This window comes from Lacrimispora sp. YZC11 (genome assembly GCF_057543815.1).
Genome location: NZ_BAAJYQ010000006.1, coordinates 403,700 through 519,042, shown reverse-complemented (window position 1 = coordinate 519,042; position 115,343 = coordinate 403,700). Strand labels below are relative to the sequence as shown.

General features: G+C 42.8%; 103 protein-coding genes, 1 tRNA gene and 1 riboswitch (1 of these 105 cut by a window edge). Of the genes, 91 read left to right on the top strand and 13 right to left on the bottom strand.

Going from position 1 to position 115,343, the window contains the following annotated elements:
• A protein-coding gene (locus AC27IJ_RS08685) for an ATP-dependent nuclease (protein ID WP_312501038.1) crosses the window boundary here: on the top strand, nucleotides 1-490 show its final stretch. The gene continues 1,367 nt to the left of window position 1, outside the view; 490 of the gene's 1,857 nt are visible here — the last part of the coding sequence; its start codon lies off the left edge, out of view; the stop codon is at nucleotides 488-490.
• Nucleotides 491-492: 2 nt separating this feature from the next.
• Here AC27IJ_RS08685 and AC27IJ_RS08680 read toward each other — a convergent pair whose 3' ends face one another.
• Nucleotides 493-1,098, bottom strand: a complete 606-nt coding sequence (locus tag AC27IJ_RS08680) for a sugar O-acetyltransferase (RefSeq protein ID WP_312442325.1) — start codon at nucleotides 1,096-1,098, stop codon at nucleotides 493-495.
• A 319-nt stretch (nucleotides 1,099-1,417) separates the two neighbouring features.
• On the opposite strand from AC27IJ_RS08680, the gene xylB reads away from it, so the two are divergent.
• The 4 genes from xylB to AC27IJ_RS08660 all read left to right on the top strand — a co-directional run bounded on the left by xylB (nucleotide 1,418) and on the right by AC27IJ_RS08660 (nucleotide 5,826).
• Entirely contained in the window at nucleotides 1,418-2,941 is a 1,524-nt protein-coding gene (xylB, locus tag AC27IJ_RS08675; protein WP_312501039.1) for a xylulokinase, read from the top strand.
• 33 nt (nucleotides 2,942-2,974) lie between these two features.
• On the top strand, nucleotides 2,975-3,628 hold the full coding sequence (gene fsa / locus AC27IJ_RS08670) for a fructose-6-phosphate aldolase (protein ID WP_312442329.1): 654 nt from the start codon (nucleotides 2,975-2,977) through the stop codon (nucleotides 3,626-3,628).
• A gap of 18 nt (nucleotides 3,629-3,646) precedes the next feature.
• A complete protein-coding gene (locus AC27IJ_RS08665) occupies nucleotides 3,647-4,273 on the top strand; it encodes a DUF4867 family protein (RefSeq protein ID WP_487148421.1) in 627 nt (208 codons plus the stop codon).
• Between the two features lie 74 nt (nucleotides 4,274-4,347).
• The gene (locus AC27IJ_RS08660; protein WP_312442333.1) at nucleotides 4,348-5,826 is read left to right on the top strand and encodes an L-fucose/L-arabinose isomerase family protein; all 1,479 of its coding nucleotides are present in this window, start codon (nucleotides 4,348-4,350) and stop codon (nucleotides 5,824-5,826) included.
• A gap of 166 nt (nucleotides 5,827-5,992) precedes the next feature.
• Here the strand turns inward: AC27IJ_RS08660 and AC27IJ_RS08655 are convergent, their stop codons facing one another.
• Nucleotides 5,993-6,790 (bottom strand): MurR/RpiR family transcriptional regulator, encoded by a 798-nt coding sequence (locus AC27IJ_RS08655; protein ID WP_487148419.1) that lies wholly within the window; start codon nucleotides 6,788-6,790, stop codon nucleotides 5,993-5,995.
• Nucleotides 6,791-6,949: 159 nt separating this feature from the next.
• Here AC27IJ_RS08655 and AC27IJ_RS08650 point away from each other — a divergent pair, with 159 nt between their 5' ends.
• The 3 genes from AC27IJ_RS08650 (at nucleotide 6,950) to AC27IJ_RS08640 (ending at nucleotide 10,465) form a co-directional block, all read left to right on the top strand.
• Nucleotides 6,950-8,341 (top strand): PTS transporter subunit EIIC, encoded by a 1,392-nt coding sequence (locus AC27IJ_RS08650; protein WP_312501044.1) that lies wholly within the window; start codon nucleotides 6,950-6,952, stop codon nucleotides 8,339-8,341.
• 57 nt (nucleotides 8,342-8,398) lie between these two features.
• Nucleotides 8,399-9,874, top strand: coding sequence for a sulfatase family protein (locus AC27IJ_RS08645; protein ID WP_487148416.1), 1,476 nt, complete (start codon nucleotides 8,399-8,401; stop codon nucleotides 9,872-9,874).
• A gap of 90 nt (nucleotides 9,875-9,964) precedes the next feature.
• The gene (locus AC27IJ_RS08640) at nucleotides 9,965-10,465 is read left to right on the top strand and encodes a PTS sugar transporter subunit IIA (protein ID WP_312442338.1); all 501 of its coding nucleotides are present in this window, start codon (nucleotides 9,965-9,967) and stop codon (nucleotides 10,463-10,465) included.
• Nucleotides 10,466-10,608: 143 nt separating this feature from the next.
• Here AC27IJ_RS08640 and AC27IJ_RS08635 read toward each other — a convergent pair whose 3' ends face one another.
• Entirely contained in the window at nucleotides 10,609-11,277 is a 669-nt protein-coding gene (locus AC27IJ_RS08635; protein ID WP_312442340.1) for an ECF transporter S component, read from the bottom strand.
• A gap of 83 nt (nucleotides 11,278-11,360) precedes the next feature.
• Nucleotides 11,361-11,477: riboswitch (FMN riboswitch) on the bottom strand.
• A 211-nt stretch (nucleotides 11,478-11,688) separates the two neighbouring features.
• Between AC27IJ_RS08635 and AC27IJ_RS08630 the strand changes: the two genes are divergently transcribed.
• The 12 genes from AC27IJ_RS08630 to AC27IJ_RS08575 all read left to right on the top strand — a co-directional run bounded on the left by AC27IJ_RS08630 (nucleotide 11,689) and on the right by AC27IJ_RS08575 (nucleotide 26,012).
• Nucleotides 11,689-11,761: transfer RNA gene (locus AC27IJ_RS08630), tRNA-Ala, on the top strand.
• Between the two features lie 436 nt (nucleotides 11,762-12,197).
• Nucleotides 12,198-13,352: an ABC-three component system protein gene (locus AC27IJ_RS08625; protein ID WP_487148413.1), complete on the top strand. Its 1,155-nt coding sequence runs from the start codon at nucleotides 12,198-12,200 to the stop codon at nucleotides 13,350-13,352.
• Nucleotides 13,342-13,830 carry a three component ABC system middle component gene (locus AC27IJ_RS08620; RefSeq protein WP_487148412.1) on the top strand — a complete coding sequence of 163 codons (489 nt, stop codon included), beginning with the start codon at nucleotides 13,342-13,344 and terminating at the stop codon, nucleotides 13,828-13,830. The genes AC27IJ_RS08625 and AC27IJ_RS08620 overlap by 11 nt, the downstream gene beginning before the upstream one ends.
• Nucleotides 13,830-15,767 carry a DUF3732 domain-containing protein gene (locus AC27IJ_RS08615; protein WP_487148410.1) on the top strand — a complete coding sequence of 646 codons (1,938 nt, stop codon included), beginning with the start codon at nucleotides 13,830-13,832 and terminating at the stop codon, nucleotides 15,765-15,767. The genes AC27IJ_RS08620 and AC27IJ_RS08615 overlap by 1 nt, the downstream gene beginning before the upstream one ends.
• A gap of 19 nt (nucleotides 15,768-15,786) precedes the next feature.
• Nucleotides 15,787-16,806: a hypothetical protein gene (locus AC27IJ_RS08610; protein WP_487148408.1), complete on the top strand. Its 1,020-nt coding sequence runs from the start codon at nucleotides 15,787-15,789 to the stop codon at nucleotides 16,804-16,806.
• Nucleotides 16,807-16,957: 151 nt separating this feature from the next.
• Nucleotides 16,958-17,272: a hypothetical protein gene (locus AC27IJ_RS08605; RefSeq protein WP_487148406.1), complete on the top strand. Its 315-nt coding sequence runs from the start codon at nucleotides 16,958-16,960 to the stop codon at nucleotides 17,270-17,272.
• Nucleotides 17,273-17,564: 292 nt separating this feature from the next.
• Entirely contained in the window at nucleotides 17,565-19,022 is a 1,458-nt protein-coding gene (locus tag AC27IJ_RS08600) for a hypothetical protein (protein ID WP_487148404.1), read from the top strand.
• Nucleotides 19,023-19,346: 324 nt separating this feature from the next.
• A complete protein-coding gene (locus AC27IJ_RS08595; RefSeq protein WP_487148402.1) occupies nucleotides 19,347-19,799 on the top strand; it encodes a hypothetical protein in 453 nt (150 codons plus the stop codon).
• Nucleotides 19,800-20,024: 225 nt separating this feature from the next.
• A complete protein-coding gene (locus AC27IJ_RS08590) occupies nucleotides 20,025-20,651 on the top strand; it encodes a hypothetical protein (protein ID WP_487148400.1) in 627 nt (208 codons plus the stop codon).
• A 382-nt stretch (nucleotides 20,652-21,033) separates the two neighbouring features.
• The gene (locus tag AC27IJ_RS08585; RefSeq protein WP_487148398.1) at nucleotides 21,034-22,644 is read left to right on the top strand and encodes a recombinase family protein; all 1,611 of its coding nucleotides are present in this window, start codon (nucleotides 21,034-21,036) and stop codon (nucleotides 22,642-22,644) included.
• A 610-nt stretch (nucleotides 22,645-23,254) separates the two neighbouring features.
• Entirely contained in the window at nucleotides 23,255-24,550 is a 1,296-nt protein-coding gene (locus tag AC27IJ_RS08580; protein ID WP_487148396.1) for a hypothetical protein, read from the top strand.
• 682 nt (nucleotides 24,551-25,232) lie between these two features.
• On the top strand, nucleotides 25,233-26,012 hold the full coding sequence (locus AC27IJ_RS08575) for a phage tail tip lysozyme (RefSeq protein ID WP_313259520.1): 780 nt from the start codon (nucleotides 25,233-25,235) through the stop codon (nucleotides 26,010-26,012).
• A 287-nt stretch (nucleotides 26,013-26,299) separates the two neighbouring features.
• On the opposite strand, the gene AC27IJ_RS08570 is transcribed toward AC27IJ_RS08575, so the two are convergent.
• Entirely contained in the window at nucleotides 26,300-27,133 is an 834-nt protein-coding gene (locus AC27IJ_RS08570) for a lysozyme inhibitor LprI family protein (RefSeq protein WP_312501462.1), read from the bottom strand.
• A 76-nt stretch (nucleotides 27,134-27,209) separates the two neighbouring features.
• Between AC27IJ_RS08570 and AC27IJ_RS08565 the strand changes: the two genes are divergently transcribed.
• Complete coding sequence (locus AC27IJ_RS08565) at nucleotides 27,210-27,551, top strand: hypothetical protein (protein ID WP_312501460.1); 342 nt, start codon at nucleotides 27,210-27,212, stop codon at nucleotides 27,549-27,551.
• A gap of 866 nt (nucleotides 27,552-28,417) precedes the next feature.
• On the opposite strand, the gene AC27IJ_RS08560 is transcribed toward AC27IJ_RS08565, so the two are convergent.
• The gene (locus tag AC27IJ_RS08560) at nucleotides 28,418-29,308 is read right to left on the bottom strand and encodes a LysR family transcriptional regulator (protein ID WP_312442346.1); all 891 of its coding nucleotides are present in this window, start codon (nucleotides 29,306-29,308) and stop codon (nucleotides 28,418-28,420) included.
• A gap of 259 nt (nucleotides 29,309-29,567) precedes the next feature.
• Here AC27IJ_RS08560 and AC27IJ_RS08555 point away from each other — a divergent pair, with 259 nt between their 5' ends.
• From AC27IJ_RS08555 to AC27IJ_RS08500, 12 genes are all read left to right on the top strand, one after another.
• The gene (locus AC27IJ_RS08555) at nucleotides 29,568-30,248 is read left to right on the top strand and encodes a hypothetical protein (protein ID WP_312442347.1); all 681 of its coding nucleotides are present in this window, start codon (nucleotides 29,568-29,570) and stop codon (nucleotides 30,246-30,248) included.
• A complete protein-coding gene (locus AC27IJ_RS08550; RefSeq protein WP_442913628.1) occupies nucleotides 30,235-30,471 on the top strand; it encodes a DUF362 domain-containing protein in 237 nt (78 codons plus the stop codon). The genes AC27IJ_RS08555 and AC27IJ_RS08550 overlap by 14 nt, the downstream gene beginning before the upstream one ends.
• A 15-nt stretch (nucleotides 30,472-30,486) precedes the next feature.
• A complete protein-coding gene (vorB, locus tag AC27IJ_RS08545; RefSeq protein WP_312442351.1) occupies nucleotides 30,487-31,566 on the top strand; it encodes a 3-methyl-2-oxobutanoate dehydrogenase subunit VorB in 1,080 nt (359 codons plus the stop codon).
• 11 nt (nucleotides 31,567-31,577) lie between these two features.
• A complete protein-coding gene (locus AC27IJ_RS08540) occupies nucleotides 31,578-32,315 on the top strand; it encodes a thiamine pyrophosphate-dependent enzyme (RefSeq protein WP_312442353.1) in 738 nt (245 codons plus the stop codon).
• Nucleotides 32,316-32,326: 11 nt separating this feature from the next.
• On the top strand, nucleotides 32,327-32,872 hold the full coding sequence (locus tag AC27IJ_RS08535) for a 2-oxoacid:ferredoxin oxidoreductase subunit gamma family protein (protein ID WP_312442356.1): 546 nt from the start codon (nucleotides 32,327-32,329) through the stop codon (nucleotides 32,870-32,872).
• 14 nt (nucleotides 32,873-32,886) lie between these two features.
• Nucleotides 32,887-33,792, top strand: coding sequence for a bifunctional enoyl-CoA hydratase/phosphate acetyltransferase (locus AC27IJ_RS08530; RefSeq protein WP_487148391.1), 906 nt, complete (start codon nucleotides 32,887-32,889; stop codon nucleotides 33,790-33,792).
• Between the two features lie 19 nt (nucleotides 33,793-33,811).
• Nucleotides 33,812-34,879 (top strand): butyrate kinase, encoded by a 1,068-nt coding sequence (gene buk / locus AC27IJ_RS08525; RefSeq protein ID WP_312442360.1) that lies wholly within the window; start codon nucleotides 33,812-33,814, stop codon nucleotides 34,877-34,879.
• Between the two features lie 106 nt (nucleotides 34,880-34,985).
• Nucleotides 34,986-36,374 carry an LVIVD repeat-containing protein gene (locus AC27IJ_RS08520; protein WP_487148389.1) on the top strand — a complete coding sequence of 463 codons (1,389 nt, stop codon included), beginning with the start codon at nucleotides 34,986-34,988 and terminating at the stop codon, nucleotides 36,372-36,374.
• Between the two features lie 27 nt (nucleotides 36,375-36,401).
• Nucleotides 36,402-37,337 (top strand): NAD(P)H-dependent oxidoreductase, encoded by a 936-nt coding sequence (locus AC27IJ_RS08515; RefSeq protein WP_312501447.1) that lies wholly within the window; start codon nucleotides 36,402-36,404, stop codon nucleotides 37,335-37,337.
• Nucleotides 37,338-37,379: 42 nt separating this feature from the next.
• Entirely contained in the window at nucleotides 37,380-37,928 is a 549-nt protein-coding gene (locus tag AC27IJ_RS08510) for a DUF1097 domain-containing protein (protein WP_487148387.1), read from the top strand.
• A 2-nt stretch (nucleotides 37,929-37,930) separates the two neighbouring features.
• On the top strand, nucleotides 37,931-38,767 hold the full coding sequence (locus AC27IJ_RS08505; protein WP_487148385.1) for a hypothetical protein: 837 nt from the start codon (nucleotides 37,931-37,933) through the stop codon (nucleotides 38,765-38,767).
• 14 nt (nucleotides 38,768-38,781) lie between these two features.
• Nucleotides 38,782-40,011, top strand: a complete 1,230-nt coding sequence (locus AC27IJ_RS08500) for an MFS transporter (protein WP_312442364.1) — start codon at nucleotides 38,782-38,784, stop codon at nucleotides 40,009-40,011.
• Between the two features lie 560 nt (nucleotides 40,012-40,571).
• Here the strand turns inward: AC27IJ_RS08500 and AC27IJ_RS08495 are convergent.
• The gene (locus AC27IJ_RS08495; protein WP_312501442.1) at nucleotides 40,572-41,897 is read right to left on the bottom strand and encodes a sensor histidine kinase; all 1,326 of its coding nucleotides are present in this window, start codon (nucleotides 41,895-41,897) and stop codon (nucleotides 40,572-40,574) included.
• Entirely contained in the window at nucleotides 41,894-42,568 is a 675-nt protein-coding gene (locus tag AC27IJ_RS08490) for a response regulator transcription factor (RefSeq protein WP_312442366.1), read from the bottom strand. The genes AC27IJ_RS08495 and AC27IJ_RS08490 overlap by 4 nt, the downstream gene beginning before the upstream one ends.
• 147 nt (nucleotides 42,569-42,715) lie before the next feature.
• On the opposite strand from AC27IJ_RS08490, the gene AC27IJ_RS08485 reads away from it, so the two are divergent.
• From AC27IJ_RS08485 to AC27IJ_RS08445, 9 genes are all read left to right on the top strand, one after another.
• Nucleotides 42,716-43,876, top strand: coding sequence for a COG4705 family protein (locus AC27IJ_RS08485; RefSeq protein ID WP_312501440.1), 1,161 nt, complete (start codon nucleotides 42,716-42,718; stop codon nucleotides 43,874-43,876).
• 186 nt (nucleotides 43,877-44,062) lie between these two features.
• Nucleotides 44,063-44,791, top strand: a complete 729-nt coding sequence (locus tag AC27IJ_RS08480) for an ABC transporter ATP-binding protein (protein WP_312442368.1) — start codon at nucleotides 44,063-44,065, stop codon at nucleotides 44,789-44,791.
• Entirely contained in the window at nucleotides 44,788-45,711 is a 924-nt protein-coding gene (locus tag AC27IJ_RS08475; protein WP_487148382.1) for an ABC transporter permease, read from the top strand. The genes AC27IJ_RS08480 and AC27IJ_RS08475 overlap by 4 nt, the downstream gene beginning before the upstream one ends.
• Complete coding sequence (locus AC27IJ_RS08470; RefSeq protein ID WP_487148380.1) at nucleotides 45,708-46,202, top strand: COG1470 family protein; 495 nt, start codon at nucleotides 45,708-45,710, stop codon at nucleotides 46,200-46,202. The genes AC27IJ_RS08475 and AC27IJ_RS08470 overlap by 4 nt, the downstream gene beginning before the upstream one ends.
• A 4-nt stretch (nucleotides 46,203-46,206) precedes the next feature.
• Complete coding sequence (locus AC27IJ_RS08465; RefSeq protein ID WP_487148378.1) at nucleotides 46,207-47,166, top strand: ABC transporter permease; 960 nt, start codon at nucleotides 46,207-46,209, stop codon at nucleotides 47,164-47,166.
• 15 nt (nucleotides 47,167-47,181) lie between these two features.
• A complete protein-coding gene (locus tag AC27IJ_RS08460) occupies nucleotides 47,182-47,880 on the top strand; it encodes a hypothetical protein (protein WP_487148376.1) in 699 nt (232 codons plus the stop codon).
• Nucleotides 47,881-48,196: 316 nt separating this feature from the next.
• Nucleotides 48,197-49,864: a 2-oxoacid:acceptor oxidoreductase subunit alpha gene (locus AC27IJ_RS08455; RefSeq protein WP_487148374.1), complete on the top strand. Its 1,668-nt coding sequence runs from the start codon at nucleotides 48,197-48,199 to the stop codon at nucleotides 49,862-49,864.
• Nucleotides 49,865-50,710, top strand: a complete 846-nt coding sequence (locus tag AC27IJ_RS08450) for a 2-oxoacid:ferredoxin oxidoreductase subunit beta (RefSeq protein ID WP_312442374.1) — start codon at nucleotides 49,865-49,867, stop codon at nucleotides 50,708-50,710. It begins immediately after the preceding gene.
• Between the two features lie 94 nt (nucleotides 50,711-50,804).
• Entirely contained in the window at nucleotides 50,805-52,175 is a 1,371-nt protein-coding gene (locus AC27IJ_RS08445) for a PQQ-dependent sugar dehydrogenase (RefSeq protein ID WP_312442375.1), read from the top strand.
• Between the two features lie 135 nt (nucleotides 52,176-52,310).
• On the opposite strand, the gene eda is transcribed toward AC27IJ_RS08445, so the two are convergent.
• The gene (gene eda, locus AC27IJ_RS08440) at nucleotides 52,311-53,264 is read right to left on the bottom strand and encodes a bifunctional 4-hydroxy-2-oxoglutarate aldolase/2-dehydro-3-deoxy-phosphogluconate aldolase (RefSeq protein WP_312501434.1); all 954 of its coding nucleotides are present in this window, start codon (nucleotides 53,262-53,264) and stop codon (nucleotides 52,311-52,313) included.
• A 383-nt stretch (nucleotides 53,265-53,647) separates the two neighbouring features.
• Here eda and AC27IJ_RS08435 point away from each other — a divergent pair, with 383 nt between their 5' ends.
• The 12 genes from AC27IJ_RS08435 (at nucleotide 53,648) to AC27IJ_RS08380 (ending at nucleotide 67,129) form a co-directional block, all read left to right on the top strand.
• The gene (locus tag AC27IJ_RS08435; RefSeq protein ID WP_312442378.1) at nucleotides 53,648-54,865 is read left to right on the top strand and encodes an ABC transporter substrate-binding protein; all 1,218 of its coding nucleotides are present in this window, start codon (nucleotides 53,648-53,650) and stop codon (nucleotides 54,863-54,865) included.
• A gap of 26 nt (nucleotides 54,866-54,891) precedes the next feature.
• Complete coding sequence (locus tag AC27IJ_RS08430) at nucleotides 54,892-55,764, top strand: branched-chain amino acid ABC transporter permease (RefSeq protein WP_312426891.1); 873 nt, start codon at nucleotides 54,892-54,894, stop codon at nucleotides 55,762-55,764.
• 12 nt (nucleotides 55,765-55,776) lie between these two features.
• A complete protein-coding gene (locus AC27IJ_RS08425; RefSeq protein WP_487148370.1) occupies nucleotides 55,777-56,643 on the top strand; it encodes a branched-chain amino acid ABC transporter permease in 867 nt (288 codons plus the stop codon).
• Nucleotides 56,643-57,410 (top strand): ABC transporter ATP-binding protein, encoded by a 768-nt coding sequence (locus AC27IJ_RS08420; protein ID WP_312442381.1) that lies wholly within the window; start codon nucleotides 56,643-56,645, stop codon nucleotides 57,408-57,410. Before AC27IJ_RS08425 ends, AC27IJ_RS08420 begins: the two co-directional genes overlap by 1 nt.
• A gap of 3 nt (nucleotides 57,411-57,413) precedes the next feature.
• Nucleotides 57,414-58,118 carry an ABC transporter ATP-binding protein gene (locus tag AC27IJ_RS08415; protein WP_054789387.1) on the top strand — a complete coding sequence of 235 codons (705 nt, stop codon included), beginning with the start codon at nucleotides 57,414-57,416 and terminating at the stop codon, nucleotides 58,116-58,118.
• A gap of 48 nt (nucleotides 58,119-58,166) precedes the next feature.
• Nucleotides 58,167-59,825 (top strand): dihydroxy-acid dehydratase, encoded by a 1,659-nt coding sequence (ilvD, locus tag AC27IJ_RS08410; protein ID WP_312442383.1) that lies wholly within the window; start codon nucleotides 58,167-58,169, stop codon nucleotides 59,823-59,825.
• Between the two features lie 106 nt (nucleotides 59,826-59,931).
• The gene (locus AC27IJ_RS08405) at nucleotides 59,932-60,945 is read left to right on the top strand and encodes a LacI family DNA-binding transcriptional regulator (protein ID WP_312442385.1); all 1,014 of its coding nucleotides are present in this window, start codon (nucleotides 59,932-59,934) and stop codon (nucleotides 60,943-60,945) included.
• 11 nt (nucleotides 60,946-60,956) lie between these two features.
• Nucleotides 60,957-61,796 carry a sugar phosphate isomerase/epimerase family protein gene (locus AC27IJ_RS08400; RefSeq protein WP_312442386.1) on the top strand — a complete coding sequence of 280 codons (840 nt, stop codon included), beginning with the start codon at nucleotides 60,957-60,959 and terminating at the stop codon, nucleotides 61,794-61,796.
• 21 nt (nucleotides 61,797-61,817) lie between these two features.
• A complete protein-coding gene (locus AC27IJ_RS08395; protein WP_487148367.1) occupies nucleotides 61,818-63,188 on the top strand; it encodes an oxidoreductase in 1,371 nt (456 codons plus the stop codon).
• Between the two features lie 14 nt (nucleotides 63,189-63,202).
• Nucleotides 63,203-64,231 carry a zinc-dependent alcohol dehydrogenase gene (locus AC27IJ_RS08390; protein WP_487148365.1) on the top strand — a complete coding sequence of 343 codons (1,029 nt, stop codon included), beginning with the start codon at nucleotides 63,203-63,205 and terminating at the stop codon, nucleotides 64,229-64,231.
• 83 nt (nucleotides 64,232-64,314) lie between these two features.
• Nucleotides 64,315-65,082 (top strand): 3-ketoacyl-ACP reductase, encoded by a 768-nt coding sequence (locus AC27IJ_RS08385; protein ID WP_312442389.1) that lies wholly within the window; start codon nucleotides 64,315-64,317, stop codon nucleotides 65,080-65,082.
• An 88-nt stretch (nucleotides 65,083-65,170) separates the two neighbouring features.
• Nucleotides 65,171-67,129, top strand: a complete 1,959-nt coding sequence (locus AC27IJ_RS08380; RefSeq protein WP_487148363.1) for an FAD-binding protein — start codon at nucleotides 65,171-65,173, stop codon at nucleotides 67,127-67,129.
• Nucleotides 67,130-67,278: 149 nt separating this feature from the next.
• Here AC27IJ_RS08380 and AC27IJ_RS08375 read toward each other — a convergent pair whose 3' ends face one another.
• Complete coding sequence (locus tag AC27IJ_RS08375; RefSeq protein WP_312442391.1) at nucleotides 67,279-68,160, bottom strand: polysaccharide deacetylase family protein; 882 nt, start codon at nucleotides 68,158-68,160, stop codon at nucleotides 67,279-67,281.
• Between the two features lie 371 nt (nucleotides 68,161-68,531).
• Nucleotides 68,532-69,233, bottom strand: a complete 702-nt coding sequence (locus AC27IJ_RS08370) for a FadR/GntR family transcriptional regulator (protein ID WP_312442392.1) — start codon at nucleotides 69,231-69,233, stop codon at nucleotides 68,532-68,534.
• 315 nt (nucleotides 69,234-69,548) lie between these two features.
• Here AC27IJ_RS08370 and hypB point away from each other — a divergent pair, with 315 nt between their 5' ends.
• The 4 genes from hypB (at nucleotide 69,549) to AC27IJ_RS08350 (ending at nucleotide 74,526) form a co-directional block, all read left to right on the top strand.
• The gene (hypB, locus tag AC27IJ_RS08365) at nucleotides 69,549-70,217 is read left to right on the top strand and encodes a hydrogenase nickel incorporation protein HypB (protein WP_025232235.1); all 669 of its coding nucleotides are present in this window, start codon (nucleotides 69,549-69,551) and stop codon (nucleotides 70,215-70,217) included.
• A gap of 71 nt (nucleotides 70,218-70,288) precedes the next feature.
• Nucleotides 70,289-72,979, top strand: coding sequence for an FAD-dependent oxidoreductase (locus AC27IJ_RS08360; RefSeq protein ID WP_487148360.1), 2,691 nt, complete (start codon nucleotides 70,289-70,291; stop codon nucleotides 72,977-72,979).
• Between the two features lie 20 nt (nucleotides 72,980-72,999).
• Nucleotides 73,000-73,341, top strand: coding sequence for a hydrogenase maturation nickel metallochaperone HypA (locus tag AC27IJ_RS08355; RefSeq protein WP_054789404.1), 342 nt, complete (start codon nucleotides 73,000-73,002; stop codon nucleotides 73,339-73,341).
• A 132-nt stretch (nucleotides 73,342-73,473) separates the two neighbouring features.
• Nucleotides 73,474-74,526 carry a DUF5692 family protein gene (locus tag AC27IJ_RS08350; protein WP_331655654.1) on the top strand — a complete coding sequence of 351 codons (1,053 nt, stop codon included), beginning with the start codon at nucleotides 73,474-73,476 and terminating at the stop codon, nucleotides 74,524-74,526.
• 79 nt (nucleotides 74,527-74,605) lie between these two features.
• Here AC27IJ_RS08350 and AC27IJ_RS08345 read toward each other — a convergent pair whose 3' ends face one another.
• Nucleotides 74,606-75,262 carry an MATE family efflux transporter gene (locus tag AC27IJ_RS08345; RefSeq protein WP_487148357.1) on the bottom strand — a complete coding sequence of 219 codons (657 nt, stop codon included), beginning with the start codon at nucleotides 75,260-75,262 and terminating at the stop codon, nucleotides 74,606-74,608.
• A 513-nt stretch (nucleotides 75,263-75,775) separates the two neighbouring features.
• Here AC27IJ_RS08345 and AC27IJ_RS08340 point away from each other — a divergent pair.
• From AC27IJ_RS08340 to AC27IJ_RS08320, 5 genes are all read left to right on the top strand, one after another.
• Nucleotides 75,776-75,961 (top strand): hypothetical protein, encoded by a 186-nt coding sequence (locus tag AC27IJ_RS08340; protein WP_487148355.1) that lies wholly within the window; start codon nucleotides 75,776-75,778, stop codon nucleotides 75,959-75,961.
• Nucleotides 75,962-77,650 (top strand): hypothetical protein, encoded by a 1,689-nt coding sequence (locus AC27IJ_RS08335; RefSeq protein WP_487148353.1) that lies wholly within the window; start codon nucleotides 75,962-75,964, stop codon nucleotides 77,648-77,650.
• Nucleotides 77,643-78,269: a hypothetical protein gene (locus tag AC27IJ_RS08330; protein WP_487148351.1), complete on the top strand. Its 627-nt coding sequence runs from the start codon at nucleotides 77,643-77,645 to the stop codon at nucleotides 78,267-78,269. Before AC27IJ_RS08335 ends, AC27IJ_RS08330 begins: the two co-directional genes overlap by 8 nt.
• A 2-nt stretch (nucleotides 78,270-78,271) precedes the next feature.
• Nucleotides 78,272-78,595 (top strand): DUF4176 domain-containing protein, encoded by a 324-nt coding sequence (locus AC27IJ_RS08325; protein WP_487148349.1) that lies wholly within the window; start codon nucleotides 78,272-78,274, stop codon nucleotides 78,593-78,595.
• A gap of 85 nt (nucleotides 78,596-78,680) precedes the next feature.
• Nucleotides 78,681-79,115, top strand: a complete 435-nt coding sequence (locus tag AC27IJ_RS08320; RefSeq protein ID WP_487148347.1) for a hypothetical protein — start codon at nucleotides 78,681-78,683, stop codon at nucleotides 79,113-79,115.
• Nucleotides 79,116-79,437: 322 nt separating this feature from the next.
• Here AC27IJ_RS08320 and AC27IJ_RS08315 read toward each other — a convergent pair whose 3' ends face one another.
• Nucleotides 79,438-80,445: a LacI family DNA-binding transcriptional regulator gene (locus tag AC27IJ_RS08315; protein ID WP_487148345.1), complete on the bottom strand. Its 1,008-nt coding sequence runs from the start codon at nucleotides 80,443-80,445 to the stop codon at nucleotides 79,438-79,440.
• A 169-nt stretch (nucleotides 80,446-80,614) separates the two neighbouring features.
• Between AC27IJ_RS08315 and AC27IJ_RS08310 the strand changes: the two genes are divergently transcribed.
• The 17 genes from AC27IJ_RS08310 (at nucleotide 80,615) to AC27IJ_RS08230 (ending at nucleotide 103,916) form a co-directional block, all read left to right on the top strand.
• Nucleotides 80,615-82,015 carry an L-fucose/L-arabinose isomerase family protein gene (locus AC27IJ_RS08310; RefSeq protein WP_313154748.1) on the top strand — a complete coding sequence of 467 codons (1,401 nt, stop codon included), beginning with the start codon at nucleotides 80,615-80,617 and terminating at the stop codon, nucleotides 82,013-82,015.
• A gap of 1 nt (nucleotide 82,016) precedes the next feature.
• Nucleotides 82,017-82,844: a transketolase gene (locus AC27IJ_RS08305; protein WP_313154747.1), complete on the top strand. Its 828-nt coding sequence runs from the start codon at nucleotides 82,017-82,019 to the stop codon at nucleotides 82,842-82,844.
• Nucleotides 82,841-83,770 (top strand): transketolase family protein, encoded by a 930-nt coding sequence (locus tag AC27IJ_RS08300; protein ID WP_313154745.1) that lies wholly within the window; start codon nucleotides 82,841-82,843, stop codon nucleotides 83,768-83,770. The genes AC27IJ_RS08305 and AC27IJ_RS08300 overlap by 4 nt, the downstream gene beginning before the upstream one ends.
• A 1-nt stretch (nucleotide 83,771) precedes the next feature.
• On the top strand, nucleotides 83,772-85,247 hold the full coding sequence (locus tag AC27IJ_RS08295) for an FGGY-family carbohydrate kinase (RefSeq protein WP_487148342.1): 1,476 nt from the start codon (nucleotides 83,772-83,774) through the stop codon (nucleotides 85,245-85,247).
• A gap of 42 nt (nucleotides 85,248-85,289) precedes the next feature.
• On the top strand, nucleotides 85,290-87,938 hold the full coding sequence (locus AC27IJ_RS08290; RefSeq protein WP_487148340.1) for a family 78 glycoside hydrolase catalytic domain: 2,649 nt from the start codon (nucleotides 85,290-85,292) through the stop codon (nucleotides 87,936-87,938).
• A 14-nt stretch (nucleotides 87,939-87,952) separates the two neighbouring features.
• Nucleotides 87,953-89,956, top strand: a complete 2,004-nt coding sequence (locus tag AC27IJ_RS08285) for a glycoside hydrolase family 127 protein (protein ID WP_487148338.1) — start codon at nucleotides 87,953-87,955, stop codon at nucleotides 89,954-89,956.
• A gap of 12 nt (nucleotides 89,957-89,968) precedes the next feature.
• Nucleotides 89,969-91,984 carry a beta-galactosidase gene (locus tag AC27IJ_RS08280; protein ID WP_487148336.1) on the top strand — a complete coding sequence of 672 codons (2,016 nt, stop codon included), beginning with the start codon at nucleotides 89,969-89,971 and terminating at the stop codon, nucleotides 91,982-91,984.
• A gap of 84 nt (nucleotides 91,985-92,068) precedes the next feature.
• Nucleotides 92,069-93,838 carry a sensor histidine kinase gene (locus AC27IJ_RS08275; RefSeq protein ID WP_312501400.1) on the top strand — a complete coding sequence of 590 codons (1,770 nt, stop codon included), beginning with the start codon at nucleotides 92,069-92,071 and terminating at the stop codon, nucleotides 93,836-93,838.
• A 3-nt stretch (nucleotides 93,839-93,841) separates the two neighbouring features.
• The gene (locus AC27IJ_RS08270) at nucleotides 93,842-94,873 is read left to right on the top strand and encodes a response regulator transcription factor (RefSeq protein ID WP_312442405.1); all 1,032 of its coding nucleotides are present in this window, start codon (nucleotides 93,842-93,844) and stop codon (nucleotides 94,871-94,873) included.
• 143 nt (nucleotides 94,874-95,016) lie between these two features.
• Complete coding sequence (locus tag AC27IJ_RS08265; protein ID WP_312442407.1) at nucleotides 95,017-96,426, top strand: ABC transporter substrate-binding protein; 1,410 nt, start codon at nucleotides 95,017-95,019, stop codon at nucleotides 96,424-96,426.
• Between the two features lie 182 nt (nucleotides 96,427-96,608).
• Nucleotides 96,609-97,487, top strand: a complete 879-nt coding sequence (locus tag AC27IJ_RS08260) for a carbohydrate ABC transporter permease (RefSeq protein ID WP_312442408.1) — start codon at nucleotides 96,609-96,611, stop codon at nucleotides 97,485-97,487.
• Nucleotides 97,488-97,501: 14 nt separating this feature from the next.
• Nucleotides 97,502-98,332 carry a carbohydrate ABC transporter permease gene (locus AC27IJ_RS08255; RefSeq protein WP_051835017.1) on the top strand — a complete coding sequence of 277 codons (831 nt, stop codon included), beginning with the start codon at nucleotides 97,502-97,504 and terminating at the stop codon, nucleotides 98,330-98,332.
• Nucleotides 98,333-98,337: 5 nt separating this feature from the next.
• Nucleotides 98,338-99,603: an MGH1-like glycoside hydrolase domain-containing protein gene (locus AC27IJ_RS08250; RefSeq protein ID WP_312501399.1), complete on the top strand. Its 1,266-nt coding sequence runs from the start codon at nucleotides 98,338-98,340 to the stop codon at nucleotides 99,601-99,603.
• On the top strand, nucleotides 99,596-100,960 hold the full coding sequence (locus tag AC27IJ_RS08245) for a glycoside hydrolase family 140 protein (RefSeq protein WP_487148331.1): 1,365 nt from the start codon (nucleotides 99,596-99,598) through the stop codon (nucleotides 100,958-100,960). Before AC27IJ_RS08250 ends, AC27IJ_RS08245 begins: the two co-directional genes overlap by 8 nt.
• The gene (locus AC27IJ_RS08240) at nucleotides 100,945-102,372 is read left to right on the top strand and encodes a four-carbon acid sugar kinase family protein (RefSeq protein ID WP_487148329.1); all 1,428 of its coding nucleotides are present in this window, start codon (nucleotides 100,945-100,947) and stop codon (nucleotides 102,370-102,372) included. The genes AC27IJ_RS08245 and AC27IJ_RS08240 overlap by 16 nt, the downstream gene beginning before the upstream one ends.
• Nucleotides 102,373-102,387: 15 nt before the next feature.
• A complete protein-coding gene (locus tag AC27IJ_RS08235; RefSeq protein ID WP_312442412.1) occupies nucleotides 102,388-103,059 on the top strand; it encodes an aspartate/glutamate racemase family protein in 672 nt (223 codons plus the stop codon).
• Nucleotides 103,060-103,094: 35 nt separating this feature from the next.
• Nucleotides 103,095-103,916 carry a beta-keto acid cleavage family enzyme gene (locus tag AC27IJ_RS08230; RefSeq protein WP_313259874.1) on the top strand — a complete coding sequence of 274 codons (822 nt, stop codon included), beginning with the start codon at nucleotides 103,095-103,097 and terminating at the stop codon, nucleotides 103,914-103,916.
• A gap of 69 nt (nucleotides 103,917-103,985) precedes the next feature.
• Here the strand turns inward: AC27IJ_RS08230 and AC27IJ_RS08225 are convergent, their stop codons facing one another.
• On the bottom strand, nucleotides 103,986-104,111 hold the full coding sequence (locus AC27IJ_RS08225) for a hypothetical protein (protein WP_313259872.1): 126 nt from the start codon (nucleotides 104,109-104,111) through the stop codon (nucleotides 103,986-103,988).
• Here AC27IJ_RS08225 and AC27IJ_RS08220 point away from each other — a divergent pair.
• From AC27IJ_RS08220 to AC27IJ_RS08170, 11 genes are all read left to right on the top strand, one after another.
• A complete protein-coding gene (locus AC27IJ_RS08220; protein WP_313259871.1) occupies nucleotides 104,110-104,253 on the top strand; it encodes a DUF5692 family protein in 144 nt (47 codons plus the stop codon). The genes AC27IJ_RS08225 and AC27IJ_RS08220 overlap by 2 nt on opposite strands.
• Nucleotides 104,254-104,496: 243 nt before the next feature.
• The gene (locus AC27IJ_RS08215; RefSeq protein WP_312442923.1) at nucleotides 104,497-105,384 is read left to right on the top strand and encodes an alpha/beta fold hydrolase; all 888 of its coding nucleotides are present in this window, start codon (nucleotides 104,497-104,499) and stop codon (nucleotides 105,382-105,384) included.
• Between the two features lie 101 nt (nucleotides 105,385-105,485).
• Nucleotides 105,486-105,797 (top strand): PTS sugar transporter subunit IIB, encoded by a 312-nt coding sequence (locus AC27IJ_RS08210; RefSeq protein ID WP_487148326.1) that lies wholly within the window; start codon nucleotides 105,486-105,488, stop codon nucleotides 105,795-105,797.
• Between the two features lie 122 nt (nucleotides 105,798-105,919).
• Nucleotides 105,920-107,284 (top strand): acyclic terpene utilization AtuA family protein, encoded by a 1,365-nt coding sequence (locus AC27IJ_RS08205; RefSeq protein WP_312501389.1) that lies wholly within the window; start codon nucleotides 105,920-105,922, stop codon nucleotides 107,282-107,284.
• Between the two features lie 19 nt (nucleotides 107,285-107,303).
• Nucleotides 107,304-107,624, top strand: coding sequence for a DUF4387 domain-containing protein (locus AC27IJ_RS08200; protein WP_312442926.1), 321 nt, complete (start codon nucleotides 107,304-107,306; stop codon nucleotides 107,622-107,624).
• Between the two features lie 18 nt (nucleotides 107,625-107,642).
• The gene (locus tag AC27IJ_RS08195) at nucleotides 107,643-108,563 is read left to right on the top strand and encodes an ABC transporter permease (protein WP_312501387.1); all 921 of its coding nucleotides are present in this window, start codon (nucleotides 107,643-107,645) and stop codon (nucleotides 108,561-108,563) included.
• 10 nt (nucleotides 108,564-108,573) lie between these two features.
• The gene (locus AC27IJ_RS08190) at nucleotides 108,574-109,461 is read left to right on the top strand and encodes a carbohydrate ABC transporter permease (RefSeq protein WP_312442928.1); all 888 of its coding nucleotides are present in this window, start codon (nucleotides 108,574-108,576) and stop codon (nucleotides 109,459-109,461) included.
• 62 nt (nucleotides 109,462-109,523) lie between these two features.
• The gene (locus AC27IJ_RS08185; protein WP_313259864.1) at nucleotides 109,524-110,999 is read left to right on the top strand and encodes an extracellular solute-binding protein; all 1,476 of its coding nucleotides are present in this window, start codon (nucleotides 109,524-109,526) and stop codon (nucleotides 110,997-110,999) included.
• 20 nt (nucleotides 111,000-111,019) lie between these two features.
• Complete coding sequence (locus AC27IJ_RS08180) at nucleotides 111,020-112,009, top strand: ADP-ribosylglycohydrolase family protein (RefSeq protein WP_312501385.1); 990 nt, start codon at nucleotides 111,020-111,022, stop codon at nucleotides 112,007-112,009.
• A 62-nt stretch (nucleotides 112,010-112,071) separates the two neighbouring features.
• Nucleotides 112,072-114,174, top strand: a complete 2,103-nt coding sequence (locus AC27IJ_RS08175) for an ADP-ribosylglycohydrolase family protein (RefSeq protein ID WP_487148321.1) — start codon at nucleotides 112,072-112,074, stop codon at nucleotides 114,172-114,174.
• Nucleotides 114,175-114,297: 123 nt separating this feature from the next.
• Nucleotides 114,298-114,969 carry a FadR/GntR family transcriptional regulator gene (locus tag AC27IJ_RS08170; protein ID WP_313152567.1) on the top strand — a complete coding sequence of 224 codons (672 nt, stop codon included), beginning with the start codon at nucleotides 114,298-114,300 and terminating at the stop codon, nucleotides 114,967-114,969.
• The last annotated feature ends 374 nt before the right edge of the window (nucleotides 114,970-115,343 follow it).

The window sequence follows — 115,343 nt, the reverse complement described above, 5'->3', positions numbered from 1 at the left end:
AAAGAACCCTGAGGAGCTGGCAGGCCAGCTTTGCCGTTATTATGACGACCGTAGTCTGGAGGAAGTTGACAAGCTTCCAAAGGTCACTAGAAAAAATGTGCTTATATTAAAGTACTATTCCTTTGAAAATTATTTCCTGAACCCCAAAATCATGGCAAAGCTTGGAGTGGTGGAAGACGAAGATGCATTCTACCGGACGCTGTTTGATAAATGGAAGGAATACCTTTACCGGTTAAAGAGCGGTAAGCAGTTTGCAGAGGCGGTGGGGAAGGATATGGAATCCCCGGAAGATTTAAAGGCCCATATGGAAAAATTTAAGATTTATATGAGGGGACATAATCTGTATGATATTTTTTACGGGCCATATAAAAAGCAGGAAGGGGAGCTGCTGAAACAATACATTGATCTGGCTCCCCGGGAAGATTTTAGCGATATTTTAGATGCTATTGATAAGTTCGTTTACTTTGAAAGCAGGAAGGCAAAGGTATGAGTTTATTCTTCCAGATCAATTTCCCAGTCCCTGAAATAATATTTCATATCCCGCTCGCCGATTTCCCTTATAACCCTGCATGGGCTTCCATAGGCCACTACGTTTGCCGGGATATCCCTGGTTACAACGCTTCCGGCTCCGATTACGCTGTTTTCGCCGATCCGGACGCCTGGAAGGATAATGGCTCCGGCTCCGATCCACACATTGTCCTCAATGGTTACGGGGACGTTAAACTGGATTTGTTTTTTTCGGATATCGGGGCGGATGGGATGGGCGGCTGTGTCCACCACTACGTTAGGGCCGAACATGACGTTATTTCCAATGTGGATATCGGCGTCATCCACAAGGGTTAAGTTAAAGTTTACATAAACGTCATTGCCCATGTGAACGTGCCTTCCCCAGTTGGCGTGGAGCGGGGGTTCTATGTAGCAGTTTTTTCCGATTTCGGCAAAAAGCTTCTTTAAGATTTCCTGCCGTTTTTCGCCTTCGGATGGGCGGGTCTGGTTGAAATCATAGAGGATTTCCAGACAGCTGGTCTGCTCCGCAATCAGGGCATCATCAACACAGTCATAAAGCTTTCCGCTTCTCATTTTTTCTTTTAAATCCATGTAAACCTCCTTGGTAATGGGGCTGTCGGGCGGACAGCCTTCTTTTTTATTTATTATACCTTGTCCATGTTTAAATGTCTATTTGATCAAATGATTTGCGGTAGGTAAGAGTATTTCTGGCTGTTGGGTTAATTGTGCCATAAGTCCGCAGTGCAGCTCGCGAAACCTGCGGTTTCGCGAGCTCACGGGCATTCGCCCTATTTCGCACTGCTCATTGCAAAAGTGCAAGAAAGTGCTATTAGTTGGACAAATAAGCGCACGCTTTTTTCGGGTATGTATATTATAATCAGAATAAGAGATCTTTCGAGGAGGTATCAGGATGAATTATCTGATTGGAATTGATGTGGGGACATCGGCAACGAAGACCGTCCTGTTTGATGAAAAGGGCGGTGTGATTGCTTCCGCTTCCAGGGAATATTCCCTTTATCAGCCTAAGAACGGCTGGGCGGAGCAGAAGCCGGAAGACTGGAGAGAGGCGGTTCTTGATACCCTTTCCCAGGTCATGACGGAGTCAGGGGTTTTAAAAGAGGATGTGAAAGGAATCGGAATCTCAGGTCAGATGCACGGACTTGTGATGCTTGATGAAAAGAATGAGGTGATACGTCCCTCTATTATCTGGTGTGACCAGAGGACCGCAGCTGAAGTGGAAGACATGCTTACGCTTATGCCCAAAGAGCGCTGGATCGAGATCACCGCGAATCCGCCTCTTACCGGCTGGACGGCGGCCAAGATTTTATGGGTAAGGAAGAATGAGCCGGATAATTACGGAAGGTGCAGGCACATCCTCCTTCCTAAGGATTATATCCGTTACGTATTAACCGGAGTCTTCGCTACTGAGGTTTCTGATGCCAGCGGAATGCAGCTTTTGGATGTGCCCGGAAGATGCTGGTCCGAGGAGGTTTTAAATAAGCTGGATATTGAACCAAAGCTTTTGGGGGAAGTGTTTGAATCCTGTGAGGTGACGGGAACAATTCTTCCTGAGATCGCCGAGAGAACCGGACTTTTTAAGGAAACAAAGGTCGTGGGAGGCGCCGGAGACAATGCGGCGGCTGCAGTCGGGACAGGGGTTGTGAAGGATGGAACGGCCTTTACCACCATAGGAACCTCTGGGGTCGTGTTTGCTCACAGCAGCCAGGTTACCATTGACCCGAAAGGAAGAGTCCATACCTGCTGCTGTGCGGTTCCGGGAGCATGGCATGTCATGGGAGTGACCCAGGGGGCGGGGCTGTCCTTAAAATGGTTTAAGGATAATTTCTGCCAGGATTATGTGGAAGAAGCAAATAGTCAGGGGATTGATGTTTACGATCTCATCAACCGGGATGTGAACCAGGTGGAGGCAGGAAGCGATAAGCTTATTTATCTTCCGTATTTAATGGGGGAAAGGACTCCTCATCTGGACCCGGACTGCCGGGGAGTGTTTTTTGGACTTTCCGCCATACATACAAGAAAGCACATGCTGCGGGCCGTAATGGAAGGGGTTTCTTATTCTCTCAGCGACTGCAATGATATACTTAATGAAATGGGAATCAGGGTAGGAGAGATGATGGCATGCGGTGGCGGCGGAAAGAGCCAGGTATGGCGCCAAATGTTGGCGGATATGTATGACTGCCATGTGAAAACAGTGGCCCAGACAGAAGGGCCGGCCCTGGGAGCCGCCATTCTGGCCGGAGTGGGATGTGGGATATTTGAGAGCGTGGAAGCTGCCTGCGATGCCCTGATCTCTGAGGATAAGTCAACAGGCCCGGAGGAAAAACAGGCCGGCCTCTATAAGAAATACCATCAGTTATATAAGAAACTGTATGAGGATTTAAAGGACAGCTATAAGAAGCTGGCAGCTTTGTAATTAACCGCAAAGAGAAAACAGGAGGGTGAAGATATGCGTTTTTTTATCGATACGGCAAATGTGGAAGAAATCAGAATGGCCAATGAAATGGGAATTATCTGCGGGGTCACTACAAATCCTTCCCTGATTGCAAAGGAAGGCCGTGATTTTAAGCAGGTGATCGGGGAGATCGCATCGATTGTTGACGGGCCCATCAGCGGAGAGGTGAAAGCTACCACGACTGATGCAAAAGGCATGATAAGGGAAGGCCGGGAGATCGCGGCGATCCATCCTAACATGGTCGTGAAGATCCCTATGACGGTGGAAGGCTTAAAGGCAGTGAAGGTTCTGACTGCAGAGAACATCCCAACCAACGTTACCCTGGTGTTTTCCGCTGCCCAGGCGCTTTTGGCAGCAAGAGCTGGAGCCGCCTATGTCTCCCCATTTTTGGGACGTCTGGACGATATCTCCATGCCGGGGATCAATCTCATTGAAGACATTATGGAGATATTCCAGATACACGGGATCGAAACGGAGATCATTGCAGCCAGCGTGCGCAATCCGATTCATGTGATCGACTGTGCCAGAGCGGGAGCAGATATTGCAACGGTTCCGTATAAGGTACTGGTTCAAATGACGCAGCACCCACTGACTGACCAGGGAATTGAAAAGTTTAAAAAAGATTACCTGGCTGTGTTCGGAGAATAAAAAAGGAGAGGTAAAACCATGGGATTATCAATGAAGCCAGTGACAGATCCTGCCTTTCGCACTTATGGGAAGGTGGTTACAGGGTATGATGCAGGAGAACTGTTGGAAAAAATGAAGGAGACGCCCCTTCCGGAGGATGTGGTTTATGTTCCTTCCGTAGCAGAATTTGAGGAGCTGGCGGTTTCTAAGGAAATGGAAAAGAAGCTTTACGGTCAGCTGCCCATCCAGGTAGGATACTGCAACGGCCACAATAAGAAGCTGAATGCAGTGGAATACCACAGAAATTCAGAGATCAATATTGCTGTGACGGATCTGGTTCTGATTTTAGGAAGGCAGCAGGACATTACCCTCGATTATGTATACGATTCAGGCAAGATGGAAGCATTCCTCGTTCCGGCAGGAACTGTGATCGAGGTTTATGCCACGACGCTTCATTACGCGCCCTGCCATGTGGAAGAGGGTGGTTTCCGTTGTGTGGTGATCCTGCCAAAGGATACCAATACGGAGCTGGAGCCTGCCGGGGAAGCAGTGAATGAGGAAGACAGATTGTTGTTTGCCAGGAACAAATGGCTCATTGGACATAAAGAGGGCGGACTTCCGGAGCAGGCTTATATTGGCATATCAGGAGAAAATCTGTCTATTTGACAAATGCTTAACAATAAAATCAAAGGCATATAACCCAAGTGAAATGCCTGAACAATAACAGGAGGAGTCATAGAATGAATAATATCCCGGAATTAAAAGTAGGAATTGTAGCGGTAAGCAGAGACTGTTTCCCGGAATCCTTATCAGTGAACAGAAGAAAAGCGCTGGTAGAGGCATATAGTGCAAAGTATGATGACGAAAATATTTACGAATGTCCTGTATGTATCGTAGAAAGTGAAATTCATATGATTCAGGCTTTGGAGGATGTAAAGAAGGCTGGTTGTAATGCACTGGTTGTATATCTTGGAAATTTTGGGCCTGAGATTTCAGAAACCCTTCTTGCAAAGCATTTTGACGGACCGGTCATGTTTATCGCAGCAGCAGAGGAAAGCGGAGATAACTTAACCCAGGGACGCGGGGATGCGTACTGCGGAATGTTAAATGCCAGCTATAATCTAAAGCTGAGAAATGTCAAAGCATACATACCGGAATATCCGGTGGGAACGGCGGAGGAATGTGCCGACATGATCGAAGAATTCCTTCCCATTGCCAGAAGCTTAATTGGGATTTCCCAGTTAAAAATCATAAGCTTTGGCCCCCGCCCCTTAAACTTCCTGGCATGCAATGCCCCCATTAAACAGCTTTATAACCTGGGCGTGGAGATTGAAGAAAACTCTGAGCTGGATTTATTTGAAGCTTATAATAAGCATGCAGACGATCCAAGAATCCCGGATGTGGTAAAGGACATGGAAAAGGAATTGGGAGAAGGAAACCAGAAGCCGGAGATCCTTCCAAAGCTTGCCCAGTATGAGCTCACCCTTCTGGATTGGGTGGAGGCCCACAAGGGATACCGGAAATATGTTGCCATTGCAGGAAAATGCTGGCCTGCATTCCAGACCCAGTTCGGCTTTGTTCCCTGTTATGTAAACAGCCGTCTGACAGGAATGGGCATCCCAGTTTCCTGTGAAGTGGACATTTACGGAGCTCTCAGCGAGTTCATCGGAACCTGCATAAGTATGGATGCCGTAACTCTGCTTGATATTAACAATACGGTTCCCGCCGATATGTATGAAGGGGATATTAAAGGGAAGCATGACTATACCCACCAGGATACCTTTATGGGCTTCCACTGCGGAAATACATGCTCCAGAAAGCTTTCCGCCTGTTCCATGAAATACCAGATGATCATGGCAAGAGCACTTCCCGAGGAGGTTACCCAGGGAACGCTTGAAGGCGATATTGCCCCTGGTGATATCACATTCTTCCGCCTACAGAGCACTGCGGACAATTTACTCCGTGCATACGTTGCCCAGGGGGAGGTGCTTCCCGTAGCCACCCGTTCCTTTGGCTCCATCGGAGTTTTCGCCATTCCGGAAATGGGAAGATTTTACCGTCATGTACTGATTGAAAAGAACTTCCCTCACCATGGGGCAGTTGCTTTCGGGCATTACGGAAAGGCTATATTTGAAGTGTTTAAATACCTTGGGGTAGAAGAAATCGGATTTAACCAGCCCAAGGGAATGCTTTATAAAACAGAAAATCCATTTGGTTAAAAAACGCGCTATATTCTTTAATAGCAATGCTGTAAAAGGAGGAAGGATTCTCCCGCATAGGGGAATCCTTCCTCCTTTTTGTGCATCCATTGAAGTGAGAATAAAAAGATTATATGAATGCTCATTAATCTAAAAAGATCAAAAATTTAATAATGCCATTTAAAGCTTAACTATTATCGGAAACATCATTTTTAGCCAGTATCTGATGGTTTATTTCTTCTATGAGCAATTCTATAAAAAAGTAAAAAGTAGGTGCATCATCCAAAACAGATTCGTCATATAACCTTGTGATACAGGGAAGAATAACCTTAATATCTGTATATCTGGATATGGGTGAATTTTCAGTCATGGAAATTAATATTACTTTTACACCCCTTTTACGGAAAGTGCAAACACTGTCATGATATACTTTTCCGCCGCTAATGGAAAAAATAATGACTGTATCCTCTTGAGTCAACATTTCTCCAAAAGCCTCTGTGGTGCTTAAATCATTAATAGCATGGGCATCAATACGGCATCTGTTTAAACGAAATTCCAGCTGTTGTGCAGAAAAGAAAGAATGATAATGCCCTAATATAATAATTCTTTTTGATCTTAGGATAATTTCCGCAATTTGTTTTAGCTGAGAAGAATTGTATAAAGTCTCTAATTGGCTAAAACAGTTAAGATATTTTCTGAAAGCAGAGAGCGAATCCCCATCTTCTTCGTTAAGGTGTTTTTTTGTTATGGCATGAGGAGTATTCATATATCGGTTCATTTCATATTTGAATTCTGAAAAGCCAGTATACCCAAGCTTTTTGCATAACCTTACAACATTGCTGCGGGAAGTATTGCAATGTTCTGCCAGTGCTTCGGCTGAATACCGTACAACATCCACCGGGTATTGGATTGCATATTCAGCAACAAGTCTTTCGCCTACAGTAAAGTTTGACATATTATTATTTATTTTTTCTAAAATATTCATGGTTATATCTCCTTCATCTATATAATAACAAAAAATATGTACAAAGTCCAATGAACAAATGACCGAAAATATATTGACCAAAATGTTCGAAAGGTGTATTATAAAGATAACAGCTGTATTCCCGGGAAATTAATACGATAAAAAGAAGGAGAAGAAAAAATGAGCAAAAATTATGAGCAAATGTCAGAACAAATTATTGCCTGCTCTGGGGGAGGGGATAATTTCCTTACTGTAACTAATTGTGCAACAAGGGTGAGAGTTACATATAAAAATATGGATGCAGTTAACATTGAGGAAATGAAAAAAATTGAAGGGGTTTTATCGGTTATTGTTAATGATGGGGTCCAAATTGTCGTAGGTCCGGGTGCCTGTAATAAAATTGCAGATATTATTCAGAAAAAATTGAATGTATCTGAAGATCCGGAAATAGCTGACATTTCTGCCGATACAAATGTTTCAAGTGCAAAAAAGAGAAAAATAAATATTTTCAGAGTCTTTTCAGATATTTTTGTACCAATATTACCGGCAATGATTGCCGGTGGTGTTTTACAAGGATTAAATAACGTGCTGAAGAACTATGCCGTAGTGAAAGCTGCTGAAGCCGGCATAGAAGCCTTGGGTGATTTGACAGCGGCTCAGGTATGGCTGCAGAATTACCATTTACTTAGTCTGAGTAATATCATTGGAGTAATTTATACAGCCATATTTGGTTTCCTTGCAATTTATGTAGGTTATACCTCTGCAAAACAGTTTAAGATTGAGCCTGTATTGGGGGCGGTGTTAGGAGGTATTACATTACAAAGTGCACTAACCGGTGTTGGGGCAGTACCTGGTCAGGGCGGATTGATTGGTGTAATTCTGGGTGTATTTGTAATGTCATACATTCAAAGAGCGGTTAAAAAAATAGTGCCAAATGCAGTCGATGTAATCTTCACTCCGGTACTTACCGTTTTGATAATAACTGTGCTTATGGTTAAAATATTTATGCCTATATGCGGTGTATTATCATCGTCAATTGTAGAAGGACTTATGTGGCTGCTTAATACCACAGGCCCAGTGGGCGGATTTGTATTATCTGCATTAGCTCCTCTTTTAATATCAACCGGGCTTCATCAGGGCCTGACAGCCATACACATGGAAATGATTAATAGTACGGGATATGCACCGCTCCTTGCAGTTCAGGTTATGAGTAATGCAGGAATGGTAGGAGCATCATGTGCGATCTTTATTATGACAAAACAAAAAGCGGTAAAAGATGCCTGTAAAGGTGCCATACCGACCAGTTTTCTTTGTGTTGGCGAACCGGTTATCTATGGAGTGTGCCTGCCGTCTGGATTTGGCTTTGTAACTGGTTCAATCGGTGCTGGAGTCGGGGGCTTTTTTATTAGAACCTTTCATGTGGCGTTTAATTCAATGGGTATGGCAGGGATGTCTGCAATACCGCTGGTTGCAGATGGCAAATATCTGTATTACATTATTAGCTATTTTGCAGGTGCGGCAGCTGCGTTTGCATTGACACTGATTGTTGGTAAGGCAAGGCATTACCAATAATAATTTTATACAATTCATTTTGGGGGAATTATCTAGAAAGCAAGAGGTTCAGAAAAAATGAGAGCAATTATGGTAATGTTTGATACCCTAAGCAAAAGGTTTTTATCCACTTATGGATCGGATTGGACAATCACACCCAATTTCAAACGTTTAGAAGAAAAATGTGTGATATTTGATAATTTCTATGGTGGAAGTATGCCCTGTATGCCGGCAAGGAGGGAATTACATACAGGACGGTATAATTTTCTGCACAGGGGCTGGGGACCTTTAGAACCTTTTGACTGTTCTATTATGGAAGAATTGAAACGTGCCGGAATCTATACGCATTTAGTAACGGATCATTCCCATTATTTTGAAGACGGCGGTGCAACCTATCACAACAGGTATGATACATGGGAAGGTTTTCGGGGGCAGGAAGGGGACCGGTGGGTGCCGCAGATTTGTTCAAATCCGGAACTCAATAAAAATCCCTTGAACAAACAGGGAATTTCGGCTGTACAGCACTATGCAAACCGAAGCAGGATCACTTGCGAAGAAGATATGCCAAGTGTAAAGACCATAAATGCAGGACTTGAATTTCTTGATTGTTATAAAACAGAAGAAAATTGGTTTTTGCAGATTGAGTGTTTTGATCCTCATGAACCTTTTTATGTGCCGGAAAAGTATCGCCAGCTTTATCATTGTGGAATCTTGGAAGAAGCATTTAACTGGCCGCCTTATAAACTTGTAGGCGGTAATGAGACGAAGGATAAATTAGATGATCTGAAAAAAGAATATGCTGCCCTTATTACCATGTGTGATTATCACCTGGGACGTATCCTGGATTTTATGGATGAAAATAGAATGTGGGAGGATACGATGCTTATTGTAAATACAGATCATGGGTTTCTGTTGGGGGAAAGAGGTTTCATGGGTAAAAATTATATGCCTATGTACGAAGAAATTATTCATATTCCTTTCTATATGCATGATCCAAGGTATGAAAAAGAAAAGGGCAGAAGAAGTGAGTTAGCCCAGACAATCGATATTGCACCAACACTATTGGAATATTTTAATGTAGATTTAAAAGACTATGAAATGGATGGCAAGCCATTGACGCCGATCGTGAATGGTAATAAAAAAATCCATGATAACATACTTTTTGGTATACACGGTGGTCATATTAATATTTACGATGGAAAACACATGTTGATGAAATCGCCGGAAAAGATAAATCAACCTTTGGTGAGCTGGACCTTAATGCCTGCAAATATGAGGGGATTTTATAAAAAAGAGATTCTCCAACAGGGTGTTTTGATAAGCGGAGGACGTTTTACAAACGGAATCCCCTGTATGAAATACGAGGAACAGGTTTATGTTGATCCATTGCAATTTGGTGATTTACTATTTGATTTAGAAGCAGATCCTGAGCAGGAGAATCCGCTGGATGATTTAAAAATCATGCAGGAAATGTGTGTTAAGTTAAAAAAAGCAATGGATAAGGCAGAAGCTCCTGAAGAAGAATTTGTACGAATTGGTTTAGTGCATAATTAGTCAGTCAATACAAGAATTTCATGGCACATCGGCTATAACATGTATAGAATGTTGTAGCCGATATAAATTTATTAGAATGGAGATTTAAAAATGGGACTATTTGATAAATTCATAAAAATAACGAAGGAAATTCCAACACAAGAAGTTTTAACTGCATATGCAGAAGGAGAACTGATATCTATTAAAAATGTAAATGATCCCACTTTTGCTGAAGAAATATTAGGAAGAGGTGTCGCAATTAAACCTTCTAAGGGAGAATTGTATGCGCCGGTAGACGGGACTGTTGCTATGCTGTTTGATACTTTGCATGCAATCGCTCTGACAACAGAAATGGGCCAGGAAATTCTGCTACATATCGGTATTGATACCGTGGAATTAAAGGGAAAATACTTTTCTGCAAATGTAAAAGTGGGTCAGAAAGTAAAAGCAGGAGAATTAATGATCCGCTTTGAAAATGAAATAATACAGGAATTAGGATTTGATCTGGTGATTCCAATGATAGTAACTAATAAAGAGAAATTCAGCAGTTTTCAGTTAGAAGATCCCCATACTGTTAAAATCGGTGAGAAAGTTATGGTAGTATCCAAATAAAAAAGTGATATATAGTATCATCAAATGGCGAAGGATTAGACTATTAGGAAAGAATTATAATGTTATAAATCAAAAATGCGGATTCCGTAGAATCCGCAAATATGGCATCATTAGTTATAAGCAACACAATCATTAGTTTTTGATTATATCATTCCCTTCATAACCAGGACAGCCAGAATACATGTTATTAAAATGACTGCTGCAGTAAGGGTCATACCAAAATTAAAATTCCGCTTATTTGGTGCAACCGTTGTAGCAGGAATCATAAGATTGGATTTTCTCAACGTGGTTACCAGAGGTTTATAGATAAGAAGAGTCAGGGCTGTGTTGATTCCTCCCTTTAAAAGGTTAAAGGGAACAAATGCCGGGAGAATGAGTTTTACTACGGCTTCCCGCGGATATCCCATGTAAATCGGGGTGATGAGGTAGTTCCACAAAACCATGACCAGGGTCATGAGAAGGGTACCTGCCACCATGCCAAGGAATGCTCCCAAAAGGGAATGTTGTTTCTTATAGAGATAAGCCGCCGGACAGACAAAGGCAACCGTTGAAAGTACGTTCATGATCAGTCCGATGATCCCGGTGCTGCTGATAGTAAACATTTCTATAAAAGAAACGATGACGGAGATCAGCGCCGCTGACATTGGCCCAAATAGGAAGCCGCCGGTAAGGATGATAATATCCTTGGGCTCATACTCCAGGAAAGGCAGCATGGGGATCAGCGGAATCCGGATCGCCACAACGGCAACAAAGGCCAGTGCGCAAAGCATGGCCATGAGAGTGAGTTTGCTTGTGTTCTTTGTCATATTCATAGTAAAGTCCTCCTGAAAATAAGTAACACCTGAAAGTATGCCTTTCAGGTGTTAAAAATAGACAGGTGTATTATCACTATTTAACACATCTTCTTTCATCCAGACTATACTGTCGGTATTGGAATCAAACCAATTCTGCGCAATTTGCGCTCGCGGACTTTACCGCCGGTCGGGAATTTCACCCTGCCCTGAAGACAACTATATTCAAATGTTCTTGAATTATTATAACATTTTAAAAAATAAATGCAATATGTTGTTGCAATTTTTTTAATGCTTTGCTATAATATCGGACATAGGGGTATAGCTCAGCTGGGAGCGCGAGATGTCCGGTAAACGACCCCTCAAAGAAGAAGTAGATTTAAAAAAGTAAAATGCTGGAAACCCAGATAAATAAAGGGTTTTCGACCATATGGGGGTATAGCTCAGCTGGGAGAGCGCTTGAATGGCATTCAAGAGGTCATGGGTTCGAATCCCACTATCTCCACTAAAACAATAGGCCACAGGCATTAAAGCTTGTGGCTTTAATTATAATTTATAGGGACGGGACACTAGGTAAATCAAGGGCAAAAAAGGTACATTTCCAGTTTAAAAATGTACCTTTTATTACGAGGATTATTATAAAATGACAGGTCTGTTGTAAACACAGGCAGTATTGGTTTGAATTGTGAGCCAGCATCAGATTTTTTTTACTGATGCTGGCTTGTTTCGTTTGTTTATAAACCATTAAAATTCAAGGTATATATTTTTTGTAAACATATACCTTTCAGATGCCACGAAGATTATTTTATATAAACTTTAACAACGTATAAGTTAATAGGTTTTGATGTAGGAGTCATGTATAAAATTTAACAAAATCATCCTTTATAATGTAAAAAAATATGGTATAATTATTATATTTAGATCGATTGAGGGGTGATTTTGTGGATAGAGCTATAAATGATGCTACTCTAGTAAAAGCAGGAGATATTTTTCAATATTATATAGCATTACGTGATTGCTTTAAAATGAAAACTGGTGATAAATTACAGATTGAGGTTAATGGGGATGTTAGTCTTATTGCAGAATCATCTAAAAACTCATATCAAAAAGAGGTAAAGCATCATTTTGGCAAAAAACATCTTAGAGATAGAGATGAGGATTTTTGGAAGACTTTATCAAATTGGTATATAGAGTATAATAGAATTTCCCATTTTTCTAATTTGATATTACATACTACGGCAATTATATTATCAAACTCACCTTTTAATAATTGGAATAATAAAAAGACTAAGGATAAAATTGATCAATTAAAATCAATCGGAAGCATAACAAAAAAGAAAGAAAATTCATTTAGAAAATATTATAACAAAATTTTTGACGAAACCTTATACAATGAAGACAAATTAATAAATATTTTAGAACGGTTTACAATTGAGTCTTCTCAAACACAAATTACGGGTGTGTCTAGCGAATTTAGCTGTTATATAGGCTATATTCCGGAAATAAACCGAGACAATTTTATTGCAGCATTACTAGGAAGAATTCTTTCCATAATAAAAGAACCTCCGCATCGTTGGGAAGTTACTAGGGAAGAATTTGATTTGATGTTACAACAGGAATCACCTGCTTATTCAAACCCGATTCAAAAACCGTTACCTACTGAGTTTGCAGAAATAGATATCCCTAAACAAAGTGTAGAAACATTACTTCAGAAACACTTTGTTGAAGCCATTAGAAAAATTGAATATGATAAGCAAATTCCAGATGCTGTGTCTGATTACTGGAAAGCTGGTATGACCATTATGAGATATTTTAGAGATGACTTATTATACCTTAAAAGTTTGCCAAGGTATAAAAATGAATTAGAAAAGAAGTTAAAATATACAAAAGACGGCAAAGCAATTGAGACAGAAGGAATGGATAGAATGGCAAAAATTAAGCAATCAAAGTTGATGTACATCAGTGTCATGGGCTGGGATGCAAAAGATTTTGATTCTATAATTAGAAATCAAGGATATTTTCAAAGAGGAATTATCCATACCATAGTTGATGATAGGAAGATTAGTTGGGATGTAGGTGAAGACAATGAGTATTGAAAACATACAGATTTTATCTATGAATCCTCATTTTCATGGATTGCTTTTGCAACTATTTTTATCTGGATATAACAAACCATGTGAAATTAGATTAGCATTTATGGCATTACCTATTATAATGTATTCTGAGTCAAGAAAAAAATTAGCTTCAGCAAAAAGTACAAGCAAAATGGAAACATTATTCAATAAACCTGAAATATTAGTAAATGATGTAAAGATATCAGGAAAAGTAAAACTTTCAGGATACTTGGAACGCTATCAACAAATTGCTCCTTTATCGAAAAAAGCGCTTATAATTTTATATTCCAAGAAAAAGATTGTATTGAATCAAGATAAGATTGTTTTAATAGAATCAAAAAGGTATTCTCAATTTGACGGGAGTATACGAGAATGGGCAAAAGCGGCTCATTACCTTGGCATCATTTTTGCTAAAACTAATGAAGATCATTTGAACTATTTTTTGGGGGTGGATAGGTAATGAAAAGTTATATTAAAGCTATTATGATTTTTAATGAATCGGGAGACCTACGTCAAGTACCGATGGAGCCAGGAGTTAATATTGTTACAGGGGAATCTAAAACTGGTAAAAGCGCCCTTGTTGAAATAATAGATTATTGTTTATGCAGTTCACGATGTACTATACCAAAAGGGAAAATAACGGATTTTGCATATCTTTATGTCATGCCTATGCTGATTAATGAAAATACATATGTAATTGCCAGACATAAATGGCAAGATGGCGGTAAAATGCATGTATTAAAAGAATCTAAAGATTTTAAAATAGACAATATTACGTTGGATTATTTTACAAATAAGCCACAATTAGCTGTAAAAGATGCACAGTATGAAATTGAGTCTGCATTGGGTCTCTATGTAACTAATATGGTTGCTGACGGAGAGAAGCAAGGGAAAAAGGCCTCTCTAAGAAATATGGTGTCTTACCTATTTCAACACCAAAATCTAATGGCAAGCAAATTTGCTTTGTTTTATAGATTTTCAGATTTCTACAAAAGAAAAGACATAATAGAACAGTTTCCTGTTTTTGCCGGGATGATTGGTCAACAGTATTATAGTGATTTAATTGAATTAGGAAGCTTAAAAGCTCAATTAAAGAAAAAGATAAAAACGCAAAATGCCTATGAAAAGAGTTCAAATTATGTAAAGGAAAACTTACAACCAATTATGCAGGATTATTATGCCTTATTGGATATTCCGTTTAATTTAGATATTACAACGCAAAAATTATTAAGACTTGCTTCTGATTTACCTGAGTTTGATGATTCAAAGCTTTTTAATGAGAATGGTATAGCGGAAAGATATCATAATCTCAATAATCAGTTGGAAGAATTAAGGAATAAAGAACGCGATATTTTACTTCAAATCGACAACTTGGATGATGCAGGTAAAAATGGAACAGAATTTACTCAGATGCTACAGGATCTTAAAGAGCAGACCACTATTTCAGAATTTTCTGTTGATAAGTATACATGTCCTATTTGCGGAAATAAATGTGAAGAAATTTCACAAGATGATTCTGATTTATTAGAAGCTACGTCATGGTTAGATAAAGAGCTTGAAATTACAAGCAAGTATACAAGTGATTTCTCGGAAGATATTAGAAAGCTAAAAGAAATACATGGAGAAATTGAAAGCAATATAAAAAGTGTTTGGCAACAAATCAAAAACATTGAACATAAATTTATAAATTCTAAGGAACTTGTTTCTAAAAGAGAAAAAGTCCATTATGCTAAAGCTAGGATTGCCTTATATACTGATATGGCTGATTCAGGCTTGTTTGAGAGTGTGGATGAAGATATAAAAGATTTAAAAAATAGGATTTCATTATTAGAAGAAAAGATTAATGGTTTTGATATTGATACAAAAAAGGCTAAAGCGCAAACATTTTTGGCTAATAATATGAATAAATTGTCGCTTACATTAGACTTTGAAGAAGAGTATCGACCGATAAATTTGAATTTTGGATTAATTGACGAAACGTTTGACATCTATCAACATCAAAAGAAATTTGAAAAGATTTATTTATATGAAATGGGTAGTGGCGCAAACTGGGTGTCGTGCCATATAGCTCTCTTCTTGAGCTTTTTAAGGTATTTTGCTACGCAAGAACAATCACATATGCCACTAACTATGTTTTTTGATCAGCCTAGTCAAGTGTATTTTCCACAGGGGCCATTTATTAAAGATGAAAAGAAAGAGCTATCTCAGACTGATATGAAAGCAGTTAACCAAATGTATAAAACAATATTTGATGAAATCAATAATATTGGAAAAACAACAGGTATTCTCCCACAAATATTGATTGTAGATCATGTTGATGGTAAAGACTTGGAGGTAAAGAATGAGTTTTTGTCTTATGTGCGGAAGGATTGGAGAAATGGTGAGGCACTAATTTAATTTGGTATGGGAGAAAGAAATGAATGACTCGGTATATGTACGTTTGGGGTTTGAATTCGAAAAAATTGTTTCTCAAATATTTGAGAAACATGGATTTTCGATTACTATAGCAGATTTGAATTGCGAGCAAGATTATGATATTGCAGCAGATGGGGTAAATAACAAATTAGCTATAGAAGTAAAGATAAGTAGAAATATTAATATCTCAAGACAGATATTATTGAAAGCTTCTCAAAGATTGGAAACGGCGGCAGTAAGGACTGGGAGAATTCCTGTTCTAGTTGCTGGTGGTGTGGTGTCAAAGTACTTACGAGACGAATTAGAAAACATTAAGGATTTTGTTGTATGTGATATACAAAATTTGCTTTACTTGGTTAAAGATGATGAAGTCCTCAGAAGTAGATTAGTAGCTATATTAAGCTTTTCAATAGATGATTTAGAAGCTATCAAACCAGATAAAATACTTGCTTACACTGTGCCAATACAAAATAAGTCAGCAACTTTAGTTAAGCAGTTGACAAATAAATTAAAAGTTTGGAAGCCTGAAGATGGAGATAGTGCTGGATATGAAAAATTGTGCACAGAAGTTTTGCAAATTCTTTTCTCAGAAGATTTGAGCCTATGGAAAACTCAACAAAAATCAAATAGTGATTTATTTAGATTTGATTTAATATGCAAGGTTAAGGACAATAACGAAAAAGAATTTTGGAACATGGTTGAGAAGTATTTTCAAAGTAAATATATAATTTTCGAATTTAAGAACTATACGAACGAAATTACACAAAAAGAGATATTTACCACAGAGAAATATCTATATTCAAAAGCACTAAGGAGAGTAGCTATTGTAATATCTACAAAAGGAACAGATAAAAATGCCGATAGAGCTATAAGGGGGATTCTTAGAGAGGAAGGAAAATTGATAATTAGTTTATCCAATGAAGAATTAATTCAGATGTTAATGCTTAGAGAAAATAATGATATTCCATCCGACTATTTAAGCAATAAGTTGGATCAACTTTTAATAGATTTAGAAAAATAATTTTTTGCAGAGTAATAAACTGAATATAAGCACTTTATATGCTTACTATTGAATATCATGTAGTTTTTTTGCATACGTCTCAAACAGATAGCAACATTCCTTAGCATAGCTAATTATCAAAGAGACAAGACCAATTATAAAAATAATCCTTTTGTATGAAACGATTGAAAATACTGGTTTAATTGAAGAAGCTATACCAGAAGTATTCGGAACTGACGATAGTTGTTATATCATGACCATATTGGAACTTGAGATAATGTTTCACTTATGGTCATCAGATAGGGATAGATGCCTTGAACTACTGCAAAAGATGATAACAGGAAAAAAAGAGGATGTGATGCATAGTTGCAGCATTTCAAAAATTTTTAGAAATATGGGATTATACGCTCTACATGGTATTGCCAGAGAGCTTAACTATTTCCAGATAGCACTTGAAAATCTGGGGAAAGAATTGGGTAAGACATAACACTGAAATGTGACGTCTATGATAAGTGCAGATATATCTTCCCCATAAATAAGCTTCTGAAAAATCATTATATAGTGCATTATGAGCAAAATTGAAGTCACAAGTCAAACCGAACTTCTAATATGTTAGAGTTGAATGAAATGACAAAAGGGGAAGATGTTTAAGCAAGATAATATGATAAAGTGAATTGTACCAGGGGATTCTATATCAAATAAGATATTTGCAATACTTCAAAAGAGAACAGATTATTTCTTGCATTTATATTTACGAGTATTAGTAATAGGAGGTAGTAATGAATAATGAGTTTAATCTAGATAAAGAACTTAAAAAAATAGATGAAAATATCGATGAGCATTTATTAAATTTTGAAAAGCCTGACTTCATGCACTCAGCAACTTATATAGTTCTTTATGATATAGAAGAATATAATCACCTGATTGTAAGGCTGAATCAAATACGATATTCAGCCACAACATATCAAGAAAAAGCTTCATTTATTTGCAAATACAAGAGAGTATATTTTGCTAAAAGGCGAAAATTTTTAAGGCTGTTGAAAAATTTAAAAGAGGGAAGTCTGAATATCAGATATAATGAAGAACTAAATGAGAATATCGATTATGTTAGATCTATGATTCAAGTCAGCTACTGTTATAATAACGATTTGCCTGTAATAAGTAACGTGAATTCTTTCATTGAAGCAAAACTTAGAACAAGAATATATGAAATAAACAATGAAATTTATAAGCTTAATAATTTCCCTCATGAATATATCAATACAGAAAGTATGTTTATTGCACCTTATAATCCAACTAAATATGATCGTGATATTATTTTTTATAAAGATGTCTTTATCTGTAATAAAGAACATCATCATTTTGGTATCTTCTACAATGAAAATACACTGGATGAAACAAAAAGAGCAATTCTGAATATTCTTGCTTATTTAAATGCAGAGCCTTATTTCTATTTCTCTGCAAATTCAAACTTTAATCGTAAGCTTGATGAATTGTATAAGCAATTTGATTTAATGGATATGATTAGGCTTAGAAAGAAAGACTATTTCGACTCGAGAATAGAGGAACCATTTCACCTTGAGTCACCAATATTGAAGACAAAAAAGGGTTTTAATTTCATTGAGATTAAACCTGTTCAACATGAGATGATTTTCGAGTTATATCATGCTTCACTAAAACAGTTTGAATCATTACCTAGATGTGTTTTTTTATATAGAGCATTTGAGTATGGAAACAATTTCTATTACAATCAGACATATAATCCAGTTGTTGCTAATCCAGAAGCTGTGTTGAACCATTTGTTTAGCCTAGCAATGAGCCATAACTTTATGCCACTTTATTATACTGATTTCGGAAGTTATGTTTCAGAAGATAATAGAACTGTAATCAAAAAAAGAAAGGCTGCCTATAGGAATTTTGTGTTAGCTTTAAAATCAGAAGCTGATAAAATTGTGGAAGTATGGAGCCATCATACCTTTTTACATAATAAATCTGTTGGAGAAATAATATATAAAACAGGTAGAAATGCTTCAGCTCATGGAGGAGCTGGGGAACATAATGCAAGATATGATTACAATAATAATTATTGTCATATAAATGATGTTAACATTGTTCTTGAGTTAATTGTAAGATATTTGATTGAGAAGATGAATCCTCATATTGTTGAATTAGTTGAGCGTCGTAAGAAGTTCTACATACAGTATCATGGTTATGAGAAAATATTTGAGCGTGAATGATTACCTTGATAGCGTAGATCTGGTAGCATACGCCGGAAATGAAGTACGTTGAACCGTATCACAAAGAAAGTGTTTTTTTATTGGGTTGAATTGTCAAATCGTAGTGTAGATGCATCAATAAGGGGTTATATGTATCAATAAGTAATAATAGCCAAGAGATAATAGTACAAATATCATGAACAACAACGCTTAATTAGATTGGAGATTTTACTTATGAAGAACACGTACGCCTATGTAGAATGATTTATAGAATAAGTTTCACATTATATTTAGTGGGACAAGTATACGTCATAGATAATGTATAACATAGACCAGGAGGATAATATGAATATTGATGATGACTTTAAAGAAATAATGGACTACGCGCACTTCTGGAATTGGTTACCTGATTGGGGGGTGGTTCAGGAAGTGTATCAAACAGTTCCAAATTCCTTTTCTGTTTTAACCCCATTCGCATATTCTTACTTAGAAGAATTGATAAGATCTACAACATCAGAATATGGAATTGAGATACTTGATAATTCAGGGAAACCCAAAAAGCGCAAAGTAGGTATCGGTCTAATAAATCTTGCTATTTCTGAAAATAGTAGCAATCCAGGTTACGTTGCACTTCTTGAAAAGACAAAGGCTTATTTTTCGTCTTCGAACCCTATAGATAAGGGAGATAATCGTAATAATGTTGTTCATGGTTATATGCATCCTAGATTTTGGGACAAAGAATCGTTTGAGAGCTTACTTCACGACATCGCCACACTTTCAAAATATTCAAAATTTTGAGATATGTCAGTTGCGCATTATGTTTATAACCAACTGACTGATCTAGTTCCAATTATTTATAAATATAATAATAGCAGGAAACTCTTGATATGTGTCTGTCAATCCGTAAGACTCGAATTATTGATCGTTATTGAAGGTGCAACCAGTGTAACTATTTAGGTCGAGAAAAACATGATTATGTGTATCAAAGTTATAATTTTAAAACAGTGAACGGGGTGATTGATAATGGATTACGAAGAATGGTTTGAACAAGTAAAGAGTCGTCTTGAGAGCAAACGACGAGACGGAGTACATCTTGCTATGTCTGTAATTGGCCAAACTCTATGCAAGGAAGATTTATATATTTTAAGTATTATAGATAAATGCCTGAGGCTAATAGACGGTTTTACAGCTATGTTGGAGCAGCGAAATTTGACTTGTGCTGGAATATTTTTGCGCGTCCAGATTGATAACTGCATGAGAACATATGCATTATATATAGCTGAAAATGTAAATGAGGTCATTGAAAGTGTTCTGGATAGTAATATTCAACTTAACAGACTAAAGGCGAAAGACGGTAGTCGTTTGACGGATCAATATCTCCGACAACAGCTTGAAAAAATTGATAAACGTTTTGGAACGGTATATAAATCAACATCTGGTTATATTCACCATTCTGAAAAATCATTTTTTCTCATATCATCTGCAAAGGAACCAAATATTTTGGACCTTGACTTGGGACACCCCCTTCCTGAAAAATTCAATCAATTATTTCAGGAATGTGCTGAAGCGTTTCTTTACTTTGTCCAATTCCAATATAAATTAACACAGCCTGTTGTAGAGTCTAAACAACGCCTTGATTCTGAAAGCTGAGCATACAATAGGTAAGAATATAGTCACTTTGAAATACGCTAACTAGGATAAGGAACGATGGATATTAATATTAATTTGTTTTGCTAAGATGTAGAGGTTCTTTTTATAAGTATAGATATAACACTTTACATATATGAGTTAATAATTTGCAATTAATTGAATTCGATTACTAACTACAGTATTGACAAAATTTCGTGAATTTTTGTTTATCCCATAAAAAATTCTTGTTACATTAAATTGCTTGAAAACCGCTATTTATATGGCTTTCCAATGAATTGTGTGAGATAATATGGTTGGCGAAAGCCATCAGGTTCCTTGACAATTAAATATATCAAGTGTTCTGTCTCTCACACAATATTTTATATGAGAGGACGGATACAAAATGGCTGAAAGAGTTTATTGTTTATACAGAGTTTCTACTACCAAGCAGGTAGACCATGATGATCAGAATCAGGCGGATATCCCAATGCAGAGGAAAGCCTGCCACGAATTTGCAGAGCCTATGGGTTGGACCATCATACATGAGGAACAAGAAACCGGTGTTTCCGGTTATAAAGTTAGCGCAGCTGATAGGGATAAAATTCAGCTGATCAGAGAACATGCCGAAAAAGGCAAATTCGACATCTTGCTGGTATTCATGTTTGACCGAATCGGAAGAAAGGCTGAAGAAACCCCGTTTGTGGTGGAATGGTTTGTAAAGAAGGGAATCAGAGTATGGAGTGTAAATGAAGGCGAACAGCGTTTCGAATCCCATACCGACCGTCTAACAAATTACATCCGTTTCTGGCAGGCTGACGGCGAAAGCCAGAAAACTTCCATAAGAACCAAGACTGCCCTGGGGCAAATGGTTCAGGATGGGCGCTTCCGTGGCGGCGTAGCTCCATATGGTTATCGCCTTGAAAAAAGTGGCATTATAAACAAACGCAAGCATGAGGTCAATAGATTGGTTATCGATGAAGAAGAAGCTGAAGTGGTTCGCATGATGTATAATTTATGTGTTTCATCCGGGTACGGCCGCTGGCGTATCTCTACATTTCTAAATGACAAAGGCATTAAAACTCGAAATGGAGCTAACTGGCATGAAGCATCAGTCGGTGCAATTCTTAAAAATGTGACGTACAAAGGTATACTACGAAGTGGAACCACTTATTCAAAACCATTTAAAGAATTACAGATTGTTGATCCATACACTTTTGATCTTGCACAGAAGCTGATGCTGGAACGTGTAAATGAGAAAAGGAATGAGAGAACTGTCCCGTTAAATACTTCAGGACAATCTCTTCTTTCCGGCAACGTATTTTGTGGTCATTGCGGTGGCCGATTGGTCTTAACAACCAATGGTAAAGTAGTAAAACTTGCAAGCGGAGAAAAGAAAGGTGTAAAACGGATACGGTACATTTGCTACGACAAAACAAGGCGCCGCAGTGATTGCAACGGGCAAACCGGATACACCATGCACTTACTTGATGACACAGTAACACAAGTATTGCATCAGATTTTTGACCGCATGTCAGCTGCTTCAGATAACCTAATAGTTGGCAGTGCACAAAATCGTCACATGGAAGAGCTTCGTGGAGAAATTAAAAGAGTCAAGGCTGAGAATACCAAAGCGAATACTGAGTATGAGTCATTAAAGGCAGAAGTTATCAAAGCGGTTCAGGGAAAAAGTAAGATGCCCACGGATGTCCTGTCGGAGCTAGTTAATGAAAGCCGTGAAAAAGTTCTTACAACTAGCGAACGTCTGACTGCACTGACCGCTGAGCTTGAGCGAGGTAACGAAAGGGCCGTGGAAATGAAAGCTGAGATTTCACGTATCCGCACATGGTCAGAAATTTTTGATGACAGCGACATGGAAATCAAAAAGATGATCACTAATTACATCATCAAGCGAGTTAATGTTTATAAAGACTATAAGCTGGATATTGAATTAAACCTGAATATACAGCAATTCCTTAATGGACTCGATAGTGTCACAGAGCATGCCGCATCGTAAGATAATTTTAAAGACACATTAAACTCTCTACAGCTGAGATATATCCTTACATATAAAAGTCATTTTGTGGGGGTGCACACCCGACATATCGGGAGAGCGCTTGAATGGCATTCAAGAGGTCATGGGTTCGAATCCCACTATCTCCATTAAAACAATAAGCCGCAGGCATGAAAGCTTGTGGCTTAAATTATGACTTATAGAGACGGGACACTTGATAAAAATGAAAGACAAACAACGGTAGGTACATCCTCAACTGTGAGGAGTACCTACCGTTATTTAGTGAACGATTATACTTTTATCAAACAATTTAATCTATCATTTTGTAAAATGATATCCTTGCTATCAGTGAAACTTTAATATTATACTAGATTTATTAGTTAATGCAGAGGGGTATAGCTCAGTTGGGAAAGCTCTTGAATGGCATTCAAGAGGCCATGGATTTCACTATCTCCGCCAAAGCATTGTAATCCGAACTCACTGTTGCCGATTGGCGAGGGGGTCAGATTTGTACTTCTTATATGACGGCTATGCAAACAGTCGAGTTTTACACTCGACTGTTTTTCTGTTATAATCATCATATTAAACTGTTATTTGTATAGGAGGTGTTTAAATGAGCGATACAATTATTTTTATGAGTGCATATGATACAACACGATATTCTAAATCTAAACTACTACATTTCAATAAAAAGCAAGGGCTAGATGTATTGTTGGATAAACACCACCTAACTTATATGTTGCTTGGCGATAAACTCATCTCACCAAAAGGGGCATTAACATTAAGCACAGAGTATGATTATATTCAACAAAACACTGTCTTTTCGTTTGAGCCTGTTAAGGAAAAACATGATATTGAAAAATTTGAAGAACTAATTAGAAGTACAGAATTTTGTGTCAAATTACTTCACGCTCAATCTGTTTTAGCCGATTTCTCATATTTCAAAATAGATTACTTCATTAGCATGGAACCTTTCCTTGTTCATATTGGTAAGCATCTTTATCAAATTGACCCTATTATTTTTTCAATGAACAGAGTATTGATTATTACGTTTAAGGTTATTGATTTTGAAACAGGAATTCCCCTTAAAAAAGGTGATGTCTTTGGTAATATAGGTAATTACAATTTATTGACTGTCAACGAATATCAGTATTTTGGAGATGAAAGCACAACGACATACAATGGCAAGATTTCAGAAATAATATACGATAACATTAGTGACTTTTTCTTTGAGATGCTCGGTAAAAAATTTAAGGCTGAAGAGTATTCCTTTATACATAATACACTTGTATTATCAAATGAAATTGATGATATCACAAATTACTTCTGTGATTTAATAGGTATAAGAGAGCTGCCATCTCCTCTTGAAAATATAAGCACAACAGGAAATTATGAATATTATCCACAAGATGGGGCGAGTGTTATCAAAAACTATAATCCCGATGATGTTGATATTCCTTTGTATAATGGAATTATGCTTGAGTCCATTAAATTATATGTATACTTATTTCAAATCATCAATGTAGATATAACTGCAGATATGAACAAAGTTGTGCGTAATGATTTGTATTTAGAAAACTTGTTTTTTGCTCCCAAAATACCTATAGAAACCCATAATCTGCTTAGCTATATTTATAAAACAAAGTCGTTTCAGCATCGTAAAGAAGCCACCAAACTTAAGATTTCATATATGACAGCAGAAAACGAATCGAAGAAAAATAGAAATGCTGTTCTGCTTAATATTTTACTCTATATCATTTCTCTTCTTGGTGCAATTGGTACACTAGAAACGCTGGAAAATAAGTTAAATATACCGTTTCAATGTAGTTTTTGGACAGTGATTTCTGTATTCTCTGTATTTGGAATTATATGGGTAGTTACCGAATACAAACGGAATAAGCATTTTTAAACCCAGTATAGGACAAGGGATAGCCGAAAAGCTATCCCTTGTTTAATTTTGATAGTTTTTCATAGGTTAGCGGCGCACCGCCAATTTTCCGCATGGCTTCAGTGTTGGTACAATCTGTTATGGTTGGCGGTACAATGCCCTTGCTTCTGCGAAAAAGCCGAAAGACTTTCGGGTATAGCTTGAGCCTTGCGCCCTTTACAATCGCCTTAGATTGCTTTTTACCGTCTTTCTCAATCTCGGTAGTTCATACCTTCAGTTGGCACTGGACTGCGTCAGGAAAAGAATGTTTGTGGAACTGGAGCCAACGGCTGTAATGACTATCCGGGTTCAGCCCGAAAATATGGTAATGAGTATGTAATCAGGCATCGCTAATGCTGGGGTACCGAATATTTATCTGCCGGACTTTGTAAAGGAGGACAAATTGGAACGGGTCGAATACGGCGTATCCATACTTATATAATAGCTCAAAGTTCACCCGCCTACTTTACTGCTTTAGATACCTGAACCTATAAGCTTCTGCAGGAGCTTATAGGTCTTCAGAAGTTTTCTTATTTATTATGGAAAAAATGATTTTGAGATTTACATTTTTGATTAATCTTTCTTTTTACAAATTAGAAGCAATTCAATTATGGCTCGAGACGTTTGAGAATCGTTTCAAATAAAAAGAAAGAAGGATTTCATTATGGCAACAACAAAAGTGAGATATGCTAATTCTGGTGGCTCAAATGTTAGAAGCTCCGCTGCGGGCAGTGTGGTAACAACAGTAAATCAGGGGAATTTGATGTATGACATACCAGGAGAAAAAACGGTAACAAAAGCACTAAATGGAACTACGTATACATGGGTTCGGGTTTACTATTATAAGATTAATAGTGACAACTCAACAACGGAAGGAAACGGCTGGGTGGCTATGTCAACTACTACAGAAGTTTCAACAACCGTTCCTGGTAAATCTGCTATTATTTCCGCTGCTACAGCACTGGAGCAGAATCAAATGCTTACGAATGCCAGGTATATTTACAATTACCTTATTGGTAAAAAATGGAGTAAGAATGCGATTTGCGGTATGCTTGGAAATATGGAGATGGAAAGCACAATTAATCCAGGCCGTTGGCAGAATGGTAAAGTCAATACTGCTAATGGATATGGTTTGACTCAGTGGACACCATCAACTAAGTATACGAACTGGTTAGGCAGCGGTAAAACTTCAGGTGACATTGATAATCAGTTGGAACGGATATTGTATGAGGTTTCTCATGAATCAGAGCAATGGGTTTCCGGTAATTATAGTCCCTCTATGAGCTTTGCAGATTTCACTAAATCTACTAGCTCAACCACTGCATTGGCAGAATGTTTTCTTAAATGCTATGAACAGCCAGCAGATCAATCAAGCACAGTAATAAATAAGCGAAAAGCCAATGCTTCTAAGTGGAGTACATTAATAGGCTTCTTGGTATCGTAGATTGTTTGGAGGTGTAGACAGTTTTCTATAATTGGAAACTTCCATCATAATTGCAAAAATAATAATTGCCAGGGGAAGCAGGAAGATTTTTTAGTGCATTTCTCGAAAAACATGCTTTTAACATAAATAAAAAAAATAAAATTGTGCAAGGGCTTTGTGAAGCATACATCTTCATAAAGCCCTTGCTAATAGTGTTTTAAAGCCTATCTGCAAACATAATGGTTACTTCTCTGTAAATTTGGTCTAAATTATAATTTTTATAGTTCACTTGTGCTGCTGTTTATTGCTCAATCATAAAAATGATTGTCATAATAAAAGTTTATCAGGTAAAATGTTTGTTTAAACACCATGTCTCCCAATTCATAGTACCAAGATTGATCCACAATATCCTCCATACTATTAACATGATGATCATTTAAAAACCCAGAGAGTCTTTGATTAAAATTTTCTTGCCAACGCTGTTGTTCGGTGCTTAAAGCGTCCAGTTCGTCACCAGATAAGTTTTCTAAACACAATTGATAGATCTTATTCATCTCGTCATTACAACCTTTATAGTAATTTCGCGCATTGGAATTGATTTCTTCTTGGTTTTTAAGGCTGATGTTATAGTAAGCCCTAAGATCCATTAAATAAGCAAGGGAATCCAGATAGTTTTGCCTATCGGCAGCGGCTACCTTCGGCAACGCCGGTACTTCTGAAGAAACGGAACTATCTAAGAGCCATTGGTTTATCGCTTCTTTGGAATAATCATGCCATTCTACACCTGGTAAATCATCAAAAGAGACCAAACGTTTATCAAAAGTGTCTTTGTCAATTGGCATGTCATGGATAAAATACGAATCGGTAGGAACACCTCCCACTGATTTTATTTTGTCGTCCTCAAAGAAAGTATCGCCTATGAACAACATCTTGCCCACGGAATAATCACTTGCGCCGTTTGATGCCATAAATGAACCGTCCATTTTGAGATTATACATTGTCCTGTATGAAACAATAAAGCCATATACCTTACTCTCTTTATAACGCAAGATAACAAACCCGTTATAGTTTTCTATCGCCAACACGATCTCAGACACGCCATCCCCATCCAAATCAACCACAGCGAATTGTGGCGTTATCATTGGATTCGTATCATATGTTAGTTCGTTTAAGTAACCGTTCCATTGGTGGTCTGAGTTATTGTACGGAGATTTGTCCGTGCAGAAGAAAGTCGTTTCATTAAGAAGCACCGCTTTAAAAGTCTGCATAGGTGACAATACCTGCTTATCTGAAGGTAAAGGAGAAGATGTGAAATTTGGCGAACTAGAGTCATTCTCTGATTTAGTTGTACTGACCGAGCTAGGCGAAATTTGTACGTCGGTAGTTACTCCAATTGACGATGATGTACTGCAGGAGCTTAATGAAAACAATCCTAGAATAGATAAGATTAAAATTAGTTTTTTCATAATACTCTCCATTCCGCCGCCAAGTGGCGGCACAAATATTAATAATTTTGACGATCCCTACTTTCTTGATAATAATGAAAAATTATGCAGTTAAATATATTTAGATGTTGCCTTCAAAACATCTTACTTACATAATTTTTCGTTAACAACTATTATACTTCTCCTCAGTTACGATGGTACTATATAATCCTGTGGCACTCCAATTTTATGATTTATTTTGTGCAGAGCTGTCGTAATAGAGTTTTGATAGTGGAATCTACCATCTTCAACGGGCTAATAACTCATGCCGTATATCAATCAGAGGCACTGGATGATTGGATTTCCATAAAACATAAATTATCTCGAACTCGGAATCCTGTAATATCCCTGCAAGATTATTCATTATGCACCCCTAATATATTTAAGGTAATTTATGTTAAAAGTTTACCATTGTAATCTTGCTGTGTCAAACCCACAAATATATATTTGGGAATCTGCAAATGAGCTAAATGATTAAATTGTAGACGGATATCTTATGCGGATATTTCTGTCTGCCTTTTTGTGTGAACAAGAGCAATGGTCCCTTTCGCCGGATATCTCCTTCCCATCCAATATGAGGAAGGCATTATCAAGGAGCACATGGCAGTAAGGACAAAGGCAGGGCCAGGTGGATACGAGGCGGCAATTAGGCTGAAAAGCTAGGGCTGAAGACTGCCAGAATATAAATCCGGGAAGCCGGTGGTTCTGTCCTGCGTATATATTGATTCGGAAATCGGATGTGTCCTGACCCATGCCAACTGCAAATCAGTTATAACAAAGGAAGAACGGGGATTTGTTAAGGTTATAACGGATAAGGAATCCGGCGTAATCTTAGGCACCCAGATGAAGTACGCCAGTGACTGGCAGAACGAACATGATTGCATGTTCATCTGGCAGCCACTGCGGCAGCAAGCGAAAACCACGAAGTATATTTCATCTCGTTTATATATAAGTGAAGAACTTATCAATCGTAGGATTCTGGTTTTCTTTATACCGTGCAATCACGATTTCGCATAAATCAGAATCCTTGTTCAGTGGTATGGTGACAACCTTTCCTAAATTCCGGCTGGAAGCAAGGGCGTAGGACGGCACTATGGCAGCTCCCATACCGGAGGCCACCATTAGGGCTGTAATGTCAAAGTTGTCAGAATATATCGTATTAGGAGTGAAGCCGGAACGGATAAAATGAGCCATAGTGTTTCTGTAATGTCCGAAATCATTGTCTCTTTCTTTTGTGGCGGTAAAAATAAACGTGTTATTTTTCAAATCAGACAGATCCAGCTCACTTCTGGAGGCCAGCGGATGGGAGGGAGGAAGCATGACAATCAGTTTATAGACACCTAAGGTATGGCAGACGATGCCTTCTTCCTCCAATTCGCTCTTTGAGAAGCAGACATTGACAATGATGTCAAGAGTCCGATTCAGCAGTGAGGCGTACAGCGTTCCCGTGTCGGCTTCGCGAAAAGAAAGGGAAACATTGGGATAACCGGTATGGAAGGAGCGGAGTATATCGGGGAACCGCGGATTGTCATATCCTCCCGCGATTCCAATATTTAAGCTGCCTGTAAAACCGGTAGCTGCTTTTTTTGTTTTCGCAACGGCGTCTTCTGCGCGGGTTAAGATTGCCTTTGCTTCTGTATAAAAGACTGTACCCGCCGGAGTAAGCTCCACATGCCTCTTTGTCCGCCTCAGTAATTTCACGTCAAGATTATCTTCTAATGTCTTAATTTGCTGTGTTACGGCAGTCTGGGAAATGAAAAATTTTTCTGCTGTTTTTGTAAAACTTAAGCTTTCGGCTACGGAAACGAAATATTCTAACTGTCTGAGATTCATAAAAATCACTCCCCTTAAAATCAATCAATATATAACTAAAACTTATTATAATCCACAAAATTCGTTTTGAAAAGTCCCCAATCCTAATAATCGTACAAAGTGCACAAATATTAAAACATTATTTGAAAAATATTACCATATAAATAACTTTTTCTTATAAGAAACACTAAAAAATATTCTTGAAGTTGACAAAAAAACTCATTAATATACCAGTGGGGTAAGAAATAAAGCAAGATATCCCTTGCGGAAAGGACAGGAAATGAAAGGGAAATATAACAATTTCTTATTTATCGGTGAAGCAGGAAGCGGAAAAAGTGAGATTGCGGTGAATGCGGCAAGGAAGCTTTTAACCTCTGGTGATAAGAAAGTTCATTTTTTTGACATGGATATGACAAAGCCCTTATTCCGTTCCAGAGATCTCTGCGGGGATCTTTTCGACTTGGGGATGGAATTCCATTATGAGGAGCAGTTTATGGACGCGCCAACACTTGTGGGAGGCGTGAGCCGCTTTTTAAAGGATGAGGAAGCTTATACGGTTCTGGATGTGGGAGGCGATTACATTGGTGCACGATCCATCGGAGGTTTCGCCCCGTATATAAACAGGGAGGATACCATGGTCTACTATGTGATCAACCCTTACCGCCCATGGTCTTACGACTTAGAACACATTGACAAGGTTCTGGGCGAGGTCCTGGGAGTTTCCCATATAAGCGTTGACAAAGTTCATTTAATCAGTAATCCCAACATGGGTCCGGCCACCACGGCCGGGGAAGTCCTGGCGGGAAATAAAAAACTGGAAAAAATAGTGGCTCCTTATAAAGAACTGGATTTTTTATGTGTGAGAGAAGAGCTTTTTCCGGAGGTAAAGGACAGGCTATCCATTCCGGTAATGCCCATACATCTCTATCTTACCTATCCATGGGCTGATGCGGAAAAATAAAAAGGAGGAAGTGAATGACATGGGAGAAATTAGAGTAGTGACAGAACGCTGCAAAAGCTGCGGCTATTGTATCAAGTTCTGCCCTAAAGGTGTGCTGACAATCGGAGACAAAGTAAATTCCAAGGGTTACGAATATGTAACTCCATCAAATATGGAAGCTTGCATTAGCTGCTGCATATGCGGACGAATGTGCCCGGAGGGCGCCATTGAGATTTATAAGTAAGAGGAGGAAGAAAAAATGTCCAGAGTATTCATGAAAGGCTGTGAAGCAATCGCGGAAGCAGCCGTTAGAGCAGGATGCCGATTTTTTGCCGGGTATCCCATCACACCGCAAAACGAAATACCGGAATATTTTGCCAGAAGAATGCCGGAGGTTCACGGCAGCTTCGTTCAGGGAGAGTCTGAGGTGGCTTCCATAAATATGGTTTATGGTGCGGCAAGCGCCGGAGTCAGGGCCATGACCTCTTCCTCCAGCCCGGGAATTGCTTTAAAGAGCGAAGGAATTTCTTACTGCGCGTCAGCACGGATTCCTATGGTCTATGCCAATATTTCCAGAGGGGGCCCCGGCGTTGGTTCCATTCAGCCCGCCCAGATGGATTATTACCAGGCCACCAAGGCATCCGGAAACGGCGGCTTCAAGATGCTGGTATTTGCTCCGTTTACGGTACAGGAAGCTGTTGATATGACTTATGCGGCCTTTGATTATGCGGACCGTGACAGAAATCCGGTGCTTATTCTGGCCGACGGCGTGATCGGCACCATGATGGAGCCGGTAGTGCTTCCTGAGATGAAGTCAGATGAGGAAGTTGAAGCGATGAAGGAAGGAAAGAAGTCCTGGGCCTGCATCGGCCATCCTTTCGATCATGAGAAGCGTTCCTGGATTCAGCCGGGACACTGGAAGACCACTGATATGCAGAAGGCCAATGAAGATGCAGAGGCTCTTTATGCTTCCTGGGAAAAGGAAGCAAAGGCAGAAGAGTATCAGCTTGAGGATGCAGAGGTTGTAATCGCCGCTTACGGAATTTCCGCCAGAATCGCAAAGTCAGCGGTAGACATGCTCCGCAAGGAAGGCGTAAAAGCCGGACTGATCCGCCCTATAACCGTTTATCCTTTCCCATACTCTGCCTTCGATCACATTAACTATGATAAAGTTAAGGCCGTCCTGGATGTAGAGATGTCCATTCCGGCTCAGTTCGTGACTGATGTGGAAGCCGGCATTAAGGGACGCTGTCCCATAGAAACCTGTCTTTGCTCAGGCGGAAACATCATGAGCAGAGAGGCAGTTATAGAGGCAGTAAAAGAGATTGTCAAAAAATAGGAGGAGGAAAGATGGAAAAAATTTATTCAAGAACGAAGACAATCCAGGAAGACAAAGTTTCCGGATTTTGCCCGGGTTGTATGCACGGAACCGTGATGAAGCTAATCGGTGAGGTGTTAGATGAAATGAACTTAGCGGACAAGGCGGCCTGCGTACTTGGAATCGGCTGCTGTGGTCTTCAGATGGATTACATGGCTTATGACAACACAACCGCTCCTCATGGACGCGCCTGTGCCGTAGCAACCGGTATGAAAAAGGCAAATCCGGACAGCCTGGTATTCACTTATCAGGGCGACGGAGATTTCGCTTCCATCGGCCTGGCAGAATCCATGTCTGCAGCAAACCGGGGAGAGAACATTGCGGTTATTTTTGTCAACAATGGAATTTACGGCATGACAGGCGGACAGATGGCTCCAACCACGCTGCTGGGCATGAAGGCCTCCACCAGCCCCAAGGGACGTGATCCCAAGGAGCACGGCTATCCCATGCATATGTGCGAGATATTAAACCAGCTTACAGCCCCGGCTTACTTAGAACGGACCAGCTGCAATACCCCGCAGAATGTGATGAAAACCAAGAAAGCCATCAAAAAGGCATTCCAGAATCAGCTGGACGGCAAGGGCTTTTCCATGGTGGAAATCGTTACAAGCTGCCCGACCAACTGGGGCTTAGACCCAATCAAGTCCCTGGATTTTATAGAAGAAAAGATGCTGTCTGAGTTCCCCTTAGGCATCATCAGAGACAGGTAAGGAGGAAAAAAATGGAAACAAATTTATGTGTGGCCGGTTTCGGCGGCCAGGGAGTTATGACACTGGGGAAGTTCCTGGCTTCCGCCACCTGTGATTCGACGGATAAAAATGTTACGTTTTTCCCCTCTTACGGAGCTGAGCAGAGAGGCGGAACGGCCAACTGCTTCGTGGTGATTTCCGATGAGGCCATCGGTGCCCCATTAGGGGATGTGATGGATGATTTAATCATCATGAACGGCCCGTCCTTACAGAAGTTCCTGCCAACGTTAAAAAAGAACGGAACTCTTTTCATCAACAGTTCTATTGTAAACGGAGATATTGACCGGGACGATGTGACAATTGTAAAAGCCCCGGTTACGGAGCTTGCCTTAGAGCTTGGCAACGCCAGGGTCTTAAATGTCATCATGCTTGGTGTTTATGTGGGCTATACAGATGTCATTGATGCGGAAATTGTCTGGTCAGCCGTTGAGCACAAGCTTGGTTCCAAACCAAAGCTTCTTCCTCTTAACCGCCAGGCTTTTGAAAAGGGACTTGAAATAGGCAGAACGCAGAGATAAGGAGAGAGGAACAAATGGTTTATAAAAGCTTTGACGAACTGATTGAAAAGGTAAAGGGGTATTCTTCCATAAAGCGGATGGCCATCGCTGCCGCCGGAGAAAGACATACCTTAGAGGCTGCCTTCCATGCCAGAAAAGAAGGAGTTGCAAGACCTGTTCTGGTAGGAGATGAGGCGGAAATCCGCCGGATCATTAAGGAAATGGGGGAAGAGGTTCCAGACGAGGATATCTATCCCGCAGCAGATAATAAAGAGGCGGCAGAGCTTGCCGTTTCCCTGGTAAGAGAAGGAAAAGCAGATTTCCTCATGAAGGGTTATTTAGATACAGGCGTTATTTTAAAAGCGGTTGTGAACAAGGAGCAGGGACTGGGAAAAGGCGGCGTTATGTCTCATTTTACCATGTTTGACGTTCCTGGCTACCACAAGATTTTAGTTCCCGTAGACGGCGGCATGGTTACTTATCCGACTCTGGAGCAGAAAAAGGCCATCATTGAAAATACGGTGGATACCCTGATTGCCATGGGCTACGACTGTCCCAAGGTAGGCGTGCTGGCTTGCGTGGAAAAAGTCAATTCCAAGATGCCCGAGACAGTAGAGGCCGCAGAGCTGGCAAGCATGAACCGGGACGGGGAAATCAAAAACTGTATCGTGGAAGGTCCAATTTCCTATGACTGCGCCGTGGATGGGGAAATTGCCAAATTAAAGGGCTATGAGAGCCGGATCGCCGGGGATGTGGATGTCCTGGTAGCTCCCAATATCCATGCGGGAAATATCATGGGAAAGATGCTGACCTGCACCTGTAAGGCCAAGATGGCCGGTTTCGTGGTAGGAGCCAAATGTCCCGTTGTCCTGACCTCAAGAGGTTCTTCCGCAGAGGAAAAATTCCTTTCCATCGTCGTTTCTGCGGCAGCGTCTAATTAAAAGAGAAGGAGAGACTTTCATGAGTTATAAGATTTTAGCTGTTAATCCAGGCTCTACCTCTACAAAGATTGCCGTTTACGAGGATGAAAAGGAGCTTTTTTCAGAAAGCATCGTACATTCTGACGAAGAGTTAAAAAAGTACGAAAAGGTCACCGATGAATTCGACATGCGTAAGGAAACGATTCTAAACTCCATGAAACACCATGGCGTGGAAGAAAAAGACTTATCTGCCGTGGTTGGAAGAGGCGGACAGCTGGTGAAGATCCATGCGGGCGGATATTTGGTCACCCAGGATATGAAAGAAAAGCTTGTGGATCCGTCCACCATCGAACACGCTTCCAACTTAGGCGCTTTGATTGCAGATGCCATTGCCGCTCCTTTGGAAATTCCCTCTTACATTTACGATGCGGTGGGCTCCGATGAGATGAAGGATATTGCCAAAATCACCGGTATGCCTGAGATCGTAAGAGAGAGCTTCTGCCATGTTTTAAATTCCAAGGCCATGGCCCGGAAGTTGGCTGCAAAAGCCGGTAAGACCTACCAGGAGATGAACTTTATCGTAGCTCATTTGGGCGGCGGCATCTCCGTGAGCGCCCACGAAAAAGGCAGGATTGTGGATGCCATTCCATCGGATGGCGGCCCGTTTTCCCCTGAGAGATCCGGAAGTATTCCCTTAAACTACATAGTGGACATGTGCTGCAGCGGAAAATACAGCAAGCGGGAAATGACGAAAAAGATAACCGGAATGGGCGGCATTAAGGCTTATTTAGGAACGTCCAGCTGTTTAGAAGTGGAAAAGATGATTGCAGACGGAAACCAGCAGGCAAAAACCATCTTTGAGGCAGAGGCTTATCAGATTGCCAAGGGAATTGGAGAGATGTCTCCGGTGCTAAAAGGAGATGTTGACGCCATTATTTTAACAGGCGGCGTTGCCTATTCCCAGATGCTGACAGGCTGGATTACAGAGTATGTGAAATTCATTGCCCCGGTAATTGTTATGCCGGGAGAAAATGAGCTGGAATCATTAGCCGCCGGAGCTCTCCGGATACTTAAGGGAGAAGAAATGGCTGTCCCTTATAAGAAATAAGATGAATAAAAGGTGGCCGGATATATTCTTGCCAACCTCCTCCGGCCGCCTTTTTATCATATAAAACCATGTATTAACACAATTATTCAAAGAAAGGAAAAAACTTATGCAGGATACATTCTATGCAAAGGGAAAAGGGAACAGCGGTTTCCTTAAGAACCTGGAAGTCTGTTCCTTCAACAATTTGGACGGAAACTGCGGCATGTTCCAGATGGCCCTCTATAAGACTGAAGCAGGAAAGTACTATCTGTTCGGATGCTGCTTCGGGGGAAACCAAAACGGTGTCATGATCAGTGATGTGACAGATCCCTATAATCCGAAATTCGTAAAACATTTTGAACTTTTAGATCCCAGGGAATATCCGACAACTACCTGCCCAAAGCTTCAGATTGCCGATGATTTAATGATCGTGGCAATGAGCTGCGGAAGCGGCCCGGGAGAACTGGTAGACCAGCCAGGAAAAGATGAGGTGAAATGCGAGGCAGGTATCCGCATTTACAGCCTTAAAAATGATCCTGAAAATCCTGAATACTTAGGCGGCTGGGACTGCGGCTTAAAGCACGTGCTGGGCGTACACCGTTTTATGTACAACGGGGGAAGATATGTACATTTATCCAGTGACTGCGTAGGCTTTGAAGGTATGATTTACCGTATCGTCGATATTGAGGATCCCACTCATCCCGTAGAAGTAGGACGCTGGTGGAGACCTGACCAGTATGCGGACGGCTATCCGGACCGCGAATTTGATCCGGGTGCACCTCACGTTCCGGCTTTTATGGATAAGGGCTGGCTTCACGGACCGCCATTTGTACGTGACGGAATCGCATACTGCGGATGGGGCGGTGCAGGACTGGTTGTCCTGGATGTCCATGATGTAACCAGACCGAAATGCTTAGGCGAATTAAAGCTGATGCCTGCATTTTCCAGCGAACTGTCGGGAGCAAGAACCCATACGGCCCTTCCTCTTCCGGGCAGAGATTTAGTTGTCTGCCAGAACGAAGGCGAGCGCTTCCAGTTCTTTACACCGGATAAGATCAAACGCGCCCAGGCTTTAAACAATCTGCATATGATCGATGTAAGTGATCCAAAGCATCCTACCCTGATTGCAGAGTTCCCATATCCGGAAGTTCCTGAGGATTTCCCATATCAGAACTTTAACGTGGCAGGTCTTGGTGTACCGGGACCTTTCGGCCCTCACAACATCCATGAGCCTATGAGCAACAAGCCATGGCTGGAGCAGAGAGGCGACAGGCTTTACTGCTGCTATTTCCATGCGGGACTTCGGGTCTATGATGTATCCGACCCTTATTACATCAAGGAAATCGCTTACTTTATCCCGCCGAATCCAAACAAGAAGCCGGAAGAGTCCTATTTTCCAAACTTCCCTGGCCCCCGCCTTGCGGTGACGGAGGATCTTGTGGTGGATGACAGAGGCTATATCATCATCGACGCCTTAGACGATGGCTTTTACATTTTAAAAATGAAAGAAAATTAATATTCACATAATAAGGAGAATACAAAAATGAAGGTTTTAGGCATTTCTTTCGGGACCAAGAACGGGACCAATGATTCCATGTGTATGGAAGCTTTAATGGGAGCAAAGGAAGTCGGTGCCGATGTGGAATTTATCCAGATGTCTGCATTAAACATCAGACACTGCACCGGCTGCTGCGCCTGTGCAAAGACTCTTTTAAGCGGAAAAGGCAACATGTGCACCATTAAGGATGATGATTTCGAATGGCTTCTTGACAAGATGCTGGATGCTGATGGAATCATTATCAGCGATCCTATTTTTGAAGAGGGAGCTTCCGGCTTATTTCACACTGTTACAGACCGTTTCGGCCCGAGAACAGACAGAGGAAATAACGTCATCGGCACCAAGATCGCTCAGGAAACCGGCGGAAAGATCCCGGATCACCGTCTTTTAAAGGACAAGGTTATCTCCTACATCGGCGTGGGTGGTTCCGACTGGGGAACCAGAGTACAGTGCGAGCATGCCATGCACGCTTTGACTCCTATGTGGAAAGTCATTGACAATGCCTGGTATCCGTGGGCAAAGTCCATCCTCATGGAGGATGATAAGCTTGCTGAAGTTCACCAGCTTGGCCGCAACTTGGCGGAAGCTGCAAAGGACGTGGAAAAAGCCGAATATAAGGGCGAAGAGGGTGTATGTCCCCACTGCCATAACAAGCTGTTCTACTTAGAGCCGGATTCAACAAAAGCAATCTGCGGCCTGTGCGGAATGGTAGGGGAAATGGAGATTGAAGACGGAAAGACAAAATTTGTTTTCTCGGAGGAGCAGTTAGAGCATGCACATGAAACTCTGTCCGGAAAGTTCATCCACGGCGAAGATATCCGGAAAAACGAGGGGGCTTTTGCAGAGCTGCGCAAGACCGAGGAATTCAAGATCCGTAAGAAGAAATACACAGACTTTATCACTCCAACAACGGTAAGATAAACGGTCCCCCAGTCTTTCGGTGCTTCTGGGAAAGATTCCCGTGTGGATAGTTTTTGGAACGGAGAACAAATAGAATTTATGCATATTAACAAACAAATCTGTATCCTGGCTGCGGCCATTGCGGTCTTTCCGCCCTTATGGGCGGTGGCCGCGCCGTATCTGGGAATTAAAACAGGAGCAGTGGCTTTAATTTGTGCAGGTATCTATGCGGCAAACGGAAATAAGAGAGAAGACGCCTTAAAAATAACGGTCGGTTTTTGGTTCGGTGATTTTTGGGCGTGTCTTTCTCTTTTGATCATGGGGAATTTAATTCTGGGAGAAAACCTGGGATTATTTTTAACCCTGGCTGTTTTAGGTTTTGCGGCTGTACTCATCGCCTCTGCTTTAGAAAAATTCATATACCTGCCTGCCTGGCTCGGCGGCTGGGCCATTGGCTTAAGTTTGATGACACTAGAAACTTTAAGTTTTGATAAAACCATGCCTTTTCAGATCGGGGCAGCCATGGCAGTGGGAGTCTGGTATGTAGGGGCAGGAGTGGATTTTTTCTGTAAATTGATTGAAAAGAAATCACAGCCAAAAAAGGAGAAATAAAAATGGGAACAGAATTTGATCCTATGCGGAGCTTTATCTATGTAGATGTAATAAAGGAGGAGTACAGACATAAACTTCAACACTGGCTATATTTCCATCACATTCCGGAAAGTATTTCCCAATTTGAACCTTACTGCACCAAGTATGCTTTTTACAATGCACTTCCGGTTCCTGAGGGCGGAGAAAGATTTGGAACGGCCCGCATGCAGATTACAGAGCACAGCTGGCTTGTAAATATTATGGATCCGGCACTTAAGGTAAAGGCATTCCAGGAATATATGCCGATTGAAGCCTTAAAGTGGCAGGGAACCGTGCCGGAGACGGCAGGAGATGTGCTGATGTCGGGAGACGATGCCAGATGCACCGGCGGAAATAACGGCTGCATGCCATTCGTATTCGCTTTCTGTCCCATGTGGTGGGAAGAAGATGTAAAGGGCACCGGACGTACTCTGACAGAGGGCGCTAATTACCGCTGGAATTTTGCCCTGACTTACCCGGAAGGAATTTCCAAAGAAGAAGGAGATAAGTGGCTGTTTGAAGAAGTATTCCCTTATTTTGAAGCAAATAACTGCTGTACCCGTATTCTGACCAGCAAGGTAAGACAGGAAATCAATGGCTGTCCTATGTACAGAGTAGTGGAAATGTGGTTTACAGGTCCTACAGCATGGCATCATCTGGCTGTGGAAACCGCTGATAAGATTAAATCGCCGTCATGGGCAAAAGACGGAGATGTATTCCCATATCTGAAGTCCGGCTTTGAGATAAGGGGAGCATTTGTCACAGACTATCCGACCTGTGACGCCTACAGCCAGTACAGAGGCTATATACCCAGAAGATAAGGAGTAATATATAAATGAAGCGGAATCGTTGGTTTTATGCGTCAGTCGGCGTAATACTCATGTTGTTTGCGGGGCTTATCTATGCATGGAGCGTTCTTTCCAGGCCTCTTGCAGAATATTTTACGGAGTGGACCAGTGCCCAGTTATCCTTTACTTTTACTATCTGCATGACATTTTTCTGCCTGGGAGGTGTGCTGGCCGGTTTTCTCTCCGGCCGGATTAATGCAAAATTCAATTTAGTTGCATCAGCATTGCTTTTTCTTGCCGGTTTTTTCATTGCTGCTAATACCAGTTCTCTTGCCGGCCTTTACATCGGCTACGGGATTCTGGCGGGAACCGGGTCAGGCATTGCCTATAATACGGTTATGGGAACAGTTACAAAATATTTCCCGGATAAGCCGGGCCTGATTTCGGGAATTCTGCTTATGGGCTTTGGAATAGGAAGCTTCATCATCGGAAAAGTGTATCAGGCTTATACAGGGCCGGGAGAAGGATGGCGAACCTCCTTTGAAATCTTTGGGATTCTGCTTTTCGCCGTTATGATTTTATGTAGCTTCTTACTTAAGGCACCGAAGGCTAAAAAGGAGGATGGCCGTGAAAACGGGGAGGAAGTAGCCGTTGTGGAAGCATCTGAGATGAAATCATCCGGGCTGGAAGTCATTGAGATGGAACCGGCTGTAATGCTTAAAAGAAGCTCATTCTGGCTCTACTTCATCTGGGCGGTTCTCTTATGCGCCGCCGGGCTTGCGGTAATTTCACAGGCGGGAGGCATGGTGCTGGAGGTGAGCCCGGAGATTTCTTCCGGAACGGTTTCTACTGTAGTCGGTCTTATTTCCGTATTTAACGGAATCGGCCGGGTTCTGTTCGGCGGTTTGTTTGATAAGATCGGCCGGGTAAAAACCATGGTGTTTAATGAAATTCTGTTTTGCGCTGGTCTTGGTCTGCTGATTTTGTCCCTGATGACAGGCATCCTGCTTGCGCTGGTTGCAGGCTTTATGATCATGGGCCTTGCCTATGGCGGCGTGCCTACTACGAATTCAGCATTTGTAGGCACATTCTATGGGAAGAAGAACTATTCAGTGAACTTTTCCCTGCTGAATTTAAATCTGATATTTTCTTCCTTTGGAAGCACCATTGCTGGACTTCTCTACGATACAAGCGGTTCTTATTTCAGCACACTGATCTCCATGCTCGGTGCGGTTATAGTTGGAATTGTTATTGCCGTAATGATAAAAAAACCATAATATAGAACGGCCAAAAGACCGGAAAAGAAGGGGCTGCTTTAAAATGATACCTCTTCTTTTTCGCTTTTTTCTGTTTATTAAGAGACTATTGCGTTCTGCTTTGATATCAGTTATTCTACTCATATGAAAAAACTGAAGGTGTCTAATGACACTATGATAGTTTGGCTGCTAAACCGTGTAAAGCCTGCCCTCTTGCAAGAGGGCAGGCTTTTGCATCTTTTATCGGATATTTCACTACAATCTTCCTGTGGATAATGTAAGGCTTACGGCTTACTGTACTTAAGACAGAGCTTGAGCGGGGTAACGAAAAGGCTGCGGAAATGAAAAATGAGCTTTCACGTATCCGCATATTAGAATTAGCTGTCCTCTTTGTGTCTCGCTATATCAGAGTTCGGATTCCGCTAAAGTAGATATTTACTACCGATATTATGGATAGGCTGCGGCCAAAATGAAGAGAACTTTAATAATATATATCGGCGGTTCAGTGATACATGGAAAAGTACGGAAAAGTGTTTTGTAGCACTATATTGTTACTACACAACATAGTGAATATTTCATCTTTACATCCGTATCAGAAATATCGAGCCTTGGTCTGGTGTGCTTTCCAGTTCAATCTTCCCACCATGCATATCTACAATCCATTTGACAATCGACAGCCCAAGCCCGCTGCCGCTGCGATCACGGGACTTGTCGGCACGGTAGAACCGATCAAAGATCAAAGGCAATTCCTCCGGCATAATGCCGATACCATCATCTGAAACAGTAATGAGACAGCCGTCACCCTCTCGCTCTGCTTTTACCCAAACATGACCGTCAGGTTTGCCGTATTTGATTGCGTTACCCACCAGATTCAGCATCATTTGGGTCAGGAGACTTTGATCGGCTTGTACCGTAACATCCGCCGTCTCGTTGACAAGCGTGATTACCTTGCTTGCGGCTTCCTCCTGAAGCTGTTCCAGTACGGCATCTGTCAAAACTGGCAGAGATACTTCTTCGAGTTGTATCTGGTATTTTCCCTCAATCCCTCTGGTAAGCATTAGAAGCTGAGAAATCACCGTGTTCATTCGATGGCTTTCCGCCAATATGGTATTGGCTGCAGTGGTGGGGTCAGCACCCGGTGTTGCGGCCAATATCGCTTCCGCATTTGCCATGATAATCGCTACCGGCGTCCGCAGTTCATGGGATGAGTCGGACGAAAAGCGTTTTTCCTTTTCAAAGGAATTTTCCAGCGAAGCCAGCATTTCATTGAAAGTGTTGGCCAGTTCGCCCACTTCATCCATGCTTTCTATTCCAGTGATTCGTTTCGACAAATCTCCATGTCCGATTTCACTCGCCAAATCGGTGATTTTGCTGATAGGGCGCAATGCCCGTTTTGCGATGAACAGCCCACCGATTATCGTAATTAATAAAAAAAGTGGGATTACAACTAACATAAGAAACAGCGTTCGGTTCAGGACAGCTTCCATCTTGTCAATAGAGCTGCAAATTCTGATTTTTACAACGTGATTATTCTCCTGAACCGTCTTGTCAAGCACCAACCAATCTTCATTGTTGTAATAAATCCGGTAAGGGTTTCCCTCCGTAAATTGAATTGTATAAAATAGGTTTTTCTGTGTATTTGCATAAATTACTTGACCGCTTTTGTCCCAAATAATAATGAATGTATTTGCAGGTGCTTTTAATTCATCCCCTATGGACAAGTGTCCGTTATCAAATTCGATGGAGGACTCAGCGATTGACATGGTAGCTCCAATGTTATTCTTTTCACTGTCGAGCAAGGTCGCAGCTATGGTGTGATATAATACCGGTAGAAAAACGGCTAATAGAATACCGGTGAGCAGGGTGTACCACAACATCATTTTTGTGCGAATTTTCAGCTTTTTCATTCCTCGCACCTTAACGAGTATCCAACTCCTCGCACTGTTTGGAGGAGCTTTCGTCCGTATGCCTTATCAATTTTATTTCTCAGGTAGCGGATATACACATCTACGATGTTGGAATCATATTCAAACTCGTTGTTCCACACATGATCGGAAAGCTGTGTCCGGGTAAGTACCCGCCCCTGATTGCGCATGAGATATTCCAGCAGGGCATATTCCTTGTAGGTCAGCTCAATTCGTTGTCCGGCTCGGGTAACGGTGTGTTCGCTCACATCCATCAACAAATCCTCCAGAACCAGCAAATTGTCCCGGCTCTCTCCCGTGCGGCGCATGATGGTGCGTATACGGGCGAGCAGTTCCTCAAACGCAAAAGGCTTGACCAAATAATCGTCAGCCCCGGCATTCAATCCCGCAACGCGGTCTTCAATGCTGTCCTTCGCGGTAAGCAAAAGAATATTCGATTTGTTTCCTTCTGAACGTAATCTTTTTAATACTTCATGCCCGCTTAATTTGGGTAGCATAATATCAAGAATCACACAGTCATATTCAAGCCCGGAGGCGTAATCATAGCCACTTTCGCCATCGGTGCAGGAATCCACCGAATAGCCCTCCGCTTTAAGCCTTTTTGCAATAATGTCCTGCAAAGAAGCATCGTCCTCAATCAATAAAAGACGCATTGTTACCAACCTCCATTCTACATATATATATTATAGCAAAAAAATGAAAATCTGATGAGAAAAATTCATTTCTCATCAGATTTTCATTTTTATAGAGTAGCCTAGTGAGGAAATCTAATGATTTACACGTGAACTGGAGGTAATATAATGAACGAGAAAACTAAATCAATGATAAGCAAGGTGCCTGCGGTAACCATTTTTTTCTGGATTATCAAGGTCTTGTGTACAACAGTTGGAGAAACCGCATCTGACTTTCTGAATGTTAATCTCGGGCTGGGGCTTGTTGGCACGTCCATTTTCATGGGAACTCTGTTTTTAATTGTACTGTTCCTGCAATTTCGGACAACAAAATATACGCCGAGTATTTACTGGCCTACTGTAGTTCTCATCAGTGTATTTGGAACTCTTGTAACGGATAACCTGACTGATGGTATGGGTGTCCCGCTTGAGTTTTCCACCATTTTATTCAGCGTTTGTCTGGCGCTGACTTTCGCCGCATGGTATTACAGTGAGAAAGATTTGTCCATCCACTCGATTTATACCATGCGTAGGGAAGCATTCTATTGGCTGGCCATTTTGTTTACATTCGCGCTAGGTACGGCTAGTGGGGACTTGATGGCGGAAGGGCTTGGACTTGGGTATTTGACAACGGGTCTTATCATCTGTGTGTGTATCATCTGTGTGGCGATTGCCTGGCGGGCAGGGCTTGACCCCGTGTTGAGCTTCTGGATGATTTATATCATGACAAGGCCCTTGGGTGCTTCGTTGGGTGATTTCTTATCACAATCCAAGGCAAATGGAGGGCTCGGTCTGGGTGCCACGTTTACAAGTGTTATTTTCCTTGCCGCTATCCTTGCAACGGTCGTTTTCCTAACCATTACGAAGAAAGATTTGTCACAAGAAGGGGCACAGCCGCAAACAGAACCCAAGCGGCACCGCGCAATGCTGCAAACAGTTGTTATCGTAGGATTCATCATCATACTATCGGGAACTGGCTATTCTATCCGTCACACAAGCCTCGTAAACAGTCAATCTGATCCATGGGCAGATTTGTCCAGCTTCCGAACAATTGAGGAGGATGTTCTGATGCTGGTGGAGAAAGGCGATTTAGTCGGAGGCAAGTCGCGTGTCAAGGATTTGGAAATTGCATGGGATAATGCGGCTGCCTCAATGAAAGCAGCGGATCAGGGAAGATGGAAAGAGGCGGATACCGGAATTGATGCTGTCCTTAGTGAATTACGAGCATCTAATCCGGATGCAGGGGCGTGTAAATCGGCGCTCGACGAATCTCTCACACAATTAAAGTGATGGTTATTATTTCATGATTTGTGTGAAATTTAATTTCGTGGAAATCTAATGTGTATTCTCATGAGATTTTAATTTTGGATAGATAGAATAAAGTTGTAACTGCAATGAGGAAAACAACAAATCAGTAATAACAGCAGGTGGGAGAGTTACACAGCTTTCCCATCTACTGTTATTAGGAGGTATGCTATGCTAAACGTAGAAAATTTAACAAAACAGTATAAGACATTTACTGCGGTTGACAAAGTCAGCTTCACAGTAAAACAGGGTGTGATTTTTGGTTTTTTAGGGCATAACGGAGCGGGCAAAACAACGACTCTCTCAATGCTTACAACTCTGCTGCTGCCCACATCAGGACGTGCGACCATTGATGGGCTGGATATTCAGAAAGACAATCTCAAAGTGCGGAACCTGATCGGGTATCTGCCGGAAAACGTCAGGCTGTACGGAGAGCTGACTGCACGGCAAAACTTACGCTTTTTTGGCGAATTGTCCGGCGTATCCAATGTTGACAAAAATATTAATGAGGTTTTGGAACTTTTGAACTTTACCGAATGGGCGGATCAAAAAGTAAAAACCCTATCAAAAGGAATGCGGCAGCGGGTTGGCATCGCACAGGCCATCCTTCATAAGCCCAAGCTCCTGTTTTTAGATGAACCGACCTCCGGGCTTGATCCGCAGGGAACACTTGATATTCGTAATATTCTGTTGAAAGTCAATGCCGAGTGGGGTGCTACTATTTTCATGAATACGCACCTATTATCAGAAGTGACAAAAGTATGTACCGATATAGGAATCATCAGCCACGGTAAGCTGTTGATTTCTGATACATTGCAAAATTTGGAGCAAAAATTCAGTGACTGCAAATCACTGGAGGAGATTTACTTCCGCATTGAGTCGGGAGGTGGTGTACATTGAGCAAGGCACTTATTATAGCCAAAAAGGAATTTACCGCAGTTTTCAAGGATAGAGTCCTTCTCTTGATGGTCATTCTTTTTCTTGCCATGTCCATTGTCTCGGCATATGTAGGCTCTACAACCAAAAATGCGGAGCTCAGGGCATATGGTGACATTGTTGGGGCAGCACACGCACAAGGAACGGAAGTCCCGGAAGCACCGTTGATTTTCCCGTTGGAAATCCTGCACAACATGACAGAGTATATCGTTATGATCGGGGCGGTGCTTGCGATTTTTTTAGGCTTTGATTCTTTTTCCGGCGAACGGGAGGGTGGAACGTTGCATGTAATCTTCACACGACCCATCTCCAGATTTGAATTTATTGCGGGCAAGCTTATTGGTGCGGGATTTATGATTGGAGCCTTACTTTTGGCTGCTTTTATATTTAATCTGCTTTTGTTCGCGGTATGTACTGGGCTGTTCCTTAACGCTAATGAAATTCTACGACTTGTTTTGTTTATGATAACCGCATTTCTATACATGATTGGTTTTTATATGTTTTCCTTTTTGGCCTCCATCAATTCTCGGAGTCGGACATTCAGTTTCCTTGTGATGATGGTGGCTTGGATCTGTATTAGCTTCGTTATTCCGCAACTTGCGGAGACGCAGCGCAACTATGAATTTGCAGTCAATAATATAGCCGGAACCATCAAGCAAATACCCAGTGATACAGCTATTTCAAAACTCATTGATTGGTTTTCACCCGCTGTCGAATTTAAATATATCGGAGACGATTTACTGCAAGTTCATTCCGAAAGTGCGTTAATGAGTGCGGGGACTGCTTTTGCAAAACAGATCGGAAGATTTCTGTATATCCTGAACATGGGAGTGATTCCCTTTTGCCTGTCAGCTCTGACGGTGAAGAAGGAGGGGGTGCTATGAGGAATAGACTTCGTATGATATGTGGGATTATCATTACTTTACTTCTATGCTCTGCCGATAGTGCTTTTGCTGCTGAGCCTGAAACCCCGCTTACCCTATCCTGTGAAGCAAATACGCTACGGGTGACGAATGGGAAATCTGTTTCCCTCACGGTCAAGGTGAAAAACACAGGGGTATCCTTACTTTCCGGTATTCGTCCTAAAGTTGATCTTCCATATAAATGGGTCGTAGAGAGTGTGAAACCGGAAAATCTGGATCTGCAATCAGGCGAATCAGGATCGTTTGTTTTAACATTGGCAGTACCTCCATCACAAAACGCCGGAACTCATGAAATAAAGCTGATTTGCCAGAATGGAACCTTAGAGAGCAATGCGCTTGTAATATCTGCTGCGGTTTCCACTGATATACGTTATTTGTGGTTTATTACAACCGGTGTTGTGGTTGCAGCAATGATTGCACTTGTATATTTCAAAAAGCAAGGAAGGAGGTAGGTTTATGTTGATACTGGCAAAAAAAGAAATGATAGACGCATTTCGCAACAAATTATTTATCACCTTATTGTCCATGCTGCTCCTTCTGATTATTGTGTCAGTGGTGTTAGGCTCATTTCAGATAAAAATCAACGTAGAAAGTTACAACCAGTCGGTTAGTATTTTGAAAAGTTTAGGAAAAACAGAATTACCGCCACCGCCATCTTTTAACCCACTTTCAGCTTCAAAGAATTTTGCGAATTATATCGGGCTTTTGGGTGCGTTGATGGCAATTGTGCTGGGGAATGCCTCAATCGTCAAGGAGCGGCGAGGGGGAACCATGCGCCTCATCCTTTCCCGTCAGATATATAGGGACGGATTTTTGAATGGTAAGGTGATTGGAAATCTTGTTCTGTTGATGCTTATATCCTTATTTTCATTTGTGATTACACTGTTGGCTGTCATTGTAATCAGTCATGCCCCTATTACAGTCGATGATATAGCAAGGCAAGGCTTGTTTTTCGTAATCTCTTTTCTATACATGGCATTTTTCCTCTTGCTCGGCCTCTTTATGGCGATACTCGTCCGGGACGGAAATAAGGCGCTATTGATTACCGTGCTGATTTGGCTGATTATTTCTTTCATCTTTCCGCAGATTGGCGATACGATGGATATGGATAATCAACTTCCCGGAGGCTTTTTCGCCTCTATGGGCATGAATAAGGCAGATTCTCAAAAGGTACTGGATCGCTTTAAGTTTTATGAAACGCTCCGGGATGGGATTGAGGAATGTTCGCCTACAAAGCATTACGAACGCGCCGGTTTTGCACTTTTAAATGTAAAGACGGGATTTGACAAGAATACAGCGTTGGGAGTTGTGGCTATCAAATGGTTTGATGTTGCCGCGCTTTTGGCTCCATGTATTATATTGTGGCTTTGCGCGGCTATGATACTTCTTAGGCGTGAAGATATATTTGAAGAATAAACAGGAGGATTCCCCATGAAAAAGAAATTCTATTTATTACCCTTGTGCATGCTTTGCACCATATTGGCTCTGGCCGGATGCAGCAAAAATTCACCAAACGCACAAAACACGACACCGCCCAAAAGCATACAAAATACGGCTCCATCCTCAACGGGAGACCAGATTGATACTGACGGCGACGGACTTCCGGATGCTGCAGAGAAAGTGCTTGGTACAAACCCCTATGCTTCGGACACCAACGGAAATGGAGTTAGTGACAAGGACGACTCGAATCCTCTCTTTGCCGAAAATCCAATAAGGGAAACCAACACAACCACTTTGCCAATTGAAATTAAAGATATACGGGTAGAGGATAATGTCGGCCCTGATAAAAAAGACGTATCGGATCATCTTGAAATTACTCTACAGAATACCGGCTCCAAACCGATTGACAAGTTTGAGATCTATTTTACGATTATCGATAAAAAAGAAACTAACAAAGTCGAAGGTTATTATGTAAAATTAGATAACTTAGCTATTGATGCCGGAGAAAAGAAAACCATTCATTTCGATAACAAGATTTCCGAGTCAGGACATTACCTTGGCAACCCGAACGGGCTTTATGGTACTTCATCAAATGGCTTGACATTTAAGCTCCAACTTCATGCCAATGGTTATAAGCCAATGGATTTCACGGTTGATAAGTCCGAAGGAACAGCCGAAGTTGCGGACTAATTGCAATTATCAATCTTGTTCGATGAAGAAGGTCTGCAAAATCATACAGAGTCTGCCCTTTCACAGTGGGGCAGACTCTTGTCATATGGCTCTGTAGGAACCAGATGAAAGAAGCACCATGATTCTGCGGAAAAAAGGAAAATACTACGAGCTGGTTCGGTAATTGGTCTGTTAAATTATTAATTTTTAAATATTTTGTCGAAATAAATAAAAAATTAACAAACTCAATACAAATATTTCAAGCATCTCAAGAGGAATATTGATAATATTGCAAAAATAAGATATAATTAGTCAAAATTCAAAAGGAGGAAAGTCTATGTATAATATTCTGATTGGTGGTGCTGCCGGGCAGGGCATTGATACCACGGTCGCAATTCTGGAAAAGCTGTTGAAGCGTTCCGGCTATTATATCTATACCACCAGAGATTTCATGTCCCGCGTGCGCGGCGGGCACAATTTTTCCCTGCTTCGCTTCGGGACGGAGGAAATAACTTCACACAGCGATGTTTTGGATGGGATCGTTGCCTTAAATGAGGAAACCATTGATTTGCATAAGCATAAACTGACGGCCAAAGGATTTATATTATGTGACAGCAGCTTTGCTTATCCGGATGAGGATTCCAGAGTCATTAAGCTTCCCATGAATAAAATAGCGAAAGAACTGGGGAATGTGAAGGCTTCTGGAAGCGTGGCGGTGGGCGCGGTATTGAAGCTCTTTGGCGAGCCATTTACATATGCGGGAGAAGTCATGGCCGGTGTCATGAAGAAAGAGATCCTTGAGGTCAATGTAAAGGCGGCTGAAGCAGGATACACAGCCGTTGAAGCGAAATTTAAGCATCTGGATGGCGGATATAAGGATTACATGCTCATTTCAGGCAGTAAGGCCCTGGGACTTGGTGCGGTGGCCGGAGGGCTAAAGTTTTATTCCGCTTACCCCATGTCTCCTTCCACGGCTGTTTTGGAATATCTGGCTTCTGTGGGACATGATGCGGGGATCGTGGTGGAGCAGGCGGAAGATGAGATCGCCGCGGTCAATATGGCATTGGGTGCTTCTTATGCGGGAGCAAGGGCCATGACCGGGACCAGCGGAGGCGGCTTCTGCTTAAAGGTGGAAGCACTGGGATTTTCCGGCATTGCGGAGATTCCACTGGTGGCCGTGGATGTGCAGAGGCCCGGCCCGGCGACCGGTCTCCCCACAAGAACAGAGCAAAGCGATTTAAAGTTCGTTATTTCTGCATCACAGGGGGAATTTCCCAGGCTGGTCATAGCCTTGAGAAATCATGAGGATGCTTTTTATCAGACCTTCCGGGCGCTGAACCTGGCGGAAAAATACCAGATTCCTGTCATACTGCTCAGTGATCAATATCTGGGAGATACAACGGCCTGTGTGAAGCCCTTTGACACATCCGGGCTGGAACTGATCAGCCATGCCAGAGAAGCGGAAGGGGAGTATCTGCGTTACAGGATAACGGAGGACGGTATCTCTCCCAGGCTTATCCCGGGACTGACCAGCCATCTTGTGGCCGCTGACAGTGATGAGCATGATGAAAGAGGCTGGATAACGGAATCGGCAGAAGTCAGGAATCAAATGGTGGATAAGAGGATGAGAAAATTAAAAGGCCTTATCCGGGAGCTGTCGGAGCCGGAGTTTATGGGAGAAGAGCAGTGTGAAACCCTTCTCCTGGGCTGGGGTTCTACCTATGGTCCCATCAGGGAAGCCGTATCCCTGCTGAATAAAAACGGGGATGGAAGCTATGGTGCTTTGGTGTTTGGAGATATTTATCCCCTTCCTCAGGAAAAACTGAACATCTATGCAAAGGACAGGACCTTAATCAACGTAGAACAGAATGCCACGGGACAGCTGGCCTCTCTCATAAGGGAGCAGACAGGCATAGAATGCCATAAGAGCATTTTGAAATATGACGGCAGACAGATATCAGGAGAAGAAATTGCAAAGCAGGTGTTGGAAGGAGGTTCCAAGTAGATGGATAAATTCACAACTTATGAAACAGCCTGGTGTCCGGGGTGCGGAAATTTTTCCATATTAAACAGCCTGAAAACGGCGTTAGAGGAGCTGGGCATAGAGCCAAATAAAGTGCTGATGGTGGCAGGTATCGGTCAGGCAGCGAAAACACCTCAGTATTTAAGCGCCAACAGCTTCTGCGGGCTTCACGGAAGGGCCCTTCCGGCTGCAGTTGCCGCTAAAATAGCCAATGAAAAGCTCACTGTCATAGTAAATTCCGGAGACGGGGATTCTTACGGCGAAGGAGGCAACCACTTTATTCACAACATAAGAAGGAATGTCAATATCGCACATTTTGTTCATGACAATCAGATATACGGCCTGACCAAGGGGCAGGCATCACCCACCAGCGGTGAAGGGCTCATTACGGGAGTTCAGACCGATGGCAACAGAAATACGCCCTTAAATCCGGTGCTCCTGGCCATTGCTTCGGGAGCAGGATTTGTTGCGAGAGGCTTCAGCGGTGATTCAAAGCAGCTGGTGAGCATCATGAAGGAGGCCATCCTTTATCCGGGGTATGCGTTTGTGGATATCCTGCAGCCCTGCATCACCTTCAACAAAATCAATACCTTTGCCTACTATAAAAATATGGCGGCGCCTCTTGGAGATGATTATGACCCGACGGATCGGCTGGAAGCCATTAAAATGTCGATGGAAGTCAGTGAAAAAATCCCCACCGGCATCCTCTATCGGGAAGAAAAAATGGAGTTCCACCGAAAAAACAGGCTTTTAAAAGACGGACTGCCGCTGATAGAACAAAAAACAGAGGAAAGCGTGCTCAAGGACCTGATTCACAGCTTTATATAATTCTATAAAATAAGCTTGCTGCATTATTTCCCATAACTGTATAATTTTAACAAAAATGAATATAATGTAATAATAAAATTTCTGGATAAAGCCAATGTTCTATAACAGTAATGGGAGAAAAATCAGCTCCTGCAATGAAGACAATGGTTTTGCGGAAAGGTATTTGAATCCATCTGATATCTATATCGTCGGAGGTTATCAGATAGAAGTATATATAAAAAATCTGAATTCTCCGATTGGGATGGTCTTTAATGAGAACGGGGAGATCCTGGTGGCTGATTCCGGTTTGGCTACCGGAAATCCCCGGATATTACAGATAATCAATGGTCAGTTTGAAACGATCGCAGATGATTTTGTTACCCCCATATCAGGGATTAATTATTTAAACGGCGTGATCTACGTATCTCACAGAGGATTTATCACAAAGATATACAAAGATGGTACAAGGCAGAATATCATTATGGGGTTGCCCAGCAACGGCGATAACTATAACAGTCCGGTCGCCTTTTCTCCGGATAATAAGATGTATTTCGGGCAGGGAACGGTGACTAACAGCGGTGTCGTTGGGAATGACAATGAGTGGGTGACCGTTTCTCCGCTTCTGTGTGATTACACAGGAGATTACGTCATGCTTCATGGACAAAACTACGCAACAAATAATATACTGACAGAAGGTTTACCGGATGATATCGCTTTAACGGGGGCTTTTTCTCCCTATGGCATTCAGAATACAGAGTACGAGATCAGAAAGCGGTATATCAAGGCATCGGGAAGCATTCTAAGGGCAAATCTGGACGGCTCCAATTTAGAACAGGTCGCATGGGGATTCAGAAATCCTTCTTACTTAAGATTTGACTTCAGCGGCCAGTTGTATGCGGTCAATAACGGTTATCAGGCAGTGGGAAGCAGGCCCATTGAGAATGCTACGGATGATTTTTATTATATTACACCTAATTTGTGGTATGGATGGCCGGATTATTCCGGAGGCGAACCCGTAAATTCGCCGCGTTTTACGCCTAGCGGAGGTGTACAGCCTTCTCTTCTCTTTAAAAATCAGCCAAATGTCCCCCCAAGGCCCTATGTGACATTTCCGCCCAATTCCTCCATAAGGGGATTTGAATTTAACTATAATCCCAAATTCGGTCCCTATGGGGATGTGTACATCGCTGAATATGGCAGCACCATACGCACCCAGGTCGGCGATACCATATCTTATGCGAATGCAGGACACAGAATATCCAAAATCGATATGAAATCCAGGACCATCAGCACGTTTGCCATCAATCGAACGGGGTTTCCGTCCTCTTTGTCAAACGGAGGAGGTCTTGAGAGACTGGCCCATCTGTCGTTCGGTCCTGACGGAGCAATGTATATCGTAGATACCGGACTGAATATTCAGGGGAACCCGGATGCGTTTATTCCGAATACGGGGGTCATCTGGAGAGTGACCAGGACGGATTTGTAGGAATAGAATAATCCCAGCTTATCCAACTATCTCCATTTATAGGCCGCAGGCATGAATGCTTGTGGCTTTAATTTTGTCTTATAGGACTGGATAAATCCGTCCTTTTAATTTCGAAACACATTCTATCAGTTCAAATCACCTCTGAAGAATATGAACAGCAAAGCCTCCGACTTCCTCTTCAAAATAGATTACAATCATTTTATTATTATTGAATTTTGCAGAAGCTTCATTGAACTTATAACCTGCTGTTTCAAAATAATTTTTTGCACGGACAATGGAGTTGGTAGCGATAGCGATATGACCTTTCGTACCGAAGTAAGGAGGTTTCATACATTCAATGGCAGAACCGGCGAATACAGAACCGGCTCCTGATTTTTTTTGAAATCCGAACATTTCCTCAAATATTCCCGCTGTTTTGTCTGCTTCCGCATCGGTACTGAGGTTTATCCCGATATGGGTGAATTCGAAACCCAGCATAGTCTGGATGGCCTTCGTTGTCAGATCGCGTATTTTTTCAAATTCCCCTGCTTGAATCAATTCCTGTTCCACCACCAAGCTGCAAGCCAGAATATTATCGAAAGCCAGATAGGAACTGCTGTTTTTCTCATTAATGCCGTCAGCCGGAATGAAGTTTATGTGTTTATAGGATGAATACATGGTCTGGCTCATATGGAGGCCCCTATCCTGTCCGGCAGAGGAAACGTTTACAGCGTCAAGCCCAAATGAGATTGCCGTTTCAACATCGTCCGGAGTGGAAACACCCGGTATTACTGGTATGGCCCTGTCGATACAATATTTTACAACAGATGATGAGAACTCCGGACTTATGATAAATTTTGCTCCTGCATTAACTGCGAGACTGGCCTGTTCGGCTGTCAGAATGTCGCCGGCTCCGATCAGCATTTGCGGAAACCGTTCTGTCATTATGCGAATGGATTCTTCGGCTGCGTCGGTGGAGAGGGAAATTTCTACACAGTGAATCCCCCCGCTGCAGAGAGCCTCTGCAAGAGGAACCGCGTTTTTTACATCATCAAGTACTGCAACCGGCATAATGCCGATTTTTTGAATTCTATTCAGAATTTCATTCATAGTTGAATTCTCCTTAATTGCAATAATTTATAGTGTTTTATCAATCCTGTTTATCTAAATTATACTCACATCTTTATAGTTGTCAACAAAAAGACATAAAAAACGCCGTATATGACAACCTTTTCATATACGAAATAAATATTAAAAAAAGTTTTTTTTGATATATTGACATAAATATAAAAAAGATGTATGATGTTTTTGGATTTAAAGAGTGGATATTTGAGCAATATAGCGAAATGTACTCTTTAAATTTTTTAAAAATCAGTATGAAAACGATAACATATTGAGGATTAGAAGGGAAATTGTCAAAGTATCACGAAAAAACGGAGGAAAGTATCTGAAAAGGGTGCTTATTCTTTCAAAAGAGAAAAGGAGAAGTTTATATGAAAAAAGCAATAGCAATTATTTTTGCGGGTCTGATGACATTCAATCTGGCGGCATGCGGGAGTTCCCAGACACCTTCAACCACCGCTGCAAATGCAGCATCAACAGGAACGGAAACCAAAGCGGGGGGAACGGCAACAGATGGAGAAATCTTAATCGGATGTCTCCAGGACATTACGGGCGCTACTTCCAGCCTAGGCCAGATGGTAGAGGCAGGAGCACAGTGGGCCGTGGATGAAATCAATGAGAATGGCGGAGTAAAAGGGAAAAAGCTTGTTATGAACACCTATGATACCAAGGCGGATGTAACAGAAGCTATTAATGCATATACAAAAGCGGTTACTTCTGACAAGGTTTCCCTTATCGTAGGACCGCCTGTTGCAAATATCGCTCTGGCTATTAAGGAAACCTCGGAGCAGTATGAAGTTCCGGTTATGGGCCTTGCCATGGATCCCAGCGCACAGCTTAAGGCGGATGGCACTCCATATAAGAACATGTTCTGTTTTCAGCCCAATGCGATCCAACAGGGAGCCATTATGGCAAAGTACGCTATGAAGAACGGCTTTAAGACCTTCGGCGTTATTTATAATGAAAGTAATGCCTACTCGCTTTCTTTGAAAGATCCTTTCATTTCCACAATTACTGAAAACGGCGGTACGGTTGATGGAAAACAGCAGGTTGCTTATAATGCAAACGATACAGACTTTAAAACCTTACTGTCCCCTATCGTGAATGCAAATGTTGATGCCATCTATGCACCAAACTACACCAAGGATCTTGTAAACATTGTTACGGCAGCACGTGCGCTGGGATATGAAGGCGCAATCATCTGCGGCCTGGATGCATGTCCGCCTTTCAACACTATGCTTGGCGGAAGCAGTGATGGCGTATACTGCATTAACAATGTGGATGACACGGAGCCGGAGCTTCAGAAAATGATTGCAGCGGTTAAAGAAAAAACAGGGATAGAAGCTACCAACAAGTTTTTCCTTGGATATGACATCGTTAAAATTGCCGCTAAGAGTCTGGAAGAAACAGGAACAGATGACCCTGCTGCTCTTCGTACTGCGATTGAAAATGTAAAGGATTTTAAAGGCCTTACCGGAAATATCTCCATTGATCCAAAGACTCATATGACTACCGGTCTTGATATGGTTATGTTTACCTATGAAGGAACAACACCAAAGATGTTGGAAAGATTCAGCGCAGATAACTAAAGCTTTTAAATGGATGGAGGCATATCATGTCACTGCAGATTATAATCAACGGCCTTGCGACGGGATCTGTCTACGCGCTGATTGCGACGGGCTTTTCATTGATATTTAATGTATTAAAGTTTTCAAATTTCTCTCATGGTGCTACCATGACGCTGTGTGCGTTTGTTGGATACTTTTTGGTAGCTTCCAAAGGACTGGGGTTGATTCCGACAATTCTGGTTGCGATAGTAACGGGCGGCTGCATTGCACTGATTGGAGAATTTGTGGCATTTCGCCGTATTATACAGCGTAACAGCTCTTCCGTATACTTTTTCGTTTCCTCTATTACATTAGGAACGCTGTATGAAGGACTTGTTACCGTGAAAGTTGGAGCAAATTTTTACAGCTATCCTCAGTTCTTTAAAAAGGCGGCAATTAAGTTTGGGTCGGTTGTTGTTTCTACATCAGATCTCCTGATGTTCTGCACCAGTGCTGTTGCACTCCTTGTACTGGCCTATATTATTCAGAAAACCAGAATCGGCAGGGCGCTCCGAAGCGTCAGCTTTGACAGGGATACTGCGAACCTGATGGGTATTGATGCTACACGGATTATTCAGTTTGCGTTTATTGTTTCAGGTGCTCTTGCCGGACTTGCAGGTGTATTTCTGGGCATTAACTACACATTGTATCCGACTCTGGGCGGTCTGGTAGTAAAAGGATTTATTGCTTCGGTAATCGGAGGTCTGGGAAGTCTGCCGGGTGCGATCATCGGAGCCGTGCTTCTCGGGCTGCTTGAGACACTATTAATCAGTACTGTGGGTTCGGGATACACCCCGGTATTTATTTTCCTTATTATGCTGGTGTTTTTGTTACTCCGCCCAAGCGGAATTGCCGGCAGCAATATTCAGGAAAAGGCATAGGGGGTACTCACAATGGTATTATACATGAATATTTTCACGCAGATATGTATTACGCTTGTTGCAGTTGCGGGCGTGTATGTTCTGACGGGACTTACGGGAATGTTCAGCCTTGGGCAGGCGGCATTCATGGCAGTTGGAGCTTATGTATCCGGTATTTTTGTCGTAAAACTGAACGTTCCGTTTCCTCTTGCCTGTATTGCGGCTGTTATAATCGCGGTTGGTATTGGCTTTGTGGTGGGTATTCCAACCGTGAGGTTAAGGAAGGATTACATATCCCTGGTTACACTTGGATTTGGAGAGGCGATTAACGCTCTGTTGAACAGAACGACTAAGCTTACAGGCGGCGCTTCCGGTTTCATCGGTATTCCGAAAAAAACCACAACGCTGATGGCATTCACGTTTGCAGTCATTGCAATCCTACTGGTAAACTGGTTTAAAAGCAGTAAATATGGACGTCAGTGCATTGCAATCCGGGGAGATGAGCTTGCGGCGAAGGCCATGGGAATCAATGTCCCAAAAATCAAAATCACATCGTTCCTATTGAGCGTTGGCCTTACCTCCTTCAGCGGCTGCCTGTATGCTTTCTATATTACATACGTAGATCCCAGCATTTTCGGCTGGAAGAAGAGCGCCGACTGGGTAATCATGGTATTCTTCGGAGGTGTGAACAGCCTGACAGGATCAATCCTGGGAGCAACAATCTTAAGCGGCCTCCCGGAGGTGTTAAGAGGGCTTGCAAATTACAGAAGCATTATTTATGCAATCCTGGTATTGTTAATTATCAACTTTAAACCTTCGGGACTTTTGGGCGAGTATGAGCTTGCAGATTTGTTAAGAAGAGGAAAAGGCCGGGTAAAGCTGCAGAAGGAGGAAGACTGATGAGCTTGCTGGAAGTTAAGAATATTTATAAAAGCTTTGGCGGTGTAAAGGCTATTCAGGATTTTTCTATCCGTGCAGATGCGGGAGAGATCCATGGAATTATCGGACCTAACGGAGCCGGGAAAACAACTATTTTCAATGTTATTTCCAATGTATACACGGCGGATCAGGGAACGGTGATGTTGGATGGGAAGGATGTAACCAGAAAAGAACAATATCTTGTTACGAGAGAAGGAATGGGACGCACCTTTCAGAATATCCGCTTATTTAAGGGACTTACCGTGCTGCAGAATGTTATGTGCGCATTTGATCCCCAGGCGAAGTATTCCATAATCGGAGGCCTTTTTCCAACACCGAAACGCAAAAGCGAGGAAAAGAGAGGAATTGAACTTTGTGAACATTACCTGGAAATGGTGGGAATGGCTGACTTTAAGAATGAACGGCCGGAAAACCTGGCTTATGGCATGCAGCGCCGTATTGAGATCGCAAGGGCGCTGACGTGTAATCCAAAGGTACTGCTCTTAGATGAGCCGGCTGCCGGACTGAATCCTACAGAGGTACAGGAATTGACGGAGCTGATTTCAAGACTTTCCAAAGATATTGGATTTGCAATTCTTTTGATAGAACATAGGCTGGAGCTGGTTATGACCATTTCACACATCATTCATGTCCAGAACTTCGGAAAGACGATTGCAGTGGGTACCCCTGCAGAAATACAGAGAAATCCAGAAGTAATTGAGGCGTATCTTGGAAAGGAGGAGGGATAACACATGGCAATGCTGAAAGTAATGGATTTAAGCGTCACCTATGGTCATGTCAGGGCACTGAAAAAGGTCCATGTGGAAGCGGATGAAGGGCAGATTGTCAGCATCATCGGTTCCAACGGAGCCGGAAAGACCTCCCTCCTGCGGACCATTTCCGGTCTGGTAAAGCCGGTAGAGGGAACCATTGAATTCCTGGGGGAGCCCATACCTTCCAAGTCAAGCAAAATCGTTGCGAAAGGAATTGTACACGTGCCGGAAGGACGTAAAACCTTCTCAGGCCTCACCATTCGTGATAACCTGCTGGTCGGCGGGTATTTACATCATAGAAAACAGCTGGAAAAAGATATCGAAGAGCAGTTTAAGCGTTTCCCTATTCTGAAAGAAAGAGAGCACCAGTTTGCCGGAACTCTCTCAGGCGGCGAGCAGCAGATGCTGGCTATCAGCAGAGGACTTATGGAGCACCCCAGGATTTTGCTGCTTGATGAACCCAGCCTTGGACTTGCGCCAATTATTGTAAACCAGGTATATGATTTAATTAAGGAGATCCGGGATTCCGGAATTACCGTGCTGCTCGTTGAGCAGAATGCGAGAAAAGCGCTTTCTATCTGTGACAAAGCATATGTTCTTGAAAACGGTATGGTAAACATCTGCGGAACAGGTGAAGAACTGATGAAGTCTGATGTTGTAAGGAAAGCTTATCTGGGAGGCTGATACAGCGTTGCCAGGTATCATTTTAGGGATAATGACAGGAGGATAAAGATGATACGTCAATGGAATGAAGAGTCTATGGATCATCGCAATACACTGCTTTATGCGATGGGAATATCGCCTGAGGATGCGGCCAGACCTATAATCGGCCTGATAAACTCATGGAATGAAATGAATCCGGGACATTTCCCCTTTAAAGATGTCATTGCAGAGATGAAGGAGGAAATCTATAAAGCAGGTGGACTTGCACTGGAACTTCCTATCACCGGTGTCTGTGACGGAATTTGCTCCAATACACCGGGTGACCGTTACACACTTCCGGCCAGAGATTTAGTATCGAGTGAAGTGGAGACGGTTGCAGAATTAAACATGCTGGAAGGCATGATTATCATGGCAACCTGTGACAAAGTTGTTCCGGGTATGATCATGGGCGCTTTGAGGGTGGATATTCCAACCGTTATGCTTACAGGCGGATACATGGCGGCAGGTCATTATAAGGGGAAAATGCTGACTCTGACCCATACAAAGCAGGCTTATGCAGCCTACATTGCGGGTGATATGAGCGAAGAGGATTACAAGGGAATCGTGAGAAATGCCTGCCCGACTCCGGGAGCCTGCCCCTTTATGGGAACGGCTAATACCATGTGCGCCATGGCCGAAGTTCTTGGTCTTTCTCCTCACGGTAACGCCAGTGTCCGCAGCCAGACCCCCCGGTGGCATGAGATGGCAAGGGAAGCGGCTGAAAAGGTTGTGGAGGCAGTAAAGGAAGAAAGACGGCCAAGTGATTTTATAGAACAAAAGAGCTTTGAGAACGTCGTACGCTATATGATGGCAACGGGAGGTTCTACCAACAGCTTGCTTCACATCCCGGCACTTGCACGTCAGGTAAAATGCGATATTGTCCCAGAAACCTTTGATAAAGTCAGCCGTGAAGTGCCGGTTATCAGCACCATTTATCCCAATCATCCAACTTATACAATGGAAGAATTTGATGCGGCCGGAGGGCTTGGGGCTGTTGTGAAGGAACTTGTCAAAGCAGGGAAAATCGATACGGCAGCAGGCGGTATGTTCGGCACCATCGGTGATAAGGCGAAACTTGCTGAAAATAAGGATATGAATGTGATTCATTCTGTGGAAAATCCCATCCATGAACAGGGTGGACTTGCCGTTCTTCACGGCAATATCGGAACGGACAGTGCGATTGTCAAATTCAGTGCGGTAGATCCGGCAGCATGGAAATTTTCAGGACCGGCCAAATGTTACGATTCTCAGGACGATGCCTGGAATGCGATTTTAAGGGATGAAATTGTGGCCGGCGATGTTGTAATTATCCGGTATGAAGGGCCAAAGGGCAGCCCGGGAATGCCCCATATGGAGACATTTATGGCAGCTGTTCTCGGAAAGGGACTTGGCAGCCGGCTTGCCCTTGTATCGGACGGCAGATTTTCGGGAGCAACCGGCGGTCTTGCAATCGGACATGTGAGTCCGGAGGCTTATGAAGGCGGAAACCTGGCTTTGATTAAAGACGGAGATATGATTTATATCGATGTTGAGGCGAGAATGCTGACGGTAGATGTGACAGAAGCGGAATTTGCTGACAGAAGAAAACGTTTCGAACCCGTTCATAAACCGGCTAAGGGATGGTTAAATCTTTACCGCAAGAATTGTACCTCAGCGCACCGTGGAGCAACTGTATTTTGGGACGACTGAATGCATTTAAACGACTATGCTGAAATCTCGTGTATATTCTGACAATGTGTGATAAAATTGGGAAAAAGGATCCATATTATGGAATTCACATATTGAGGTGATTGGAATGACAAATATTAAAGTGGTTGCAGAATTGGCAGGTGTTTCAGCTACAACCGTATCGAGAGTTTTAAGTGGAAAAAGTTATGTAAGTGATGACACTAGGATGCGTGTCATGGAGGCCATCCAGAAAACAGGCTACAGCCCCAACGTCATGGCGAAAGGTCTGAAAATGGGAAGGACCAATACCATAGTCCTTATGCTTCCGGATATCCAGAACCTTATTTTTCCCATGATTACACGGGGGGTCGAAGATGCGGCAAGACAAAAAAATTACACAGTAATTCTATGCAATACCGACGAGAATAGCGGTGTTGAAAAAGACTATATTTCCACTATGAAATCACGTCTTGTGGATGGGTTTATTGTAGGCTCCATGCTTCCAAACTCTATCCATATAAGAAACCTCCGCACAGAAGGATTCCCCCTTGTGCTTATAAACCGCTTTTATGCCAGGGACGAGGGAAAAATAGATATTGTTGCCATAGACAACTTTAAAGCGTCCTATAATGCAGTCCGGTACTTAATTGGTTCCGGATATAAAAAAATCGCTTTGGCCCTGGGGCGGGAGAACCTTTATTTGTATAATGAGCGTTATCGGGGCTACCGGGCGGCGCTTGAAGATCATAACATCCCTTATAATGAAAACCTGGTTATGAGGGAGGCGACAGGAAGCAGCAGCTTCTACAGCATGACACAGGCTTTGATGAACTCGGAAAACAGGCCGGATGTGATATTTGCAACCAGCGACCCGAAGGCATTTGTTATTCTTCATGCCCTTCATGAGATGGGGATCCGCATTCCGGAAGACGTCTCTGTACTCAGCTTTGATAATGTAACCCTTTCAGGGATGGTGGAGCCGCCACTTTCCACTGTGGCACAGCCATTTTATGATATAGGTGTAAGGGCGACCAATAATCTGATCCATCAAATCCAATATAAAGATGAGAAGGGAGCGCTTCCCCAGCCGTTAAAAGAGCTGTTGGAGACAGATTTAATTATACGGGCTTCAACAAGATAGGAGATATATATATGAGCAACCACTGGGGAATTAATCTTTGGAATTGGGTGAATGAACTGGGACTTGAATGTGTAGGATTGCCTGAAAAAGCATTTAAGATGGGATTTACGGCAGTGGAACTTCCCATGACTGTTCCTGAGATTCCGAAGAAACTTATGGATGAAATCCGTTCCCTGGATATGGAAGTGAGCCTTTGCGCCGCACTTGGAGCTGGGCGTGATCTTTCCAATTTTGATGAGACGATCCGGCAGAACACAATAAAATATATGACGGAATGTTTGAAATCGGCGGAAGCAGTTTCCGCAACAGTATTTGCCGGCCCTCTTTATACGGGGGGAGGAAAGAAACACCAGCTTTCTGAGGATGATGAAAAAAGAGAGTGGGAGCTTGCAGTAACTGGTATCCGTAAAGTTTCTGCCATAGCAAAAGAATGCGGTGTGCGGCTTGCTCTTGAACCTTTAAACCGGTATCGGACCAGCGTTGTCAATACAGCGGCTCAGGCGTTAAAGCTTGTTTCCGATATTGGAGAGGAAAACGTAGGGGTACATTTTGATACATATCACGCCGGAATTGAGGAAGACAGCATCACGGATGCGTTTGAAGCCGTGCTGAAGGAAGAAAAAATGTATCATTTTCATGCCTGCTCAAATAACAGAGGAGTTCCGGGTCAGGGATTCTTTCCGTGGAAGGACTTATGGGGGTTGATGCAAAGATACGATTATAAAGGGCATATCACAATGGAGACTTTTGCGCCCGGCGGCTTTGACGCCGGGTGGGTTCAGCCCCATAAGAGCGCGGATGAGATTGCCGAATCTGGAATCCTCTATATGAAGCAGCATGACTGGCATTAAAAATAAGGAGATGACTGAAGAATGGCGTCACATGAAAAGTTTAATTATAAGACATTGAATGAGGTTGTAGAAAAAGTAAATTCTCTTGGTGTAAATATAAAATTCAGCGAAGATTTATCTCCGCTTCGTGCCGAGGTAAAGGTAGGAAAACGGATTGCACCCAATGCAATTGCAATCCTTCCAATGGAAGGCTGCGATTCAAATCCCGATGGTTCTCCTTCTGAGCTTGTTGAAAGAAGATATAAGAGGTTTGCAGAAGGCGGAGCGGGATTACTTTGGTGGGAGGCTTGCGCGGTTGTCGCGGAAGGACGGGCCAATCCGCTCCAGATGATGCTGACCAAGGAGAATATGCCGCAGTTTAAGGCTGTTGTTGAACGGTGCAATCAGTCGGCAGTTGCCCGCAATGGTAAAAAACCACTGAATATTTTACAGTTAACACACTCCGGCCGCTATTCCAGACCGGAAGGTCATAAGGGAGCGCCTATTGTTCCCCAGCATGACCCTATTCTGGATCCGAGAGTCGGGCTTGCGGCAGAAGCACCTGTCGTGACCGATGAATATCTGGACAATTTAACGGCTCATTATGTGAAAAGTGCGGTTTTGGCGAAGGAAGCAGGTTTTGACGGTGTGGATATAAAGAATTGCCACCGGTATCTTTTGAGTGAGTTGATTGCCAGCCACACAAGAGAGGGAAAATACGGCGGAAGCTTTGAAAACAGGAGCCGGTTTCTTCGCCAGACAATCCGTGCCGTCCGGGAAGCTGTGGGCGATGACTTTATTATAGCCTGCCGTTTCAATGTATTTGACGCTCATCCTTATCCCTATGGCTTCGGCTGCGATCGGGAAGACATGTGGAAGTTTGATCCCACAGAGCCCATGGCTCTTGTACGGATGCTGGTGGAAGAGGGCGTTGACCTTTTAAGCAATTCTGCGGGAAATCCCTATTATATTTATCCTCAGGTAACAAGGCCTTTCGACTTATCCAGCATGGGAGTCCCCACTCCGGATGAACATCCCCTTGAAAGCATGGACCGGCTGTTTGAGTTTACACGGCAGATTCAGAAAGCAGCAGGTGATGTGCCTGTTGTGGGAAATGGTTATACCTGGCTGCGGCAGTTCCTTCCTTATGCGGGTGCAGCGAACCTGGCTGACGGAAGCTGTAAATTTGTGGGTATGGGACGTTCTGGCTTTGCATATCCGGATGCCCCCCGCGATATTCTGCTGAAAGGAGAAATGGATCCGAAGCAGTGCTGCGTCACCTGTTCAAAATGCACTCAGATTATGAGAGACCATGGAAGAACCGGCTGCGTCATCAAAGACAGCGAAATCTACGCGGGCTTTTATAAGGAGTACAGAGAGGAAGCTTCCATGCGTGAGAAAAGTTTCCAATGAAGGAGGACTTAAAAGTGAGTGTAAAAACCAGCAGAATTGGGAAAGTAACCGAGCCCATGAAAGCAATCATCGGGAAAAGGGATATTCAGTCTCCGAAAAAGGACCAGGTTCTGATTAAGATTAAATCAAGTGCCATTTGCGGCAGTGATATCCACATTTTTAAAGGGAAACATCCTTCGGCCCCCCTTCCGGTGACCATTGGGCATGAATTTTCGGGAGATGTGGTTGAGGTTGGAGAAGACGTTACCAATGTGTCTGTGGGAGACCGGGTAACGGTGGAACCTTGTATTGTCTGCGGAACATGCGATGCCTGTTGTCGTGGAGATTACGGATATTGTGAGAATATATCGTTTACATACAGAAATGGCGACGGAGCCATGGCAGACTATATTCTGATCAATGAGCCGTATGTGTATAAACTTCCTGAATACCTGACTTATGATACAGGTGCCCTGATTGAACCCTTGAGTGTGGCAACCCATGCGGTACGCCGCGCAGATATCCGCCTTGGAGAGACAGTTCTTGTTATCGGAGCAGGCGCGATAGGAATGTTGATTGCGTCCATATGCAAAAAGAGCGGAGCTGCTGAAGTCATTATTGCAGATTTTTCTGATGAAAGGCTTGCAGCAGCGAAAAAGCTTGGCGCCACCATAACGGTTAATTCGGGAAAAATAAATCTGGAAGATGAGATACGCCGAATTACAAATGGAAAGGGCGTTGATAAGAGTTTTGAATGTGTTGGCCTGGAAGCATCATTTTTACAGGCGATGATGACATTAAAGAAAAATGGCCTGGCCACTGTTATTGGAATCTTTGAGAATCCGCAGATCAATATTCCTGCAAGCAGATTTGTCACCCATGAAATTAAAATCCAGGGTGCTCAGGGATACTGCTGGGATTTTCCGATTGCACTTAAAGTTGCCAGAGAATTAGACCTTGAACTTCTGATCACCCATCATTTTCCTCTTGATGATATTCAGAAAGCTCTTGAAACTTGCCTTGATAGGAAATCGGGCAGTATTAAGGTCCTCTTACATCCTTAGAGACACGATTTAAGAGAAACACCCTGCGGGCATACCTTTACGCCCGATAAAGCGGGGCGAACAGATGAAAGGTGAAAGAGAAAGTGAAAAAAACAGCGATTGTAACAGGAGGAAGCCGCGGCATTGGATTTGCCATTGCTTATCAGTTGGGCCTTGACGGCTACAATGTGGTCATCATGGCTACTTCTGCCGAAGATAAAAATCAGGAAAATATGAACAGGCTTAAAGCTGACGGGATTGAATATACATATGTTCAGGGAAATCTTGAAGATTCCAAAGACAGAGAGAATCTTGTCAGAAAAACGGTGGAGAGATACGGTGCTGTCCACGTACTTGTCAATAATGCAGGTGTTGCCCCAAATGTAAGGGCGGATTTGCTGGAGATGTCAGAAGAAAGCTTTGATCGTGTTGTAGGTATCAATACAAAAGGAAATATGTTTCTGACACAGGCAGTTGCAAACCAGATGCTGAAACAGCCCGTAGAGGGGAAAAAGCGGGGAACCATCATCAATATTTCATCCTGCTCTGCCGTTGTATCCAGTACAAACCGCGGAGAGTACTGCGTTTCTAAAGCAGGCATATCTATGCTGACCACCCTTTATGCGGACCGTCTTGCAGGAGAAAGCATTTTTGTCCATGAGATCCGCCCGGGAGTTATTGCTACGGATATGACCAGTACGGTGCAGGGAAAGTATGACACCCTTATTGAGCGGGGCGCATTCCCGATTACCAGGTGGGGGATGCCGGAGGACGTGGCCAATGCGGTCAGCGTTTTCTGCAGTGATAAATTCCTCTATACAACCGGAAATTATATTGATGTAGATGGAGGCTTTCATATCCAGAGGTTATAATAAGCCAGATAAAACCATGTGAATGGGGCTGCTGCAGAATGTGAAATCGGCAGCAGCCCCATTAATTCTGTAAAGAAAGGCGGACCAGATGAAACTACAGATGTTTAAAAAAGTACAGTTGTATCAGATGAACACGGTTATCGTGGGAACCGGAGCAGCCGGATTCAATGCGGCAGATCAGCTGTGGGCTTTAGGCCAGAAAGATATTGCGATTGTGACCGATCATGTGGGAGCGGGAACCTCCCGCAACACCGGTTCTGATAAACAGACCTATTATAAGCTGACGCTTTGCGGAAATGATCCTGACAGCGTGGGAGATATGGCAGATACTCTGTTTAGCGGCCAGTGTATGGACGGCGACATTGCCTTGTGTGAAGCGGCATTATCTGCAAGATGTTTTCTTAAGCTTGTTAACCTCGGCGTGAACTTCCCCCAGAACAGGTGGGGGGAATTCGTTGGTTACAAGACGGACCACGATCCCAGGTGCCGTGCCACAAGTGTAGGTCCATACACTTCAAAACAGATGACAGAGTGCTTAGAACAGGCAGTCAGGGAAAAGAATATTAAGATTTTTGACAGGATGCAGGTAATTAAGATTCTTTCCGACGGAGAAAGAGTGTATGGACTGCTTTGTCTGGATTTGAGCTGCCCGGATGATGAAGAAAGACGTTTTGTACTTTTTTCCTGTAAAAATATTGTGTTTGCCACCGGCGGGCCGGCCGGGATGTATGCGGACAGCGTGTATCCGGCCGGACATTATGGATCCAGCGGTCTGGCATTTGAGGCGGGGGCGAAAGGGAAAAATCTGACAGAATGGCAGTATGGGATAGCGTCCATCCATCCGCGGTGGAACGTATCGGGAACCTATATGCAGGCGCTTCCCCGTTTCTTTTCTACGGATGAAAATGGAAATTATGAGCGTGAGTTTTTAACAGATTTCTTTGAAAACCGGGATGCTATGCTCAGCAGTATTTTTTTTAAAGGATATCAATGGCCTTTTGACGTAAGAAAGCTTTCAGGAGGAAGTTCGATCATTGATATTCTGGTATATATTGAAAGGAGCAGAGGCAGACGGATATTTCTTGATTTTCGCGAGAATCCCGGCAGAGAACCGGTGAACTTTGAAAATCTGGATCAGGAGGCCTTTGAATATTTAAGCCGGGCGGGCGCTTGTTATGGGACACCGATAGAGAGATTAAGCCATATGAATATGCCGGCGGTGGAATTTTATCTTGGAAGAGGAGTAGATTTAAGGACAAAGCCTCTTGAGATTGCAGTGTGTGCTCAGCACAATAATGGTGGTTTGGCGGCTGATGCATGGTGGCATACGGATGTGGAGGGACTGTTTGCAGCCGGCGAGGTCTGCGGAAGCCATGGTGTCTATCGCCCGGGCGGAAGCGCTTTGAATTCCGGCCAGGTCGGCTCAGCAAGAGCTGCGCAGTACATAGCAGCCAGGAGACAGGGAGAGCCTGATAATTCGGGCGAAAGTTTTGAAGAAATTGCCGGAAAAGCGGTATATGATGCGGAAAAGATGGTATCGCAGGTTACGGGTGAGAAAGAAGGGCGAATCGCAGTGAGAGAGCTTTGGAACCGTGCAACCGTCCGCATGAGCCGGTTCGGAGCGGCCATACGGAATCCCGAAAAGATTGAACTGGCCATAAAGGAGGTTCAAGAGGAACTTTCGCATTTGGGTGATTTCGCCTGGGTGGAAAACGGGAAGGAACTCTGGCGCGCCTTTCGGCTTAGAGATATGCTTATCAGCCAGTTTGTGTATCTCTCTGCTATGAAAGATTATGTTGACCATCAAGGAAGGAGCAGAGGCAGCGCTCTTTACACGGATCTTAGCGGACAAAAGCCAGATCCAAGGCTGCCGGAAGAATTTACATTCTGCCTTGATGACGGCAGCAGTGCAGATTTGATACAGGAAGTTTCTTATAGAAATGGGAAGGCTGAATTTGAATGGAGAAAGGTGAGAACGATTCCTGAAGATGATAACTTCTTTGAGAATGTGTGGAGGCAGTTCAGAGAAAATCAAAATATTTATTAGTAATATTTTACTATATTTCAGGTGCTTAGCCCTGTACAACCATTATTGGAAGGAAAATGCTCTGATAATGATGGTTGTACGGGGTTTTTCAACTGGGCACGAAATCGTAAGCAGTTTTAAGCAATAACTTAAGTCTGGCATCCCGGTGATCATTTCACAGTGTCCATTCCTTCTTTTAACATTTTTTGAATACTCTGATTATGGGCTCGACGTATTCTCTTTAGACTGTATAAAGTATCGGGATCATTATTTATCACATTTACCCCAAATTTACAAGTTATGGTCGCTTTAAAACCTAGTTTTTTAATGATGGTTTCTAATTTGTCGTTATATTTACCATATGGATAGATAAACGTATTTGGACTACTTCCTGTCACAGACATAATTTTTTCCTGCAGCGTATTTATATCATTCGATAAAAATTCTTCATAGTGCTCCAATGATTCATTAGCCATTTGACTGCATCCATAACGTTCTTTCGTAATTTTATGTAAATTATAGGAATGGCTTTGTATTTCAACCAGTCCAGATTGCTGCATTTCTTTTACCTCATCCCATGTTACGTGAGAATAATCAATATTTTCATCACATACTTTCGAAAAATCATCGACGCTTTTTCCAATTATAGATAAAACTATTTTCATATCATATTCTTTTAGTAGAGGATAAACATTTAAATAGGTACTAAGATATCCGTCATCAAAAGATAGAATGACTGGATTCTGGGGTAATTCCTTTTTATCATGAACATAATCTATTAATTGCGTCATTGTTAAAGTATTGTAATGATTTTCTTTTAAATACTTTAAATCACTTTCAAATTCCTTGGGACTAATGACATCATTGCCAAAACCACTATTTTTTACTTGATGATACATTATGATCGGAACTAAAATTCCATCAGCAGGTTGTACGGAAGAGACCACATGGATTTTATATAGACTTTTAACTATGGAAATAGATAATAAGCTGAAAGTTATGATCAGTATTATATTTATTAGAATACTTCTATATTTTTTTATTCGATCCATAATTATGCCCTTATATGTTGTTATAACAATTGTATGACGAAAATGTGAATTAATACATATTTATTATACTTATCGTGCGCTAAATTTATAGTTGAACCATTCAATTAATAAAAGAGGTGAGTATAGAAAAATGAATATTGAGAGATTAGTAGGAGTGTTAAACAGACAATCTCAAGCTTATATAAATAATCTCGGGAGAGTGCTTAAATGGCATTCAAGAGGTCATAGGTCCGAATTCCGCTATCTTCACTTAGACAATAAGCCACAGGCATGAATGCTTGCGGCTTAAATTTAAACTTATAGGGACAGGACATTTGGTGAATCAAGGGCAGATATTGAAAGGCATGTTTTCAGAGATGAGAATGTGCTAATTAAAATATCTGATGCCCACCTTCCAAGGCCTCATCCAGTTGTTTATCGGTACACCTTCTAGCCGCCTCTGCATCACGCTCTTTGAGGCATTTATATAAACAAAGTACGCTATCGTACAGTGCCTCTTTCCCATAACGCAGACAAAAACGCTTCCAAAGCTGTGTTACAACAGGTTTAAAAGATATGTAAATTAAAGGTATAATACTGTTTCCACTGATAACGGAAAGTCTGTGATGAAAAGAAAAGGTGGCTGAGACCGTTTCTTCAATCGAAGTTGCATCTGCAACTTCCTCTAATAATCCTTCCAATCCAAGAATATCCTCATTCGATGAATTCTTTATAATCGAATCCGTTGCCAGATGTTCCAATGCCCGGCGTACTTCAAGTATTGAGTAAATCTCTGCTTGCCCAAGTGTATCTCCGTGATATTCCATAATGGCATTTAAGGTATTGATATTTCCGTTCCTGCCGTAATCCGCTACAAATACCCCCTGCCTTGGATGCACTTCCAAAAAGCCTTGTTTTTCAAGTTCTGCAAACCCACTGTTAACCACTGCACGGCTAACCTGCATCTGTCTCGCAATCTCCCTTTCAGGAGGTAATTTACTTCCAACAGGGATATGCCCTGATAAAATCATGTCACGAATCTGACAAATAAACATTTCTTTTAAGCTCAAAGCGCTAAGTTTCTGAAATTCCATATTTCCCCCCTTGTTCTGGCTCTGGTCATACCAGAAATCAATACTATTTTATCATACATTCTTACAAAAATTCAACAAATAAATAAGTAATAATGACAATTATTTTTTACATTATTGCTAGTTTTCATAGAATATTCTATAATAATATTGTTAAAAAATAAACTAAACGATTCATCTGGCTGAACCAGAACACTTATGAAAAATATTCTTGTATCTTGACGGTTGAAAGACCTTTGAAGAAAAGGAAAATGCCAAAAAGTGATTTTTCGTCCAGCAGATGACAGAAAAGAGAATGTAAAGAAAGGAGCGCGACACATGGAAGATTTTAAAGTTCTTGAGATAAAAACAAGTGTCTTTGCTGACAACAACATACAAGCCGGAAAGCTTCGTGAAGAATTAAAGGAAAAGAAGGTTTTTCTTCTTAATCTGATGTCCAGTCCCGGAGCCGGGAAGACCACGACTCTGACACGTACGATTAATGCCCTAAAGAACGACTTTAACATTGGTGTTATGGAAGCGGATATTGATTCTGACGTGGATGCCCGTACCATTCAGCAAACTGGTGCAAAGGCTATCCAGCTGCATACCGGTGGTATGTGCCATCTGGATGCGGAAATGACCCGCCAGGGATTAGAGGGACTTGATACAGAAGGACTTGACCTTGTAATATTAGAAAATGTAGGCAACCTGGTCTGTCCTGCAGAATTTGACACCGGTGCAGTAAAAAATGCGATGATCCTCTCCGTCCCGGAAGGAGATGATAAACCTCTTAAATATCCGCTGATGTTTTCTATTTGCGATGTGATACTGATTAACAAGATGGATGTAATGCCGTATTTTAATTTTGATATGGAAAAATGCAAAGCTAATATTAGACTTCGTAATCCCAACGCTGTGATCATACCCATCAGTGCCTTAAAAGATGAAGGTATAAAGGAATGGACCGACTGGTTAAGCAATGCAGTAAAATCCTGGTGTGAATAATAAAAGCATAACTATCATAAAAAGGTATTCATAAACTTCAAATGCGCAAGACAAGCGCGGGAAAGGAAATTATGAGTGAATTAAGACCTAAAATTGTAAGACTGGCGAAGATGGTAGGCGGTATAGCCGGAGCCATGAACAAAATCGATGAAAATTCTCCCGAATACTACGCTCTAAACTGTGTCGTAACAGATGACATGGCTGATATTGCTATGATTATCGGGCTGCGTAAACCCCGAACCTTCGAGTATGTTGCCAAGCGCTCCGGAAAGAGTAAAAAAGAGACAAAGGCGCTCCTAGAGCAGTTGGCCTACACAGGAGTCGCCAAAGTATGGAAGGATAAGGAAGATCATAAAGAGCGGTTTTTTGTGAATATCTTTGCCCCCGGTATGTTAGAAATGATGGTAAATAACCGTGAACAGCTTAACGAACATCCTGAAATCGGCAAAGCCTTCGAAGAATATACCAGACTGCGACTTGCGCCTATGGCAGCAAAATTCCCTCAAGGCATGGCAATGATGCGTGTCATTCCAGTCGAAGAGGCCATCAAGGATATCCCCGGTACAAAACCCTGGGAACATCTCTCTTATTACCTGGATAAATATGATACGTTCACGGTATCTGACTGCTCCTGCCGCCAGTCACGCCGTGTACTGGATGAGGGCTGCGGCCATCTGGAAAAAGACATCTGTATCCAGATGGGTGAAGGTGCCGAATATTACATAAGAACAGGCAGAGGCCGCCAGATTTCACGGGAAGAAGCAAAAGAAATTATTAAATTTGCAGAGAATAACGGCCTGATGCATGAAATGCCCCATACCGACGGACTCGGTGAATCAGCGGCAATCTGCAACTGCTGTGGCTGCTCCTGCTTCTCCTTGCGTCTTGCAACACTTTTTAATACTCCAGATTCCATACGTTCCAACTTCACTGCCAAGGTAAAAAAGGAAAACTGTGTAGCCTGCGGACAGTGTGTGGAAAATTGTCCGGTTAATGCTTTAAAACTTGGCCAGAAACTCTGTTCCAAAACACCTGTTGCCATAAAGTCAGAACCTACCGCACGTGACCATGTCTGGAAAGAAAGCAACTGGAATGTGGATTACCGCGAGAACCGTAAAGATGTTACAGAAGAAGGTACATCTCCTTGTAAAACTGCCTGTCCTGCACATATTTCCGTACAGGGTTACATAAAGCTTGCTGCTTCCGGCCGCTACCATGAAGCATTAGAGCTGATAAAGAAAGAAAATCCCTTCCCTGCTGTCTGCGGACGTATCTGTCCTCATGGCTGTGAAAGCGAATGCACCCGCGGAGATATTGATGAACCGGTTTCCATCGACGAAATCAAAAAATTTATTGCGGATAAAGAGCTGGATAGTTCTATCCGCTATATCCCGCCTATGCGTTATCACCTTGGAAATAAAATCGCAGTGGTCGGCTCCGGTCCTTCCGGTCTTTCATGTGCATATTACCTGGCAATTGATGGTTATCAGGTAACAGTATTTGAAAAGGAAGAAAAACTTGGCGGTATGCTTACCCTTGGTATTCCCTCCTTCCGCCTGGAAAAAGAGGTTCTTAATGCTGAAATAGACGTTCTGCGTGAAATGGGTGTTACCTTTAAAACCGGAATTGAAGTCGGAAAAGATATTACTCTTAATGGACTTCGGAAAGAAGGTTATGAAGCCTTCTATCTGGCAATAGGCGCACAGGGTGGCAGAAGCCTTGGCATTGAAGGGGAAGACGCTAAAGGTGTTATCTCCGGCGTTGATTTCCTTCGTGATGTAAACCTTGGAAGAAAGGCAGAGCTTTCCGGTAATGTAGTTGTGATCGGCGGCGGAAATGTAGCAATTGATGTAGCCCGTACAGGGGTAAGACAGGGGGCTGCTGCTGTTAATCTTTACTGTCTGGAAAGTCCCAGTGAAATGCCGGCATTACCGGATGAGATTGCAGAGGCAGAGGAAGATAAAGTTTCCTTTCATAATGGCTGGGGCCCTAAGCGCATCCTGACAGAAGATGGAAAGGTGACCGGTGTAGAATTTAAGCGCTGCATCAGTGTATTCGATGAAGGCCAGCATTTCGCTCCAAAGTACGATGAAAATGATACCATTACTGTGGAAGCTGATACCGTACTGCTTTCCATTGGCCAGACCATTGAGTGGGGCGGACTTCTCTCAGAAAGTAAGGTTGAGCTTGGACGCGGCGGTACTGCCAAAGCTGACAGCCTGACCTTACAGACTTCGGAACCGGACGTTTTTGTTGGCGGTGACTGCTTTACCGGACCCCAATTTGCGATCCATGCCATTGCAGCCGGAAAAGAAGGTGCAATCTCTATTCACCGTTATGTACAGCCGGGACAGTCTCTTGTATTTGGCCGTGACCGCCGGGAATACCATGCTTTTGATAAAAATAACGTTGCTATCGGATTACAGGATTTTGATAAGACTCCCCGCCAGAGACCAGGCCATTCTCCTGAGAAAAAGGGCAGCTTCTATGATGAACGTATGACCTTCACCGAGGAACAGTTAAAGAAAGAAACGGAACGCTGCCTTGGCTGCGGTGCGGTAGAAATCGACAGTTATATGTGTATTGGCTGCGGCATGTGTACTACCAAATGCAAATTTGATGCAATTCATTTAGAGCGCACCTATAACACGGTTCCCAATACCTATGAAAAGCTTCCTGTCAAGATTGCCGCCAACGCCATTGTTCGTACCGGAAAGATTGCTGCAACCACCCTCAAAGAAAGCGTTGGCAGAAGAAGCTAACAAGAAAAGGAGAGGCAACAATGCATGAGCTTGGTGTATTAAACTCTATGGTCCACACTATTGAGCGTATCGTAAAGGAGCAGAATATAACAGAGGTCCGCAAGCTTGTCATCGAAGTTGGCGAGCTTTCCGGTATCGTGCCCAGATACTTAGAGCAAAGCTGGCCTGCTGCCTCCTATAAGACTTTTATGGAAAAAACAGAACTGGAACTTATCGTCATTCCCGGTATTGTTAAATGTAAAGGCTGCGGCAGGGTATTTAATGCCGTTTACAGTGATTTAAATTGCCCTGGCTGCGGCAGTATGGATATGGAAATCCTGGAAGGCGACGACATGATAATTAAGGAAATCGTGTGTAACTAAAGGATTCTAACGATGAATTGGCGGAGGCTGTGGAAGAAGAAATCGTCATTTAAAAGAAAAGGTGAATGCCAGAACGTTCTCATGAATTTAATATTAAAGAAATAGAAGCGTATTAAACAAGGAGGAATGGGTATGTTTGTGTTTTCAGAAAGTGTTCCGACAATATTGGTTTTACTGGTATGGCTTGGGGTGTTTTTATCGTTGTTTGCTGCAAATGAATTGAGCCGTCGCTTTAAATGGGTGGGGTTTGGCTGCTTTGTTGTGCTTCCGGTTGTTTTAACAGTTTTATGGGTGACGACGTTAAAGGATACGTCTTATATGGACTGGTTTCATCTTGCAAAGGTTTACTCTTCTACGGCGGGGTGTATTGGTTTTTGGTGTATCCGTCATATCAAAAAGCTGCAGCATAATAAAATTGCGCTATGTTTCCCACCGTTAATTCTGGCTATCAATATCCTGGAAGCCTGTTTCCGTGATTTTGAAGTAAGCCAGTATGTGACACCGGTTATGGAGTATATGAACAATCAGGTTCAGTACTATATCGGCGGTTCATGGAATGTCATGAACGGGATTGCAGGTCTTTTAAATATTGTGACCATTACTGGCTGGTTTGGAATCTGTATTCGAAAGAAGACCAGTAAGGATAAAAGCCAGGATATGCTTTGGCCTGATATGATGTGGTTCTGGATTATCGCCTATGATTTATGGAATTTTGCTTATACCTATAACTGCCTTCCGACTCATGCCTGGTATTGCGGATTAGCACTTTTACTGGCCCCGACAATTTGTGCATTTACAGTGGGTAAGGGGGCATGGCTGCAGCATCGTGCCCAGACTCTTGCACTGTGGTGTATGTTTGCCCAGACGTTTCCGGTATTTCAGGATGCCAGCAGTTTTCTGGTGCATTCCCGATCCAGTAAGGCTATTGCAGAAGCAGCTATACGGGAAGGAATGCTTTCCCCTGATGGGTATACGGTATTGACCGGAACAGGAATCCAATCGGTGGCAGGTGTATCACCGGATACTACTTTTTTATTTGTCATGAGTTTGCTGGCTCTTCTTGCAAATATCGGAGTATTTGCCTATATGATTCACAGAATGTATAAGACAAAGAGAAATCCGTATACCGGAGAATTATATACGGATCATAAGAAGTATCTGGAAATTAAGACTTTGGCGGAGTAAATTTAATGTATGGAAGGGCTGTTGTGAAATCTAAATTTACAGCAGCCTTTTTCTATTTACAAAAAGTCGGACTATTACCTTATAATATACAAATGTTAACATGTTTCCATTTCTCTGTACGATACTGTACAAAAGAAATAATCCAGTTTATTGACCAGCCAATTGGAGCAGCATACCATATCATTGCAATTCCAAAACGGGGAGCAAGCGTGACAGCGAGTAATACACGGATAAAAAGGTTTGCTAAATTTGCAATCGTAAACATCTTCATATCCCCGGCTCCGCGCAGCAAACCATCCACTGCCATTTTGAAACCAATCAGGTAGAAGAACCAGCCCATAAACATCAGATAATCTTGTCCGGCGGATACGGCGACAGCCGTTCCTCCCGCACCGAGAAAGAGAGCGATAATCGGACGATGCAGAGTTTCCAGCACCAGACAAATCAGCAGTGCATAAACAAGTATCATCTTATGTGCCTCATGGTAGCCTTCAACCACGCGATCTTGCTTATGAGCACCAATGTTTTGCGCTGTATAGGAGGATACTGCATTTCCAATCCCGGCCAAAGACACAATACAGATCGCTTCAATCCGCATAGCGGTAGAGAAGCCGGCCAGCGTAGACCCTGCATGTAACAGTCTTTTCCCGTTCCGGCAGATAAAGCTGTAGGTTTTCTTGTTATAAGGCAGGTTTTCTATAAGATAATTTCCCAGTTCTTCTTTTTCTTTTCCCAATGAAATTCATCATATTTTACATAACTTCCAATATTCTTTTCTCCCATATACTCATAATGCTCCTGCTTCCATATCAAGCATCTGTCACTACGTTTTCTGTCAGTTCCCCTAACTTTCTCTACCTACGATATATCTGTTTTCTGTAAAATTAGTACATTATATCCAGGCTTGGGCTATCCGTTTAGCATGGCGTCTTCTTTCATACGAATAAATGTGGCATCGTGATCCACTTTAGAATAGCTGTTCCTACCTTCAAATGTTTCAAAAGCTCTTTCGTATTTCTCTTTCCTTGAAAGGATGTCTTTTTTGAATTCTCTGCAGATCCCAGCTAATATTTGTAATGTACCAAAAGAAGTATAATGTATTATCGTAGAATTTATATTTATGTATTAAAATTGCCTTTTAATGTATCCAACAGAGTTTGACAGAATAATTATTTGATTGATAAAATTATAGTATAACAGCAATTGGGAAATAAAAGAAAAAAAACCTTCCGGGAAAGGAAAAGTGGAGATGATGAAGAAGGAGGAACTATACGTCTGGTATCAAACGGAACTTAACCGTCTGGAAGAGGAGAGGGAAATCTATGAAAGGGAAGTAGCACTTGTTGAAAAGCACCTGCATATTCGGAAGGAAACGGCTTGCTGTGAGGAACAGTATGAAGAAGAACTGCGGAAATTTGTAGAGGAGGAATGCTGAATGGGTGTGAAGATTTATCCCAGACGTGTAATCGACCGGGCCAATGTGACAGACCGGGAGCTGGATTGTCTGGCTGGGCATGTGAGAGGAATCAGGGCCTCACTTGGAATGCTTGGAAATGTTGGGAGATTATCATTAAAAGGACAAGCTTGGGACAGTGCCAGAAGCTATGTGGAAGAAGTAGAGATGCCTTACATAAATACAAAGCTTCAATGGATCGAAGCTATGAAGAATGGAAATACCAGATTCCGAAGTGAGGCCCAGCGTCTTCCTGGGGTCAACTGTCTGGATAAGGATCTGCTGGAGGAGGAATTTGATTATTGGGAAGACCGGCTGGACCGCGAATATGACAGAGAGCATCCCAGAAGTTCGGTAATTAGCCGGTGCCGGAGAATGATCCGGGACATCAACAGCAAACTGGTGGCAATCGATATTTTCGTACAAGCCACAGGAGGAATCTATGATCGGGCAACAGGGATACAGAATATCCTGGACCGTGCGGATACGGAGATCAAAAAGGTAAGTTACAATCCGCAGACGAACGAGATCCAATTTACTTCCATCAGCGCTATATGCTTAAAGGGATTAGAGCAAGTAGATGTGATGGAAGCAGTAAAGGTCACGGGTTTGTCTGAAGAGCAGATTCAGGAAGCCATGGAATATGGCTTTACCGTACAGGAGGTCTGCTCAGCATGGACAGCGGTACAGAACTCTAAAAAAAAGAAATGGAGACATGATGTAGTCGAACTGCTTTATGTGGCAGGAAAGGCGGAACGACTTGAATCGGTTGATTGGAAAGAAGTTGTACATAGCAGCAAGGAAGATTTGCAGGAAATCTATGATTGGATCAGACAAGAGAAAGAGAATGAATTAATTCACCGGTGGTTAAGTCCTGGATATAAAATGAGTAATAAAGAGATTGACATTGCTAAAGATATGATAGAGGAGTTCAGGGGAGGAGAAGGACTTTTCTCTGACAATCCTGAATTATTAGAAGTTATTGTTAATAAATGGAATGATTTGAAGAATAAGGTTGATAGTACAAATCTTTTAACGGGCTTGATTTCTGTTGGGCAAGCGATGATTGAGACTAAAATAACTGATGAGGTAGTTGAGGCGTTCTCTGATTCTTTATTTTCATTTTTAAGATATAATACAACGGCATTTATGGATGAAGGTCTGGTTGCTGTTACGACATCAGGAGTGAATGTTGTTGTGAGCCAAACTCCGAGTTTATTAAAACAATTCGTTAGATTGGGTGCTACAAAGGGACTCCCCATCATAGGAGGCGTTTTTGATTATGTCATAATGAGTGCTCAAGGAGAAGAATTAGGAGATGCGGTGGTAAAAGCAACGGCTCATGCAGTTATTTCCGCTGGTGCTGGAGCAGCAGGTGCTAAAATAGGTTTAGCAGTAGGGGCAGCTATAGGAAGTATTATACCTGGAGCGGGTACTGCTGCTGGAGCGGCAATAGGCGGAGTAATAGGCGGAGGAATTGGTTTTGTTGGTGGTATATTCGGCTCAAAGGCTTTTGACGATGTTTGGGACAACAGAGAAGAACTTGGAGAAAAGGTATCAGAAGTAGCGGATACAATAAAAAACAAATTTGTGGAAGCGAGTGGAAATATTATTGAGTCATTGAAAGGCTTTGTAAGCGGATTTAACTGCTTAGGGTCAGTTTTTGGATAAGGAAATAGCAATTATTATTAAGGTTGAAGATCAAAAATTATATTTTTACAAAGAACAGAGTGTTTACTATTACCATTGTGACAATTTTGATCCTGTTAGTAGGAAGTCGTTGGTTTTTAACATTACAACCATAAGTATGGTTAGCGCTATAGTTGGTTCACTTTGTAACACGATTTTTGGCAATCAAATACTACAATTGATCATTTTTTCAAATAATCTTATGGCAAGATTTGCACTACTTATAGGTCTCGTAATATTGTTTTATTTTTTAGGGAATCGCTATATTCAAAAAAATACACGACTGCCAGAAGTTAATAATGCGGATGTATACTGGCAATCGGGGAATCATCTTGATGTGTTGCGATCAACATATAAAGCACATAACATTATTGATATTACGATGATATTTACTGGTATTTTTTGCATTATTTTCAGTATAACATTTCTGATTTCTGGAAATCTTATTGCCTTGGTCTTGAATTTAGTAGTATCATTTATTTTTATTCTGTTAGTTAGTGTTATAGGAGTTAAGTATGAGATTTCTGGAACAGACTTAGTTTTTGATTATCATATAACAAGAAAATTACTTAAAAAATTGAAAAAAGAAGGGATGTTTTAAATATGGAAAAACAATATATTCTTCCAATTGGTACGGTTGTCCAAACAAAAAATGGGAATGTGAAATTGATGATTGTAGGACGTGCGCAACTTTTTAATAATAATGGTGTGATTGGTTACTTTGATTATTCAGCCCTTATCTATCCGGAAGGCGTCACAAAGGAACAGGAGTTCGCCTTTTTTAACCATGAGGATATCAAGGAAATATATTTTGAAGGCTATCGTGATGATGTAGAGATAAAATTTGCTGAAAAATATGATGAGAATATTCAAAAATCACCATATCCTAAATTAAGGTTAGAATATGACATTTCTTCAAAAGAATAAAAGCACGAAATAAATAAATAAAGAGTAATTGATTACTGAAAAAATCTTGCGTATTTGAAATAAACGAAATGTTTTGAGGAAATGTATGGGGAAGATTTGTGCAGGAGGAATAAATCATGGGTGTGAAGATTTATCCCTGACGTGTAATCGACCGGGCCGATGTGACAGACCGGGAGCTGGACCATCTTGCAGAGCATGTGAGAGGAATCAGGACTTCACTTGGAATGCTTGGAAAGTTGGGAGATTAGCATTAAAAGGACAAGCTTGGGACAGTGCCAGAAGCTATGTGGTAGAAGTAGAGATGCCTTACTTAAATACAAAGCTTCAATGGATCGAAGCTATGAAGAATGGAAATACCAGATTCCGAAGTGAGGCCCAGCGTCTTCCTGGGGTCAACTATCTGGATAAGGATGCTGGAGGAGGAATCAAGCTGCTTTCCATTGCTGCAAAGCTTTGGGCTTTCATGGATTGCGGGTATCGTTTAAGTGTTTACTCATGCAGTGCATGCCTTGTTTTCTAATGCTGATAAAAAGAACAATTTACCGCGGCAGGTAAAATTGTTCTTTTTCTTTGTTGATGGGGCTCAGCGCACAAACGTATGATGTATACGGCTGGGTGATGGCGCAGGTTGAACTGGACAGACTCATGTCGCAAATGGAAACCGGAATACTCAATCTGGATGCCCTTAGTAATGCGGTAAATATAGCCATTGCACATACGCTAACCAACTATGATTTACATAACCCTTCTTATTGGAAGACTGCTAAGGGGAAAATCTGTCTTTTTACTGGATTTTGGAAGAATTTCCAGGGCTGAAGCGACGTGCCTTTTTTCCTTCTGCTTTAGGCAGAATTCCTCCGGATTAATGTAGTGGCAATTTCCAGTTTTACGGAGGTAGCATCCGGCTCTTCCAAGCGGCTAATGAGTCTGTTAGCAGCCATTTTTCCCATATAGTGCTTAGGTACGTGAATGGTAGTAAGGGCTGGATCCACAATGATTCCCGCAGGGATGTTGTCAAAGCCCACGATGGATATATCCTCCGGTATCCGGTAGCCATGCTGCTTAAATGCCTTAAGTGCGCCCAGAGCGATTAAATCATTGTCAGCAAAGTAGCAGGGAGCCAGAGGTTCCTGCCTTTTAAGGATTTCCAGTATATCCGCATAAGCGCCTTCAATAGAAGGAGTGACCGAGTGGACTATGCTGTTGGAGGCGGCCATTCCATAGGTGTGAATTGCCTTAAAGAAGCCGGAATATCGTTCTGCAAAATTTCCGATCGGGTATGAGGAATGGAGATAGCCAGGTTGTTTTTCGGTAGTTTTTATTAAGTAAGAGGCTGCAAGAAAAGCTCCCTGGATGTTGTTGATAATGATGCTGTCGCAGGGAACCGTTTCAAAATAGCTGTCCAGTAAGACGATTGGGATAGTTAGGGCCCGAAAAGGAAGAAAATCTTCAGGCGTCATTTCGGTTCCCAAAAGGATGATTCCTGTACAGCCGGAATAGAGCATATCCTTTAATCGATTTTCGATATTCCCTTCCTCTCCGTATAAATAACGGATTTCCATCTTGTAATTGTTTTTCTGACAACCGGCCGCAATTCCTTCGGAAAGCTCTTGAAAAAAGGGGTTGCTTCCAACGATAGCTCCGTGTTTTTTATAAATAATTAAGTAAATACTACTCACATCCCTTGGGCGAAATGTGTGACGCGTCAAATCATAGTCCAACTTCTGGGCTGTTTCAATGACCCTCCTTCTTGTTTCCGTGCTGACGCCTGGTTTGTTATTTAAAGCCATGGATACGGCGGCAGCTGAAAGGTCTAAAATTTTTGCCAGCTCTTTTGCAGTAATTCCCATAGATGTACCTCCTGATAGTTCTGATATTATTATGATCTATTAAGTGGAAAAAGGCAAGAATTAAGTTAAAAATTCATTAATAAAGACTGAATATCGTAATGAAATTAAGTTATATAGTCTGTATAATTTATACATATTAAAAGATTGTTCAGCAGAAAGGATGAATTTTATGGCGACTATAAAACTGGGGTTCGCCCCCACAAGAAGGAGCATTTTCAGCGCCCCGGATGCAATAAAGTATAGGAATTTGACGGCGGGGAGGCTTGAGGAACTGGGAGTTTCTTTCGTGGACATTACTGATATTAACGAAGAAGGGCTTCTCTACGATGACAGCCACGTAAAAATCATAGCTGAAAAGTTCAGGGCCGAAGGAATCGATGGCCTGTTTCTCCCTCATTGCAACTTCGGAACAGAATACGTTTGCGCAAGGCTGGCAAAGGAACTTGGGGTTCCGGTTCTGATTTGGGGGCCCAGGGACGAGAGGCCGGACGAGAATGGAATTCGCTTGCGGGACAGTCAATGCGGCCTCTTTGCCACAGGAAAGGTGCTGAGAAGATTTAAGGTACCCTTTACCTATATGACCAACTGCCGCCTGAAGGACCCGGAATTTGAGCGGGGAATCCGTGATTTTCTGGCGGTCTGTAACGTAGTAAAAGTATTTAAAAACACAAGAATCCTGCAGATAGCCCCCAGGCCTTTTGATTTCTGGACCACTATGTGCAACGAAGGCGAGTTACTGGAACGGTTCAACATACAACTGTCCCCTATTCCTATGCCTGAATTAACCTCCGAGATACGACAGGTGAAAGAGGAGAGGACAGAAGTTGAAAAGATAATAAAGGACTGCAAAGAGTCCATGAATATTAAAATCAGTGAAGAGGCACTGTTAAATGTCGCGGCATTAAAGGCTGCCATGAAAAATTTGGCGGTTAAGTACGGCTGCAATGCGATTGCAATTCAGTGCTGGAATGCCCTTCAGGGAGAAATCGGCATTATGCCATGCGGAGCCAATTCTCTGTTAAATGAAGAAGGAATTCCGGTGGTCTGTGAGACAGATATTCACGGGGCTATTACCGCAGTTATGGTAGAGGCGGCGGGCATGGATGAATGCAGAAGTTTTTTTGCGGACTGGACTGTAAGACATCCAGACAACGAAAATGGAGAATTGCTTCAGCACTGCGGTCCATGGCCTATTTCCGTTGCCAAAGAAAAACCGACCCTGGGCTACCCTCTGGCATTTAACCATCCGGGAGCTGTGGAGGCAGAGGCAAAGCATGGTGAGATGACCTTATGCCGGTTCGATGGGGATAACGGGGAATACTCTCTTTTACTTGGAAAGGCGAAGGGAATCGATGGTCCATATACGAAAGGCACTTACGTATGGGTAGAGGTAGCGAACTTAAAGAAGCTGGAAGCAAAGCTGGTGGAAGGGCCTTATATTCATCACTGTGTGGGTATCCACAAGGACATTGTACCGGTTTTATACGAAGCCTGCAAGTACATAGGCGTGAAGCCGGATTTATATGATGACAATGAGGAAGAGATCAGGGCCTATTTAAGAGGAGAATGATATGGATGGACTAAAGGCAAAGACCTATGAACTGAGAAAATCTGTGATAGATATGATTATGGAAGGGAAAGGGGGCCACATCGGCGGAGATATGAGCGTCATAGATATATTGGCCGTGTTATATTTCCGCCAGATGAACATAAGTCCGGAGCAGATGAAAGATGAGGATCGAGACCGATTTGTGCTTAGCAAGGGACATTCAGTGGAAGCTCTGTATGCAGTGCTTGCGGCAAAAGGTTTTTTTTCCATGGAAGAAGTCATAAAGAGTTTTTCAAAATTTGGCTCCAGGTTTATTGGGCATCCCAACAACAAGCTTCCGGGCATTGAGATGAATTCAGGCTCACTGGGCCACGGATTGCCTGTATGTGTAGGAATGGCTCTGGCAGGAAAGATGGACGGGAGGACCTACCGGGTCTATACGGTTATGGGCGACGGAGAGCTGGCGGAAGGATCTGTATGGGAAGGGGTCATGGCTGCCAGCCAGTTTAAGCTGGATAATCTCTGTGCCGTTGTGGACCGCAACCGCCTCCAGATTTCCGGGAATACAGAGGATGTCATGGGGCATGATGACCTTGGTGATCGTTTTAAAAGCTTTGGCTGGCATGTAATCGATGTGGCGGATGGAAACGATGTGGAGAAACTAAACGACGCATTTGAACAGGCAAAGACAGTAAAGGGAAGGCCCAGCGTTCTGATTGCCAACACGGTTAAGGGATGTGGTTCCCCGATTATGGAAAATAAGGCGGACTGGCATCATAAGGTGCCTACTGCAAAAGAGTATGAGGCCATTATGGCTGATTTGGAAATGAGAAGGGAGGCGGCAGTATGAATAAGATACCCAACAGGCAGGCGATATGCGAGACATTGTTAATGCAGGCAAAGGAAGATCCTGATATCATTGTCTTGTGCAGCGATTCCCGGGGAAGCGCATCCCTGGCCCCATTTGCCCAGGCATATCCACAGCAATTTGTGGAAACAGGAATTGCGGAGCAGAATCTGGTCAGCATTTCGGCCGGACTGGCAAAATGCGGGAAAAAGGCATTTGCTGCTTCTCCCGCTTGCTTCTTGTCTACCAGAAGTTATGAGCAGGCGAAGATAGACTGTGCCTATTCTGATACGAACGTGACTTTAATCGGAATCAGCGGCGGTGTCAGCTATGGAGCCCTGGGAATGAGCCATCATTCAGCTCAAGACATTGCGGCTATGGCCGCAATTCCCAATATGAGGGTTTATCTGCCCAGCGACAGGTTTCAGACAAAGCGGCTGATTGAGGAATTGTTAAAGGATCAGAAGCCTGCCTACATAAGGGTGGGAAGAAATGCGGTAGATGACATTTACACGGAGGAGAGCTGTCCCTTTGAGCTGAACCGGGCCAATGTACTTTCCCAGGGAACGGATATTGCGATCATTGCCTGTGGGGAGATGGTAAAGCCGGCGTTGGAGGCCGCAGAGATTTTAAAGAAAAGCGGAATTTCGGCATCCGTTACGGATATGTACTGTGTAAAGCCTTTGGACCAGGATGCTGTATTAAATGTGGCAGAACATGCTGGAGCAATCATAACCGTGGAGGAGCATTCCCCATATGGAGGACTGGGCTCCATGGTCAGCCAGATAGTCGCAGCCCACTGCCCAAAGAAGGTCATCAATTTGGCTCTTCCCGACTCTCCTGTCATCACAGGAACCTCAAAAGAAGTGTTCGAGTACTACGGACTTACTGCAGAAGGAATAGCAAAACAGGCAAGGGAGCTGATTTAATATGGCAAAATATATTCTGGCGGTGGACCAAAGTACTCAGGGAACGAAGGCTCTTCTTTTTGATGAGGATGGGAAACTGGTAAAAAGAGAGGATATGCCCCACAGGCAGATCGTAAGCGAAGAGGGTTACGTTTCCCATGACCCGGAGGAAATCTACCAAAACACGTTAAAAGTGGTACGAAAGCTCATGGAAACCTCCGGAGTTCCTAAAAATGAGATTGCCGGTCTGGGAATCAGCAATCAGCGGGAAACTGCCCTTGTGTGGGATAAGAAAACAAGTAAGCCACAAGCCTTAGCAATTGTATGGCAATGCGCCAGATCCTGGGACATCTGCAAAAGTATTGAAGAGACCGTTGATTCGGAAATCATACGGAATAAGACTGGATTGATCCTTTCCCCTTATTTTCCTGCTTCAAAATTTAAATGGCTTCTGGAACATGTTGATGGCCTAAAGGAACGGGCGGAGAAGGAGGAGCTGTGCTTCGGAACTGTGGATACGTGGCTGGTTTTCCGTTTGACAGGCGGGACTTCTTATAAAACAGATTATTCTAACGCTTCCAGGACGCAGCTTTTTAATATCAAGGATTTGGTTTGGGATCAGGAACTCTGCATAATATTCGGTTTAAAAAGCCGATGGCTGGCGGAGGTTTCGGATTCGGACTCATTCTTTGGAATGACGGACTTTGAGGGACTGTTTGACGCACCTATACCCATTCACAGCGTGATGGGAGATTCCCACGGCGCGTTGTTCAGCCAGGGTTGCTTAAAAAAAGGTATGACAAAGGCAACCTATGGAACCGGATCTTCTATCATGATGAATACGGGAAAAGAACCGGTGTTTAGCACCCATGGGGTAGTGACTTCCTTAGCCTGGTGCATGGGCGGAAAGGTGAACTACATTCTGGAAGGTAACATCAATTATACAGGTGCGGTAATTACCTGGCTGAAAGAGAAGATGAACATGATTTCCTCCCCGGAGGAGACGGAGCAGATTGCAGGAGCTGCCGACCAAAATGATAAGGTCTACTTAATCCCGGCTTTCACCGGCTTAGGAGCGCCATATTGGGACAGCCGTGCCACCGCTTCCATCAGCGGTATGACAAGGACCACTGGCCGGGCGGAAATCGTCAGGGCCGGACTGGAAAGCATTGGCTACCAGATTACCGACGTAATTCAGGCTATGTGTGAGGACATGAACTGCATCATACCAGAACTGCGGGTGGACGGAGGTCCCACGGAAAACCAGTACCTGATGCAGTTTCAAAGCGACATCCTGGGAACAAGTGTGCGTGTCTCTGAAATAAAAGAGCTCTCCGGAATGGGAGCCGCTTTCGCCGCAGGCCTTTCCCTCGGCATCTATCAGGAAGATATATTTGAAAAAATGAAAGCAAAGCAATATAATCCAAGTATGGGGCCAGGAGTGAGAGCTAAGAAATATGAAGGCTGGAGAGAAACGGTCAGGAAGATTCTGGCTTAAATACAGTGGACCGGACAACTATAACGTAGTGGGAGAGAAAGCATGCTGAAAGTATCGGAAATAACAATTGAATATTTGAGAAATCCGGTGGGTCTGGACGGCAGGCCGTGGTTTGGCTGGATTCTTTGCAGTGACAAAAAAAATGTAAACCAGGAAGCGTACAGGCTGGAGATTGCCGGGGATGATGACTTTGAAACCATATTTTATGAAAGCGGATGGGTTAAGAGCCGGGAGTCCGTCCATGTGGAGGCGGCCGGGTTTTGTCCTGCTTCCTGTAAAAAGTATTTTGTCCGTGTACAGGTGTACGATGGAGAGGAAGAAAGCAGATTCAGTGAACCGGCATTTTTTGTCACGGGGATCTTAAAACAAGACCAGTGGAAGGCAGAGTTCATTACTGCGGAAGGATCGGAGGATAAAGACTCCTCGGGAAGCACTTATCTGCGAAAGGAGATCGAGGTCAACGGTGAAGTGCTGGAAGCTTACGCATGCACTACGGCACTGGGGCTGTACCATTTCTATATAAACGGACTTAAGGTGGGCATGGACGAGATGACCCCTGGCTGGACCTCCTATAAGAAACATTTGTGCTATCAGACCTATGAAGTCACGGATCTGATAAAACAGGGGGCAAATGCGTTGGGAGCCATGGTTGGCGCCGGCTGGTATAAAGGAAAAATGGGATTTCTGCATTTGCGGAATAATTACGGAGATCAGGCGTCTTTTCTGATGCAGCTGGTGATCCGATACCGGGACGGAAGAGAGGAAACGTTTATCACGGATGAAAGCTGGCGCGGACATGAGGCTCCTGTGATTTTTTCTGAGATTTATGACGGGGAGCTGTACGATGCCAGTATGGAAATCCAGAACTGGAACTGTCCGGGCTTCCGCGCGGACGGCTGGAAAGGGGTGCACACGGTGGAGTTTCCCAGAAGCGCCTTGACCGCCCAGGCCGGTTCGAAGGTGAAGGTAATAGAGACTTTAGAGGCAAGGAGCATCTTTCAGACTCCACAGGGAGACTGGGTCATTGATTTCGGACAGAACCTGACAGGCTGGGTACGGTTTAAGTTGCGGGGAAGGACAGGAGAAGAGGTAAGATTTCAATGTTTTGAGACGCTGGATTCTTCAGGAAATGTTTATACAGCCAATCTAAGGTCGGCAAAAGAAGAAATCCGCTATATCTGCAGAGGGGAAGGCGAAGAAATCTATCAACCCCATTTCACCTTCCAGGGCTTTCGGTATGTTCATGTCCTGGATTGGCCGGGGGAACTGAAAGAAGAAGATGTGGCAGCCTGCGTCTTGCATTCGGACATGGAAGAAACCGGAGAATTTTCCTGTTCCAATCCTTTGGTAAACCAGCTTCACAGCAACATTAAGTGGAGCATGAAGGGGAATTTTCTGGATATCCCCACGGACTGCCCCCAGAGAGATGAGAGAATGGGCTGGACGGGAGATGCACAGATATTTTGCCGTACTTCCTGTTATCTGATGAATACCTATACTTTTTTCAGAAAATGGCTGAAAGATGTGGCCGCGGACCAGACGCCTGAAGGGGGAGTTCCCCATGTGGTGCCGGACATCATTAGCGGCAGGGAAAAAGACGATTGGCTGCTTTCACAGGGAACCCATTCCGCGGCAGCCTGGGCTGATGTGGCCGTGATCAACCCATGGACCCTTTATCTTATGTATGGGGATAAGGTCATATTGGAAGAGCAGTATGACAGCATGAAGCAATGGATTGGGTTCATGAGAACCCATGCCAGGGATCATATCTGGAATTATAAGCTACAGTTTGGCGATTGGGTGGCGCTTGATGCAGAGGAGGGCAGCTATTTCGGAGCAACCCCCAATGATCTGACCTGTACCGCATATTATGCTTACTCAACAGGACTGTTTGTGAAAATAGCGTTTATCCTGCAGCGGGAAGAGGATGCCAGAGAGTATGAGGCATTGTATGGAGAGATCGTAAAGAAGTTTCAGAGCACATTTTTTGAAAGTGACGGAAGCATGACGGCAATGACTCAGACAGCCCATATTCTGGCTCTGCATTTTAATCTTGTGCCGGAATCATATAGGAGGAAGACGGCTGAACAGCTGGTTAAACTGCTTGAGAAAGAGGGAGGGCATCTGGTGACGGGTTTTGTTGGCACACCCTATTTCCTGCATGCGCTAAGCGGAAATGGATATGCGGATAAGGCCTATGAGCTGCTTTTGAAAGAAGATTTTCCTTCCTGGCTGTATCAGGTTAAAAGGGGGGCGACCACTATTTGGGAGCATTGGGACGGGTTAAAGCCGGATGGAACCATGTGGAGTCCGGATATGAACTCTTTTAACCATTATGCCTATGGAGCGGTGGGGGAATGGCTGTATCGCTCTGTTCTGGGAATTGAAACGGATGAAGTTTTTTCCGGATACCAGCATATCATCATCAGCCCCCAGACAGGAGACGCCCTTGCATATGCAAAAGGATCTTATAAAAGTGCTCATGGAATGATCCGGGTCAGTTGGGAAAAAACGCAGACGCCGGGAGAACGGCGGCTTGCATTTACCGTACCGGCCAATGCAGCGGTTAAAATACGTCTGGAAAAAGGGGCGGTACCGTCTGAAACCGATGGTCTTACTTTTCAGCTTGAGGCTGGCTGTATGACGGCCGAATCAGGCTCCGGTAGCTTTGAAATATTTTACAAAAAATAGTGAGGAGGAGAACGATGCTGACAGATTTAAAAAGTTCACCCTTTGCCCGGGTTTGCGGTCTTCCCTTTCGAGCAGTGAAATGGACAGGCGGGTTATACAAGGAACGGCTTGACACCTGCATGAATTCTACGGTCCCCCATTTGCGAAAGATGTTTGAGAGTAAAGACATCAGCCATGTGACGGAAAATTTTAAGATAGCAGCGGGTGAATCAGACGGTGATTTTGACGGCACTGTTTTTGGAGACGGTGATTTTTATAAATGGATGGAATCCGCTGTTTATACGGCGGTCCTGGGAGATGACCGGCAGCTTTTGGAAGAACTAGAGGATTATGTTGAATTGATAGGCAGGGCACAGTTGCCTGACGGATATATTTCCACAAAACAGATTATCAGTGAGAAGAAGGGGAAGGCCGCAAGACTTGGCGATATTAACGATTTCGAAGTCTATAATTTCGGCCATCTGTTCACCGCGGCCTGTCTGTATCAACGTGTGACAGGCAGGGACAGCTTTCTTGCGATTGCCGAGAAAGCTGCCGGATATTTAAAGCATCTGTATGAAGAGGCCAGGAAGAGCAGGGAAGTACAGACCGCTGTATGCCCTTCCCATTACATGGGGCTGGCCGAATTGTACCGGACAACGGGAAAGCAGGAATATCTGGATTTGCTGAAAGTTGCAGTGGAGCTGCGGGACTGCGTAAAAGAAGGGCTGGATGACAACCAGGACAGACTTCCTCTTAAGAAGCATGAAAAAATCATCGGCCATGCGGTGAGAGCCAATTACCTATATGCAGGAGTGTCGGATCTGTGCCTGGAAGAGGAAAATCCGGAACTTACGGAGGTTCTTCATAAAGTATGGCACAGCCTTGTGACGCAGAAGCTTTACATAACCGGAGGATGCGGCGCTTTGTATAACGGTGCGTCGCCATATGGAAACTTTTTCACCCACCAGCTGGTCCATCAGGCTTATGGATATGAATACCAGCTCCCCAATGTGACGGCCTACAATGAGACCTGTGCCTCTGTTGGAGGCGTATATTGGGCATACCGCATGTTTTGCATGGAGAAAAAAGAGGAGTATGCAGAGGTTCTGGAACGGATGGTCTTAAATGTGAACCTGGCGGCAGTCAGCCTGGATGGGAAGAGATTCTTCTATGAGAACATGCTGCGCCGGGCCAAAAAACTCCCTTATGAGTTGATCTGGGGACAGGAGCGGACGGAATATATTTTGAGCTACTGCTGTCCGCCTAACTTGGCCAGGATGATTGCTCAGTTGAGTGAATACTCTTACACCGTAGACGATACCGGCATTTATCCGGTATTATACGGTGCCAGTCGGGCGGATATTAAACTCATGAATGGCTGTGAAGGTGTTTTGGTTCAAGAAACGGACTATCCATATGACGGAAAAATAAGCTTTCGCTTTGAACGCATGAAGAAGAATGTGCCGGTAAAGCTGCATTTAAGGATCCCGTCCTGGGTGCGCGGAGATAGCGGGGTTCAGAAGACTGATAATGGGCAGAAGTGTATATGGGAAAGGAAGCTTTCTGACGCGGACAGGGGCAGTTTTCTGACCGTGGAAATAGAGGATCCGGAAAATACTGTGGTCATTCTGGATTTAGGGATGAAGCCCCGTCTGACCTGTGCCCATGTTCTGGTGGAAGAAGACTGCAATCAGGTGGCTGTGGAGCGGGGGCCGCTGGTATACTGTCTGGAAGGTATTGACGCCCTGGCGGAAACCATTGACGATCTGTTTGTTCCGTCAGACGTACGGTTGGAGCCGGAGGAGATTGAGATAGATGGCCGGAGAATGACCGGGCTAGCGGCTACGTTTTTGAAGAAAATACATGGACCGGAATATGACAGAAATTCCCTTTACCAGGATTACTCTGAGGAAGGCTATGAACCGGTCCCGGTGCGCATGATTCCTTATTTTGCCTGGGATAACCGCGGGTTAAATGAGATGCGTATCTGGATGCCCGTAGTCAGAAACAGATTTGGCAGTGAAAAGCAAGGATGAGGAGGCAGGTCAATGTTATATGGAGTATCCTATTACCCGGAACATAAAAACAATGAAGAGCTTAAATGGGATTTAAAGCTGATAAAGGAAGCGGGAATCAATACGGTCCGAATGGGAGAATTTTCCTGGTGCCGGATGGAACCCGAGGAAGGAAGATATGACTTTTCCTGGCTGGACCCGGTGATTGAGGAACTGGGGCAGGCAGGCATCCGTACGATCGTAGGAACTCCTACGGCATGTCCCCCGGCGTGGATGGTGGAAGCCTGGCCGGATATGTTTTATCAGGATAACAGGAGGATTTGCCGTCCTTTCGGAGGCAGAAGACATGGATGCTATAATCATGAAAAGTACAGGAAGGCCTGTGCCGGCGTCGCAAAAGCCATAGGGAAGCATTATGGCAGGAATCCCTATGTGGCAGGGTTCCAGATTGACAATGAACTGGCCCAGGAAGGAACGGGCAGATGTACCTGCGAAAACTGCCGGAAGAAGTTTCAGGATTGGCTGGAGCAGAAATACGGAGGGATTGAAACCTTTAACAGGAAAAGCGGAGCCATCTTTTGGTCCCAGGAGTACCGGTCCTTTGAACAGATCAACCCACCGGTCAATGCCATTGAGCCGGGGGCGCAGATCCAGATACGGGACTTTTATGAAAACCCCACGGTCCGTCTGGAGTTCGAACGGTTTTCCAGTGAAAGCCAGATCGAGTTTCAAAACATTCAGGCTGATATCCTGAAGGCTTTTACTTCCTATCCGGTGACCACCAATGGAACGGGACTTGTGACCAACAGCATTGACTATTTTAAAGGCTTTGAAAATTTAGATTGCTATGCCTTTGATTATTATCCCAATCTGCGGGATGCCTGGGTGGATTCCTTCCCGTATGCATTTGGCAGAGGAGTGAAGCCTGACCTACCGTTCTGGGTCATGGAATTTATGTCCGGCGGTGGCCACAGGCTGAGCGGGACGGGACGGCTGCAGCCCGGACCCGGTGCATTGAAGCAGGCGGTGGTTCAGGCATTTGCCAATGGGGCCGATTTACTTTTACACTATCAGTTCCGCAGCTTTCCGGCGGGGGCAGAGCAGTTAAACTATGCGATCGTGGATTTAGACGGGATTCCAAGAAGGCGGTATTATGAAATGAAGGAAACAGCCAACCTGTTAAAGCAGCTGGAACCCTTAAAAGAAACCTCTTTCTGCTCGGAAGTAGGGATTCTGCTGGATTATGACAGCCATTGGGCCCTGAAAATAAAGCCGGTCAATGAGCCTGAATTTTCTTATATGGATTTTGCCGGGAAGCTGTATTATAATTTAGAACGTATTGGGATTCATTCCGATGTGATTTCCCTTGAACGTGATTTCCTGGTGTACAAGGCATTGGTGCTTCCGGCCTCCTTTGTTCTGAAAAAGGAGACGGCAAAGAGGCTCCGGGAATATGTAAAACAGGGCGGAATTTTGATCGCCACCTTTTTAACCGGTGTTAAAAATGAGGATAACCTGGGGTATACAATACCTCTTCCGGCCCATCTTGACGAAGTATTCGGAGTTACGGTGCAGGAGGTTGAGCCGGTATTTGACAGCAACAGGACTAAGTTAGGCATCCGTCTGGCATCTGAGGAAGATGAGGTGGAAACAAGGGACAAAGCATGGAGCGAGCTGCTGGCAGGGGATGCAAAACTCCTTGGGTCCTACAAGGAAACCTATAAGAAGGACTCTATGGTGATTTCCCAACATTCCTATGGGGACGGAACGGCTTATTATGTGGGAACGGATCTGGAAGATCCGGCATGGAGGGCATTTTTTAAGTCACAGTTAGGCCCTGTCTGCAAATGGAAGGATGAGATAGAAGCTCCGGAAGGAGTACAGGTAATAAGCCGGATCTGGCAGGGAAAACAGATCTATTTCCTGTTTAATTTTTCCGGACAGGAGAAAACTGTCTGCATTCCGGCAGGAAAATCGGATTTTCTGACAAAAGAGAAGCTTCAACAGGAGATCAACTTAGAGCAGAATGGTTTTAAGGTCATTGTGTAAGGATAGGCATTAGAAAAGAGAAATAAGGGAGCACCGGATTTATGGTTCTTCCTTATTTTTGCATAGCAAGCGGAGAGGGGAATTATGAAACGGTGGAAATTATGGTTGGAGGAAATGTGGAAAAAGAGAAGCATCAAGAATCAGATTTTGATTTCTATGCTGATTTGCTTAATCCTGGCAGTGGCTTTGGTTGGCTGCATAACCTTTACTTTTTCAAAAAGGACCATGGAGCGCAATTACCAGAATTCCCACAGGCACAATTTAGAAGTGTCCGGCAGCATCATTGACATTCAGCTGCAGAATCTGGTCGACCTTTCCAGGACCCTGCTTAACAATCAGAATTTTAAAAAAATTATGATGAAGAAACAAAAGAAAAGCACTTATTTTTCCAGCCGCGATGATGTTGTTTTAAATCATACGCTTAGTGATTTGGCTGAGCAGAATAAATACATTCAAAGTGCGGTAGCCATTCATAAAAAGGGAAATATCTATTTTTACAGCAAGCTGACCCTGCAGAACGGTAAGATGCTTAAGTATCATAAGGATGAAGACATTTTAGCTATGGACTGGGTTGCGGTGGCGGACCGGGAAATGGGGAAAGAAGTATTTTACGGGTACAATGTGCTGTTTGATGATAACAATGAAACATTTTCCATGGTGAAAGCCTTAAAAAATACGGAAAATGGGGAAGACATGGGGTATGTGGTCTTTAACATTAAAAAAAGCATGTTCCTTTCCGCGTTTGGAAAAGGGGATGAGGGATATGTGACCAACCGGTATATGATTTTTGATAAAAATGCGAGCCGGTCTGTAGGCAGGCCTGACTGGAATCTCGTCTACTTTCACGGAGGAACGGACGTGAAACAGGAGGTTCTGGAGAATTATATTTCAGGAGAGACGGGCAAATATTTATTCAGTGAAGTGCACAATGAAAAGGGTGACTGGGAAGTAGTCAATGTAATTGCCAGAGAGGAATTAAGCCGTGACAGCAATTATATCGCCTGGATTTCAGTGCTGGTATGTATGGCCATGCTGATTATCTGCTGCCTGTTTGTCAACGGGATTTCCAAGGTCATCACATTCCCTCTGGAACAGCTGAAAAAGAATATTGACGTGGTCAGTAAAGGAACATTCCGTATTGAAGAGGAGTTTGACGAAACGGAAATAGGAAAGATCGGCACCCAGTTTAAGAACACGGTAAACAATAATCTGGACCTGCATGAAAAACTCCTCCATTCTGAAATCAAGGAAAAGGAGGCGGAGCTTTTACTTCTGCAGTCGCAGATCAACCCTCATTTTTTGTACAACACCTTGGATTCCCTTTATTTTATGGCGGTAATTGAGCATGCGGATGAGATTGCAGATATGGTGCTTGCACTTTCGGATACGTTTAAGCTGAGTTTGAACAGAGGAGAAAAGCTGATTGAGGTCGGAGCTGAGATTGAAAAAATAAAAGCGTATATGAAGCTTCAGAACATGCGTTACCACAACCGTTTTGAACTGAAGATTGAGATAGAGGAATCCCTGATCAGCCGGAAAATCCTTACGTTTATTCTGCAGCCGGTAGTGGAAAATGCGGTGTATCACGGGTTGGAGCCGAAGCTTGGCGGTGGGTGCAGCATCCGCTTATCCGGCTGCCTTGATGGGGAAGTTATGGTATTTAAAATCAAGGATAATGGGGTGGGAATTGTGGACATGAACCTTTTGGATGAAGGCTACGGAGTAAAGAATATAAGGGAGAGGCTGTCTTTGTTCTATGGGGATAAGGCAGGTATCTGTTTTGAAAGTGAGGCGGGAGCGGGAACTGAGGTCACTGTAAGAGTACCGCTTCATGCAGAAAAAGAGGGGGAATAACAGATGTATCGAATGGTGGTTGCAGATGATGAATATATCGTGGTTGAGGGGATCAAAGCGATTCTGGAACGGCAGAAGCTGCAGTGCGAGGTGGTGGGATATGCCTACAATGGAATCGACGCTCTTGACGTCATACAGGAGCAGAAGCCGGACATTGTCATTACAGATATCAGGATGCCCGGGTTGGACGGGCTTTCCCTGATCGAAAGCTGCAAGGAATTTCTGCCGGAAGCCAGTTATGTGGTGATCAGCGGTTATACAGAATTTGAATATGCCAGGCGGGCCATTACCCTGGGCGTGGTGAATTATATTGATAAGCCGGTTACCATACAGAAAATTGAGGAAGTACTGCAGGAAGTGGAAAAAAGGAGCAATCCGCCCCAATATGCATATAACCGGATCATACGTGAGACAGACCGTGTTGTGGATATGGTGCTTATTGGAAAAGCGGAAGGGCTGGAAGAAGGAATGGAAGGAATCTTACGGGTGATGAGAGAGACGGTCCCTGATTTTGAGCAGTATAAACAGGAGATATATAAGATCATGTCCATGCTGGTCCAGATTTTTAAGGAAACAAACCCGGATGCTGTCTGCCAGATTACGCATCATGATGTGGAAAAACTCCATGGGGAGGAGGAATGCAGGCTGTATTGCCTGTCCCTCATCCGTAAGATGAGCGAGCTTTTTCTTGGAAAAAAGGTGGGAAGCAGTCACCGTGTCATTCAGAAGCTTCTGCAGTTTATCGATGAGAAATATGCGGATAACATCGGCTTAAATGAGCTGGCCATGCTGGTAAACATGAATCCGGCTTATTTAAGCATTTTATTCCGCAATGAAGTGGGCATGAGCTATGTTAAATATTTGACGGACCTAAGGATTAAAAAAGCAAAAGAGCTTCTGGATGAGGGCATGAAGGTGATGGACGTCAGTGAAAAGGTGGGATATTATAATTACCGGTATTTTTGTGAGATATTCAAGAAATATCAGGGTATAACGCCGAATGAATATAAGGGGCATACCAGAAGAAGGGATTAAATGCACAATAATAAAATAGCAAATTATAATTATTATATAAAAAGTGTACAAAAACAAAGAAATGACTGACTAGTATATGCGGAAGTTCCTTGTTAAAATGTATCTATCAAACAAGAAACTATGAAACATGTGGGAGGTAGAAAATGAAGAGAAAAGTTTTAGCAGGAATCCTGGCTGCAGCCATGATGACAACCTTATTGACCGGCTGCGGAAACAAACAGGCATCCGATGGCGGCGGACAGGCTGGGGCAGAAACGGAATCCGCAGCAAAAACGGAATCCGCAGCGGGAACAGAACCTGCTGCAGGGGCGGATTCAGTAAAACCCAGCGCAGCGGAAGACCCCAAGCTTACAAAGAATATGAAAATTTTATCGATCTGGGCGGAAGACAATGATAATGGCGTGCTGATCAAGGCTCTCTGTGAGAAATACCAGAAAGAGGTAAATCCTAACTTCACATGGGATTATGAAGTGGTGTCTTCCGATAACCTAAGACAGAAAGTGGCTACGCTGGTTGCTTCCAATGATCTGCCGGATATGTTCGTGTACGAATCAGGAAAACCGATCGTAGATCTGATCGAAGCAGGGAAGCTGGTAAATGTTTCAAAGGTGCTGAAGGATTTTAACTGTGAAGACTCATTGAATCCATCGGCAGTCTCTCTTTTGAAAAGTTTATCAGGAACGGATGATATTTATGATCTGCCTCTTGGAATGAATGTGGAAGGATTCTGGTATAACAAGGCTTTATTCGAACAGGCAGGCTGCCAGGTTCCGAAAACATGGGATGAGTTCGAGTCTGTGCTTGCAAAGCTGAAGGATGCGGGAATCCAGCCGATTGCATGCGGTGCGGCAGATAAATGGGGAGCAACCCGTCTTTTAAATTCTTATCTTGTGAGAATTGCCGGACCTGAGGCCATGGCAAAAGCAGACGAAGGAATTTCAAAATATACGGATGAAGATTATGTGAAAGCCGCCCAGAAAATGCAGGATTGGGCAAATGCAGGGTATTTTGGTGAAGGTGTCAATACCGTAGACATGAACACCGCGGGCTCCATGCTCATGACCGGACAGGCAGCCGTATTCTATAACGGTTCATGGTTTACAAGCAATTTAAATGATGCTTCCCAGAATTTGACCGGAGAAGATGGAATCGGATTCTTCAACGTGCCGGTTGTAGATCCTTACGTCAGCGATGAAGGCAGTTATTCTATGAACTGCGGCAATATCCTTTCCTTCAGCCAGAAGAATTATGATGAGGCAACCGGATGGTTTATAAAATATTTCGCAGAAAATATGGGTGATCTGGCCATGGAGCTGCAGGGGAGCGTAAAAGGATATAATTATACGGTTTCTGCAGAAGGTGCCAGTGGTTATACACAAATGGTCCTTGATACCATCAACAGTGCGGAAAGTGCTTTTACATGGTTTGAAGCAACCATGGGCAATGAAGTTCAGAATGTGGCAAAAGACGGAATCCAGACCTTGTTAACCGGTGAATTATCGGCAGAGGATTACATGAAGTCCATTCAGGAAGCCTGGGATATGAGCCAGTAGTAAGAATTTAACTTCTATAAGTCTGATGGACTGTTAAGCCGTAAGATGAGATGCGGGGTGCTGTGAAGTTCTGAAAAGGAATCCAGCACCCCGTTTTTTAACCGAATCCAGCAGCGAAGCGGATTGCTAAGATCTGCTTGATATGCGGGAGCGTCAAATGGAAAGGGATTGGAGGTTTTTCTATGAAAAAGGTATTGGAAAATAAAACGGCAATTGCAATTTTCGTATTACCTGCATTTATCGTCTATTCTGTCATAGTCATTCTGCCGGTAATATGGTCTTTGTATTATTCGTTTTATTCTGGATCTCCGGGGCTGAAATGGGAGTTCTGCGGGTTTGACAACTTCCTGCGTCTGTTCGGAGACAGCAATTTTAAAGCGTCTTTGGCTGTCAATTTGAAATACATATCCATTGTTATGCTTGGTCAGGTGGGAATGGGGCTTTTATTGGCTCTGCTGTTTTATTTCTGGCTGAAACGTTATAAGAATGTGATCCGTACTCTGGTATTTTTTCCGGTTGTGCTGCCCACGGTGGCAGTAGGCCAGCTGTTCCAGAAAATTTACGAGATACAGCCAAATTATGGACTGTTAAACAGCCTTTTAGATACCTTGGGACTGACCGGTCTGGTACAGCCCTGGATCGGCCAGGCTTCTACGGCCCTGGGTAGCTTATGCGTGATGGATATCTGGGTGGCCATGGGATTTTATGCCGTTATCTTCTATGGGGCGCTTTTGGATATTCCGGGAGACGTAATCGAAGCGGCAAAAATTGACGGAGCAGGCGGCCTGCAGCTGTTTCGTCATATTCTGGCCCCTTTGCTGCATGCAATGATCATCACCTGCCTGATCTTCAGTTTTTCAGGAACGGTGAAAATGTTTGAATCCGCGACCGCACTGACTAACGGAGGACCGGGAGCGGCCACAAGATCTCTGTCCATGTATATGTATAATGTTTCATTCACCTATAACAAGGTGGGATACGGAAGTGTGGTTGCGCTGTTCATATTCATGCTGTGCGTGCTTGGATCGTCCATCATCCGCAAGTTTGATGTAAAAGAATAGGAGGAAGGTCGAACATGAAAAAAGGATTTAAATCAATTGCAATTAAATTAGTCATTATTTGTCTTGTGGTAATCGAAGTATATCCGCTGTTCTGGATGCTGACCGCTTCCTTAAAACAGCAGAGCGAGTGGACAAGCAAGCCGGCATATGCGTTAAACTCGGGCTTCTATATCCAGAATTACATAGAGGCGTGGACAAGAGGAAATATGGACATTTTTTTTAAAAACAGCTTCATATGTACGGTGGTTTCCTTATTCTTTATTGTACTGTTTACGGTAACTGTCAGTTTTGCGGTGACAAAGATGAGATGGAAGCTTAAGGGATTCGTTGGAAAATATTTTGAATTTGGCATCATGATTCCGGTGGCAACTGCCCTGATTCCGTTATTCCAGATCTATTCCGGCATGGGTCTTTTAAACAGCAGGCTCTGCCTGATCATTACATACACAGCTTTCGGCTTGTCTCTGTCGACTCTGCTGACTACCGGTTATCTCCGGTCGTTTCCGGATGAGATTATGGAAGCGGCGGTGATTGATGGATGCGGAATCTACAAATTAATGTGGTATGTGGTTGTACCGCTGATGAAGAATGCCATTGTTACAGTTTTAGTATTGCAGTTCTTCTTTAAATGGAATGATCTGATTTTTTCCATGACATTTATCAGTGACCAAAAGCTGAAGACGGTTCAAACCGGTCTTCTGTATTTTCAGAATGAATTTGGAGCGAAAAACTGGGGAGCGATTTTTGCTTCCGTGTCTATGTGTGTGATCCCTATGCTGATCTTATATATGATTCTGAATAAAAGGGTAATTGAAGGGATGACAGCAGGAGCGGTGAAAGGATAAGCGGGATGATAGATCAGGAAAGCATGCGTTATGCGCAGGAGATAAAAGATTATGTGACAGGACATGTGAAAGGGCTTTTAAAAGAGCCTCATGCATTTATCCACCATCCCTTTATTGATCCGGGCAGTGTCTATGACGGAAATGTATGGGACTGGGATACCTACTGGTCGGTTTACGGATTATTCGGTATCATGGATTCTTTTTCTGAGGAGCTGCAGGAAAAGATTCTGGTCCATGCCAGAGGAAATGTGAGGAATTTTATGGATCATCAGCTGGAGGATGGCTATATTCCCATGATGATCGAGGTTGACCGGTGGCCGGAGCCCTATTTAAACATAAAGCATAAGGAAGGCGTGCTGATGAACATGCATAAGCCGTTTCTTTGCCAGCAGATGCGTCTGATCAGTGAATTCCAGGGTGACTATACCTGGACGAGGGAGTATTTAGACGGACTGAAAGCATATTTTGACTGCTATTACCGAAATTATTTCATGGAAGAAAAAGGGCTGTTTGTCTGGTGCGATGACATTATGATAGGAATGGACAATGATCCCGCTTCCTTCGGACGTCCGAAATTTTCCACAGCAAATATATATCTGAATTCATTTATGGTTCTGGAAATGCAGGCATACGGGTGTGTTCTGAAAAATGCCGGAATAAGCGGTGAGGCCCTGGAGTGGGAGAACCGGGCGAAAGCCCTGATACAGACCATACAGGAGGAGTGCTGGGATAAAAGGGACCGGTTCTTCTATTCTGTGGACGTGGATATCAGGACCAGAAAATTTGACTGGTTCCATGAAGGCCTTGGGGTGTTCTGGAAGACCCTTCCCATTAAAATAAGGGTATGGTCCGGATTTATTCCCATGTATGCCGGTTTTGCAACAGAGGAACAGGCGGAGAGCCTGGTCAGTCATTATCATGATGAGAATACATTTCACAGCAGTTTTGGAATCGCCACTTTAGCCAAGGATGAGAAGATGTTTAATCTTGAAGCGACCAATAATCCCTCCAATTGGCTTGGCCCCGTGTGGCTGGTAGCCAATTATGTGGTGTTTCAGGCCATGCTCTCTTATGGATACCGGGAAGAGGCAGAAGAAATCTGCCGTAATTCTTTAAAGCTTCTGGGCATGGATCTGGAAAAGACGGGATGTATGCATGAATATTACAATCCGATTAACGGAGAACCGGTGGTAAACGGTGGGTTTATAAACTGGAACCTCCTGGCGCTGAACATGTTGGCTGACTTGGAAAAGGAGAAAGAGCATGGATAAAAAACCCTGGGAGAGCGGGATACTGAGGGTGCATGAAAACAAACGGTATTTTACCAATGGGGACACGCCTTTTTTCTGGCTGGCCGATACCGCCTGGCTCATGTTTCAACGGCTGACCTTGGAGGAGACATACCGGTATTTGAGAAACCGAAAGGAAAAAGGATATAATGTGATTTTGGCAGACTTTCTGCATGCGGCAGACCAAAGGAATCTGGCGGGAGATACGGCGCTGATGGATGGGGACTTCTCCAAAATCAACACTTACGGAACCTTTTGGAGCCATATTGACCGGGTAATGGAAATGGCAGGAGAGCTGGGATTATATCTGGGAATTCTGCCGGTATGGGGAAGTAATATTGTAAAAGACGGATCCTTAAATATGGGGAACCTAAAGAGCTTCATGAAATTCGTGCTGGACCGTTATCACCACTGCCCAAATCTGATCTGGATCGTGGGCGGCGATGTGAGAGGCGATGTCAATCATGAGCTTTTCTGTACCATGGGAAAAATGATGAAAAAAGATGAGCCAGACCGTCTGGTTACTTATCATCCCTTCGGCAGAACGGATTCCTCCCAATGGTTCCACAAAGAAGCGTGGCTGGATTTTAATCTGTTCCAGTCAGGACACAGAAGATATGACCAGGATCAGTTAGGATCATGGGATGACAACCGGCCGTCAGAAACCTGTTTTGGTGAAGATTGCTGGCGTTATGTGGAAGGCGACTATGCCAGGCTGCCTGTGAAACCTGTTCTGGACGGTGAGCCTTCTTATGAATGGATTCTGCAGGGACTTCATGATAAGGCCCAACCTTATTGGCAGGCTGCAGATGTCAGGCGTTATGCCTACTGGGATGTGTTTGCCGGGGCAGCAGGCCATACTTACGGGCATAATGCGGTGATGCAGTTTCAACGTGATTTATCGGAAGACGGCAGCTTTGGCGTAAACTTTTTATGGGAAGACGGCTTGCATCATTCCGGAAGCTCACAAATGAAGCATTTAAAAGATTTAATGGAGTCGGTCGGCTTCGTTCACGGGAAACCGCAGCAGCAGCTGCTCCGGTCCGAACAGGGAGAAAAGTACGGTCGGATCAGTGTGTTTGCCGGAGAAGACTTTTTGATGGCTTATTCTTATACGGGAAGGGAAATAAAGCTGTCCCTGGAAGATTATAAGGAAAAACGGATGATGGTATTCTGGTTTTGTCCGGCGACAGGAGTGAAGAGCTATATTAAGACCGTAAGCGGGCAGTCTGAAATTACGGAAACGCCGCCTGCCAGGGATGAGACAAAGGATATTGTGCTGCTGTTACAGGAAGAAAAAGATATGCATGGAGAAGTAGACGGATGGAAAAAAGAATAAGCAGTGAGATATTACAGTCATACCCCTGTTACGATAAGAGGAAGGTGGATGATCTGCTGGCAGCAGAAGCCGACGCTGATACCAGGAAAATTGTTGTTTTGGATGATGATCCAACAGGGATACAAACAGTCCATGGTGTATCCGTTTACACGGACTGGTCTCTGGAAAGCATAGGTCGTGGTTTTGAAGAAAAGAATAAATTATTTTTCATTCTGACCAATTCAAGGGGATTTACGGTAGAACAGACGGCAAAGGCCCATTGGGAAATTGGAAAGCGAGTAGACCGGACTGCAAAAGAGATGGGGCTGGAATATCTGATTGTAAGCCGCGGGGATTCCACTCTGCGCGGTCATTATCCATTGGAGACCGGAGTATTGAAGGAGGTTTTAGAAGAGCAGAACCCGTGGAAGGTGGACGGAGAAATTTTGTGTCCTTTTTTTGCAGAAGGAGGACGCTTTACCATTGATAATGTCCATTATGTTAAATATGGGTCTGAACTGGTTCCGGCCGGAGAAACGGAATTTGCCAGGGATAAGACGTTTGGATATCAGTCCTCCAACCTCTCCGAATATATCGAAGAGAAGACGGAGGGAAGGTTTCGGTCGGATTCCGTTGTCTGCATTTCATTGGAAGATTTAAGGGGAATGAAACTTGATAAAATCACAGAGCAGCTGCTTGCTGTAAAGGGTTTTCAGAAAATCATTGTGAATGCGGTGGATGAATATGATATTAAGGTTTTCTGCATTGCTTTTTACCGGGCCATGGGAAAGGGAAAGCATTACATTTTCCGTACGGCTGCGGCTTTTGTAAAGGCGTTTGGCAATATCAGCGACAAACCCCTTCTTACCAGAGATGAGATGATAACTGCGGCCGGAAGGGCGGCAGGAATTGTGGTGATTGGCTCTCATACGGAGAAAACCACCATGCAGCTGGAAGAATTAAAAAAGACGGATGGTCTTCAGTTTATTGAAATGGATTCTGATCTGGTGCTGGTGGCTGGAAGGCTGGAACGGGAGGCAGAACGGATACGGTCTGTGTGTGAAAATGCGGTCCGTGAAGGGAGAACCGTTGTCGTTTATACAAAGCGCCGCCTGCTTTCCATAGAAAATGATACAAAGGAAGCTGCGCTGCTTCGTTCGTTAAAGATATCGGAAGCGGTAATGTCCCTGGTTGAGAAGCTGGAAGTGACACCGGGATTTATCGTAGCAAAAGGCGGAATTACTTCCAGTGACATTGGAACCAAAGCTCTCCGGGTGAAATGTGCCCAGGTTCTGGGGCAGATCCGTCCGGGAGTTCCGGTATGGCGTATCGGAGAAGAAAGTAAATTTCCCCAATTACCATATGTTATTTTCCCGGGGAATGTGGGAGAGGTGACTACGCTCCGGGAGGCGGTAGAGCTGTTAATGATATAATAGAAAGGATTCATTATGAAAATTGGTTTGATTTATACCAGCACTACGCCGGAGCTGGTTGAAATTGTGGAAAAAGAAGTCATGGGACAGTTGGGCAGCGAAGCGGAGCTGATAAGCTTTCAGGACCCCACCATTCTGGCGGAGGTGAGAAAAGACGGTTATGTTACAGCGGCACCTGCAGCAAGGCTGATAGGGATGTATATGAAGGCAGTGGAGCAGGGAGCGGATGCAATTCTGAACCTATGCTCTTCCGTAGGCGAGGTTGCCGACTGCGTGCAGGATGCCGCCGGATATCTGGGAGTGCCCATAGTGAGAGTGGATGAAGAGATGTGCAGGGAAGCGGTCAGACTGGGCAGGAAAATCGCAGTGATGGCAACACTTCCTACCACACTGGAGCCTACCAAAAGAACTGTTTTACGGGTTGCAAGAGAAATGGGAAAGCATGTGGAGATGATAGAGGTGCTGGTAGATGGTGCTTTTGGTCTGGACCAGGAGCAGTTTAAGGTTTTGATGGCAGAGCATGCCGGAAAGGCAGCGAAAGAGGCGGATGTGATCCTGTTTGCCCAGGGCTCCATGGCGTATTGTGAAAGCTATATTGCTGACATGAATGGGAAAACCGTGCTTTCCAGCCCGGGATTTGGAGCAAAGGCACTGAAGGCAGCCCTTATTTCAAAAGGAACCTTATAACAAATGGCCCTATAACAAAGAAACAGGAGAGCTGTATGAAAAAAATAGTGATATCCGTTGCACCGGTGGCAGCGGATGATACTTTGATCGATCCCAGGAAGATCGCAGCGGATGTCATTGCCTGCAGCAGGGCAGGAGCCGGGATGGTGCATCTGCATGTAAGGGATGGGAATGGACGGCTGACACCGGATTTAACCCTGTTGGAGGAAACGGTCCGGTATATCCGTTCGGAATGCGATATTGTCATCCAGGTATCTACGGGAGGGGTATCGGATTTAACTATAAAAGAGCGCTGCACACCCGTATATGCGGACTGGGTGGAAGCTAACTCCCTGAATGTAGGCTCTGTGAATTTGGGAGATCAGGTTTATATCAATCCTATTAAAGATGTTTATTATTGCGTGGAGCAGATTCTTAATAATCATAAAACTCCGGAGATAGAAGTTTTTGAGATCGGCATGATTAAAACGGCAAAGGATTTGTCCATGAAGTATGAATTTGCAGACCCAATTCTGTTCAGCATTGTGCTGGGACATATGGGAGCGGCTCCGGCCACGGACCGTACCTTAAAGTCCATGCTGGTAGCATTGGATGAATTTTTTCCGGAGAAAGAGAAGATCCTGTGGGGAATTACCCATGCCCATCGGACAGATTTCCAGATTATAAAAACTGCGCTCGATCTGGGGGCCTCCACGGTGCGGATCGGATTTGAAGACAGCAGGTTTTTAAGCCGGGAAACCATAGCTGACACGAATCTTCAGTTGGTAGAGGCGGCAGTAGGTATTGTGAGAGAGAAGGAAATGCTGCCTGCCTCCCCTGATGAAATCAGGGCCATGCTGAATATTCGATCTCTTTAACAACAGGTCTGAGAAGCGGAGTTTGTGGGAGTAGTGGTATACGTTCCCTGATTTTAAAATTATAAGTACTTAATCATCTAACACGTGCTTTACTTTGGTTCCTTTGCTTTCCCCTGACGGGTATACGGTATTGACCGGAACAGGAATCCAACCGGTGGCAGGTGTATCACCGGATACTACTTTTTTATTTGTCATGAGTTTGCTGGCTCTTCTTGCAAATATCGGAGTATTTGCTTATATGATTCACAGAATACATAAGACGAAGAAAAATCCGTATTCCGGAGAATTATATACGGATCATAAGAAGTATCAGGAGATTAAGGCTTTGGCGGAGTAAATTTAACCGCATCAAGTAGGGTCGCGGATTGCGAATATTCGATTGACTGTATAAATGGACTGTTGTGAAATCTGAAATGCTCTCTTCTAGGTTGACAAGTGAAATAATAAAAGCTTGTCACTTAGGAGGGAGCATATTTTTGTGCATGTAGATAATTATACTCACTAAGGCAGGTGCTTTACATATTATAAGATAATTGATATGTTACTACATTACCACTAAATGAAAGGAGTTGTCTTAAACATGTTTCCTAATCTCCAGGAAATTCATCAATTCCCCTATCACGATGATAGGTTTATGCCTTATGATTATTATAATTCCCCTTATTCTGAAGGACGATGGCTTAGGAGCAATGGTGCCCTCGAATCGGATGAAAGATATCGTTTAACAGCACAGCAACGGCTTACTTTCGTACTTGTGCATGGCTCTTGGGCTGATGCTCACTTCTGGGATGGCGTAGCGACAGTGCTGTGTAGTCAAGGGCATACAGTATTTACGCCAGAATACGCAGGCCATGGCAAGGATTCGAATAAAGATGTTACTCATGAGATGATAACAAAGTCAGTCGTTGATTTTATAACAAAATGTAACCTGCGTAACTTCGTTCTGGTTGGGCACAGCTTCGGTGGAAGTGTCATCCAAAAGGTTGCAGAACAGGTACCAGATCGCATTAAGCGCCTCATATTCTGGGATGCATTCGTATTGAAAGATGGAGAGTCGGTTGCCGACGAGTTACCCCCCCAAACGCGACAGGGTTTCGAGCAACTCAGAGCTGAATCAAAGGATGATACGATTATGCTTCCATTTCCACTATTTCGAGATTTGTTTGTCAATACGGCCACCTTAGAAGAAGCCGGATGGCTGTATGCCCGCGTCACTCCGGAACCGGCCGGACCGCTTTTCGAAAAGCTGAACCTTAAAGCATTCTATGGGTTGTCTATATCCAAAAGCTATGTGTACTTTTTCCAAGATAATGCATTGCCGCAAGGTGAGGGCTACGGCTGGAATCCACACATGTCGACACGGCTTGGCCAGTTCCGCCTTATTGTCGGCGACGGGGACCACTTTACGGATACTCTCACAAGGCCGAACATGGTTGCGTGGAAGCTTTACGAGGCGGGGCGGGACTGATGTGATTAGGATATTACTACAAGCTTGCTGGAAAAATTGAAAGAGCCTGGGGGTGCTGATATAATAGAAATAAAATCAAATAGAAGAAAGGGAGTAGAAATATGAAAAAGCTTAAAATAACACTTGCCTGTGCTGGCGGTATTTCAAGCAGTATGTTGTGCAAGAAAATTATCACAGCATCAGAAAAGAAAGGCTATGCAGGTACAGAGTGCGAAGCCTATTCTGTTCATAGCTTGCAGTCGGCAGCACCGGGGAGTGATGTAATTTTGCTTGGGCCTCAGGTAGGATATATGAAGGAAACGATAGTGAAAAAATACCCGGATATTCCTGTTGAGGTTATTTATATGAAAGACTATGGGATGATGAACGGTGAAAAAATATTTAATGATATGGCAGAAAAGTTTGGTTGGTAAATTTGAATATAAAATGTTTAAAATTTATTGACTTGATGGATAATTGTGCTATAATCTAATTGTTAAACAATTATATTAATAAACTTATGAGCTTTAATAGTACATTGAATTCTGGAGGTCATATGAAGAAAGAAATAAAGATACTAGCACCCTGTGGAATCCTTGGTTACGGATATCCCAAGTCCTCTTTTCTAAAAGGAATGTCTTATAAACCGGATGCGATTGTTGTTGATGCGGGAAGTACGGATGCAGGACCGCATAAATTAGGTGCCGGAGTAGCGATTGTAAGTGAAAAAGCATGTAAAAAAGACTTGGAAATCATGATTATGGAGGGGGCAAAAGCTGGGATTCCGGTAATCATCGGGTCAGCCGGAGGAAGCGGGGGAAGAGTTCATGTTGAATGGACCTGGAATATTATAAAAGAAATTCTTAAGGAACAAGCATTGCAATCACAAAAAGTAGCAATCATATGGGCGGATATTCCTAAAGAAGTGATAAAAGAAAAATTACATAATGGCGAAGTACAGCCGTTGGGTCTTTCTGTAAAGGAATTGACGGAAGAACGATTGGAATTAACCAATGGTATTGTGGCTCAGATGGGGCATGAACCGATTGTAAAAGCATTAGAATCGGAAGCTGATATCATAATCTGCGGAAGGGCTTATGACCCATCTCCCTTTGCGGCAGTAGCCGTGTATCACGGATTTCCGCTGAGCTATGGATATCATGCTGGTAAGATTCTTGAATGTGCAGCCCTTTGTGCCGTACCGGGAACTACGAAAGATTGCATGCTTGGAACCATAACAGAGGAAGGATTTATGATTACACCATTATCTGATGAAAGAATTTGCACTCCTCTTTCCGTGGCAGCACATACATTCTATGAAAAAGATCATCCATATATCCTCCATGGTCCGGGAATAACCCTTAATTTAAAAGATTGTGAATTTAAACAGGTTGATGAAAAGAGCGTATTTGTAACCGGAAGCAGAATTGAACAATCAAATCCTTATTGTATTAAATTAGAAGGAGCCATGAAAGTTGCCTACAGAACCTTTGTGGTAGCTGGTGTAAGAGATTCTCTTATGATATCACGGTTAGAGGAAATAGAGAGACTTGCAGAAGAACAGGTTAGAACTTATTATTCGGATATACCGGAGGAAGATTATACGATTCACTTTATTAATTATGGAATGAATGGTGTAATGGGAGAGTTGGAACCTTCGAAAGAATTACCCCATGAAGTCGGAATCGTTTTTGAAGTAATTGCAAAGTCCCAGGAACTTGCCGATGCAGTATGCGGTTCGCTCCGATCCAGTTTACTTCATTATGGTTATATCGGAAGAAAATCAACTGCCGGAAATCTGGCTTTCCCATTTGCGCCAAGTGATATTCCATTTGGTGCAGTATATGAATTTTCCGTTTACCACTTAATGGAAGTGGAAGATAGTTGTCAGATGTTTCCCATTGAATACCCTGATATGTAATGGAAAGGAGGAGAGAAAAATGGCGGAATGCAGTTTATATGATTGTGCGAAAGTAATACGTTCAAAGAACAGTGGACCTTTTGAGATTACTCTGGATGTACTTTTTGATGATCCGGTAATATATCAAAAAATAAAAGACAGTAATATTATTAATAAAACTACGATTTGTAATCTATACCAGTTGACGGAGGATAAAATCACACAAATTGTATTTTATGATAAGGCGTTGGGGTTTAAAATTACATTTGCGAGAAAAATATCATCAGGTACTTGTTACGATACCGATGTTTATGGGGCACAACAACATGCACCTTTAAGCGAATTAATAGTTAGCATTTAGAAAAGGAGTGTACGGGTGATGGCAAAACGAAAAGCTGGGGGGGCACAATCAAAGTTAAAACGCATCTGGCGGGATAGGGTTTTATATCTTACCCTACTGCCCACTTTCATATATTTCTTTGTATTCCATGTTGTTCCGATCATTGGTATGAAATTGGCCTTTTATGATTACCGGATAAAGGGTGACAATGTATTTGTGGGATTTACATATTTTAAAAAATTATTTTCGACTCCGGTATTTTTACAGATACTGGAAAACACTTTGATTATCAGTGCGATGAAGATATTCTTGTTTTTTCCGCTGCCTATCTTGTTTGCAATTATGTTAAATGAATTCAAGGCAGGTCCTTTTCGAAAGGGTGTACAGGTAATCTCTTATCTGCCGCATTTCCTTTCCTGGGTTGTAATTGCGGGAATATGGTTTGAATTTTTATCCCCTTCTACCGGGATTTTAAACAGCGTTTTGACCAATTTTGGTTTTGATAAAGTAAATTTATTAACAAGCAAAAGTTCAATAAGATGGGTTCTGCTGGCATCAGAATCGTGGAGATCTATTGGGTGGGATTCCATTGTATATCTGACGGCAATTATGGGGATAGACCCAACTCTTTATGAAGCTGCAAAAATAGATGGGGCTAACCGCTTTCAGATTGTTGGAAGTATTGTACTGCCGGCTTTGGCTGTAACAATGGTTACCGTTTTAATTCTGAATATCGGTTTCTTTATGAATGCAGGTCTGGATCAGGTGCTGAACTTTACGAATGCTGCGGTTAATTCTAAGATTGATATCATAGACACCTATGTTTATCGGATTGGTCTGCAAAATTCCCAGTATTCCTTAGCAACAGCAGCGAATTTATTTAAAGGTGTAATAGGTACACTCTTAATTGTTACTACCCATCTGTTTTCGAAAAAGTTGACTGGTAAGGGTGCATGGTAGGAGGAAAAGTATGAAAAGAAGTAAGAAAATATCAATAGGTAAACTTCTATGTGGCTTTATTATGATACTTTTAGCTTTATGTATGTTAGTTCCATTATTGAATATCCTGGCAAGATCTCTTTCACAACCGGATTTAGTTCATGGCCTGAAAGGATATGATATACTGCCCAAAGGATTTTCTACGGTGAATTATCAGGTTATTTTAGGACAGCCTATTGTAATCAGAAGTATACTGAACTCATTATTTATTACGGTTGCCGGTGTGTTTTTAAATATTATATTGACTTCCAGTGCGGCTTATGTATTAACAAGGCCTGGTCTTGTTGGTAAAAAGGTCTTTATGTATTTCTTTATTATTATGATGATATTTGAGCCGGGTATTGTACAGGAATATTTTTTGATGAAAAATATTCATTTATTGGATAATCTGTTTTCCATGGTTATTTACAGAGGTGTAAATGTCTATTATCTAATTATATTAATGAGATTTATGGAAGAGGTTCCGGCTTCTATTCAAGAAGCTGCAAGAATTGATGGAGCTGGGCATTATAACATCTTATTTAAGATCATGATTCCTTTATGCAAAATCCCATTAATTACGGTAGGAATGTTTTATGCGGTGTTCCGCTGGAATGAATTTTTTAAATCCAGTATCTTTTTAACCAGCAAAAATCACACTGTTTTACAGGTGCTTTTAAGACAATTTGTTGTTAATTCAGATTCACAGGTAATTGTCGGTGCATCCAATATTTTAGCTAATAATAATATTGCACAACTGGATAACGCTTCCTTAAAAGCTGCAACCATTGTAGTGGCTGTTGTACCTATTTTATTATTATATCCAATTATTCTTAAATACTATACCAATGGTGTTATGTCAGGAGGTGTGAAGGAGTAGATAATCGTTTGCTTCGCGGGAAGGCATAGAAAAAATTATATAAATTATATGGAGGGCATGCAATGAAAAAAACAATTTCATATTTATTAGTTATGGGAATGGCAATACTGTCTCTGGCTGGCTGCGGAAAAAAGATTGATTCCGGTTCCAATGTACAGAGCACTCAGGATAGCACGAATGATTCATCATCTGTAACAATTAAGGCAGTAATAAAGGATATGTCAGCAGATGATGAAGTTTCCGTAAAATTTCTGGAGGCAGTAAGCAGCGGTGTATCAAAAGAGCTTGGCCGGGAAGTACATATTGAACTGGCGCCGATCTCTGATGGAACTTATTCAGAAAGTATGAGTCTATTGCTTCAAAGCGGTGAAATTCCGGATCTGATGTATTTCCAGGGCGGCGATTATCAATTTGCCATTACCCAGGAAATTTTGGAAGACTTGACCCAATATGTCGATAATTCAACGAATATTAAAGCTTTAATGCAGCCATATAACAAGGAAAGATTAGCGAACTATCCATATCTTTTATGGTTATCACCGGATAGAATAAAGGTTCCGGTTGTGAGACAAGACTGGTTTGACGCAGCAAAATCAAGTAAAACACTTTTGGACAATCCATCTACTGACAATTATAAAGCATTCTTTCAGGAATTAAAAGAGAACAACAATCTAAAAGCTGCATATACTGTCCCCGGAGATATAGCCGAGCTGGATACCGTATTTAATCTGGCCTTTGGGGTTAAGGCAACCTGGATAAAAGAAGGTGATAAATATGTTTACAGTAAAGTGACAAATGCAGAAAAAGAAAAATTGGCATTTTATGCAGGGCTTTATAAAGAGGGCTTATTGGATAATGAATGGTTAACAAAGAAATGGGACACAAAAGAAAGTGCCTTTTATAATGGCGAAGTTGGAGTTGTAAGCGGAACCCAAGGCAGTGTCGTTAATGTTTACAATAATAAGATGGTTACACAAAATGGTGAAAATGCAAAGTTAGTTATTCTTCCGCCGGCAAAAGGTGAAGCGCAAGGATATACTCCAGGTGATGTCAGTAAGGAATCCCGCGGCTGGGCGATCAGCAAATATTCGGATAATAAGGATGTTGCTTTTGCAGTCTTAGAGTATATGGCCGGTAAGGAAGGTCAGCTTCTTGATAAATTGGGTTACGAAGGTGAAGAATACAATATAGAGAATAATGAAATTGTATTAACAGATAAAATATCGGAATGGTGGCCTCGTTTCCATGAAACAATTGCGAACTTTGATGCGCCTATATCAAGTAAGACTCCGTATTTTAGCGAAGCAGCCCTAAAATCTTTAGATATGGTCAATACCTATTCTTCTTTTGACAATGCATTTGTTATACCGGATGAATATGCAACAAACTGGGATGCAAGTCAGGCACTTTACATAGAATTTGCAGCGGATGTAATAAGCGGTAACCGTTCCATTGATGAATTCGATCAATTTGTTGCAGATTGGAATGCATTAGGCGGAGCAGAAATTACTGAATACGCGAACACGATACTGAAATAATCAAAGGAAGAAAGGAACGTATGATGTTAACAAGAGAATATCTGATTAAAAATAAAGAAGTTACACTGGATAAAGCAATCGGTTCACTATGTGGTTTAGCGATCGGTGACTCCTTCGGTGATGCTGCAAGAAGCCCGGAAAACCAAAGAGATTATGGAATAACTACAGATTTTAATAAAGGTTCTTCCTGGAGTACGGATGATACGGAATTTGCCCTTTTGACGGCTGAAACTATGATTGAAGCCGGTGGTGACTTTACTTCAGAAGATGTAGTAAATATGTGGTTAAGACATGTGGCAACAGAAGATGAGCTGAAACGTGGCGGTGTCAGCGAAGTGGAAGCATGCAATAATCTGCGGAGGGGCATGCGACCGCCGGAATCAGGAAGATTCAATGCTTACTATTTAAGCGATGGAGCTGCTATGAGAAGCGGTCCAATTGGTATCCTATGCGCAGGTGATCCGGAAAGAGCAGCCAGACTGGCGGAAATTGATGCCAGCGTAAGCCATCATATGGATGGTGTCTGGGGAGCACAGTCCGTTGCCGTTGCAGTATCCCTGGCAATGGTTGATGCTGACATGGACGAAATATTAGATGCTGTTTTAAAAACAGCACCGGAAGAGTCCTGGTTTAAGGAAACATTATTACGTGCCTTTCAGATCGTAGATGATGCAAAAGGTGATATTGCAGATGCCTGGATGCCATTGCATTATGAATTATTCTCTACACACCGTTCTACGGTGGCGGAAGCGTTACCGGAAGTATTTGGATGCTTGAAATTAGAACATAGCAGTTTTAAGTCAGGTTTGATTCTCGCCGGCAATTTCGGACGGGATGCAGATACCATTGGAGCTGTGGCCGGAGCCGTTCTTGGAGCGAAATACGGTGCAAAAGGTATACCGGAGAAGTGGCTGCAAAAAACCAGATATCCATCCGGAACCTGTTTAAGCTTTACAAAAGGAATTGATATCTTTGACCGCGCAGCCAAATTAGCAGCCTTAATTAAATAATATCATATGGCCTGTCTGTCTGATTGACAGACAGGTCATAGTTATCAAAGGAGAATGAGAATATGATACCTGATAAATATTTGGAAAAGGTATATTCCGGATTTTTGGGGATGAATATTGGTATCCGTTTAGGGGCTCCTGTAGAGCCGACGATATGGACTTATGAACGTATTTTAAATACATACGGTGAAATCACGGATTATGTAAAAGACTTTAAAAACTTTGCTGCAGATGATGATGTGAATGGGCCGGTTTATTTTCTTCGGGCTTTATATGACGATGCAAAAGACGGTAATTTAAAACCCCAGGATGTTGCCAGGGCATGGCTGAATTATGCCCGTGAGGGTGTTGGCATGTTCTGGTGGGGCGGCTATGGCATCAGTACGGAGCATACTGCTTACTTAAACTTAAAGCATGGTATTCCTGCACCGCAATCCGGGTCTGTGAATCAAAATGGTCAATTGCTTGCAGAACAGATTGGAGGCCAGATATTTATTGATACCTGGGGACTGGTAAATCCATGCCAGCCGGACAAAGCCGCCGAATTCGGGCAGAGTGCCGCCAGTGTATCCCATGACGGAGAAGGAATTTATGGTGCCCGTTTCTTCTGTGCATGCATAGCCCATGCCTTCCGATGCCAGGATATCCATGAAATTATTCATGTAGGGCTATCACAAATCCCTGACCATAGCTTATATGCAAAGGTTGTAAATGCAGTGCTTGATTTTCACAAGGAAAATGATAATTGGCGGGATTGTTATAACATGCTGTTACGTGATTGGGGGTATGATAAATATGGCGGTGTCTGCCATATTATACCGAACGCAGGTGTATGTGCATTATCCATGGTATATGGGAATGGAGATTTTGCAAAGACAGTAGAAATTGCGACCATGTGCGGCTGGGATACAGACTGTAATGCAGGCAACGTAGGAACCGTGCTGGGTGTTATGTGCGGGATCGAAGGACTGCCGGAAAAGTATCGCAAGCCAATGAATGATGGCATTATTCTATCTGGAATTTCCGGTTATTTGAATAATCTGGATGTACCTACTTACGCGAAAGAGGTTGCTCTGCTGGGTTACAGACTGGCCGGGGAAGAAGCCCCGGTCTCCCTTCTTGATAGTATAAAAGAAGGAGAAGTTCATTTTGATTTTGAACTGCCGGGATCTACCCATAATATGCGGTTATCAAATTCATTTTATTGTACTGCAAGCCATTCCACCGATGTAGCATATAAAGGAAACGGTTCGCTAAAGATATTAGTCGATCGGATGACACGCGGAAATCAGTGTAAGCTGTACTATAAACCTTTTTACCGCCGGGATGAATTTTCTGATGAACGTTATATGCCAGTATTTACACCTACGGTATATCCGGGCCAGACAGTATCTATGAAGCTTTATCTGGATCAATGGAATGGCTGGGAAACACTTGGGATAGCGCCTTATGTTCGTTCCATGAGCGATAAGAAAGAGCATTTACAGGGATATATTAAATTAGTGCAGGGGGAATGGATTGACGTGACCTTTGCGATACCGGAGGTAGACGGGGATTTAATTGATGAAGTAGGTATTGTAATCGAAGGCTATTCCATTGCAAAAGCCAAAACCCTGGGATTTTTATACTTAGATGAATTTTCTATTACAGGTAAAAGCAAGTATACTGTTAAAATCGCAAAGCAGCGAAATGAATTTGGTACAATCACCCCATTTTCTGTTGATCATGGAGCCTGGGGGAAAGACGGAAATGCGCTGTCTCTAATGAGGTGTGAACCAGCCTTTGCCTATGCCGGTAATTATTTTTCAAAAGATGTAAGGGTGGCAGCGCCGGTTACTCCCATCAATGGGGAAAGCCACTTATTACAAATCCGTGCCCAAGGTGCAATGCGTGGATATATTGCCGGATTTTCAGAAGAAGGTAAAGCAGCAATTTATAAAAATGATTTTGGTTATAAAAAAATGATAGAAACTGATTTTGCCTGGAAACATGGAACTACTTATAAACTGACTCTGGAAGCAGTTGGTGATATGATTACCTTGTCCATAGATGATGAGAAAATATTAGAGATGAAAGATGACAGCTTCCGGTACGGTATGTTTGGCTGTGGTTCCATTGGCATGGGGAGAACATTATTCGGTGATTTTGAAATTATGGAGATTTAGTGGCCAGTTCCACTCCGGGCAAGATAGAGGTCGACGCAATTCGTTGACTTATCTATTAATTCAGGTATAATTAATGTGTCAGACCTTTTAAATGTTAAGTTAGAGATGAAGCGAGGTATCAATATGGGTTTTGCTCCAATTGAGAATGAAAGACTATCAGATAAAGTTGTACGGGTTATAATGGAACAGATAAAAGACGGTACTTTAAAACCTGGAGATAAATTACCAAATGAACTTGATTTGGCTGATGAATTCTGCGTAAGCAGAGGAATTCTAAGAGAAGCCCTGACGATATTACAAGCAAGAAATTATATCTGTAGAAAGCCGAAAGAGGGTACATTTGTTAATCCGAACATTTCAGAAATTTTGAATGTTTCTGCTGGAATTACACTAAAAGAAGGTACTTATAGCGATTTAATTGAAATGCGTATTTGCTTAGAACAAAGGACCGTGGAGAAAATCATTGAAACTGCATCGGATGAAGAGATTGTAGAATTATATGATTTGATTTCAGAAACAGACAAGAAAAAAGGAGCGCGTTCCATCGATCACTATTTTCACTATCGTCTTGCAGAGCTTTCCCATAATGCGATATTTATGAACTTTATTGATTCCTATTATGATATCATTGATGAGGTTGTTACCCATACAACTAAGAATACAAACCGCAGACAGGAGATATATAAAGAGCATTGTGAAATAATTCAAGCTCTTAAGGAAAGAGATAAAGAAAAGGCAAAAGCAGCAGTGGTAAGCCATCTTGAAAATGTATTACAAAATATTAAAAATGATTGAGAGTAAAATTCTGCTGCAAAAAATTAACGGGAGTCTTTCAAAGATTGTGTAAACCTCCAAGCTGATGAAAGGTAGAATTAGTGGCCTAAGATACAAAAAGTATAGTTTGTCTGGTTTCTGTAAGAAGCGCTGACTGTGATGTTGTGTGCAAAGAATACCCGGTGCCGGTGAAGAAATTAGGAATCCAGGATGTGTTCGGAGAGTCTGGACCGGCAAAGAAATTATTGCAGAAATATCAGTTGGATGAGATGGGAATATATCGGCAGGTGCCGGAATTTGTCAGAGGAGTTTAAAAATAAGAGCGGAAGAGAAACCGGATGGGTTTTCTTCCGCTTTTATCGTGGAAAGGGCAAAGAATCATTTTTAACCGTAAT

Bases quoted from the DNA above. Each gene is read 5' to 3' on its own strand.
- AC27IJ_RS08680 (WP_312442325.1), bottom strand. From the start codon at position 1,098: ATGGATTTAAAAGAAAAAATGAGAAGCGGAAAGCTTTATGACTGTGTT.
- xylB (WP_312501039.1), top strand. From the start codon at position 1,418: ATGAATTATCTGATTGGAATTGATGTGGGGACATCGGCAACGAAGACC.
- fsa (WP_312442329.1), top strand. From the start codon at position 2,975: ATGCGTTTTTTTATCGATACGGCAAATGTGGAAGAAATCAGAATGGCC.
- AC27IJ_RS08665 (WP_487148421.1), top strand. From the start codon at position 3,647: ATGGGATTATCAATGAAGCCAGTGACAGATCCTGCCTTTCGCACTTAT.
- AC27IJ_RS08660 (WP_312442333.1), top strand. From the start codon at position 4,348: ATGAATAATATCCCGGAATTAAAAGTAGGAATTGTAGCGGTAAGCAGA.
- AC27IJ_RS08655 (WP_487148419.1), bottom strand. From the start codon at position 6,790: ATGAATATTTTAGAAAAAATAAATAATAATATGTCAAACTTTACTGTA.
- AC27IJ_RS08650 (WP_312501044.1), top strand. From the start codon at position 6,950: ATGAGCAAAAATTATGAGCAAATGTCAGAACAAATTATTGCCTGCTCT.
- AC27IJ_RS08645 (WP_487148416.1), top strand. From the start codon at position 8,399: ATGAGAGCAATTATGGTAATGTTTGATACCCTAAGCAAAAGGTTTTTA.
- AC27IJ_RS08640 (WP_312442338.1), top strand. From the start codon at position 9,965: ATGGGACTATTTGATAAATTCATAAAAATAACGAAGGAAATTCCAACA.
- AC27IJ_RS08635 (WP_312442340.1), bottom strand. From the start codon at position 11,277: ATGAATATGACAAAGAACACAAGCAAACTCACTCTCATGGCCATGCTT.
- AC27IJ_RS08620 (WP_487148412.1), top strand. From the start codon at position 13,342: ATGAGTATTGAAAACATACAGATTTTATCTATGAATCCTCATTTTCAT.
- AC27IJ_RS08615 (WP_487148410.1), top strand. From the start codon at position 13,830: ATGAAAAGTTATATTAAAGCTATTATGATTTTTAATGAATCGGGAGAC.
- AC27IJ_RS08610 (WP_487148408.1), top strand. From the start codon at position 15,787: ATGAATGACTCGGTATATGTACGTTTGGGGTTTGAATTCGAAAAAATT.
- AC27IJ_RS08600 (WP_487148404.1), top strand. From the start codon at position 17,565: ATGAATAATGAGTTTAATCTAGATAAAGAACTTAAAAAAATAGATGAA.
- AC27IJ_RS08595 (WP_487148402.1), top strand. From the start codon at position 19,347: ATGAATATTGATGATGACTTTAAAGAAATAATGGACTACGCGCACTTC.
- AC27IJ_RS08590 (WP_487148400.1), top strand. From the start codon at position 20,025: ATGGATTACGAAGAATGGTTTGAACAAGTAAAGAGTCGTCTTGAGAGC.
- AC27IJ_RS08585 (WP_487148398.1), top strand. From the start codon at position 21,034: ATGGCTGAAAGAGTTTATTGTTTATACAGAGTTTCTACTACCAAGCAG.
- AC27IJ_RS08580 (WP_487148396.1), top strand. From the start codon at position 23,255: ATGAGCGATACAATTATTTTTATGAGTGCATATGATACAACACGATAT.
- AC27IJ_RS08575 (WP_313259520.1), top strand. From the start codon at position 25,233: ATGGCAACAACAAAAGTGAGATATGCTAATTCTGGTGGCTCAAATGTT.
- AC27IJ_RS08570 (WP_312501462.1), bottom strand. From the start codon at position 27,133: ATGATAACGCCACAATTCGCTGTGGTTGATTTGGATGGGGATGGCGTG.
- AC27IJ_RS08560 (WP_312442346.1), bottom strand. From the start codon at position 29,308: ATGAATCTCAGACAGTTAGAATATTTCGTTTCCGTAGCCGAAAGCTTA.
- AC27IJ_RS08555 (WP_312442347.1), top strand. From the start codon at position 29,568: ATGAAAGGGAAATATAACAATTTCTTATTTATCGGTGAAGCAGGAAGC.
- AC27IJ_RS08550 (WP_442913628.1), top strand. From the start codon at position 30,235: ATGCGGAAAAATAAAAAGGAGGAAGTGAATGACATGGGAGAAATTAGA.
- vorB (WP_312442351.1), top strand. From the start codon at position 30,487: ATGTCCAGAGTATTCATGAAAGGCTGTGAAGCAATCGCGGAAGCAGCC.
- AC27IJ_RS08540 (WP_312442353.1), top strand. From the start codon at position 31,578: ATGGAAAAAATTTATTCAAGAACGAAGACAATCCAGGAAGACAAAGTT.
- AC27IJ_RS08535 (WP_312442356.1), top strand. From the start codon at position 32,327: ATGGAAACAAATTTATGTGTGGCCGGTTTCGGCGGCCAGGGAGTTATG.
- AC27IJ_RS08530 (WP_487148391.1), top strand. From the start codon at position 32,887: ATGGTTTATAAAAGCTTTGACGAACTGATTGAAAAGGTAAAGGGGTAT.
- buk (WP_312442360.1), top strand. From the start codon at position 33,812: ATGAGTTATAAGATTTTAGCTGTTAATCCAGGCTCTACCTCTACAAAG.
- AC27IJ_RS08520 (WP_487148389.1), top strand. From the start codon at position 34,986: ATGCAGGATACATTCTATGCAAAGGGAAAAGGGAACAGCGGTTTCCTT.
- AC27IJ_RS08515 (WP_312501447.1), top strand. From the start codon at position 36,402: ATGAAGGTTTTAGGCATTTCTTTCGGGACCAAGAACGGGACCAATGAT.
- AC27IJ_RS08505 (WP_487148385.1), top strand. From the start codon at position 37,931: ATGGGAACAGAATTTGATCCTATGCGGAGCTTTATCTATGTAGATGTA.
- AC27IJ_RS08500 (WP_312442364.1), top strand. From the start codon at position 38,782: ATGAAGCGGAATCGTTGGTTTTATGCGTCAGTCGGCGTAATACTCATG.
- AC27IJ_RS08495 (WP_312501442.1), bottom strand. From the start codon at position 41,897: ATGAAAAAGCTGAAAATTCGCACAAAAATGATGTTGTGGTACACCCTG.
- AC27IJ_RS08490 (WP_312442366.1), bottom strand. From the start codon at position 42,568: ATGCGTCTTTTATTGATTGAGGACGATGCTTCTTTGCAGGACATTATT.
- AC27IJ_RS08485 (WP_312501440.1), top strand. From the start codon at position 42,716: ATGAACGAGAAAACTAAATCAATGATAAGCAAGGTGCCTGCGGTAACC.
- AC27IJ_RS08480 (WP_312442368.1), top strand. From the start codon at position 44,063: ATGCTAAACGTAGAAAATTTAACAAAACAGTATAAGACATTTACTGCG.
- AC27IJ_RS08470 (WP_487148380.1), top strand. From the start codon at position 45,708: ATGAGGAATAGACTTCGTATGATATGTGGGATTATCATTACTTTACTT.
- AC27IJ_RS08465 (WP_487148378.1), top strand. From the start codon at position 46,207: ATGTTGATACTGGCAAAAAAAGAAATGATAGACGCATTTCGCAACAAA.
- AC27IJ_RS08460 (WP_487148376.1), top strand. From the start codon at position 47,182: ATGAAAAAGAAATTCTATTTATTACCCTTGTGCATGCTTTGCACCATA.
- AC27IJ_RS08455 (WP_487148374.1), top strand. From the start codon at position 48,197: ATGTATAATATTCTGATTGGTGGTGCTGCCGGGCAGGGCATTGATACC.
- AC27IJ_RS08450 (WP_312442374.1), top strand. From the start codon at position 49,865: ATGGATAAATTCACAACTTATGAAACAGCCTGGTGTCCGGGGTGCGGA.
- AC27IJ_RS08445 (WP_312442375.1), top strand. From the start codon at position 50,805: ATGTTCTATAACAGTAATGGGAGAAAAATCAGCTCCTGCAATGAAGAC.
- eda (WP_312501434.1), bottom strand. From the start codon at position 53,264: ATGAATGAAATTCTGAATAGAATTCAAAAAATCGGCATTATGCCGGTT.
- AC27IJ_RS08435 (WP_312442378.1), top strand. From the start codon at position 53,648: ATGAAAAAAGCAATAGCAATTATTTTTGCGGGTCTGATGACATTCAAT.
- AC27IJ_RS08430 (WP_312426891.1), top strand. From the start codon at position 54,892: ATGTCACTGCAGATTATAATCAACGGCCTTGCGACGGGATCTGTCTAC.
- AC27IJ_RS08425 (WP_487148370.1), top strand. From the start codon at position 55,777: ATGGTATTATACATGAATATTTTCACGCAGATATGTATTACGCTTGTT.
- AC27IJ_RS08420 (WP_312442381.1), top strand. From the start codon at position 56,643: ATGAGCTTGCTGGAAGTTAAGAATATTTATAAAAGCTTTGGCGGTGTA.
- AC27IJ_RS08415 (WP_054789387.1), top strand. From the start codon at position 57,414: ATGGCAATGCTGAAAGTAATGGATTTAAGCGTCACCTATGGTCATGTC.
- ilvD (WP_312442383.1), top strand. From the start codon at position 58,167: ATGATACGTCAATGGAATGAAGAGTCTATGGATCATCGCAATACACTG.
- AC27IJ_RS08405 (WP_312442385.1), top strand. From the start codon at position 59,932: ATGACAAATATTAAAGTGGTTGCAGAATTGGCAGGTGTTTCAGCTACA.
- AC27IJ_RS08400 (WP_312442386.1), top strand. From the start codon at position 60,957: ATGAGCAACCACTGGGGAATTAATCTTTGGAATTGGGTGAATGAACTG.
- AC27IJ_RS08395 (WP_487148367.1), top strand. From the start codon at position 61,818: ATGGCGTCACATGAAAAGTTTAATTATAAGACATTGAATGAGGTTGTA.
- AC27IJ_RS08380 (WP_487148363.1), top strand. From the start codon at position 65,171: ATGAAACTACAGATGTTTAAAAAAGTACAGTTGTATCAGATGAACACG.
- AC27IJ_RS08375 (WP_312442391.1), bottom strand. From the start codon at position 68,160: ATGGATCGAATAAAAAAATATAGAAGTATTCTAATAAATATAATACTG.
- AC27IJ_RS08370 (WP_312442392.1), bottom strand. From the start codon at position 69,233: ATGGAATTTCAGAAACTTAGCGCTTTGAGCTTAAAAGAAATGTTTATT.
- hypB (WP_025232235.1), top strand. From the start codon at position 69,549: ATGGAAGATTTTAAAGTTCTTGAGATAAAAACAAGTGTCTTTGCTGAC.
- AC27IJ_RS08360 (WP_487148360.1), top strand. From the start codon at position 70,289: ATGAGTGAATTAAGACCTAAAATTGTAAGACTGGCGAAGATGGTAGGC.
- AC27IJ_RS08355 (WP_054789404.1), top strand. From the start codon at position 73,000: ATGCATGAGCTTGGTGTATTAAACTCTATGGTCCACACTATTGAGCGT.
- AC27IJ_RS08350 (WP_331655654.1), top strand. From the start codon at position 73,474: ATGTTTGTGTTTTCAGAAAGTGTTCCGACAATATTGGTTTTACTGGTA.
- AC27IJ_RS08340 (WP_487148355.1), top strand. From the start codon at position 75,776: ATGATGAAGAAGGAGGAACTATACGTCTGGTATCAAACGGAACTTAAC.
- AC27IJ_RS08335 (WP_487148353.1), top strand. From the start codon at position 75,962: ATGGGTGTGAAGATTTATCCCAGACGTGTAATCGACCGGGCCAATGTG.
- AC27IJ_RS08325 (WP_487148349.1), top strand. From the start codon at position 78,272: ATGGAAAAACAATATATTCTTCCAATTGGTACGGTTGTCCAAACAAAA.
- AC27IJ_RS08320 (WP_487148347.1), top strand. From the start codon at position 78,681: ATGGGGAAGATTTGTGCAGGAGGAATAAATCATGGGTGTGAAGATTTA.
- AC27IJ_RS08315 (WP_487148345.1), bottom strand. From the start codon at position 80,445: ATGGGAATTACTGCAAAAGAGCTGGCAAAAATTTTAGACCTTTCAGCT.
- AC27IJ_RS08310 (WP_313154748.1), top strand. From the start codon at position 80,615: ATGGCGACTATAAAACTGGGGTTCGCCCCCACAAGAAGGAGCATTTTC.
- AC27IJ_RS08305 (WP_313154747.1), top strand. From the start codon at position 82,017: ATGGATGGACTAAAGGCAAAGACCTATGAACTGAGAAAATCTGTGATA.
- AC27IJ_RS08300 (WP_313154745.1), top strand. From the start codon at position 82,841: ATGAATAAGATACCCAACAGGCAGGCGATATGCGAGACATTGTTAATG.
- AC27IJ_RS08295 (WP_487148342.1), top strand. From the start codon at position 83,772: ATGGCAAAATATATTCTGGCGGTGGACCAAAGTACTCAGGGAACGAAG.
- AC27IJ_RS08290 (WP_487148340.1), top strand. From the start codon at position 85,290: ATGCTGAAAGTATCGGAAATAACAATTGAATATTTGAGAAATCCGGTG.
- AC27IJ_RS08285 (WP_487148338.1), top strand. From the start codon at position 87,953: ATGCTGACAGATTTAAAAAGTTCACCCTTTGCCCGGGTTTGCGGTCTT.
- AC27IJ_RS08280 (WP_487148336.1), top strand. From the start codon at position 89,969: ATGTTATATGGAGTATCCTATTACCCGGAACATAAAAACAATGAAGAG.
- AC27IJ_RS08275 (WP_312501400.1), top strand. From the start codon at position 92,069: ATGAAACGGTGGAAATTATGGTTGGAGGAAATGTGGAAAAAGAGAAGC.
- AC27IJ_RS08270 (WP_312442405.1), top strand. From the start codon at position 93,842: ATGTATCGAATGGTGGTTGCAGATGATGAATATATCGTGGTTGAGGGG.
- AC27IJ_RS08265 (WP_312442407.1), top strand. From the start codon at position 95,017: ATGAAGAGAAAAGTTTTAGCAGGAATCCTGGCTGCAGCCATGATGACA.
- AC27IJ_RS08260 (WP_312442408.1), top strand. From the start codon at position 96,609: ATGAAAAAGGTATTGGAAAATAAAACGGCAATTGCAATTTTCGTATTA.
- AC27IJ_RS08255 (WP_051835017.1), top strand. From the start codon at position 97,502: ATGAAAAAAGGATTTAAATCAATTGCAATTAAATTAGTCATTATTTGT.
- AC27IJ_RS08250 (WP_312501399.1), top strand. From the start codon at position 98,338: ATGATAGATCAGGAAAGCATGCGTTATGCGCAGGAGATAAAAGATTAT.
- AC27IJ_RS08245 (WP_487148331.1), top strand. From the start codon at position 99,596: ATGGATAAAAAACCCTGGGAGAGCGGGATACTGAGGGTGCATGAAAAC.
- AC27IJ_RS08240 (WP_487148329.1), top strand. From the start codon at position 100,945: ATGGAAAAAAGAATAAGCAGTGAGATATTACAGTCATACCCCTGTTAC.
- AC27IJ_RS08235 (WP_312442412.1), top strand. From the start codon at position 102,388: ATGAAAATTGGTTTGATTTATACCAGCACTACGCCGGAGCTGGTTGAA.
- AC27IJ_RS08230 (WP_313259874.1), top strand. From the start codon at position 103,095: ATGAAAAAAATAGTGATATCCGTTGCACCGGTGGCAGCGGATGATACT.
- AC27IJ_RS08220 (WP_313259871.1), top strand. From the start codon at position 104,110: ATGAGTTTGCTGGCTCTTCTTGCAAATATCGGAGTATTTGCTTATATG.
- AC27IJ_RS08225 (WP_313259872.1), bottom strand. From the start codon at position 104,111: ATGACAAATAAAAAAGTAGTATCCGGTGATACACCTGCCACCGGTTGG.
- AC27IJ_RS08215 (WP_312442923.1), top strand. From the start codon at position 104,497: ATGTTTCCTAATCTCCAGGAAATTCATCAATTCCCCTATCACGATGAT.
- AC27IJ_RS08210 (WP_487148326.1), top strand. From the start codon at position 105,486: ATGAAAAAGCTTAAAATAACACTTGCCTGTGCTGGCGGTATTTCAAGC.
- AC27IJ_RS08205 (WP_312501389.1), top strand. From the start codon at position 105,920: ATGAAGAAAGAAATAAAGATACTAGCACCCTGTGGAATCCTTGGTTAC.
- AC27IJ_RS08200 (WP_312442926.1), top strand. From the start codon at position 107,304: ATGGCGGAATGCAGTTTATATGATTGTGCGAAAGTAATACGTTCAAAG.
- AC27IJ_RS08195 (WP_312501387.1), top strand. From the start codon at position 107,643: ATGGCAAAACGAAAAGCTGGGGGGGCACAATCAAAGTTAAAACGCATC.
- AC27IJ_RS08190 (WP_312442928.1), top strand. From the start codon at position 108,574: ATGAAAAGAAGTAAGAAAATATCAATAGGTAAACTTCTATGTGGCTTT.
- AC27IJ_RS08185 (WP_313259864.1), top strand. From the start codon at position 109,524: ATGAAAAAAACAATTTCATATTTATTAGTTATGGGAATGGCAATACTG.
- AC27IJ_RS08180 (WP_312501385.1), top strand. From the start codon at position 111,020: ATGATGTTAACAAGAGAATATCTGATTAAAAATAAAGAAGTTACACTG.
- AC27IJ_RS08175 (WP_487148321.1), top strand. From the start codon at position 112,072: ATGATACCTGATAAATATTTGGAAAAGGTATATTCCGGATTTTTGGGG.
- AC27IJ_RS08170 (WP_313152567.1), top strand. From the start codon at position 114,298: ATGGGTTTTGCTCCAATTGAGAATGAAAGACTATCAGATAAAGTTGTA.